This window comes from Rheinheimera mesophila (assembly GCF_000986865.1).
GTDB lineage: Bacteria > Pseudomonadota > Gammaproteobacteria > Enterobacterales > Alteromonadaceae > Pararheinheimera > Pararheinheimera mesophila.
The window spans coordinates 173015-288357 of record NZ_LAVS01000001.1 but is presented as its reverse complement, the minus strand read 5'-3'; the positions used below and the strand labels follow the sequence as shown (position 1 = coordinate 288357).

General features: G+C 47.6%; 98 protein-coding genes, 3 tRNA genes and 1 pseudogene (1 of these 102 cut by a window edge). 70 read left to right on the top strand and 32 right to left on the bottom strand.

The window, feature by feature from the left end:
• The 6 genes from SD53_RS01285 to SD53_RS01260 all read left to right on the top strand — a co-directional run.
• The coding region annotated (locus SD53_RS01285; protein ID WP_046518412.1) for an nSTAND1 domain-containing NTPase crosses the window boundary (this coding region is incomplete at its 5' end): on the top strand, positions 1-2357 show 2357 of its 2766 nt. The annotated region extends 409 nt beyond the left edge of the window.
• A 35-nt stretch (positions 2358-2392) separates the two neighbouring features.
• Positions 2393-2779, top strand: coding sequence for a DP-EP family protein (locus SD53_RS01280; RefSeq protein ID WP_046518369.1), 387 nt, complete (start codon positions 2393-2395; stop codon positions 2777-2779).
• 229 nt (positions 2780-3008) lie between these two features.
• Positions 3009-3767, top strand: a complete 759-nt coding sequence (locus SD53_RS18225) for a DP-EP family protein (protein WP_052749198.1) — start codon at positions 3009-3011, stop codon at positions 3765-3767.
• A gap of 273 nt (positions 3768-4040) precedes the next feature.
• Positions 4041-5078: a sensor domain-containing diguanylate cyclase gene (locus tag SD53_RS01270; RefSeq protein WP_052749197.1), complete on the top strand. Its 1038-nt coding sequence runs from the start codon at positions 4041-4043 to the stop codon at positions 5076-5078.
• Between the two features lie 447 nt (positions 5079-5525).
• Positions 5526-6095 carry a HutD/Ves family protein gene (locus SD53_RS01265; RefSeq protein WP_046518368.1) on the top strand — a complete coding sequence of 190 codons (570 nt, stop codon included), beginning with the start codon at positions 5526-5528 and terminating at the stop codon, positions 6093-6095.
• Between the two features lie 329 nt (positions 6096-6424).
• Entirely contained in the window at positions 6425-6799 is a 375-nt protein-coding gene (locus SD53_RS01260; RefSeq protein ID WP_046518367.1) for a rhodanese-like domain-containing protein, read from the top strand.
• 47 nt (positions 6800-6846) lie between these two features.
• Here SD53_RS01260 and suhB read toward each other — a convergent pair whose 3' ends face one another.
• A complete protein-coding gene (gene suhB / locus SD53_RS01255) occupies positions 6847-7650 on the bottom strand; it encodes an inositol-1-monophosphatase (RefSeq protein ID WP_046518366.1) in 804 nt (267 codons plus the stop codon).
• A 189-nt stretch (positions 7651-7839) separates the two neighbouring features.
• Here suhB and sixA point away from each other — a divergent pair, with 189 nt between their 5' ends.
• The 4 genes from sixA (at position 7840) to SD53_RS01235 (ending at position 12134) form a co-directional block, all read left to right on the top strand.
• The gene (gene sixA / locus SD53_RS01250; RefSeq protein ID WP_046518365.1) at positions 7840-8325 is read left to right on the top strand and encodes a phosphohistidine phosphatase SixA; all 486 of its coding nucleotides are present in this window, start codon (positions 7840-7842) and stop codon (positions 8323-8325) included.
• Between the two features lie 115 nt (positions 8326-8440).
• A complete protein-coding gene (locus SD53_RS01245) occupies positions 8441-10594 on the top strand; it encodes a TonB-dependent siderophore receptor (RefSeq protein ID WP_046518364.1) in 2154 nt (717 codons plus the stop codon).
• A 7-nt stretch (positions 10595-10601) separates the two neighbouring features.
• On the top strand, positions 10602-11801 hold the full coding sequence (locus tag SD53_RS01240; RefSeq protein WP_046518363.1) for a PepSY-associated TM helix domain-containing protein: 1200 nt from the start codon (positions 10602-10604) through the stop codon (positions 11799-11801).
• A 114-nt stretch (positions 11802-11915) separates the two neighbouring features.
• A complete protein-coding gene (locus SD53_RS01235; RefSeq protein WP_125060836.1) occupies positions 11916-12134 on the top strand; it encodes a hypothetical protein in 219 nt (72 codons plus the stop codon).
• 86 nt (positions 12135-12220) lie between these two features.
• On the opposite strand, the gene purH is transcribed toward SD53_RS01235, so the two are convergent.
• From purH to dusB, 3 genes are all read right to left on the bottom strand, one after another.
• On the bottom strand, positions 12221-13807 hold the full coding sequence (gene purH / locus SD53_RS01230) for a bifunctional phosphoribosylaminoimidazolecarboxamide formyltransferase/IMP cyclohydrolase (protein WP_046518409.1): 1587 nt from the start codon (positions 13805-13807) through the stop codon (positions 12221-12223).
• Between the two features lie 344 nt (positions 13808-14151).
• Positions 14152-14442 (bottom strand): DNA-binding transcriptional regulator Fis, encoded by a 291-nt coding sequence (fis, locus tag SD53_RS01225; protein WP_008897208.1) that lies wholly within the window; start codon positions 14440-14442, stop codon positions 14152-14154.
• Positions 14443-14460: 18 nt separating this feature from the next.
• Positions 14461-15435 (bottom strand): tRNA dihydrouridine synthase DusB, encoded by a 975-nt coding sequence (gene dusB / locus SD53_RS01220; protein ID WP_082101742.1) that lies wholly within the window; start codon positions 15433-15435, stop codon positions 14461-14463.
• A 336-nt stretch (positions 15436-15771) separates the two neighbouring features.
• Here dusB and SD53_RS01215 point away from each other — a divergent pair, with 336 nt between their 5' ends.
• The 4 genes from SD53_RS01215 to SD53_RS01200 all read left to right on the top strand — a co-directional run bounded on the left by SD53_RS01215 (position 15772) and on the right by SD53_RS01200 (position 20208).
• Positions 15772-16197: a copper chaperone PCu(A)C gene (locus tag SD53_RS01215; RefSeq protein WP_046518361.1), complete on the top strand. Its 426-nt coding sequence runs from the start codon at positions 15772-15774 to the stop codon at positions 16195-16197.
• Positions 16198-16208: 11 nt separating this feature from the next.
• Positions 16209-17186: a DUF2333 family protein gene (locus SD53_RS01210; RefSeq protein ID WP_046518360.1), complete on the top strand. Its 978-nt coding sequence runs from the start codon at positions 16209-16211 to the stop codon at positions 17184-17186.
• 3 nt (positions 17187-17189) lie between these two features.
• Complete coding sequence (locus tag SD53_RS01205) at positions 17190-17939, top strand: TIGR04219 family outer membrane beta-barrel protein (RefSeq protein ID WP_046518359.1); 750 nt, start codon at positions 17190-17192, stop codon at positions 17937-17939.
• A gap of 106 nt (positions 17940-18045) precedes the next feature.
• Positions 18046-20208, top strand: coding sequence for a response regulator (locus tag SD53_RS01200; protein ID WP_046518358.1), 2163 nt, complete (start codon positions 18046-18048; stop codon positions 20206-20208).
• Here the strand turns inward: SD53_RS01200 and SD53_RS01195 are convergent.
• Positions 20180-21094, bottom strand: coding sequence for a TIGR03899 family protein (locus SD53_RS01195; protein WP_046518357.1), 915 nt, complete (start codon positions 21092-21094; stop codon positions 20180-20182). The two genes, SD53_RS01200 and SD53_RS01195, sit on opposite strands and share 29 nt — an antisense overlap.
• A gap of 307 nt (positions 21095-21401) precedes the next feature.
• Between SD53_RS01195 and SD53_RS01190 the strand changes: the two genes are divergently transcribed.
• The gene (locus SD53_RS01190) at positions 21402-23618 is read left to right on the top strand and encodes a two-component system response regulator (protein ID WP_046518356.1); all 2217 of its coding nucleotides are present in this window, start codon (positions 21402-21404) and stop codon (positions 23616-23618) included.
• A gap of 61 nt (positions 23619-23679) precedes the next feature.
• Here the strand turns inward: SD53_RS01190 and SD53_RS01185 are convergent, their stop codons facing one another.
• Positions 23680-24747 carry a methyl-accepting chemotaxis protein gene (locus SD53_RS01185; protein ID WP_241481731.1) on the bottom strand — a complete coding sequence of 356 codons (1068 nt, stop codon included), beginning with the start codon at positions 24745-24747 and terminating at the stop codon, positions 23680-23682.
• Between the two features lie 16 nt (positions 24748-24763).
• Between SD53_RS01185 and SD53_RS18705 the strand changes: the two genes are divergently transcribed.
• On the top strand, positions 24764-25018 hold the full coding sequence (locus SD53_RS18705; protein ID WP_162198658.1) for a hypothetical protein: 255 nt from the start codon (positions 24764-24766) through the stop codon (positions 25016-25018).
• A gap of 68 nt (positions 25019-25086) precedes the next feature.
• Here SD53_RS18705 and ppa read toward each other — a convergent pair whose 3' ends face one another.
• Together ppa and SD53_RS01175 are read right to left on the bottom strand one after the other, a co-directional pair.
• Positions 25087-25617 (bottom strand): inorganic diphosphatase, encoded by a 531-nt coding sequence (gene ppa / locus SD53_RS01180; RefSeq protein WP_046518355.1) that lies wholly within the window; start codon positions 25615-25617, stop codon positions 25087-25089.
• 319 nt (positions 25618-25936) lie between these two features.
• Complete coding sequence (locus tag SD53_RS01175; protein ID WP_046518354.1) at positions 25937-26911, bottom strand: class 1 fructose-bisphosphatase; 975 nt, start codon at positions 26909-26911, stop codon at positions 25937-25939.
• Between the two features lie 200 nt (positions 26912-27111).
• On the opposite strand from SD53_RS01175, the gene mpl reads away from it, so the two are divergent.
• From mpl to SD53_RS01155, 4 genes and pseudogenes are all read left to right on the top strand, one after another.
• Positions 27112-28461, top strand: coding sequence for a UDP-N-acetylmuramate:L-alanyl-gamma-D-glutamyl-meso-diaminopimelate ligase (gene mpl, locus SD53_RS01170; protein ID WP_046518353.1), 1350 nt, complete (start codon positions 27112-27114; stop codon positions 28459-28461).
• A gap of 24 nt (positions 28462-28485) precedes the next feature.
• Positions 28486-29106 (top strand): annotated as a pseudogene (locus SD53_RS01165) (flavin prenyltransferase UbiX); the annotation flags it as partial.
• A complete protein-coding gene (locus SD53_RS01160) occupies positions 29103-30029 on the top strand; it encodes an ABC transporter ATP-binding protein (protein WP_046518351.1) in 927 nt (308 codons plus the stop codon). The pseudogene SD53_RS01165 and the gene SD53_RS01160, both read left to right, overlap by 4 nt.
• Complete coding sequence (locus SD53_RS01155; RefSeq protein ID WP_046518350.1) at positions 30026-30796, top strand: ABC transporter permease; 771 nt, start codon at positions 30026-30028, stop codon at positions 30794-30796. The genes SD53_RS01160 and SD53_RS01155 overlap by 4 nt, the downstream gene beginning before the upstream one ends.
• 32 nt (positions 30797-30828) lie before the next feature.
• Here the strand turns inward: SD53_RS01155 and SD53_RS01150 are convergent, their stop codons facing one another.
• A complete protein-coding gene (locus SD53_RS01150; RefSeq protein ID WP_046518349.1) occupies positions 30829-32706 on the bottom strand; it encodes an EAL domain-containing protein in 1878 nt (625 codons plus the stop codon).
• 324 nt (positions 32707-33030) lie between these two features.
• Here SD53_RS01150 and panP point away from each other — a divergent pair, with 324 nt between their 5' ends.
• Positions 33031-34677, top strand: a complete 1647-nt coding sequence (gene panP / locus SD53_RS01145) for a pyridoxal-dependent aspartate 1-decarboxylase PanP (RefSeq protein ID WP_046518348.1) — start codon at positions 33031-33033, stop codon at positions 34675-34677.
• A 3-nt stretch (positions 34678-34680) separates the two neighbouring features.
• Here panP and SD53_RS01140 read toward each other — a convergent pair whose 3' ends face one another.
• Positions 34681-35391, bottom strand: a complete 711-nt coding sequence (locus tag SD53_RS01140) for a sulfite exporter TauE/SafE family protein (RefSeq protein ID WP_046518347.1) — start codon at positions 35389-35391, stop codon at positions 34681-34683.
• Positions 35392-35520: 129 nt separating this feature from the next.
• Here SD53_RS01140 and SD53_RS01135 point away from each other — a divergent pair, with 129 nt between their 5' ends.
• Complete coding sequence (locus SD53_RS01135) at positions 35521-35712, top strand: PspC domain-containing protein (protein ID WP_046518406.1); 192 nt, start codon at positions 35521-35523, stop codon at positions 35710-35712.
• Positions 35713-35755: 43 nt separating this feature from the next.
• Here SD53_RS01135 and panC read toward each other — a convergent pair whose 3' ends face one another.
• From panC to dksA, 6 genes are all read right to left on the bottom strand, one after another.
• On the bottom strand, positions 35756-36598 hold the full coding sequence (gene panC, locus SD53_RS01130; protein ID WP_046518346.1) for a pantoate--beta-alanine ligase: 843 nt from the start codon (positions 36596-36598) through the stop codon (positions 35756-35758).
• Positions 36599-36609: 11 nt separating this feature from the next.
• A complete protein-coding gene (panB, locus tag SD53_RS01125) occupies positions 36610-37401 on the bottom strand; it encodes a 3-methyl-2-oxobutanoate hydroxymethyltransferase (RefSeq protein WP_046518345.1) in 792 nt (263 codons plus the stop codon).
• A gap of 71 nt (positions 37402-37472) precedes the next feature.
• Complete coding sequence (gene folK, locus SD53_RS01120; protein ID WP_046518344.1) at positions 37473-37958, bottom strand: 2-amino-4-hydroxy-6-hydroxymethyldihydropteridine diphosphokinase; 486 nt, start codon at positions 37956-37958, stop codon at positions 37473-37475.
• Positions 37951-39240 carry a polynucleotide adenylyltransferase PcnB gene (pcnB, locus tag SD53_RS01115; RefSeq protein WP_241481730.1) on the bottom strand — a complete coding sequence of 430 codons (1290 nt, stop codon included), beginning with the start codon at positions 39238-39240 and terminating at the stop codon, positions 37951-37953. Before pcnB ends, folK begins: the two co-directional genes overlap by 8 nt.
• Positions 39241-39469: 229 nt before the next feature.
• Entirely contained in the window at positions 39470-40366 is an 897-nt protein-coding gene (gluQRS, locus tag SD53_RS01110; protein ID WP_046518343.1) for a tRNA glutamyl-Q(34) synthetase GluQRS, read from the bottom strand.
• Positions 40366-40815, bottom strand: a complete 450-nt coding sequence (gene dksA, locus SD53_RS01105; protein ID WP_046518342.1) for an RNA polymerase-binding protein DksA — start codon at positions 40813-40815, stop codon at positions 40366-40368. The genes gluQRS and dksA overlap by 1 nt, the downstream gene beginning before the upstream one ends.
• A 301-nt stretch (positions 40816-41116) precedes the next feature.
• Here dksA and SD53_RS01100 point away from each other — a divergent pair, with 301 nt between their 5' ends.
• From SD53_RS01100 to SD53_RS01070, 7 genes are all read left to right on the top strand, one after another.
• A complete protein-coding gene (locus SD53_RS01100) occupies positions 41117-41926 on the top strand; it encodes a sulfite exporter TauE/SafE family protein (protein ID WP_046518341.1) in 810 nt (269 codons plus the stop codon).
• Between the two features lie 56 nt (positions 41927-41982).
• On the top strand, positions 41983-43272 hold the full coding sequence (gene pepB / locus SD53_RS01095; RefSeq protein WP_046518340.1) for an aminopeptidase PepB: 1290 nt from the start codon (positions 41983-41985) through the stop codon (positions 43270-43272).
• 109 nt (positions 43273-43381) lie between these two features.
• Positions 43382-45820, top strand: coding sequence for an ATP-dependent helicase HrpB (gene hrpB, locus SD53_RS01090; protein WP_046518404.1), 2439 nt, complete (start codon positions 43382-43384; stop codon positions 45818-45820).
• Positions 45817-48078, top strand: a complete 2262-nt coding sequence (gene mrcB, locus SD53_RS01085; RefSeq protein ID WP_046518339.1) for a penicillin-binding protein 1B — start codon at positions 45817-45819, stop codon at positions 48076-48078. The genes hrpB and mrcB overlap by 4 nt, the downstream gene beginning before the upstream one ends.
• 17 nt (positions 48079-48095) lie before the next feature.
• A complete protein-coding gene (locus SD53_RS01080; protein ID WP_046518338.1) occupies positions 48096-50249 on the top strand; it encodes a winged helix-turn-helix domain-containing protein in 2154 nt (717 codons plus the stop codon).
• A gap of 94 nt (positions 50250-50343) precedes the next feature.
• A complete protein-coding gene (locus tag SD53_RS01075) occupies positions 50344-50550 on the top strand; it encodes a hypothetical protein (RefSeq protein WP_046518337.1) in 207 nt (68 codons plus the stop codon).
• A gap of 67 nt (positions 50551-50617) precedes the next feature.
• Positions 50618-52714, top strand: coding sequence for a winged helix-turn-helix domain-containing protein (locus SD53_RS01070; protein WP_046518336.1), 2097 nt, complete (start codon positions 50618-50620; stop codon positions 52712-52714).
• 3 nt (positions 52715-52717) lie between these two features.
• On the opposite strand, the gene hemL is transcribed toward SD53_RS01070, so the two are convergent.
• The 4 genes from hemL to SD53_RS01050 form a co-directional block, all read right to left on the bottom strand.
• Entirely contained in the window at positions 52718-54004 is a 1287-nt protein-coding gene (gene hemL / locus SD53_RS01065; RefSeq protein ID WP_046518335.1) for a glutamate-1-semialdehyde 2,1-aminomutase, read from the bottom strand.
• A 74-nt stretch (positions 54005-54078) separates the two neighbouring features.
• A complete protein-coding gene (locus SD53_RS01060) occupies positions 54079-55083 on the bottom strand; it encodes an aspartate carbamoyltransferase (RefSeq protein WP_046518334.1) in 1005 nt (334 codons plus the stop codon).
• Positions 55084-55173: 90 nt separating this feature from the next.
• The gene (locus SD53_RS01055) at positions 55174-55605 is read right to left on the bottom strand and encodes a CopD family protein (RefSeq protein ID WP_046518333.1); all 432 of its coding nucleotides are present in this window, start codon (positions 55603-55605) and stop codon (positions 55174-55176) included.
• Complete coding sequence (locus tag SD53_RS01050; RefSeq protein WP_046518332.1) at positions 55605-57308, bottom strand: chloride channel protein; 1704 nt, start codon at positions 57306-57308, stop codon at positions 55605-55607. Before SD53_RS01050 ends, SD53_RS01055 begins: the two co-directional genes overlap by 1 nt.
• Positions 57309-57402: 94 nt before the next feature.
• Here SD53_RS01050 and SD53_RS01045 point away from each other — a divergent pair, with 94 nt between their 5' ends.
• The 3 genes from SD53_RS01045 (at position 57403) to SD53_RS18910 (ending at position 59138) form a co-directional block, all read left to right on the top strand.
• Positions 57403-58137, top strand: a complete 735-nt coding sequence (locus SD53_RS01045; RefSeq protein ID WP_125060834.1) for a DUF6776 family protein — start codon at positions 57403-57405, stop codon at positions 58135-58137.
• Between the two features lie 47 nt (positions 58138-58184).
• Positions 58185-58526 (top strand): iron-sulfur cluster insertion protein ErpA, encoded by a 342-nt coding sequence (erpA, locus tag SD53_RS01040; RefSeq protein ID WP_046518331.1) that lies wholly within the window; start codon positions 58185-58187, stop codon positions 58524-58526.
• Between the two features lie 366 nt (positions 58527-58892).
• Complete coding sequence (locus tag SD53_RS18910) at positions 58893-59138, top strand: helix-turn-helix domain-containing protein (protein ID WP_046518330.1); 246 nt, start codon at positions 58893-58895, stop codon at positions 59136-59138.
• Between the two features lie 28 nt (positions 59139-59166).
• Here SD53_RS18910 and SD53_RS01030 read toward each other — a convergent pair whose 3' ends face one another.
• The 5 genes from SD53_RS01030 to SD53_RS01010 form a co-directional block, all read right to left on the bottom strand.
• On the bottom strand, positions 59167-60489 hold the full coding sequence (locus SD53_RS01030) for an AmpG family muropeptide MFS transporter (protein WP_106693117.1): 1323 nt from the start codon (positions 60487-60489) through the stop codon (positions 59167-59169).
• A 54-nt stretch (positions 60490-60543) separates the two neighbouring features.
• Positions 60544-60864, bottom strand: a complete 321-nt coding sequence (locus SD53_RS01025) for a hypothetical protein (protein WP_046518328.1) — start codon at positions 60862-60864, stop codon at positions 60544-60546.
• Between the two features lie 67 nt (positions 60865-60931).
• Positions 60932-61537: a peptidylprolyl isomerase gene (locus SD53_RS01020; protein WP_046518327.1), complete on the bottom strand. Its 606-nt coding sequence runs from the start codon at positions 61535-61537 to the stop codon at positions 60932-60934.
• Between the two features lie 3 nt (positions 61538-61540).
• Positions 61541-62119, bottom strand: coding sequence for a YajG family lipoprotein (locus tag SD53_RS01015; protein WP_241481728.1), 579 nt, complete (start codon positions 62117-62119; stop codon positions 61541-61543).
• A 2-nt stretch (positions 62120-62121) separates the two neighbouring features.
• Positions 62122-63261, bottom strand: coding sequence for a methyltransferase (locus tag SD53_RS01010; RefSeq protein WP_046518326.1), 1140 nt, complete (start codon positions 63259-63261; stop codon positions 62122-62124).
• Positions 63262-63293: 32 nt separating this feature from the next.
• On the opposite strand from SD53_RS01010, the gene SD53_RS01005 reads away from it, so the two are divergent.
• The 16 genes from SD53_RS01005 to SD53_RS00930 all read left to right on the top strand — a co-directional run bounded on the left by SD53_RS01005 (position 63294) and on the right by SD53_RS00930 (position 80657).
• A complete protein-coding gene (locus SD53_RS01005; RefSeq protein ID WP_046518325.1) occupies positions 63294-63917 on the top strand; it encodes an alpha-ketoglutarate-dependent dioxygenase AlkB family protein in 624 nt (207 codons plus the stop codon).
• A 123-nt stretch (positions 63918-64040) separates the two neighbouring features.
• Entirely contained in the window at positions 64041-64382 is a 342-nt protein-coding gene (locus SD53_RS01000; protein WP_046518324.1) for a BolA family protein, read from the top strand.
• 189 nt (positions 64383-64571) lie between these two features.
• Positions 64572-65765, top strand: coding sequence for an enoyl-ACP reductase FabV (fabV, locus tag SD53_RS00995; RefSeq protein ID WP_046518323.1), 1194 nt, complete (start codon positions 64572-64574; stop codon positions 65763-65765).
• Between the two features lie 321 nt (positions 65766-66086).
• Entirely contained in the window at positions 66087-67421 is a 1335-nt protein-coding gene (locus tag SD53_RS00990; protein WP_046518322.1) for a Na(+)-translocating NADH-quinone reductase subunit A, read from the top strand.
• A 2-nt stretch (positions 67422-67423) separates the two neighbouring features.
• Positions 67424-68629, top strand: coding sequence for an NADH:ubiquinone reductase (Na(+)-transporting) subunit B (locus SD53_RS00985; protein ID WP_046518321.1), 1206 nt, complete (start codon positions 67424-67426; stop codon positions 68627-68629).
• Positions 68622-69410: a Na(+)-translocating NADH-quinone reductase subunit C gene (locus tag SD53_RS00980; RefSeq protein WP_046518320.1), complete on the top strand. Its 789-nt coding sequence runs from the start codon at positions 68622-68624 to the stop codon at positions 69408-69410. The genes SD53_RS00985 and SD53_RS00980 overlap by 8 nt, the downstream gene beginning before the upstream one ends.
• Positions 69403-70029, top strand: a complete 627-nt coding sequence (locus tag SD53_RS00975; protein ID WP_046518319.1) for an NADH:ubiquinone reductase (Na(+)-transporting) subunit D — start codon at positions 69403-69405, stop codon at positions 70027-70029. Before SD53_RS00980 ends, SD53_RS00975 begins: the two co-directional genes overlap by 8 nt.
• A gap of 11 nt (positions 70030-70040) precedes the next feature.
• Positions 70041-70649 (top strand): NADH:ubiquinone reductase (Na(+)-transporting) subunit E, encoded by a 609-nt coding sequence (gene nqrE / locus SD53_RS00970; RefSeq protein ID WP_046518318.1) that lies wholly within the window; start codon positions 70041-70043, stop codon positions 70647-70649.
• A gap of 24 nt (positions 70650-70673) precedes the next feature.
• Positions 70674-71900 carry an NADH:ubiquinone reductase (Na(+)-transporting) subunit F gene (nqrF, locus tag SD53_RS00965; RefSeq protein ID WP_046518317.1) on the top strand — a complete coding sequence of 409 codons (1227 nt, stop codon included), beginning with the start codon at positions 70674-70676 and terminating at the stop codon, positions 71898-71900.
• Positions 71901-72357: 457 nt separating this feature from the next.
• Positions 72358-72570, top strand: coding sequence for a (Na+)-NQR maturation NqrM (gene nqrM / locus SD53_RS00960; RefSeq protein WP_046518401.1), 213 nt, complete (start codon positions 72358-72360; stop codon positions 72568-72570).
• Between the two features lie 157 nt (positions 72571-72727).
• On the top strand, positions 72728-74266 hold the full coding sequence (locus tag SD53_RS00955; protein WP_046518316.1) for a M17 family metallopeptidase: 1539 nt from the start codon (positions 72728-72730) through the stop codon (positions 74264-74266).
• Between the two features lie 155 nt (positions 74267-74421).
• Positions 74422-75717, top strand: coding sequence for an NCS2 family permease (locus SD53_RS00950; RefSeq protein WP_046518315.1), 1296 nt, complete (start codon positions 74422-74424; stop codon positions 75715-75717).
• Positions 75718-75725: 8 nt separating this feature from the next.
• Positions 75726-76562: an MBL fold metallo-hydrolase gene (locus SD53_RS00945; protein WP_173425676.1), complete on the top strand. Its 837-nt coding sequence runs from the start codon at positions 75726-75728 to the stop codon at positions 76560-76562.
• A gap of 75 nt (positions 76563-76637) precedes the next feature.
• Entirely contained in the window at positions 76638-79313 is a 2676-nt protein-coding gene (locus tag SD53_RS00940) for an ATP-binding protein (protein ID WP_046518313.1), read from the top strand.
• The gene (locus SD53_RS00935; protein WP_046518312.1) at positions 79294-79713 is read left to right on the top strand and encodes an HIT domain-containing protein; all 420 of its coding nucleotides are present in this window, start codon (positions 79294-79296) and stop codon (positions 79711-79713) included. The genes SD53_RS00940 and SD53_RS00935 overlap by 20 nt, the downstream gene beginning before the upstream one ends.
• 104 nt (positions 79714-79817) lie before the next feature.
• Positions 79818-80657: an HDOD domain-containing protein gene (locus SD53_RS00930; protein ID WP_046518311.1), complete on the top strand. Its 840-nt coding sequence runs from the start codon at positions 79818-79820 to the stop codon at positions 80655-80657.
• Positions 80658-80720: 63 nt separating this feature from the next.
• On the opposite strand, the gene rdgC is transcribed toward SD53_RS00930, so the two are convergent.
• A complete protein-coding gene (gene rdgC, locus SD53_RS00925; RefSeq protein WP_046518310.1) occupies positions 80721-81617 on the bottom strand; it encodes a recombination-associated protein RdgC in 897 nt (298 codons plus the stop codon).
• Between the two features lie 117 nt (positions 81618-81734).
• Positions 81735-83483, bottom strand: coding sequence for a sensor histidine kinase (locus SD53_RS00920; RefSeq protein ID WP_046518309.1), 1749 nt, complete (start codon positions 83481-83483; stop codon positions 81735-81737).
• A gap of 280 nt (positions 83484-83763) precedes the next feature.
• Between SD53_RS00920 and SD53_RS00915 the strand changes: the two genes are divergently transcribed.
• The 7 genes from SD53_RS00915 (at position 83764) to ung (ending at position 91278) form a co-directional block, all read left to right on the top strand.
• Positions 83764-84129, top strand: a complete 366-nt coding sequence (locus tag SD53_RS00915) for a response regulator (RefSeq protein WP_046518308.1) — start codon at positions 83764-83766, stop codon at positions 84127-84129.
• Entirely contained in the window at positions 84126-84737 is a 612-nt protein-coding gene (locus SD53_RS00910; RefSeq protein ID WP_046518307.1) for a chemotaxis protein, read from the top strand. Before SD53_RS00915 ends, SD53_RS00910 begins: the two co-directional genes overlap by 4 nt.
• Complete coding sequence (locus tag SD53_RS00905) at positions 84737-85705, top strand: GGDEF domain-containing protein (protein WP_046518306.1); 969 nt, start codon at positions 84737-84739, stop codon at positions 85703-85705. Before SD53_RS00910 ends, SD53_RS00905 begins: the two co-directional genes overlap by 1 nt.
• Before the next feature lie 214 nt (positions 85706-85919).
• Positions 85920-88379, top strand: a complete 2460-nt coding sequence (gene thrA / locus SD53_RS00900) for a bifunctional aspartate kinase/homoserine dehydrogenase I (RefSeq protein WP_046518305.1) — start codon at positions 85920-85922, stop codon at positions 88377-88379.
• A gap of 1 nt (position 88380) precedes the next feature.
• The gene (gene thrB, locus SD53_RS00895) at positions 88381-89313 is read left to right on the top strand and encodes a homoserine kinase (protein ID WP_046518304.1); all 933 of its coding nucleotides are present in this window, start codon (positions 88381-88383) and stop codon (positions 89311-89313) included.
• A gap of 9 nt (positions 89314-89322) precedes the next feature.
• On the top strand, positions 89323-90612 hold the full coding sequence (gene thrC / locus SD53_RS00890) for a threonine synthase (RefSeq protein ID WP_046518303.1): 1290 nt from the start codon (positions 89323-89325) through the stop codon (positions 90610-90612).
• Positions 90613-90615: 3 nt separating this feature from the next.
• Positions 90616-91278, top strand: coding sequence for a uracil-DNA glycosylase (ung, locus tag SD53_RS00885; RefSeq protein WP_082101737.1), 663 nt, complete (start codon positions 90616-90618; stop codon positions 91276-91278).
• 198 nt (positions 91279-91476) lie between these two features.
• Here the strand turns inward: ung and SD53_RS18220 are convergent, their stop codons facing one another.
• The 3 genes from SD53_RS18220 to tal all read right to left on the bottom strand — a co-directional run bounded on the left by SD53_RS18220 (position 91477) and on the right by tal (position 94403).
• Positions 91477-91653 carry a DUF3545 family protein gene (locus tag SD53_RS18220; protein WP_008897291.1) on the bottom strand — a complete coding sequence of 59 codons (177 nt, stop codon included), beginning with the start codon at positions 91651-91653 and terminating at the stop codon, positions 91477-91479.
• A 139-nt stretch (positions 91654-91792) separates the two neighbouring features.
• Positions 91793-93400 (bottom strand): glucose-6-phosphate isomerase, encoded by a 1608-nt coding sequence (gene pgi, locus SD53_RS00880; protein ID WP_206539875.1) that lies wholly within the window; start codon positions 93398-93400, stop codon positions 91793-91795.
• Positions 93401-93446: 46 nt separating this feature from the next.
• The gene (gene tal, locus SD53_RS00875) at positions 93447-94403 is read right to left on the bottom strand and encodes a transaldolase (RefSeq protein ID WP_046518302.1); all 957 of its coding nucleotides are present in this window, start codon (positions 94401-94403) and stop codon (positions 93447-93449) included.
• A gap of 295 nt (positions 94404-94698) precedes the next feature.
• Here tal and yaaA point away from each other — a divergent pair, with 295 nt between their 5' ends.
• The 3 genes from yaaA (at position 94699) to SD53_RS00860 (ending at position 99266) form a co-directional block, all read left to right on the top strand.
• Positions 94699-95478: a peroxide stress protein YaaA gene (gene yaaA, locus SD53_RS00870; protein WP_046518301.1), complete on the top strand. Its 780-nt coding sequence runs from the start codon at positions 94699-94701 to the stop codon at positions 95476-95478.
• 118 nt (positions 95479-95596) lie between these two features.
• On the top strand, positions 95597-96895 hold the full coding sequence (locus SD53_RS00865; protein WP_046518300.1) for an inosine/guanosine kinase: 1299 nt from the start codon (positions 95597-95599) through the stop codon (positions 96893-96895).
• 118 nt (positions 96896-97013) lie between these two features.
• Positions 97014-99266, top strand: a complete 2253-nt coding sequence (locus tag SD53_RS00860; RefSeq protein WP_046518299.1) for a carbohydrate binding family 9 domain-containing protein — start codon at positions 97014-97016, stop codon at positions 99264-99266.
• Between the two features lie 85 nt (positions 99267-99351).
• Here SD53_RS00860 and srmB read toward each other — a convergent pair whose 3' ends face one another.
• Positions 99352-100611, bottom strand: a complete 1260-nt coding sequence (gene srmB / locus SD53_RS00855) for an ATP-dependent RNA helicase SrmB (protein WP_241481727.1) — start codon at positions 100609-100611, stop codon at positions 99352-99354.
• Positions 100612-100714: 103 nt separating this feature from the next.
• On the opposite strand from srmB, the gene SD53_RS00850 reads away from it, so the two are divergent.
• The 3 genes from SD53_RS00850 to SD53_RS00840 all read left to right on the top strand — a co-directional run bounded on the left by SD53_RS00850 (position 100715) and on the right by SD53_RS00840 (position 105737).
• Positions 100715-101443 (top strand): tRNA1(Val) (adenine(37)-N6)-methyltransferase, encoded by a 729-nt coding sequence (locus SD53_RS00850; protein WP_241481726.1) that lies wholly within the window; start codon positions 100715-100717, stop codon positions 101441-101443.
• Between the two features lie 3 nt (positions 101444-101446).
• Complete coding sequence (locus SD53_RS00845; RefSeq protein ID WP_046518297.1) at positions 101447-102634, top strand: winged helix-turn-helix domain-containing protein; 1188 nt, start codon at positions 101447-101449, stop codon at positions 102632-102634.
• 136 nt (positions 102635-102770) lie between these two features.
• Positions 102771-105737: a ligand-binding sensor domain-containing diguanylate cyclase gene (locus SD53_RS00840; RefSeq protein WP_162198663.1), complete on the top strand. Its 2967-nt coding sequence runs from the start codon at positions 102771-102773 to the stop codon at positions 105735-105737.
• A 344-nt stretch (positions 105738-106081) separates the two neighbouring features.
• Here the strand turns inward: SD53_RS00840 and SD53_RS00835 are convergent, their stop codons facing one another.
• Positions 106082-106591, bottom strand: a complete 510-nt coding sequence (locus SD53_RS00835) for a TIGR00645 family protein (protein WP_046518296.1) — start codon at positions 106589-106591, stop codon at positions 106082-106084.
• Positions 106592-106771: 180 nt separating this feature from the next.
• Here SD53_RS00835 and SD53_RS00830 point away from each other — a divergent pair, with 180 nt between their 5' ends.
• The 9 genes from SD53_RS00830 (at position 106772) to SD53_RS00790 (ending at position 114963) form a co-directional block, all read left to right on the top strand.
• Positions 106772-108934: a S46 family peptidase gene (locus tag SD53_RS00830; RefSeq protein ID WP_046518295.1), complete on the top strand. Its 2163-nt coding sequence runs from the start codon at positions 106772-106774 to the stop codon at positions 108932-108934.
• Between the two features lie 203 nt (positions 108935-109137).
• Positions 109138-109860 carry a DUF2189 domain-containing protein gene (locus SD53_RS00825; RefSeq protein WP_046518294.1) on the top strand — a complete coding sequence of 241 codons (723 nt, stop codon included), beginning with the start codon at positions 109138-109140 and terminating at the stop codon, positions 109858-109860.
• A 2-nt stretch (positions 109861-109862) separates the two neighbouring features.
• Complete coding sequence (locus SD53_RS00820) at positions 109863-110348, top strand: regulatory protein RecX (protein ID WP_046518293.1); 486 nt, start codon at positions 109863-109865, stop codon at positions 110346-110348.
• Between the two features lie 9 nt (positions 110349-110357).
• Positions 110358-112976, top strand: coding sequence for an alanine--tRNA ligase (gene alaS / locus SD53_RS00815; protein WP_366246819.1), 2619 nt, complete (start codon positions 110358-110360; stop codon positions 112974-112976).
• Positions 112977-112982: 6 nt separating this feature from the next.
• Entirely contained in the window at positions 112983-114191 is a 1209-nt protein-coding gene (locus SD53_RS00810; RefSeq protein ID WP_046518291.1) for an aspartate kinase, read from the top strand.
• A gap of 113 nt (positions 114192-114304) precedes the next feature.
• Positions 114305-114508, top strand: a complete 204-nt coding sequence (csrA, locus tag SD53_RS00805) for a carbon storage regulator CsrA (protein ID WP_008897327.1) — start codon at positions 114305-114307, stop codon at positions 114506-114508.
• A gap of 158 nt (positions 114509-114666) precedes the next feature.
• Positions 114667-114756 (top strand) — tRNA-Ser (locus SD53_RS00800).
• Between the two features lie 15 nt (positions 114757-114771).
• Positions 114772-114848: transfer RNA gene (locus tag SD53_RS00795), tRNA-Arg, on the top strand.
• Positions 114849-114886: 38 nt separating this feature from the next.
• Positions 114887-114963 (top strand) — tRNA-Arg (locus SD53_RS00790).
• Positions 114964-115343 lie beyond the last annotated feature (380 nt).

Genomic DNA, 115343 nt, shown 5'->3' with positions numbered 1-115343 from the left:
TAGTGCTGGTATTAAGTGCCTGTCGTAACGAGTTTTACCCTTTATTGGTTACCTATCCCAGTTTGATGGCAGGCAAAGCCCGTGGTGCGCATTTTGACTTAGCACCGCCCGGCAGAGCCGAACTTTTACAAATGATCCGCTTACCCGCCATAGCCGCCAATTTAAGCTGGGATTTAGATCCAAACACCGCAGTACCACTGGATGAGTTGTTATGCAGCGAAGCCGCCAGCAACCCCGATGCTTTACCTATGCTGCAATACACCTTGCAGGAATTGTATTTACAGCGCAGCGACAGCAATCAGCTGCTGTTTTCTGTCTATAAAAACTTAGGTGGTATTGAAGGTGCTATAGGTAAAAATGCCGAGCAGGCCATAGCCCAGTTAAGCATCGCAGAAAAAGACAGCTTACCCCGCGTGCTCTCTTTACTGGTGACGTTACGCGAAGACGAACAGTCCATCACCAGCCGTACAGCACTCTGGCAACAATTACAAAATGACGCTGAACGCGCTTTGGTACAAGCTATGGTGGAGCATCGTTTATTTGTCTCCCACCTGCAAAACGCTGTGCCCTGTTTTAGTGTGGCACACGAAGCTTTATTAAGGCGCTGGCCAAGAGCAACAGCCTGGATAGCAGAACATCATCAAAGTTTAAGTGTAAAAAGCCGCTTGCAGCATTTAACCAAACGCTGGCTGGCCGAAGATAAACACAGCGCTTATTTATTGGCCGACGGCAAACCTTTAGCTGAAGCCCAGCAACTGGCACAAAACGGCTTTTTTACTTTAGATGCCAATGAACAAGCTTTTATTTTGGCTTCAGGCAAAAGAGCCAAACTGCTGCGCACCAGCAGACGCTTTACCTTTGCCTTACTCTGTGTACTGACTTTTACTGCAGTATTAATGAGCTTCCGAAGTTTTGAAGCGGAAAAACTGGCGCAACAAAAACGTTTAGCAGCCGAAAGTTTATTAGGTTTTATGGTGGGTGATTTTGCCGACAAATTACGCAGCATAGGCCGGATGGATTTACTGGACGGTATCAGCAATAAAGCGCTCGAGTATTTCAGCGATTTTTCTGATGCAGAACAAGACCAATACCTAAGCACCCAGGCCCGTTTGCAACATGGCCAAACACTGGAAGCTATGGGTGAAGTGGCGTATTCACGTGACAAAATTGATGAAGCCAAAACGGCTTTATTAGCAGCCAGAGAAAAACTGGCACCAGTACTTAGTGAGCAGCCAGATAATTTAGAACTGCTAAAAACCTTAGGCGCTAATGCCTTTTGGTTGGGGCAAATTCATTACGATGCCAAAAACTGGTTGGCCGTTAAACCAGAATTTGAGCTGTATTACAGCTATAGCCAGGCTATGTACAAAATAGCGCCCGACAGTGTCGATGCCCTCATGGAGTTATCTTACGCTACTAATTCTTTAGGCTCTTTAGCTATGAAATTGCAAGAGTTTGAGCAAGCCACAGCTTTTTTTGACGAGTCGCTGAATCTTAAATTATTGGCAAAAGCTAAAGACCCGGCTAATACCGCCTTAATTGCAGATATAGCAGATACTCGTTCCTGGTTGGCCAGCGCTGCTTTAGCAAAAGGGGATATTTATAAAGCTATAGCTGTGCATCAACAGATTCAGGCTGAATTTGAAATAATGAATAAGGATGCAAAGTCTGATGCTTATCTGCTTGAAAAAGTGTTCAATAGTTATTCCAAATTAGCAAAAATATATAGTTATCAAGGGTTGACCAAGAGGGCTTTTGAGCTAGCGTATCAGGCTTATGATTTGTTGACGCAGGCCGTTATTCAGGATCCTGGCAATAAAGGGTGGCAGAATGATCTGTTTTTTCAAAAGGCCCGGCTTATGAGGTTAAATGCACTGTTGCATGATCCTCGAATAAGTTATACGCCGGAGTTGTTGAGGCAAGAGCTTGAACGGAAGAAAGTCGAGTTTGGTAGTGAGTCGCGTTATCTAAGGGCTTACAATAACTGGAGACTTGAATCTGCTCATTACTACCAGGCAACAGGCCAACTACAAAAAAGTACTGACTCTATTCTCTCTGCTTTAGATTACTATCACGAATTATATGCAATTGACGCGACGAACCTAGGATTGGTACTTGCGTTAGCTGAAGCTGAGTTATTACAAGCTATACACTACAAAACAAAGCTCCAAGATAATAAAAGTAAGCAATCGTGCTCCAAAGTAAAAGCGTTACTTGAGCCTTTACAGCTAAAAGATAAGCAGCCTGACTTTATTCAGCCGTATGCTAGGGCTTTAAGTTGCCTTAATGAATTGGACCAATACCCTGAACTGCAACAACTGCTGCAAAAATCAGCTCTTGCGCTAAACGATTTTTAGATTTTTTGTTATTTAACCCAAACCAAGGAAAACTTATGAACGCAACAAACTTAATTCAGGGTCCTGTTATTGAAGTCATGATTACGCTGGATGCCAATCAGGAGCCTAAAGTGACTTATCTGCAGGATGGTGAAGTTTGCACTGGTAATGTAGTGGTGACTTGTGGTGAAGATATTACTTACAGACTGGTCAATTCTGCTGGTTATGCTTTTATGGGCGCAGGTTTTTTAACCCCTTATGACAATATTATTGATGCAGTACAGGTTTCTGCGGATGGCCAAGAGCTGGTGCTGGTGGATGAGGATAATGTGGCCGGTACAACAAAATTTCAGTTAATTTTTACTAATACAACCAATAGTTTGTTGCTGCTAAGTCCCGATCCACAGGTAATTAATAAAGATATAGACCCTCCTAAGTACTAATACCGGTTCTATTTTTTTCTGATTGCTAAACACTGCATTCAATTCAGTAGTTAGCATCTATAACTGTCAGTAACTCTTAATCTAAAGCCCCAGCTGGGGCTTTTTCTTTCAGTTTTAAAAAGCCACAACTCAAGTTGTCCCCGATTTTCTCTTGTTTATTCGTTGTCCCGCTATTAGTATAGAGCCAGATTTGTCCCCATCTTAACCCTTTCAATTAAAAGGAATTAGCGTGAAAAAAACGACTTTACTTTTTACTGCCTTATTAGTAGCTGCACCATTTTTAAGCCAGGCCGCCACCCAACAAGAAATTGATCTGGCACTTGCCCCTGTAAAAACCAATGCTGATTTACAACAACTGTTAAATTCAGCTTCGCCTTTAGATGCACTGGAACAGCATGTATTTCAGTTTGTCAGCAGTGTGAAGTTTTCGAAAAAAGGCCAGCAAATCAGCTTTGATAAAGAGCTGCTGGAATCCAATTTGTCTGCCACTGAAATTTATAAAATTCTGGTGCTATTTGGCCAACAAAGTAGCATCAGTCAGTATCAAAATGCGCTGATTGTCACTGACACCGATAAATTGTTATTAACAGGGTCCAGCTTGCCATTTTGTAATGCCGCCGATCCTATCGAAACCAGTGTCACCTTAGATAAAAATAAACAGGCGATATTTGGTTATGCCCAAAGTGGCGTTGTTTGTGATGGTAATGTCGAGCTGACTGAAAATACCACTATTACTTATGTGTTGGTGCCGGGCAAAAAATCGCCTAAAGGTTTACGTTTAGTTGGTGCTGGTTTTACCAACCCTTTTGACGGTCATATAGAAAAAGTGACGGTAAGTAGCGACGGCCAAAGCATTCAGCTGGAGAACAATATTGAAAACTCCGGTGTCAGCAAATACCAGTTTATCCTCGAGTCGGAAGAAAATGATTTGCTACTGGTAAGCCCGGATCCGCAGGTTGTAAATAAAGATAATAAGCCTCCTATGTAAGCTCGGTAACGCTGTTGTGCTTGGCGGTAAACGCTGAATAGTTGTCTTCATCAGCAGGTGTGAACAGGCTTTTTACTGCTGACACAAGCAACAGAGTTGAATAAAAAGCCCCTTGCTGGGGCTTTTTTAGTTTTTAGATAAAAATAATTTCATTTAAAATCAATTGTTTAAATCAGAAGGTTGCCGGAAGGTTTGTTTTTTCCATAAGTTCTAAAGTCATGCTCAGTAAACGCATCAATTGCGTCGGTACAAGGGCTTATGGAGCACAGACCTATGACTCGTTCAGCACAAACTAAAAGATTATATTTAACCTCTGCACCTGTAAGTGAAGCGAATGGCAGTAGTGCCGAGTTAAACCCTTCACTTTATAATCGCAACGATGTAAGCCGGATCGATTTTTCTGGTGCTGGTGGTTATGCGGTCCCTCATCTTGAGTCTTTACCTGCTTTGATTGAGTACTTGTCTGAAGCTGTATTAGTGGTCAATTCCAGCGGCACTATAGTGTGTATCAACAGCAAAGCAGCGCAGTTTTTGGGCCATACCCAGGGTGCATTACGGGGGCACTGCTGGCCGGACTTTTTAGTCAAACGTTATCAGCAGCATTACCACAGCCTGGTGGATATGGGCCGTCGGGGTTTATTGTCGCAGCAACAGTCGCCGGCTGAAATGGCCATTATTTGTGCCAATGGTGATGTCAAAGATATTGAGCTGTCGTTGTCCTATTTACCTTCAGATGATCCGCTGCTGGTGATTGTGATGCGTGATCTGACTTCCCATAAAGCTCAATGCCATAAATTGCATATGCTGGCCTGCACCGATCCTTTAACTGCGCTTGCCAACAGACGTCATTTTGATGAGATGTTGCAGAAGTGCTGGGATGAATGCAATAAAACACAAAGCCCTGTTAGTGTACTGATTGTTGACGTCGATTATTTCAAGCAGTTTAACGATCAATACGGCCATATTCAGGGAGATGAATGTTTACGTCGTATTGCAGCTGCTATTTCATTGGCTGTTCCCCGTGGTCAGGGTTTAGCAGCCCGTTATGGTGGTGAAGAGTTTGCGCTGGTTCTGCCTTATCACGACGAAGCCATGACCAAAGCCGTGGCCTTAAAAGTGCAGCATTATGTGCGCCAGTTGAATTTCTGTGAGCAAGGATTACCGGAAGATTTATGCGTTAGCGTCAGTCAGGGCCATGCCAGCGAAATCAACGGCCAGTTCCGCACCCCATTTGCCATGTTATGTGCCGCAGATACGGCTTTGTATCGCGCAAAATCAGAAGGCAGGGATTGCATTAGCGCCTGTTGCTAAGCCTTTGATCATCACGGGGCGTCGTACTTGAAGCCGCAGCTTCGTTGACTTCGTATTCTCGCCCCAGTTGTTTGTGGTACATGGTGATTGGTATGAGCTGCGAGTTCTCGCTTCAATCCAATTACACATAGGTAAACTATGCTCCTGGGGTCTCGAAGCCTCGTCGCCTCGCTGCAACTCCAATTACTTAGGGCAATAGGCTCGCTGAACTTGCCCCCGCCCGTCCATCAGCTTGAAATAACAGGCGTTGGTGTCTGGAATTGCTGCCCGCTTTGCGGGCGACCCTAAAGGTCGCCGCTACAAAAACAGCTGGTTTTGCTGCAACAAAGCCAGCGGAGCGTTTTACGCCTCGCTGCAAAGGGGCGTTTTTATTTATGGTCAGGCCCTTTTGTCACCCTAACGTAGCGCCTAAGATAAGCCACTTTAAATAGCTTTTAAGTTCTTGTTATGGCACTCCAACTTATCTCTCCAGATCAGTGGCAAACTCAGGCCTGGAAAAATGGCGGTGGCATTACGCATCAACTCGCCCGTTCTGACGACCAAAGCGGCATGCGCTGGCGTGTTTCTATAGCCGAAGTCGCCAGCGACGGTCCTTTTTCCCGTTTTGAACAAATCGACCGCGTTATTATGTTGCTGCAAGGCAATGGTTTTTGTTTGCATGGGGCAAAAGAGCAGGCAGTTGTGTTGGATAAAGATTTACAGCCTTTTGCTTTTGCCGGTGAAACCGAAATTGACTGTACCTTAATAGCAGGGCCAGTGCGGGATTTTAATCTGATGACCAGGCGCTTTGATGTAAAAGCTAGTTTGCAGGTGTTGTCTGTGAATGAACCCTCATCTTTAACTCTGACCAATGAATCTTTGTTATATCTGGCTTCTGGTCAGCTTCAGCTAAGTTTCAAAGAGCAAAGTTATCAACTGGACGCAGGGCAAAGCTTGTTATGTACGGACGAAGCAGGGGAACTGCAGATAAAAGCCAGTGCCGAGCCCTGTCAGTTGGTGTGGATTAGAATTTTGTAGTTCTGATTTGGTGGAAGTTTGCTACTGAATTAAAACGCTTTCGCCGTTGGCGAGATACTTTCTTTTGTGTCGCCAAAAGAAAGTATCCAAAGAAAAGGCGACCCTGGCCGCTGCGAAAGCCCGCTCAAAAAAGTGCGTCCAAGGCGACTCGGCAACTCGTTCGTCGCTAACGCTCCTCTCTCAAACACTCCTCGTCTTAAAACCTTGGCCACCCATTTTTGAACGGCTTGCGGCTAAGGGGGAAAAGAGGTAGCTTCGTTTTATATTGATTTAACTGACACGGCCATTGATTAAAAGTAGTGGCTACATGTAACTACAAGAAGGTTTTTATGTCCAAACAACATTCCCCGGGTTTTCTGGCTGTAGTCGACGATGCCAAAAGCAGAGTGAAAGAACTGACTATTGCTGATTTGCAGCAGTTTCCTACCCCTTATGTGCTGGTCGATGTGCGGGAAGATTTAGAGTGGCTGGCCGGGCATTTGCCTGCTGCTATTCATTTGGGTAAAGGCGTGATTGAGCGCGATGTGGAAAAAGCAGTGCAGGATAAACAGCAAACGCTGATTTTGTATTGTGGTGGTGGTTTTCGTTCGGCATTAGCGGCCGATATGTTGCAGAAAATGGGTTATCAGGATGTCTGGAGTCTGGCTGGGGGGTATACAGCCTGGGTCAATGCGGGTTTGCCTTTGACTAAGCCGCAAGTCTGATGCTGAGCAAAAACAAGCGGGACGGAATAAACCCGTCCCGCAGCCTATTATTTCAGTAAAGATTCAGTCAAATGCGGGCGCATGCCTTTTAGCATGGCGCCTAACAGTTTTGGACTGGCTGCCACTATATTGCCGCTGCGCAGGTAGTTGTTACCACCAGCGAAGTCACTGATTAAGCCACCGGCTTCACGTAAAATCAGCTCGCCTGCAGCAAAATCCCATGGCTTTAAACCAATTTCCCAGAAACCATCAAAACGGCCTGCTGCGACATAACATAAATCCAGCGCTGCCGAACCAGTACGACGCACGTCTGCGGCCTGAACCATCAGAGTTTTAAAGGTTTCAGTGTAGGCGTCTAAATGGTGTTTGTGTTTAAAAGGGAAACCAGTCGCCAGAATAGCGCCGCCTAAATCAGGTAAATTAGTAGTACGGATACGACGGCCATTGAGCTGAGCGCCTGCACCACGGGATGCGGTGAACACTTCGCCACGTAATGGGTCAAATACCACGGCTTGATCCAGTTTGCCCTGATGACGCAGAGCTATGGATACCGCAAAGTGAGGAATGCCTTTGATAAAGTTGGTGGTGCCATCAAGCGGGTCGATGATCCACTGGTAATCGCTATTGTTGTTGCCATATTCGCCGTTCTCTTCACCGATAATATCGTGATCCGGGAATGACTTACGTAAAACATGCACTATGGCCTGTTCTGCTTCTTTATCGATGTTGGTCACAAAGTCATTAGTGCCTTTCTGAGTCGTCTGAACTAAGTCCATCTGACCACAAGCTTTAGCGATGACATTACCTGCGCTGCGGGCAGCACGAATTGCGATGTTTAACATCGGATGCATAACGATTACCTTATTGTATAAAGAACAGTCAAAAGAGCGGCGCGTATTGTAGCCGCTGACAGGAAAAAGTAAAGACAAATCCCCTACCTGACAGAGGAAAGTACGACCATGTTGTCATACTTTTGTCATCAGAGCTGCTTAGAGTGGGCGCCATCTCTTTACAGGTCCATTCTCAAGTGAGCTAAGCCAATGAAATCTGTGTTGTATCTGATGCGCCATGCCACGGCTGATGTTCGAAATTCGCAGGTGGATGAAGCCGATCGTTGTCTGAATGAAAAAGGCCGGTTACAGGCGCGCCGCGTGGCAGCTTTTATGCAAAAGCAGGGGTTAATACCAGATCGTATCTTTTGTAGTCCACATACCAAAGCCATGCAAACTGCAGCTTTAGTCCGTAAAGATTTGGCGGTAAAAGTGCAGGTTGAAGAGTGGCCCTGTTTATTGCCCTCTGTGGCGGCTACTGAAGCAAAAACTTACTTGTTCAGCCAGTTACAAAACGATGAAGCTGTCTTGTTGGTAGGGCATGAACCTGAGCTGGCTTTGCTGGTGAACGAGTTATTGGGTTTGGATAAAATTTTCCTTGAATTGAAAAAGGCCTCTCTTACTTGTCTTGAATTAGATCTGGCGGCGACTGTTCCGGTCCGTTTAGCCTGGTCTGTACCAGCCAAGTTTATGTGATAGGAACAGATAAAAGCCAACAGGGCACAGACCAAGATAAGTTCAATAAATTCACTTGAATTGCGAATCATTCTTGTTTAGTCTGTGCAGCCTTTATTGCTGCTTTGAGGCTGTTATGTCGTCCTTACGCTCTCCTTCGTTGTTAGCTATTGCTGTTTTTACTGCGTTGAATTCAATTCCTGTTTATGCCCAACAGTCAGATCAACAACATTCTGATACACACCAAGCGGATAAAGATCTGGAAGTGATAGAGGTCAAAGGCCGCGCTCAGACGTTATACCGGGCGTCGCAAAGCAGTGTTGGAACCAGAACAGAGACAGATTTAGAGCTGGTACCACAAAATATTCAGGTATTGCCAGAAGCGCTGATCCGCGATCAGGCCGCCCGTCAGGTGACTGATCTCTACCGCAGCATGAGTGGTGTTAGTGCTTTTAGTTACTCAGGTGTCACCTTTCGCGGATTCCGCCAGGACGAGATTTTATATGATGACGTAAGAGGCGATCCATTTAATGGGTTTGCTGTGCCTCAGCTATTTAATGTGCAAGAAGTACAATTACTCAAAGGCAGCAGCGGCGCTTTATACGGCAGCAGCGCTCCTGGTGGTTTAATTAACTACGTAACTAAAAAGCCGCAGCGCACAGCGAAAAACCAACTGGAATTGGGCCTGGGCAATGATGATTTTTGGCAAGGCTCGCTGGAGTTAAGTGGTCCACTAACCGAGCAGCAAGCCTATCGTTTTGGTTATTACCGTGATTCAGAGCAGCCGTTTCGCTGGAATACCAAAGTTGAAAACGACATTCTGGACTTAGGTTATCTGATTGATATCACAGACAGCACCAGCCTGACACTGCAATACAATACCTTAACTCAGGATTATCAGGGCGCCCGTTTACGGGGTGTACCTACGGATGATCAGGGTAACTTTATTGGCGACAGAGCCTGGAACCACAACGAAGCCACAGATTTCCAGTCGTTAGAAGCAGATGTCTGGCAGGTGCGGGCTGACCATGAATTTAACAGCAACTGGCGCACCGATTTAACCTGGCGTCATTACGACAATACCGAACTGCAAAACTACCACGAACCTTTCTGTAGCTTCGACACAGATGGCGATGGCGTGGTGGATTATTGCCGCCGTCAGTTCAGGGACCAGCGCCGTGAAAATACCGCAGACAGTATCACCTGGAACAATATAGTGGAGTTCAGCACTGCGGGTTTAAACCACCAGTTGTTAATTGGTGCAGATACCATGACGCAGGACTCGTACTTTTTAGGCCGAAATGTAGCGCCTATAGAGCAGGGAGGGAAGGCGACAGGTATTAGCCTGACAAATCCTGTGTATGGCCTGACCTCAGCGGCTGATTATGATATCGACAGCATCAAATCTACCCCAACCGATACCACTGCTGTGCGTCAGGGTTTTTATCTGCAGGATCAACTGGATTTAACCTCAAGCTGGAACCTACTGCTGGGGGTACGCTGGGATAGTTTTGAAGATAAAAACAATATGGACTCGTCTAAAGTGGATGGTAACGACAGCTCCTGGCGTGTCGGTTCTACCTACCAGTTGACCGACTGGGTGCGTTTGTATGCACTCAAAGGCACAGGTTTCAGCCCGCAAGCTACTGCCTCTCAGGTGCCTGAAGTGGGTGGGCCTTTTGAAGCGGAGCAGTCCAGTATTATCGAAGCGGGTGCGCGTTTTTCTTTGCTGAATGATGCAATACGCCTGAATCTGGCCACTTATGAAATGGTGAGAAATAACATACTGCAGGCGGACCCCCGGGGTGATGTCGGTGGGGATGGTCGTGACGATCAAATAGCTTTGGGTGAAGTAAAAAGTAAAGGCGTGGAACTGGACTTGCTGGGCGACTTAACCGACTCCTGGGTGCTGAATGTTAACTACGCCTACAACGATATCCGTATTGTCGAAAGCACCAGCGTTATTACCAATGCGGTGGGTGACAAATTTGCCAATGCACCACAACATCAGGTCGGGGTATGGAGCCGTTACGAGCTGGATGGCATTAACTCGGCTATAGCGGCCGGTATGGATTATGTCAGCGACCAGTTAAGTATTGATGGCCAGCGGGTAAAATCCTACACCGTCTTTGATATGAGCTGGCAAACCCGCTGGCAACAATGGTTGTTTCAGGCCAATCTGAAAAACCTGTTTGATAAAACTTATGCCACTGCTGGTTTTATTGAGCGTACCGGCCATTTCCCGGGTGAGCCACGCCGCTTAATAGTCACAGCCAGTTATCAGTTCTAAGCTGACTATGAACGGCAGAAGTTGGTTTAAGTTACATTCCTTTGCAGGTTTTGCTTTTGGCCTGCTGATGTTGCTGGTCTGTCTGACCGGTACGCTCGCTGTGGTCAGCCATGAAATTCAGTACCTGTCGGATCAAAAATACCGGGCCTTGTCTGAACGACAAGGTCCTGTACCCTGGCAGGTGCTGGAGCAAAATCTAGCCAAAGCTTATCGCGACTATCAAATCAGTAACCTGAATGTGCCAGAACAATGGTATCTGGCGGGGGCTGTGAGTTTGCACAAGGGCCCTGAGTTTAAATTTGTTTATTTTGATCCCGCTTCCGGTGCTTTAACAGGCGAAGGCCCCTGGGGCACAGTGTCGCGCTTTTTGCGTAATATCCATATGTACCTGTCGCTGGGTTCTACTGGCAAAATCATAGTCACCAGTTTAAGTTTTTTGCTGCTGATTATTTTAATCAGCAGTTTTTATGTCTACCGGCAGTGGTGGCTTAAAGGTTTTCAGTTGCCTCGTGGCGCTAAAGCCTCCAGCCGCACTTTTTGGTCCGACTGGCATAAATGGACTGGCGTCTGGTGCTGGGGTTTTATTCTGCTGATGTTTTTAACAGGCCTCTGGTACTTTACCGAACACTTTTTACTGAAGTTTAAAGTGGAGCATTATCCAAAAGCGCCGAAACTGGAACAGGCTATTACCCACAAAGCTTTGTCTTTAACCGAATTAATGCAGGCTGCACAAAAGGCCAGACCTGAACTGGATATCAGAGCTCTGAACTATCCGTTGTCGGACCAAGCGCCTGTAGTGGTGACAGGGCAGGATGATACGCTGCTGGTGCGCGACAGAGCCAACCGCATTTACCTGCATCCGGTGACGGCTGATGTGCTGAAGATCCAAAAAGGCGGCGAGTTAAAACCTGTGGCCTATATCTCCGATATGGCAGATCCGCTGCATTTTGGTAACTTTGCCGGGCTTGGCGTCAAGCTGCTGTATTTTGTGTTTGGGCTGGGGTTTAGCTTTTTAGTGGCGGGTGGGCTTTGGATGCACTGGCTGCGTACCAAAAGGCAGCAGCCGGAGCTGATGCGCTGGCTAGGCTGGACTGGTGCTGTTTCATCGGTCATAGTAGTCATGGCTTTGGTGCTGACTTCGGTGCAGTTTTCGCAGCGTGATGCAGACAATCTGCCTTTGTCACCTGTATTAGGGGCACTGCGTTAGATTGGTTTTAATTTATTCAGAGTGTTTTCTGGTATTGATGAAACCGCCGTTTGCGTCGTGGTACAGAATAGACTTTGCCCGGTTTTCTGGATGTGGATCAATAAGGAATTATGCGTGTTAGAGGCCGTTCGTAATGGGGATATACATCCAATGCATTTTGTGTTGGGGTTTTACTGTTTGGTTATTTTTGTCTGCTGCCTGATGATTAATCTGATCATGGCAAAGACTAAGGGGTACGGCTGGAAAAAAGCTGTGATTGTTGCCTGCATTCCAGTAGTCAACATGGTTTTTTCGTTAATTTACTTAGGTTTGCCGAAAAAAGACAAAGAGTAACTTTCTACTTGGGCCATGTTAGCTGGCTCTTTAACGTAGAAAAAGGCGGAAACTCATCCCGCCTTCATTGATTTAAACTTGTGTGTTTAGTGACGGAAATGACGCACGCCAGTGAAGATCATCGTCATGCCATGCTCGTCGGCAGCGGCGATGACTTCGGCATCACGCATCGAGCCACCAGGCTGGATCACGGCTTTGATACCTGCAGCAGCGGCGGCATCAATACCATCGCGGAACGGGAAAAACGCATCGGATGCCATGACGGAGCCTTTGACTTCCAGGTTCTCGTCGGCGGCCTTGATACCGGCGATTTTAGCGCTGTAGACGCGGCTCATCTGGCCTGCGCCGACGCCAATAGTCATGCTGTCTTTGGCATACACAATAGCGTTTGATTTTACATATTTAGCCACTTTCCAGCAGAACAATAAGTCACGTAATTCATCTGCAGTAGGCTGACGTTTAGAGACTACTTTTAAGTCATCCAGGCCGACCATTTTCTGATCACGGTCTTGTACCAACACACCACCGTTAACCCGTTTGATATCAAAACCAGTAGTTTTGCTGTCCCATTCGCCACACACCAGTAAACGCACGTTGGGTTTGGCGGATACCACAGCAGCGGCTTGAGCTGTAGCGCTTGGCGCGATAATGACTTCAACAAACTGACGGCTGACAATAGCTTCCGCAGTTTTGGCATCTAATTCGCGGTTAAAGGCGATAATGCCACCAAAAGCAGAAGTTGGGTCTGTTTTGTAGGCGCGCTCGTAAGCGGCCAGAATGTTCTCACCAATAGCGACACCACAAGGGTTGGCGTGTTTAACGATCACACAGGCTGGTTCGTCGAATTCTTTTACGCACTCTAAAGCAGCGTCAGTGTCGGCGATATTGTTGTACGACAGCTCTTTGCCTTGCAGTTGAGTGGCGCTGGCCACTGATGCTTCCTGAATGCTGTTTTCAACATAAAAAGCCGCGCTTTGGTGGCTGTTTTCACCGTAACGTAAGTCTTGTTTTTTCACAAACTGAGTATTAAAAGTGCGTGGGAATTTGCTTGGTTTGGCATCTTCATCACCGTATGCCGCCAACATAGTACCGAAGTAGTTGGCAATCATACCGTCGTATTGGGCTGTATGCTCAAAAGCACTGATAGCTAAACTAAAACGGGTGGCATGAGTCGTAGAGCCGGCGTTCGCAGCCATTTCGGCTAAGACTTTGTCGTAATCGGCCGCGTTTACCACTATAGTGACGTCGTTATGGTTTTTCGCCGCAGCACGCACCATAGTCGGGCCGCCGATATCGATGTTTTCAATAGCATCTTCTAAAGTACAACCTGCTTTGGCCACAGTGTTGGCGAATGGATACAGGTTGACGACCACTAAGTCGATAGGCTTGATATTGTTTGCTGCCATTACCGCTTCATCCAGACCACGGCGCGCCAGAATGCCACCATGTACTTTGGGATGCAGCGTTTTGACGCGACCGTCCATAATCTCCGGGTGACCTGTGTAATCTGATACTTCAGTCACTGCTATGCCTTGGTCTGCCAATAACTTGGCAGTGCCACCTGTGGACAAGAGTTCCACACCCTGGGCTGCTAAAGCACGGGCAAATTCAACTATACCGGTTTTATCTGACACGCTTAATAAGGCGCGACGGATTGGACGAGCTGCGTTCATTGGATCATTCTCCGCTGTAATGGTTAATTCGGACCAGCACTGTTGTGGTTCACAGCCTTCGGATAACACAAAGCCAGGACATAAGCATAGAGAAAAAAGGCTTTGCTGTATCGCCGGGATCGCTGGTGAAATCCCTTATTTACTTCACATACAACTTAAAGTGATTCCGCTAAGTCATTGGCGTTGCAGCAAGGCGGCAAGGATTCGAGTTCCCAGGAGCATAGTCCACTATGTGACTGGGGCGAGAATCCGCAGCCAACGAAGCTGCAGCGTCATGAGCGACGCGGAAAAACAAAAAAGCACCCGAAGGTGCTTTTGATTGCGGGACTCCTCCCGCGAGGGCATTAACTCATGCCGTATTGTTTCAGCTTCTTGCGCAGAGTACCGCGGTTGATGCCCATCAGGTTGGCAGCGCGGGTCTGGTTGCCGCGAGTGTATTTCATCACTTCTTCTAATAACGGCTTTTCTAATTCGGACAACACTAATTCGTACAGGTCATTGACGTCCTGACCGTTTAATTGTTGTAAGTAGTTCGCCACCGCTTTTTGTACCGCGTTGCTTAAAGGCTGCGGTTTTTCTTGCGTTTGAACATGGGCGTTGGTGATAAATGGCGAAGTCACGTTTTGATTAAACATTGCCTAGTCTCTTTTACGTTAGGTTGCTGCTAGTAATTGCTCGAAATACACACTCAAGGTATCCAACTGCTGTTGGGCCTGTTCGATACCATTAAATTCACTGCGAAACATGCCTTCGCTGTCATGCTCAGCCAGGTACCAACCCACATGTTTGCGGGCAATACGTGAGCCAGGCACTTCACCGTATAATTGGTGTAAGCCACGGACATGCTCCAGCAAAATATCCCTGACTTCGCTCGTCGAAGGCGAAGCCAAATGTTCACCAGTTTGCAGATAGTGCACCACTTCACGGAAAATCCAGGGTTTGCCCTGAGCGGCCCGGCCAATCATGACCGCATCTGCTCCGGTATAGTCCAATACAAATCTGGCTTTTTCCGGCGTAGTGATATCGCCATTGGCAATCACCGGGATAGACACATTTTGTTTAATAGCGCGGATAGTGTCGTACTCCGCCTCTCCTTTATACATACAGGCTTTAGTGCGGCCATGAACCGCTAAAGCCACAATGCCGTTGTCCTGCGCTATTTGCGCTATCTGTACGCCATTTTTATGTTCGATGTCCCAGCCAGTACGAATTTTTAAGGTCACAGGTACTGTGACGGCCCGAACCACGGCCTGAATAATCTGCTGCACTAAATCCGGATACTGTAACAGTGCCGAACCCGCCAGTTTTTTATTCACTTTTTTTGCCGGACATCCCATGTTGATGTCGATGATTTGGGCGCCATGTTCAACATTAAACACAGCAGCTTCAGCCATCTGATCTGGATCCGAACCGGCAATTTGCACCGATCGAAGACCAGATTCGTCCTGGTGAGTCATACGATTTAGCGATTTTTCACTTTGCCAGACCAAAGGATTGCTCGACATCATTTCTGATACAGCTAAACCTGCACCAAAACGACGACAAAGCTCACGAAAAGTGTAATCCGTCACTCCAGCCATAGGAGCACAAATGACATTGTTCGCTAATTGATATGGACCTATGCGCACCGCTAAAACCAAGGCTCTACCCTAAAGGGGCGCTAAGTTTACGGATTTTTACCAACAATGCAAAGGTTATTATTTAAACAAAAGTATAAATTTATAGGGGGTTGCTGGGTTGACAATCACTAAACGTCTGAAAACTAGACTTTCTGAAATGTAAAACCCAGCAAAGTCGCGAGGCCTGCTGACAGATAATTGTATCGATGCTGTTTTTCTCATCAATTTGCGGCAAAAAATTGCGAAAGACTTTCAGCACAGAAGTCAATGCTTTTCGTCTGTGAGGTTTGTTGGCCTATCCAGTGTCGTGTAAGATAAAGCAATGATCTTTAAAGGAGAAGCTTGATGAAGAAATGGATAGTTGCTGCAATATTTAGCCTGAGCAGCACAGCGACTCTGGCAGGAGTCGTAGTCACAGATGCCACCATCCGGGAAATGTTACCGGGTCGCAGTATGACTGCCGGCTACTTTAGTCTGAAAAATGAAACTGATGTAGCGGCTGAGCTTGTCAGCGCCAGTAGTCCACAGTTTGGTTCTGTGGAACTGCATCAGCATAGCCATAAAGATGGCATGATGAAAATGGAGCAGGTGCAGTCTGTGGTTGTTGCCGCCGGCGAGCAGGTGCATTTTCAGCCCGGTGGTTTGCATTTGATGTTATTTGATGCCAAAACCAGTGTGACTCCGGGTCAGCAGATCCCGTTACGTTTAACCTTCAAAGACGGCCAATCTATCGAAGTTCAGGCTTCGGTCAGTGCAATTCCGACTCATTAAGGAGTGCTCCAATGAACAGATTCAGGATCCTCAGTTTAACAATACTGTTCGTTTTTATCTTGGGCTATGGCACCGCCTGGTGGGCCAGCAGTGAGCCTGAATTGTTTGATGTGAAAGATTTATCGGCAGAACTAAGTCCCGAACATAAACAAACCGTGGGCTATACCACCACCAGTGCCTTGATCCGGGTGCTGGAGACTTTACTGACTAAAAACGCCGGTTTTACCAGCAATGATGTGATGCCGCCTTTTTCTCTGCTGGACAATATGCCAGCCTGGGAGTTAGGAGTCTTAGAGATGTCGCGGGATTTGGCGTTGGCGCTGCGGAAGGATTTAAGTCGTTCCCAATCTCAGTCTATTGAAAACCAGTACTTAAAATTGGCGCAGCCTATGCTCAACATTGATCATCGTAGCTGGGCTGTGCCGGCCGCTGAAACCGAGTATCAGCAGGCCATCCGGCAATTAGTTTTGTACCGCACTGCATTATTGGATCCGGCAAAAACCGACAGTCAGTTTTATACCAGAGCCGATAATTTGCGTGACTGGCTGAAAAACGTGGAAAAACGTCTGGGTAGCTACAGCCAGCGTTTGAGTGTCAGTGTGGGCCAAGACAGATTAAATACCGATTTGGCGGGCGATAGAAATGCCAGACAGTCGACACTGACCGCTGAATCTAACCGGATCAAAACCAGTTGGTGGAGCATTGATGATGAGTTTTATGAGGCGCGTGGTGCGTGCTGGGCTTTGTTACACCTGTTAAAAGCGATAGAATTGGATTTCGCCGACGTGTTGACCAACAAAAACGCCATGATTAGCTTACGCCAGATTGTCCGTGAGCTGGAGGCGACTCAACAGCCCGTTTGGAGTCCGATGATCCTCAATGGCCGGGGTTTTGGTTTTATGGCGAATCACAGTCTGGTGATGGCGAATTACATCTCCAGAGCCAATGCGGCTCTGTTGGATTTAACTGAATTATTAGCGCAAGGATAAAGCATGAAAAAGTCTTTAGTAAGTATGGTAGTGATGGCAGTATTGGCAGTTCCTGCAGCAATGGCAGATACCATTGGTGGGGTGTATCTTGGTGCAGATCTGCATTTCGCTGATGCTAAAGGTAGCTTTGGTCAGACAGGCAATCAGCAGAACTTTGAATTCGACGATAAAAACTTAAGCAGCTTTTACATCAAAGTTGAGCATCCTGTTCCTTTGTTGCCAAATATCAAGCTGCAGCGTAATAGCATAACGTCTGACGGTACGACCAGTTTAAACCGTACTTTTGAGTTTGCCGATCAGGTTTTTGCTGTCGGTACTCAAGTCGCTCAGGATCTGGATTTATCCAACATTGACGCCACTTTTTACTACGAGCTGCTGGATAATGACTTAGTAAGCCTTGATTTAGGCGTTACCGCTAAATACATTGACGGTGATATTACGGTGGCAAGCCAGGGCCAAAGCGCAACGCAGGACCTGTCTGCGGTGATCCCTATGGGGTATCTGTACGGTAGTTTTGGTTTATTAGGCACTGGTACCAAAGTCTTTGCTGAAGTCAATTATGTCAGCTATGACGGCAGTTCTCTGTCGGATATGCAGTTTGGTGTGGCTTACGAGTTGATCGATTCATTGGCTGTTGATCTGGCGTTAAAAGCTGGCGTGAAAAAAACCAAACTTGAACTGGACGATATTGATAATCTGGATGCAGATTTGACTTTCGACGGTGCTTTTATTTCTGCTGAACTGCATTTCTAACACCAGATAAACCAACGACCTGACCCTGCCTCAACGCAGAATAACTATTGTTCTGCTTTGAGGTCCAGCTTATAGTGCGGGTCAGGGATATCAGAGTTCAATTGACATGACGTTAAAAGCTAAACTGGGTTTGGTGATAGGTTCAGTGGTACTTGTTGTGCTGTGTCTGTATATATCAGCCAAACTGCAGTTACGTCATGAAACTATGGTCAGAGTACAAGCCGAGCAGCAATTGCTGATGAGTTTGTCTTTGATGGTGGAACCTTTTTTAGTTCAGAATAAAGTAGAGCAAGTCAAAGGCCATCTGCTGGCCACCAGCTTTTCAAGCACTTTACCTATCAAAGCTATTTTGGTGTATCAGGCGGATGGCAATTTGTTTGCCGCCACCCAGTTTCCGCGCGAACTGTTTAATTTTAGCCCAACCCGTGATTTAACAGGACAAAAAGCCCTACAGGACGGCTCTACGTTGTTGTGGTCCACTGTGATGGTCACCCCTGCCAGTATGAGTTATTTCGACAGCAATAAAGTTGCGGCTGAGGGCAGTACCTTAGGTTATGTCGCTATTCAAATATCGCCATTGCGTTTATCGCAGTTGTGGTGGTGGCAGAGCGGTTTGTGGGGCACAGTTTTAGTGACTATTGTTGTTGTGGCATTGTGGTTACAGCGCCGAATTTTTTATCATCAACACCAACGATGGCAAGCCTTTTTACGACAAATTCAAGATGTGCTTCAGCGACCGGGAGTGGATGAAAAAAAGCTCCTGGCCTTTGATACTGCGGAGCTGAATCAGCTTACCCGTCAGCTTTGTGCGCAGCAACAACAGTTGCAACAGCAACTTCAGCAGCAAAGCCAGTTAGAGCAACAGCAAGGGCAACATAGTCAGGCAGAGCGTGAGCAATTGGAGTTAAACCATCAGCAACAACTGAAGGCTCTGGCTGAGGATTTAAAGCACAGTCAATATAGGTTACGGCAGTGGCAACAGCTTGCTGTGTTGGGCCAGCAGGGGCAAGTAGAGCAGCAGACTCAATTGCTCAACTGGCTGCAAACTCAGGAGTTACTGGACAAGATTGAATTGCAGCCGGAGACCGTATGGTTTCCGCAATGGCTGGCTTCGCAAGTGGCGCTGTGGCAAAGCGAACTACAGCTTGAAAAAGTGCATGTTGTGGTGGTGGAAGATCCGGCTCTAAGCTTGTCTGAAGTGCAGTTTTTCGCTCAACATACGGCGGAGTTACTGAAGCAAATCGTCTGGCTGGTGATGCAGGATCTGCAACAAAATGAACTGAGTTTGCATGTTAACCTGCAGGCCTTCTCTGAGAATAAACTCCTGCTGCAGTTCGACCACTCAGGCCAAAGCAAAGCCATAAGACAGGCGATTTCGACAACAGACCCTAGCGCAGTGGTTCCGCAACTCTGTGCCCGATTAATGTCCCGGCTCGGTGCAAAATTAGCGGTCTCGGCTCTGGAGGACTTAGGCTGCTCAGTGCGTGTGGAATTGACCCTGACCGCAGTGAGCAGTCAAGAACTTCCTATGTATCAAACCGCAGTTTATCTGGATGCCAACCCGATCAGAGCTGCGGTATTAAAACAAAGCGTATACTCTATTGCAGAGCAAGTGATCCACATCCAACAGCTACAGCAACTTCAACTGGAGGTGCAACATCGACTGGTCGATTTAGTGCTGGTCCAGTTGCCCGGCCCCGAGGCTGCAGATCAGCTTTGGCAGGACCTGAATCAGTTGACAGTCCGTACTCCGGTGCTTGCATTTTGTGAACCGACCCAATTGAACGATTGGCAGGCATTATTGCAATGTCCGGTGCTGAGCAATCCTATGTTGTCAGCGCATATCCGGCACTGTCTTGCTGGTCAAGCTACAGAACAGCCACTGCGATTACTGGTGGTGGATGACAACACCACGAATCTGGCTTTTGTAAAAGCCATACTGGGGCAGCAGCAGTTCGAGGTTGACACTGCGGCAACCGGCGCTGAAGCGATACGCCTTGCCAAGAGTGGCAGGTATCAGTTGATTCTGATGGATATTCAGTTACCAGACATGTCTGGAGTCATGGCTACTCATATGATCAGACAGTTACCTCAACATCAGGATACGGTGATCATGGCATTTACCGCCCATGCCTCAACTCAGGAGATCCAGCAGTTCCATCAGGCAGGCATGAATGATGTAGTGATCAAGCCGTTAGATGCACATAAAGTGGCGGATTTGATCCGACGTTGCCAGCAACTTAGCTGTCAAAATCTAATACCGGGCTAAACAGTTGTTTCACCGCTTGCAGATAAGCCGGGTTAGCCTGACTGTTTAATAAAGGCAAGAGTTCTGCCCCCACCGGAGTAAATTTGTAGTACTGCAATACCACACCTGAGTGCCTGGCTTTACAGGTTAATTGGTGTTGATGGTATTGCAGTTGCAGACTTTGCTGCGGGATCAATTCACCACTTTCTATCTCAGTTTGATGCAACAGATTTAAGTCAATCAGGCTTAGGATTTGCGGATAAGTCAGGCCAAACTGGCTCAGATTCAACACGGCTCTGCTGCGGCCGGTCAGTAACTGCCAAACTGAGGGTTTGCGGACATAACCAAAATAAATATGACCGCTGTCCTGCAATCTGACTCTGCAGGTCAGACTGGCTGCTTTTTGTAACGCCAGGGCTTCTTTGTAACTCATTCGTTGTAACAAAAATAAGGTTTTTAGCGAAAAGCTACCGGGCTGACCAATTTCACCTGCCAGTATCTTCGCCCAGAGCTGTTGCATGGTCTGATTGGAAATATTCAGCACTAAATCACAGTACTGCTGAAACCAATCCGGGTCTACATCGATATCTGCGACGTAATCCGGGCAAAAGTCTAGTGCCAGCGCCATGATTTTTTCTAAATTGGCCTGTTGGCGTTCTTTATTCATCCGTTCACGCCGTTCGGCGCGTTGTGAAAGTGTTGGTCCTTTAAAGCCGGTGTCAATAGAAACTGGAGCGCCGGAGCGCTGTGCCAGCCGTTGGTGACGTTGATTAAAGTCACTTTCCTGAACCTGGCTGACAGCCTCCGGAGTAGCAGTGCTGCTTTTGGCAGCGAACTCCTGGCCCAACTGACTGCGCGCCAGTTGCAATAAACGTTGATGACCACGACCTGCAGAGATTTTCTGCATGAATACACCTCAGGTGAAGACTGTTCTTTGTATTGAATTTTCACAATAGCGCAAAAAAGTGGTCAGGACTGCAAAAGAAGTTTGCCAATGTGTTAAATCAATGATTTTTAATGGTTTTAATAAAATGAATTGCTTTTTTTGTCCGAGGGTATAGTGTAGAACAACTGGATTAAAAGCTTACCAAGGAAAGCTGTAAGATGGGCTCTGATTGCTAAAGCTAATTCAGGGTATATGCTTGTATTTGTGCAACAGAACCTTGATATGCTTTCAAAAAGTCCATTATAGCTGATGTAAAAAAGGTCGGAGCATGGTGTCAAAAGCAGCAGATGATGATTTTCTGTTCCTCGCAGAAGACGAAATAGATTCGGAAGCAGAAACCCAATCCAGCGGTGAGTGGCACCTGCTGATTGTGGATGATGACGAAGAAATTCATACGGTCACTAAGCTGGCTTTGTCCGACTTATTGGTTTTAGATCGTAAGTTAGTATTCCACCATGCCTTTTCTGGTAAAGAAGCGCTGAAGTTTCTGGCACAACATCCGTATATCGCGGTCATTTTACTTGACGTGGTGATGGAGTCTGACGACGCAGGCCTTAAGGTTGTGCAGCAAATCCGTGATGAATTAAAAATGGACGAGGTACGGATAGTTCTGCGTACTGGTCAGCCCGGTTATGCTCCGGAAGAGAGCGTGATCAAAGAATACGACATCAATGACTACAAAACCAAAACTGAGCTGACCCGCAACAAACTGGTTACTGCTATCATTTCGTCCATCCGCAGTTACCAGCAAATTCGCACTATCAATCAGAACCGTATCGGCTTGCAGAAAATTATCAATGCTGGCGCCAATTTGTTGGAGCAGCATTCACTGCATGAATTTTCGGAAGGGGTGGTGACTCAGATCTCTTCGCTTATTGGTTTGCACGCTGAAGGGGTGCTCTGTGCTCAGATTGAAGACGATGGCAGCAGCAGTGACAATATCTATGTGTTAGGAGCTGCAGGGCATTATGCGCCTTATATCAAGTGCAAACTGGAGCGGTTGAACAACCACAGAATTATTCAGCAAATCACCACTTGCCTTGAAGAAAGGCGGCATATCTTCACTGAAAAAGATACGGTGTTGTATTTAGGCAACACGGAACATGCAGCCGCTGTTTACATTGAAACCAACAGACCAGTAGAAGATTTTGACCGGCAGTTGATTGAGGTATTTTTAAGCAATATTTCAATTGGCTACGAAAATGTCACACTGTTTCAGCAGCTCAAACATGCCGCTTATATCGATCCTTTAACCAAGACACCAAACCGTAACGAGTTTACTGCGTTGTTGCAGGAAACCCGTCGTCTGGATCCTGCCCGTAATGTGGCTGTACTGATTGATATCGACCATTTCTCTGATGTAAACGATGGATTGGGGCAGGAAACAGGCAACGAGTTATTGATTGCGATCACGCACCGGCTGGTTGCTCAGTTTGGCGAAATCGCTCAGATCGGTCGGATTGGAGCCGATGTCTTCGGTCTGATTGGGCCTGAGCAAGCACTGACGCCTGAGTCTTTGTCCGGTATTTTTGAGATGCCATTCCAATGTTCTGAACATTCGATTCAAGTCAATGCCAGCTTTGGTTTCTGCCGGTTACGCGACAGCGCTATGCATGGTCTGACTATTCTAAAGCATGTGTATATAGCGCTGAACAGAGCCAAAAAACATCTGGCGCAAAACTATGAATATTACAGTGCTCAGATGGAAGAGCAGATGGTCGACAGGCTGGTCATGTTGCGCAGTTTGCGATCAGATTTCCAGAAAGATAAATTACAACTTTGGTATCAGCCACAAATTTGTTTAAAAAGCGGCCATGTACTGGGGATGGAAGCATTGCTGCGCTGGCCCCAGGCGGATGGCAGTTTTGTATCTCCTGCGGTGTTTATCCCTTTGGCCGAGTATTCGGGCCTTATTATTGAAATCGGGGACTGGGTATTACAACAGGCCTGTAAACAGCTACAGAGTTTAAAAGCTCATGGATTTCCTCAATTACGGATAGCGGTGAATGTGTCGATGCCGCAGTTTCGTAATCACAGGTTTGTGCAGTCTGTTATTGATTGTGTGGAACGTTACCAGGTCGATCCGGCGTTACTGGAGCTGGAGATTACCGAGTCTGTGGTGATGGACGATCCACAAATTGTGATTGCGGCCCTAAACAAGCTAAAAACCTTTGGGATTAAAGTCGCGATTGATGATTTTGGTATAGGTTTTTCGTCTTTAAGCTATTTACAACAGTTGCCTTTAGATCGGATTAAAATTGATCGTGCTTTTATTCAGGATTTCGCTCGCCCCAACGGCACCTTAATCGCTGAGACTGTAGTGACCTTAGGCCAGAAGCTTGGTTTGGCGACTATAGCCGAGGGCATTGAGACTAAAGCTCAAGAAGAGGCAGTGCGGACTATGGGCTGCCAGGAAGCACAAGGCTTTATGTACGCCAAGCCAATGACAGCGGCGGATTTGCTGAAGTTTTTAGCCAAAAGTTAACTTATCAGAGCAGAGTCAAATGCAGCCTGGCTGTTTCATTTGACTCTGACCGCTGGCCGTTTTAGCGGGCTGCAATTAACGCCAGTTGTTCTCCCATCTGCTGTAACTCTTTACTGTTTTGTTGGCTTTGTGTGGTATGAGTGGTGATATCCCGGATGTAAGACAGCATAGTTTTAGTTAAGTGTTGCTGTTCATCCGTTGCTGAGGCGATTTCCTGATTCATCGCACAAATTTGCGCTATGCTGCCGGTGATCTCCTGCAACGACAAACCGGCCTGATTGGCTGATTGCACACTCAAATCGGCTTGTTCGCTGCTTAACTTCATTTTTTGTACTGCTTCACGGGCCGCACTTTGTAACTGTTCAATAGTGCGCTGGATTTGTTCTGTGGATTTTTGTGTGCGCGATGCCAGGGTGCGGACTTCATCTGCAACTACGGCAAAACCACGGCCTTGTTCGCCAGCCCGTGCTGCTTCAATGGCTGCGTTTAATGCCAGCAAATTGGTTTGCTCCGCTATCCCTTTAATAACTTCCAGTACGGCGCCAACCTGATTACTGTCTTGCTCCAACTGAGCAATAGTAGCCGATGCCTGCTGTAAGTTTTGTGCCAGTTGCTCGATATTCTGCACTGTACTGAAGACAGTCTGCTGACCTTGTTTGGCTATTTGGTTGGAATGGTTTGCTGCTTCGGCTGCCAGATTTGCGCTTTGCACTTCATCCAGCACGCTTTGGTTCATCGACTCCACCATAGTCAAGGTTTGACCTACAGTATGTTGTTGTTGCCCCAGATGCTTTTGCTCGTCAGCCGCCATATGACGGATAGCGGCGACCAGTTGTTTTAACTGCTCATGCTCAGAGGCAGATTGCTGCTGTTGCTGCTGCAGCAGGTCAAGCCACTGATTAAATTGTTCACGCTCTTGAGTCAACTGACTGGTTCCGACAGTGGTTAATCTCAACGCCAGATTTTTTTCCTGCACAGAGCGCTGAATTAACAACTTTTGCTCAGCAATGTAGTGCTGATAGCTTTGAACTGCCGATTGAACCAGTATCCAGTTTAGTCCCAGAGCGAATGCAATAATCAGCGCCGACCCAAGCCAGTGGTGGGCCAGCACAGTGACCAGTAGCAGCATAGTCAGCAGCGTGATAGTGACAGATAGTATAATTTTGGTCCGCGCAGACCCGATTTCAAACAAAGCCATAACCTTACCCCTGCACTACTTCAATCTCGTGGCTGAAGTAGAATTTATTATTTTAATAATGAAATTGGTCGCGCTAAGCAAACTCAATCTGCTGCTGAAAATAACAGATATTTGCGCAAGTTTTTATCAGATTTTGCGTTTTTTTGAGAAAAAGCTATTGCGGCTGTGCAACGGCGGCAGTACAGCGGCTAGGGGGGATTGAGTTACTGTATTTGGGTACTGAAACTGAGTAAAAAACGGCACCCTGGTGCCGTTTTTTTATAGCAAGTCTTACTTTTGCTGTGCGCGTTCGAAAGAGCTGGTAATTTCAGCTTTAGCTTCAGCTTTGTCGCCCCAGCCGATGACTTTGACCCATTTGCCTGGCTCTAACTCTTTGTAACGTTCAAAGAAGTGCTGGATTTGGTTTTTCAGCAGTTCTGGTACGTCGTTCAGATCCTGAATATGGTCATAGATCTTTGTCAGTTTGCTGATTGGCACCGCCAATACTTTTGCATCTTCACCTGACTCGTCCGCCATTTTCAACACAGCAACAGGACGGCATTTGATCACTGCACCTGGTACCAATGGGTAAGGTGTTGGCACTAGCACGTCAACCGGGTCGCCATCTAACGACAGCGTGTGGTTTACAAAGCCATAGTTGCACGGATAAAACATCGGAGTCGCCATAAAGCGGTCAACCCAGACAGTGCCTGTGTCTTTGTCTACTTCGTATTTAATTGGATCGGCATTGGCCGGAATTTCAATGATGACATTAATTTCATCTGGCAGATTTTTACCTGCGGCAACCTGACTTAAGCTCATAACGCTTCCTCTGTTCTGAAATTTGGTGCTGCATTATAGCAGCGGACGTGAATATGGCTATAGCCGTCGTACTTGCAGCCGCAGCTTTGTTGCCTGCGCGCTTTCGCCCCACTCACATAGTGGACTATGTTCATGGGGTCTCACTTTCTTGTCGCCGCGCTGCAACTGCAATTACTTAGGCTAATAGGCGTCGTACTTGCAGCCGCAGCTTTGTTGCCTGCGCGCTTTCGCCCCACTCACATAGTGGACTATGTTCATGGGGTCTCACTTTCTTGTCGCCGTTCTTTCAACCTGAGAAAGGCGCTGATCAACCAAGCCACTACATCGGCTGATGATACTGCAGGCAGCTTTCCACTTCGTGTTTTGAGCCTAAAATGACCGGGACCCGCTGGTGAATATCCACAGGCTGGATCTTCATAATCCGCTCATAGCCTGTCGTGCTGGCACCGCCTGCCTGTTCGACCAGAAAGCTCATTGGATTGGCTTCATACATCAGGCGCAGTTTGTCTGGTTTTTTCGGGTCTTTTAAGTCCCGTGGGTAAGCAAAGATACCGCCCCGGCATAAAATTCTGTGTACATCACCGACCATAGCGGCTATCCAGCGCATATTAAAGTTTTTACCACGTGGGCCTTCTTTGCCTTTGAGCAGGTCGGCAATGTAATTCTGCATTGCAGGTTGCCAGTAGCGTTGGTTTGACATGTTAATCGCAAATTCAGAGGTCACACCTGGAATACTGACCTGTTCTGTGGTCAGCAGAAAACCGCCATAGGTTTTATCCAGCGTATACATTTTGGTGCCTTTGCCTGTGGTCAAAGCCATCAGGGTAGCAGGGCCGTACAAGACATAACCTGCGGCAATCTGAGCTGTACCAGGTTGCAGGAAGATAGACGGATCGGCTGGATCTGCGCCTTGCGGGGCAGGCAGGATAGAAAAAATAGTGCCTATTAAGCTATTGATATCGGTGTTGGACGAGCCATCCAGTGGGTCGAAGGTCACCAGGTATTTACCTTGTGGATTGCCTGGGACAGTGCTTTCTTCTTCTTCAGAAGAAATCGCCATTACAGAACCCGTTTCGAGGATCAGATCTTTGAGCAGCTCGTTGGAGATGACATCGAGTTTCTTCTGAGTTTCGCCCTGCACATTTTCATTTAAAGTGGACCCCAACACATCGGAGAGTTCACCCTGGCCAACCCGGAACGAAATTTCTTTACAGGCAGCAACTATACTTTTAATCAGATCTATCAGTTCTGCATCTGCGCCATCTAGACGCAGGGCCGGAGCCAATCGACGCATAACACCATCCTTTTTTCTGTAGGTAGAGGAAGCTCTGGCCGCAGTATGAGTTTTGATTAGAGGCTGTCGGCCACAGCAGCAGCCATTTTAATCAAGTTCAGGCTAAATTGCAGGTTTCTCACTGTTTTATTTCAGCTGTTCTTCAGAGTCCTTTGCTAGAATGGCTGCAACATCCAAAATGGACCGGCTAAGGATCGAGTATGCACATTCATATTTTAGGTATTTGTGGCACTTTTATGGGCGGTATAGCCGCTATTGCAAAAAGTCTTGGGCATAAAGTGACAGGCTCCGATGCCAATGTGTATCCGCCTATGAGTACTCAGCTTGAACAACTGGGCATAGAACTGACTCAGGGCTATGATCCGGTGCACCTGCAACCCGCGCCTGATTTGGTGATTATTGGTAATGCCATGTCACGTGGTAATCCGGCTGTAGAATATACGCTGGATCAAAATATTCCGTACAGCTCTGGCCCGCAGTGGTTGGCAGAACAGGTACTGCATCAGCGCTGGGTGCTGGCTGTCTCTGGTACTCATGGTAAAACCACCACCAGTAGCATGCTGGCCTGGGTGCTGGAGTACGCAGGTTTAAAACCTGGTTTTTTAATAGGGGGTATTCCGCAGAACTTTGACAGTTCAGCCCGTTTAGGCGACTCACCGTTTTTTGTGATTGAAGCCGATGAATACGACACGGCATTTTTTGATAAGCGCTCCAAGTTTGTGCACTACCGACCCCGCACTTTGGTCATCAATAACCTGGAATACGATCACGCTGATATATTCCCGGATTTAGCTGCTATTCAGCGGCAGTTCCATCATTTACTCCGTATGGTGCCAGCCTCTGGTCTGGTGTTAAGCCCAGCCGGTGTCGAAGCTGTGGATCAAACCTTAGCGATGGGCTGCTGGAGCGAACAACAGCGTTATGGCAAAGACTGGACTGTCGAATTAAAACAACCGGATGGCAGCGTATTTGAGCTGTTTTATCAAGGCAATTCACAAGGCACCTTGCATTGGGATTTGTGTGGCAACCACAATGTCGAAAACGCTGTAATGGCGATAGCCGCAGCCCGCCATGTTGGTGTGCCTGTTGCTGTATCTATTGAAGCTTTAACCCAGTTTGTCGCGCCCAAACGCCGGATGGAACTCAAAGGCACAGTCCAAGGCATTGCTGTGTATGACGATTTTGCCCATCACCCTACAGCTATTGAAACGACTCTGGCAGGTTTACGGGCCCGGGTCGGGGATGCCAAAATCTGGGCTGTGTTAGAACCTCGCTCCAACACCATGCGGATGGGTGTGCATAAGTCGGCTATTGCTGATTCGTTGCACCATGCCGATCAGGTGCTGCTGTTTGAACCAGCTAACTCGGGTTGGTCACTCTCTGCTGTAGCAGAACAGATGCCTGGCAGAGCACAGGTGTTTCAGTCGGTGGAATTAATAGTGGCCACTTTGGTTGAAAAAGCCGCTGCGGGGGATCATATAGTGATCATGAGCAATGGCGGTTTTGGTGGTATTCACCAAAAGCTATTGGATGCCCTGACAGCAGATTAAAGCTGCCCTCATTCTAAAGAAGAGAACTCCATGACCCAAGAAGTCACTTTAGCTTTTACCGGCGCTTCAGGCGCTGGCTATGGCTGGCGTTTGCTGGAAAATTTACTGGCACAACAGGTCAAAGTACATCTACTGATTTCCAGTGCCGCCCGTGTGGTGTTTGCCACTGAATATGATTTAAAACTACCGGGTGGCCCTGAAGCCTGCCGGGATTTTATTCTGGAAAAAACCGGTGCCAGCAAAGAGCTGCTTGCTGTGTATGGCAAAGACGACTGGTTTTCGCCTTGTGCTTCAGGTTCTGCCGCACCGAAGCAGATGGTGATTTGTCCATGCTCCACCGGCACTGCAGCCGCTATTGCTCATGGTATGAGTGATAATCTGATCGAGCGGGCGGCTGATGTGGTGTTAAAAGAACGTGGTCAACTGATTGTTGTGCCGCGTGAAACTCCATTGAGTACCATTCATCTGGAGAACTTACTGACGTTGTCAAAAGCAGGCGCTGTGGTGATGCCGGCCGCGCCTGGTTTTTATCATCAGCCGCAATCAGTCGATGATTTAATCGACTTTATGGTGGCGCGAATTCTGGACCATTTAGGTTTAAAGCAGCAGTTAGTCAGCCGTTGGGGCTATGGAGATCCACAGTGACTTTAGCGTTAGATATTCAACAGTTACACAAGGTGTATAAAAGCGGTACTGTGGCGTTGAGGGGCATAGACCTTCAAGTGCAGCAAGGCGATTTTTTTGCTTTGTTGGGCCCCAATGGTGCCGGTAAAAGTACCAGCATTGGCATTATCAGTTCCTTGGTAAACAAAAGCAGTGGCACGGTCAAAGTGTTTGATTATGACCTGGACACGCAACTGGAAGATGCCAAAAGCCAATTGGGACTAGTACCGCAGGAGTTTAACTTCAACCAGTTTGAAACTGTGCTGCAAATTGTACTGAATCAGGCCGGTTATTATGGCGTGCCACGTTCTTTAGCTTTGGTGCGGGCCGAGAAATATTTAGGCCAGTTAGGGTTATGGGACAAACGCCATGCCCGCTCGCGTGAGCTGTCTGGCGGCATGAAGCGCCGTCTGATGATAGCCCGTGCGTTAATGCATGAACCTAAGTTACTGATTTTAGATGAACCTACCGCAGGCGTGGATATTGAACTGCGCCGTTCTATGTGGGAGTTCCTCAAAGAGATTAACCAGCAAGGCGTGACTATTATTCTGACCACTCATTATCTGGAAGAAGCGGAGTCTTTGTGTCGCAATATCGCCATCATCGACAAAGGCCAGATTGTTGAAAATACCAGCATGAAAAACTTGCTGAGTAAGCTCAATAAAGAAACCTTTTTACTCGATATTGCTCCGACCGCCAGTGCCGTGACTCTTGACGGTTATAGCTTCCGGCAGCTCGATAACCATAGTCTGGAAGTGGATGTGGAAAAAGCTCAGGGCCTCAATGGCGTATTCACTGCCTTAACGGCGCAGGGCATTCAGGTACTGTCGATGCGTAATAAAGCCAACCGTCTGGAAGAGTTGTTTGTCAGTCTGGTCGAAAACGGACGCGGAGCCAAAGCATGAGTTCACGTAATTTAATAGCGCTGCAAAGTATTCTTTATAAAGAAACCAACAGATTTATGCGGATTTGGGTGCAAACCCTGGTGCCACCGGCCATTACCATGACCTTGTATTTTGTTATCTTTGGCGCTTTGGTTGGCTCCCGTATTGGCGAGATGGGCGGCTTCAGTTATATGGAGTTTATAGTGCCAGGCCTGATTATGATGTCGGTGATTACTAACTCCTATTCGAATGTCGCGTCGTCTTTTTTCAGCGCCAAGTTTCAGCGCAATGTGGAAGAACTGTTGGTGGCTCCTGTGCCTAACTACATCATAGTGCTGGGGTATGTCGGCGGTGGTGTGGCGCGCGGTATTCTGGTGGGGTTAATCGTATCCCTGCTCTCGCTGTTTTTTGTCGATATCAAAGTGCATCACTTGTTTATCCTGATGTCGACTGTGGTGCTGACCGCCACTTTGTTTTCGCTGGCGGGTTTAATTAACGCAGTCTATGCGAAAACTTTTGACGACATCAGCATTATTCCAACTTTTGTACTGACGCCTTTAACTTATTTGGGTGGGGTGTTTTATTCGCTGAGTTTATTGCCGGAGTTTTGGCAGTACGTATCGAAAGTGAACCCTATTGTCTATATGGTAAACGCCTTCCGTTATGGTTTTTTAGGTGTCAGTGATGTCAATCTGGTGTTCGCTTTCAGCGTCATTATTGGTTTTATTCTGGTGTTTTTTAGCTTTGCAATGTACCTGATTAGTAAAGGCACAGGGCTTCGAAGCTAAGCTTGTTTATCCCTACAGCAAAGAAGAGGCGCTTAAACAGCGCCTCTTTCATAATAGCGCAGTGGCACAGGGGCGGCTGGGCCAAAATAGTAACCCTGGGCATAACTGATACCACACCTTTCCAGCGCATCTAAAGACTGCTTACTTTCGACCATCTCTGCAATGATCAACAACTGGGTTTGTTTGGCAAAAGAACTGATGTGTTCGGTAAAAAGCTGAGCGTCCTGATCTGAGCTAATCAGTTCAATCAAACTACCGTGAATTTTCAGTCCATCAACTCTTAACTGCAGTAAATCAGCCATACCAACGCCACTGGCTGCACCAAAATCATCCAGTAACACTTTGGCGCCAGTTTTTTGCAGCGCTGCTATCGCATCCCGGCAGCGTTCAAACTGAGGCAAGACTCCGGCTTCAGCCAGTTCAAAGTACACCCGTTCAGGTTTGGGATAATGCTGCAGATAATCGAGGAAAAACTGCTGCAAATCGTCGTCCAGCAGGTCGCGGCAATTGATATTAATAGACCAACTGACGTCAGACGCTGCGAACTGGCTGGCACTTTTAATAAACATCATTTTGGTCAGTTCTGTATCCAGATGACTGCGGTTGATAATGCTTAAAAACTGATCCGGCGTTAGTATGCTGCCGTCGCTACGTAAAATCCGCGCCAAACATTCGTACTGGAAAATCTCACCTGTACTGATTTGTACCACGGGCTGAAAGTAGGGCACTATTTGCTCATGACCTATGGCTTCACGCACTTCTTTCGCCATTTTGATATTGGTATGTAAATGTTGTTTCAGCGCTAATAAGTTATCTGAATACACCACCAGGGATTGTTGTTGCAATCGCGCTGTGTTCACCGCCAGCATGGCATTTTCCAGTACTGCAACGGCGGGTGATAAGGCCACGCCCAGGGTTACGGTGAAAAGCAGGTAGGGGTCATTCAGCACAGGTTGGCTGAAGTCAAAACTTTTAAGTTTGTCATGTAATTCGTTGTCAGAAATCACTGCTACACGGCGAATAGCCAGTTTTTCAAATGACAGCCGGTATAACCGGAATGACCGGCCTAAATGCAGTTGCAACTGCTGAATAAACTGATTGATCGCCTGTTCGGCAATAGCTGTACCATACAAATGGCTGATTTCCTCCAGGTTGTTCACTTGCAGGATAGCCAGTTGGCTTAAACCTGTAGATTCATGACGCAGGTGAGCTTCTAAAGCTAGCGCATTACGCTGACCTGAGCTATGGTCTGTCGTGGGGTTATGCCGCAATACCATGGCGTAACTTAACGCCAGAAGCAGCGCTAAACCAAAAAATATCGACCCACTGAACACAGACTGCTGCATGCTTGCCATCAACCACCGATCCAAATCGGTGATAGCGATATCGGCTCCGGCTAAATACACAGTGCCATCGCTGCTTTGGTAGGGTATTAACACAGAGCGGAAGTGACCAAACTGGTCGACAGACTCTTCAAACACCGGAGCTATTGAGGCGAAGGCCGCTTTATTGGCCTCGGTCGCTTCGGGGTAATAATCATAAAAGTAGCTTAGCTGGCCGCGAAGTAAGTCATCTTCTGTGTAGCTGGAAGAGGTGAAATGCACTTTGCCATCGACCTGGATCATGCTGTAGACGTACTGCAGTTTTAAGTCTTTGGCATAGAGGCTGAGCTTTTTTGCCAGTTCCAGATAGTCAGCGCGGGAAATATGTTGCGGACCGCTGATGTTGTTATGGTAACTGTCGCCCAGCAGATAAGGCACAGCTTTTACTGCATTGAGTAGTTGCTGGTCAACCTGTGCCAGCTTCGCCTGGTAGGTTTGCTGATACTGGTAATAGACATAAGCGGCGATGGCAAGCAGATACACCACCAGGCTGACCAGGATAAAATGTGCTGAACGGATCCGTAACATGCAATGACTCGTAAAAAGGAACCTGAAAACAATACGTTAATAGCTTAGCTGATTTAATTCAGGCTGACAGCTAATACTTTAATCTGACGACAGCCGTCGCTGTGTAGCAGAGTTGTTGTAATCAGGCGGCGACATTCGGCAAAAATACCGGTTTTGCGTGGTTATTGGCGGTATCTTTGCAGCAAGATGATCAACAGATGAATTTTTTTAAAGACATTTAAAGGGGCATTTAGTACAGTGACCTCCTTTTTGACTTACTGATTTTACGGCCTGAAAACATAAAATAACGAGCCGGTACAAAGACAACGGTGAGACAGGATACGAATGACAGAATTAAACAAACGCCAGGCTACTGCGTCTGAAGAGGCCTTGTGGCGCATATTTACTGTGCCAGAGGCGCCGGACTCGACCTTAAGTATCATAGAGCAGAACATCTCGCAGAATCTGGCTGGTTTTTTACGCGAAAGTATTGTCGCAGTGGAGAAACCACTGTGGCAAATTGAACGCGATTTTCAGGCGCATCAAATCCCGTCTGAGCCTAAGTTTGTCTCGGATTATGCTGAACAGATGATGGAAAAGCTGGTGGCGCACTCAGTCCATACGGCCGCTCCAAGTTTTATCGGTCATATGACCTCGGCTTTGCCCTATTTTGTGTTGCCGCTGTCAAAAATGATGGTGGGTTTAAACCAGAATCTGGTGAAAATCGAAACCTCCAAAGCGTTTACGCCGTTGGAGCGCCAGGTCATCGGCATGATGCATCATCTGGTCTATGGCGAAGCGGATAGTTTTTATAAAAAATGGATGCACAGTGCCAATCATTCGTTAGGCGCTTTTTGCTCTGGTGGCACTATTGCCAATATCACGGCACTCTGGATAGCCCGCAACCGATTATTAAAAGCTGAAGGTGAGTTTAAAGGCGTCGCCAAAGAAGGCCTGTACCGCGCTATGAAACATTATGGCTATGAAGGATTAGCCATTTTAGTGTCAGAGCGTGGCCATTATTCGTTGGGCAAAGCGGCTGATATTTTAGGCATTGGTCGGGAGTTTTTGATTCCGGTAAAAACCGACGCCAATAACAAGGTGCAAAGTGCTGAAATGCGCCGTATCAGCCGTGAGTTAAACGAGAAAAATATCAAAGTGATGGCGATAGTTGGGGTTGCGGGTACCACAGAAACCGGCAATGTTGACCCTTTGAATGATTTAGCCGATTTAGCGGCAGAACTGGGTTGTCATTTCCACGTCGATGCCGCCTGGGGCGGTGCCACTTTATTATCGGAAAAATATCGCCATTTGCTCAGCGGCATAGAGCGGGCGGATTCAGTAACCATTGATGCCCACAAACAAATGTATGTGCCTATGGGCGCTGGTATGGTGGTGTTTAAGCATCCATCTTCGGCTCATGCGATAGAACATCATGCCGAGTATATTCTGCGTAAAGGCTCGAAAGATTTAGGCAGTCAGACGTTGGAAGGCTCTCGCCCCGGTATGGCGATGCTGGTGCATGCCTGCTTGCAGGTGATTGGCCGTCAGGGCTATGAAATTCTGATCAATCGCAGTTTAGATAAAGCCCGTTATTTTGCCAGTTTAATTCAGGAGCATAGCGAGTTTGAACTGATCACTGAACCTGAGCTGTGTTTACTGACTTATCGTTATGTGCCCGCAGAAGTTCAGCGGGCTATGGCTTTGGCTTCAGCAGAAAAGCGACAGAAGTTTAATGAGTTGCTAAATGGCCTGACGAAGTTTATTCAGAAAACCCAGCGGGAAGAGGGCCGCTCCTTTGTTTCCCGGACCCGGCTCAAACCAGAGCGCTATCAGCGCCAGGATACAGTGGTGTTTCGTGTTGTATTGGCGAATCCTTTGACCACAGATCAAATTCTGCTGGATGTGCTGGAAGAACAGCAACAGGTGGCGGCGTTGGACAAAGAGTTCTTGCCGAAATTATTACAACTGGCCAAAGACAGCACAGCTTAATCTTCAAAGAACAGCAGCAATCATCATCTGCAGCGCCAGAGCCGATAATCCCAGTTTTATCCAGTAGATATAGCGGGGGTTTGGCTCTGGTGGCCTGATTTTGGCACCCAGATAAGAACCCGCTACAGCGCCCACGATCAAAGCAAACAAAGGCCACTGGTAGTCCAGGTAACTAAAGCCTATCCAGCCAAACACAAGTACTTTGAGTAAATGGCTGATAGACATCATCAAGGCTGCCGTGACTATCACCTTGTTCTGATCAGCCTGTTGTTTCAGCAACAAGCTGGTCGATAACGGACCTGTCGCACCAACAAATAAACTTAAACCGCTTTGTAAAAAACCAATCCAGATAAAGTTTTCATAGCGGCTGAGCAGTTTTTTGAATCCCGAATGCCACAGGCTCAGTAAGATGTAGAGCCCGATAAACAAGGGGAGCAATTGCACAGGTAGCTGCGTCCATAGCCAGCCTGCTGCAGCCACACCCAACACTGAGCCTGCCAAAAAGCCCGGGATCAAAGACCACAATACATCCTGAAGTGAGAACAGGACTCTGGAGCTATTACTGGCTAATTGGGTTAAACCGTGTACAGGCACTATGGCTGCGGCAGGCAGAAACAAGGGCAGGATGGCTATCAATAACATCCCTCCACCAAAAACCACTAAGGCTGCCAACAGAGATGTCAGGCAGGAGATCAGTAATAACAATAGTAACAAAAGCTGTCACCTCTTCCTTTGTGGCACCAACCGAATAGTTGGCAAGACATAGTTGCTTACAAGCCCAGCATTGCGTCTATGCTGATGCAGCGCTACTGTAAAGACAACAGCAAATTGGAGGATCTATCCATGGCGGATAAAACTTTAGCTTTATCGAATGACAAAATGCTATTTGGGGTTTGTGGGGGTATCGCAGAGTATTTTGGCTGGTCCGCCGGTGGTGTGCGCCTGGTCTATCTATTGTTGTCGGTGTTATCTGCCGCTTTTCCGGGTTTGTTTGTCTACATAGTGTTATGGCTGTTGATGCCAAAACAAAACTAGCGGGCCAGAGCTTGCTCTGACCCTGCTATCTTTCGTCTGACAGTTACACTTCAATATTATCAATCAGGCGGGTAGTGCCCAGATAAGCCGCGGCCAGTATCACCAAAGGAGCTGTTGCATCAGTGGCGGGCACCAGGGTCTGGCGATTGGAGATATTGACGTAATCCGCGTTAAAACCCGCCGCATTGAGGGTGTCTTTGGCTTGTTGCTCTAACGCACGTAAATCAGGGCAGCCCTGATTGAGCTGCTGTTTCATCCACTGCAGAGTGCGGTACAACACCGGAGCCGTGACACGTTGCTCTGCGGTTAAATAGCCATTGCGTGAACTTAACGCCAAACCATCTTCAGCGCGGGTCGTAGGTACGCCTATGATTTCAATCGGCATGGATAAGTCTGTCACCATCTGACGGATAATAGCCAGTTGCTGATAGTCCTTCTGACCAAAACAGGCAATGTCCGGTTGCACCAGATTAAACAGCTTGGTCACTATGGTGGATACGCCACGGAAATGTCCAGCCCGGCTGGCACCGCAGTGATAATCACCTAATAGTGGCACTTCAACATAAGTTTGCACGTCCAGACCACGCGGATAAATGATCGCTGGAGTAGGCGTAAATACCGCATCCGCACCATGTTCGGTCAGGCCTTTGCAGTCCTGCTCTAAAGTGCGGGGGTATTTGTCTAAATCTTCATGGGGGCCAAATTGCATCGGATTGACAAAAATACTGACGATGACTCTGTCGGCCCTTTGTTTAGCGGTATCAACCAGTTGCAAATGGCCCTGATGCAAATTTCCCATGGTCGGCACAAAAGCAACCCGTTCACCGGCACTGCGCCACTGGCGGATTAACGCACGAAGCTGAGCTATATCCTGAATCATTAACATAAAACTTGACCTTAAAAGCTATGCTCTGGACCAGGGAACTGGCCTTGTTTGACGTCCTGAATGTACTTGCCGATGGCTTGTTTAATTTCACCGGTTTCCTGCAGGAAGTTTTTCGAGAATTTTGGAATATAGCCTGAACTGATACCTAATAAGTCATGCATCACTAAAATCTGGCCATCGGTATCTTTGCCTGCACCTATGCCAATTACTGGTATCACCAGAGCTTTGGAGATGCGTTCCGCCAAAGCCGATGGAATGCACTCAACAACCAAAAGCTGTGCACCAGCATCTTGAAGGGCTATGGCCTGTTGCACCATTAAATTTGCGGCCTGCTCATCGCGGCCCTGTACTTTAAAACCACCAAACACATGCACAGACTGAGGGGTTAAACCTAAATGACCACAGACCGGAATACCCCGTTCGGTCAATGCCTTAATGGTCGGTAATAAAAAATCACCGCCTTCAAGCTTAACCATATTGGCACCAGCTTGCATCAGAGGCGTAGCGTTGTGCATCGCTTGCTCTACTGTGGCGTAACTCATAAAAGGCATATCGGCAATAACAAAAGCCAGCGGAGCCCCGGCGCGGACACAACGGGTGTGATAAGCAATTTCAGCCGTGGTGACAGGCAAAGTATCGCTGTGGCCTTGTAGTACCATACCCAAAGAGTCACCGATCAGAATAACTTCCACACCTGCATCGGCAAACAACTTGGCGAAACTGGCATCGTAAGCCGTTAAGGCCGTTATTTTTTCGCCTTTTTGTTTCATCTTCAGTAATTGAGCAGTGGTAATTTTTGCCATTTTTTCTCATCCGACCACAAGGGAGTAATTTGGGGCGCACCTTGGCATAAAACCATAAGGCGCGCAAGTTATCAAAGACGAGTCAGGCCGTTTAAAGGCACCATCTTTAATAGCTCACTCAACTTAGAACCATCAGGCAATATCAACTCGGAGTCTAGTTCTGCCAATGGATAAAGCACAAACTCCCGCACCTTCATGCCGTAATGCGGCACGGTCAAACATTCTGTTTGGATGACTTGATCACCAAACAGCAGGATATCTAAATCCAGCGTCCGCGGACCCCAGCGTTCGTCTTTACGCTGACGGCCCTGGTCCAGCTCAATTTGCTGTAATTCGGTCAGTAACTCTGCGGCAGATAAACCAGTAGAGAGCGCTGCGACGGCATTGACGTAATCCGGCTGATCCTGCGGCCCCATAGGTTTGGAACCATAAAAACCTGATACCTTGACCACTTGTGTGTCTTTGAGGTTGTGCAAGGCCAACACAGCACGTTCTAACTGCTGCACTGGTTGAGCTAAATTAGCGCCCAGCCCGATATAAACCAGCGTATCAGCCATTTGCTGCAGGACCAGCAGGGCGACGTTTGGTCGGTGGGCGACGACGGCGTGGCCGACGTTCAATACCTTCTTTACCCAGGCCTTGCACTAACAGCTCGCGACCCGCTTCGTCATCGGCCTGGAAACGTTGCCACCAATTCGCCAGCTCCAACAGTTCTCCGCCTTCGGCCTGAGCCCGCAGTTGCAGGAAATCGTAAGCACCACGAAATTTGGCTTGTTCCAACAGCTTAAAAGCCCGGCGACCAGCACGTTTGCTTAAACGATTTTGCAGGAACCAGATGTCTTTAATGGTCAGACTAAAACGTTTGGGGATAGCGATAGAGCGCTGCACTTCATCCAGCACTTCCATCATGGCAATATTCAGCGCATCGACTTCGTTTAAACCACTTTCAACCAGTAGTTTTTCGGCACGTTGTTCGACCGGATACCATAATAAGGCGGCAAAGGTAAAAGCCGGCGTCACAGGTTTATCCATCGCGACCCGCTGATCGGTATCCTGCATGGATTTGGTGATCAGGTTGAACACTTTACCGTCGCCGTCTTGTTTTAACACTTTGGCCAGTTGCGGCAACAGTTGTTTGATGATGCCTAACTCGTTCAGCATGACAAAGTTATCGAAGGCTTTACCTGCCATAAATAACTTGAGGAATTCTTCGAATAAACGCGCAGCCGGAATGTTTTTCAAAAGTACGGCCAGCTCTTTGATGGGTTCCAGTGTCGCCGGGGCTATGTCCATATTCAGCTTGGTGGCAAAACGCACGGCACGCAGCATCCGCACCGGGTCTTCACGATACCGGGTTTCAGGGTCGCCAATCAGCTCAATTTTGCGCGCTGCTATGGCTTCAATGCCGTTGGCAAAGTCGTAAATGGCAAAGTCGGCCACTGAATAGTACAAAGCGTTGATACTAAAATCACGGCGTTCGGCGTCTTCTTCAATAGTGCCATAAACGTTATCACGTAAAATCTGGCCTGCATCACTTTGACTGGCTTTAGGGCTGGTTTCGTCATCCCCTGTATGGTGACCACGGAAAGTTGCGACTTCAATCACTTCTCGGCCAAACACCACGTGAGCCAAGCGGAAACGACGGCCGATCAGGCGGCAGTTTTTAAACACCTGACGCACTTGTTCTGGATGCGCATTGGTCACTACATCAAAGTCTTTTGGCTTTAAACCCAGCAAAATATCGCGGATGCAACCACCGACCAGGTAGGCTTCATAACCTGCGTCTTTTAAGCGGTACAATACCTTAAGTGCATTCGGGCTGATGTCTTTGCGCGACACTGAATGCGCATCACGGGAGATTTTTTTCAGCTCTGGCAGAATGGATTGACGGCTTTTTTTGGGTTGAGCAACGCTCTCAACGCTTTTGCTGCCAAGGGTGCGGCGGCAAAAATCCAGGACTCGCGAAATAATGGCAATACTCCTTGTGAGCTTTTGTAAGTGAACTCGATGAAAAAAGCGGCTAATGATACCGCAGCAGCCGTAAAAATAGAATGTGCGGCTTTGTGCTTTATAAAAAATCTGTAGCTTTTTGTTCGTTTTGGCGGGGGATTTGATTGATTTGCCAGTGAGCACTGGCCCAGGCTAGCAATTCCCTGGCATCAGCTCCTATTAAATCTTCCGGTGGCGGGTGGCCTAAAAACCGTAATACGGCTGTTAAGGTGTCGCTGACAGGCCATTGCTCCACGGCTGGGGCGTGATTTTGTTTGCTGAGCTTAAAACCGGGTTCAGCCACGGCCAAAGGCAAATGTAAATAGCTGGGAGCTTTTGCATCGAGTAGTTGAAACAGCGCTTGTTGCCGGGTGGTCAATTCGATTAAATCTGAGCCCCGCACCACTTCGGTGATGCCCTGATCCAGATCGTCCACCACGACCACGAGCTGGTAAGCAAATAAGCCGTCACGGCGCTTTAAAATATAATCTTCAGTGGCTAACGCCAGAGGGACTTGCACTTCGCCTGCCACAACATCAATAAAGCTGGTCGCTGTGGCCGGTGCTTTTAAACGCCAGGCCAGACTGCCCTCTGTAAGGTGCCTGTGCCGGCAAAAACCATCATAGCCCTGCGGCAGGCTTTGAATACGGTTGCGGCTGCAGTTGCAGGCATAGGTCAGTTGCTGTTGTTTTAGCTGCTCCAGCACTTGTTGATAACGCTCCAGTCGCTGGCTTTGTACCCAGACCTCGCCATCCCAGCACAACTGATAACGCTCTAAAGTACGCAAAATACCGTCGGCAGCACCGGTTTGCATCCGGGGCCTGTCGATGTCTTCCATCCGCACCAGCCACTGGCCTTGTTGCGATTTGGCCTGTAGATAACTGCCCACCGCAGCGATAAGGGAGCCAAAATGCAAAGGGCCGGATGGCGATGGCGCAAACCGGCCCCTGTAAGCAGGAGGAACAATAGGCATCATTAACCGCCCAGTTGTTTTTCCTTGATTTCAGCCAGAGTTTTACAGTCGATACAGAGATCGGCGGTAGGACGGGCTTCTAACCGTTTGATACCAATTTCGATACCACAGGTGTCGCAGTAACCAAAGTCTTCGTCTTCGATTTTCTGCAGTGTTTTTTCAATCTTCTTCAGTAGTTTACGTTCGCGATCCCGAGCACGTAATTCCAGACTGAACTCTTCTTCCTGAGCAGCACGGTCCACTGGATCCGGGAAGTTTGCCGCTTCATCGGCCATATGGTTTTTAGTGCGATCCACTTCTTCACGTAACTGTTGACGCCATGCGTCCAGAATGCGGCGGAAATGGTCCAGCTGTTTTGGGTTCATGTATTCTTCGCCTTGCGCGGCCTGATAAGGCTCCACGCCAGCAAGGGCTAACAGTCCCAAAGTTTTTACGGTTTTGCCTTCTGGCATGATCATCTCCTGTAAAACAGTGCCAAGCAAAAAGTTGGCGGCTAGTGATAGCAGAAAAATATGACAGCTGCAATCACTATTAAAAAAGCCGCGGAAGTATACAGAGCAGAACTGGCTGCGTCACCTTTTTTCCAACACGCGGCAGATTTGGCTGGTTTAATAAAATCACACTCTAAACCGCATAAACACAGCTTGGGAAGCATTGTTCTGGGTTGCATCTGTTAACTTGTTCAAAACAGGAGATATTTATTGCTTTAGTTTGTTAAAGTAAGGCTCTTTTTCCTTGGGGCGGACACTGAGTATGGCCATCGAATGGGTGATTGCGTATTTACTGCTGGGGGCAGCAGTGGGTTTTTTTGCCGGATTATTGGGCGTTGGCGGTGGCGGCATTATGGTGCCTGTATTAACGGCCTTATTTTTAGCACAACACTTTCCGGCTGAATTGGCTGTGCATATGGCATTGGCAACCTCTATGGCTGCTATTATCGTCACGTCTTTTTCCAGTATGCGCAGTCATCAGCGTCACGGCGCTATTTTATGGCCTGTGGTCTGGAAGTTAACTCCGGCGATTTTAATAGGTACGGTAGCGGCAGCTTATCTGGCGACGGCTTTATCTTCGTTGGCTTTAGCTGTGTTCTTTTGCTGTTTTATGAGTTATGTCGCATTACAGATGCTGCTGAATATCAAACCCAAAGCCAGCAGGCAGTTGCCTGGTGTTGTTGGTCTGAGTAGTACAGGGCTGGTGATTGGCGCCGTGTCCGCATTGGTGGCTATAGGGGGCGGCTCGTTGACCGTGCCTTTTCTTACCTGGTGTAATGTCAAAATACAGCACGCCATAGGCACCTCTGCTGCGGTGGGTTTACCTATAGCCATCAGCGGTACGCTGGGCTACTTTCTGGCTGGAGTTTCCACAGATGCAGTGTTACCACAGTACAGTCTGGGGTATGTCTACTTGCCTGCCATGCTGCTGATTGCGTCCGTCAGTTATTTTACTGCGCCTGTTGGTGCCGCTCTGGCGCACCGTTTACCTGTTGCTACGTTGAAGAAAGTATTTGCCGCGTTACTGATTGCTTTGAGCGCGAAAATGTTACACAGCGTCTTAACCTCCTGAGGGCTTGTGGTACACTCAGCTCCATACTTTATCCACGCAATACGAGATAAACATCTATGTCTGACCTGATCCAAATTCGTTTAAACAGTGCTGCTGCAGAGGCCAAATGGGGCAAAAATGTAGTGCTGACCCCGGATACTGCTGGCTATCAGTTGCACGTCAACACTGCAGATCTACGAGCAGTGCAAAAAGCGGGTCGCCAATTGGATGCTTTGGGTATTCAACAAATCCAACTGGCAGGAGAGGGCTGGACTGTGGACAGTCAGTGGGCGTTGTATCAGGGCTTTTGCACAGCCAAAAAACTCGGCGCTATCGGCTGGACAGGTACTGCAGCAGACCAACTACAGTTGCAACAACTCCACAGCACCTTCAGTTGGGCCAAAGCCATTATCAACCAAACCCCGGAAGACTTGTCTCCTGTCGCTTTGGCGGAACACGCTGCTGCTTTTGTTCAAACTGTAGCGCCAGCAGGCACTGTATCCACTGAAATTATTTCAGGTTCTGCTTTGCTGGAACAAGGCTGGGTCGGTATTCATGCGGTAGGCCGTGGCAGTGAGCGCGATCCGGCGATGCTGGTGCTGGATTACAATCCAGCAGGCAAAGCGGATGCGCCTGTGTTTGCGGCTTTAGTGGGCAAAGGTATTACGTTTGACAGTGGTGGTTATTCGATTAAAGCCAGTGAAGGTATGGTGACGATGAAATGTGATATGGGCGGAGCCGCTACTGTCACCGCAGCTTTAGCCCTGGCAATTTTGCAAGGGTTAAACAAAAGAGTGCAGCTTATTTTATGCTGTGCCGAAAACCTGATTTCCGGCCGTGCCTTTAAACTGGGTGATATCCTGACCTATAAAAACGGTGTCACGGTAGAAATCGTCAATACTGATGCTGAGGGGCGTCTGGTTCTGGCGGATGGTTTGCAAAAAGCTGCTGAGGCAGAGCCGCAACTTATTATTGATGCGGCCACTTTAACAGGTGCTGCAATGAATGCCTTAGGCACTGAATACAATGCGGTCTTTGCGTTGGACAAGGCGTTAGCACAACGTGTATTAGGGTATGCCGAACAGGTACAGGAGGGAGCCTGGCAATTGCCGCTGGAGAAATGGCATCAGAGCCAATGTCCTTCAGCCTATGCCGATACAGCCAATAGTCGACCGGTTAAAGGTGGCGGTACTGGCGGGGCTAGCAATGCGGCAGGCTTTTTAAGCCGGTTTGTGCCTCATGATGGCAAAGGCTGGGTGCATTTAGATTTAGCTGCAGCTTTTCATAACTCAGCCAACAGTTTCTGGGCCGCTGGTGCCACAGGTATGGGCATTCGTTTAGTGGCGCACACCCTGATCAACGAATAATCTTTGAGCAATTACTGAAATGAAGCCAGTCATTGCTTTGTTTCTGACTTCGAACCAATGAAGAAAGCAGCTAAGATAAAGCTGCTTTTTGTTTTTAGTGAGAGTTGATTTGTTACCTGTTGCAGACATTTGCCCACAGCTGGTTCAGAGCCTGAAGCAGCACAATAAAGTGATTTTGTCCGCACCACCCGGTGCTGGTAAATCAACCTATCTGCCGCTATATCTGCTGAATCATGCTGATTTTTCAGGAAAAAATATTCTGCTGTTGGAGCCCAGACGGCTGGCGGCAAAAAGTATTGCCAGTTATTTAGCGGGGCAGTTGAATGAAGCTGTCGGACAGCAGGTGGGTTATCAAATCAGGCACGAAAAAAGTGACAGCAAAAACACTCGCCTGCTGATCGTCACCGAAGGAGTGTTGATCCGCAAAATTCAGCAGGACCCAGAGCTTGCAGGCATTGACCTGATCATTTTTGACGAATTTCATGAACGTTCCCTGCAGGCGGATTTAGCCTTGGCTTTGGCGCTGGAAGTGCAGCAACTCAACACCGATTTACAATTGCTGATTATGTCCGCCACTTTGGATCAGCAAAAACTGGCAGCCGCTTTGGACGCCCCAGTGCTGTGCAGTGAAGGTCGCAGTTATCCGGTGGAGATTGTTTACCAGGTGCCTACAGCAGAGCCTATCTGGTTACAAAGTGCCAGAGTAAGCCTGCAGGCCAGTTTGAAACATCAGGGCAGTATTCTGACCTTTTTACCCGGCCAGCGTGAAATTCAGCAGGCCAGAGACTGGTTGCTGGAACACAACCAAGACAGCCAGTTAGATATTTATGCCCTGTCTGGCGCTTTAACTCTGGCGGAGCAACAGCAAGCCATAGCGCCAAGTCCGGCTGGACGACGTAAACTGGTGTTAACTACCAATATTGCCGAGACCAGCTTAACCATCGAAGGTATTGAAGTGGTGGTGGATTCAGGTTGGTGTCGTCAGGCCGTTTATCACCCCAGACATGGACTAACGCGACTGGATACTGTCGCCATCAGTCAGGCAGCAGCGACGCAAAGGGCAGGTCGTGCCGGGCGTTTGTCTGCGGGGACCTGTTATCGGCTTGATAGTGCAGAGCTGTGGCAACGCCGTCCGGCTTTTACTCCGGCTGCGATACTGCAATCGGATTTAACCTCTTTGCTACTGGACATTTCAGCCTGGGGTTGTGCACCCGAGCAATTATTCTGGTTAGATCCACCGCCCCAGGCCAACCTCAACTCGGCAGCCTGGGTGCTGGCGCAACTCAAAGCCATCAATCACAAGGGCCAGATCACAGACTTTGGCCGACAGTTACTGGCGACAGGCACTGAACCACGACTTGCATCTTTAGTGCTGCACGGCAAACAGATGGAACAGCAAGGCGAGCAAGGAGCCGCCTGGTTAGCTGTGGTGTTGGCGACCTTATTAGAACATCCTCAGCGCAGCCGTGAACAGGATATAGATCAATTGCTGCAACAACCTTTGTCTGGCGCCTTATTGCAGCAGGCGAAGCAACTGGCCCAACAAAATCAGATCCGCATCAGCAGTTACCTACCGCAGCATCTGACAGCGGCTTTGTTAAGTCGCGCCTTTCCTGATCGCATTGCGTTATCAAGGGGGAAGGGCTATCTGCTGACCAATAATGCGGGTGTAGTCTTATTTTCGGACAGTGCGCTGGCTGGTGCTGAAGTGCTGGTGATCTGTGATTTGTATTTTGGCCAGAGTGCTCAGGTGAGTCTGGCCGCGCGTTGGACGCTCGCTGAGTTGATACAAGAGTGGCGTGCTGATTTGCAACTCCAGTCCTATGTTGGCTTTGATGCACAGCAAGAGCGTTTTATTGCGGAACAGCGTTTGATGCTAGGCTGTTGTGTGCTTGAACGTAAACCGCTGCATACAAAACCGACAGAAACAGAGCAACAGCAGGCTTGGCTGGATTGGTTAAAACAACAAGGTTTACAGGCTTTGCCCTGGACTGAACAGGCGTTGCAGCTCAGATACAGACTGCAACTGATGCAACGACTTATGCCGGAACATCAGTTACCTGCTGTGGATGAGGAAGCTCTGTGGGCTGATGCTGAAGTCTGGTTAGCTCCGGCTTTAGGCAGGTTTACAAAACTGAGCGATTTGAATAAGTTAGACCTTTATACTTTATTATGGCAACGTCTTAGTTACAAAGAACAGCAACTGCTTACCAGCTGCATGCCAGACAGTTGGCGTTCAGCTACAGGGTCTATGATCCCTGTGCATTACAGCGATGAAGGAGAAGCTATTTTGTCGATCCGCATTCAGGAAATGTTTGGTCAGCTTGAGACTCCTGCTGTAGCCATGGGGCGTTTAGCCATGAAAATTCATTTATTGTCGCCTGCGCGTCGCCCTTTACAAGTGACTCAGGATTTAGCCAGTTTCTGGGCCACTAGTTATGCTGAAGTAAAAAAGGAAATGAAAGGCCGCTATCCAAAACATTATTGGCCTGAAAACCCAGCACAAGCCATGCCGACGAATAAAACTAAAAAAGCTATGCAAAAATGACACAAAAACAAAGCCGTACTCCAAGAAAAAAGCCCGCGACCAAAACCGCAAAACGCCCGCAATTTGCCAGACAAATGCTGTGGCTTGCCTTAAAAATTGGTCTGGTGTTGCTGCTGACACTGTTTGTTTATCTGATTTATCTGGATAGTAAAATTACCACTTTGTTCTCCAGTCACAAGTGGCAATTTCCGGCTCAGGTGTATGCCCGCAGTCTGGAGCTGATCCCTGGTAAAAGTCTGACGCAAAAACAACTGGTCAGTGAGCTTGAACTGCTGCAGTACAGGGCTATGGATAAAATCAAGGGTCCGGGTCAATACAGCCAGACTGGCGATAAAGTGACTGTATTTCGCCGCGCTTTTCAGTTCTCTGATGGCTATGATCAGGAAGAAGTTTTTACCGTGTCCTTTGCGGGTCAAAGGGTGCACACCATTTATGATCATCAGTTGAAAAAGTCGGTGCAAAAAGCCCGGATTGAACCGCAACTGGTCCAGCATTTAGTGTCCTCCGAACAGGAGGACAGAGAGATGGTCACGCTGGCGGATATGCCTGAGCATATTAAAGACGCCTTGCTGACCATTGAAGACCGGGATTTCTATCAACACCACGGAGTCTCTGTCTGGTCCGTAGTTCGAGCATTTTGGGCCAATCTGATGGCTGGACGCACTGTGCAGGGCGGTTCAACCTTAACTCAGCAGTTAGCGAAAAATATGTACCTGACAGCGGATAAAACCATAATCCGCAAAGTAAACGAGGCACTGATCGCGCTAATTCTAGATTACCGGTACAGTAAGGACCAAATCCTTGAAGCTTATCTGAATGAAATTTTTATCGGCCAGTTCCACAACAATGCGGTACACGGTTTCGCGCTGGGCAGTAAATTCTATTTTGGCAAACCTTTGGATGAATTGTTACCAGAGGAATACGCCCTGTTGGTAGCCATAGTCAAAGGCCCCTCTTATTACGATCCGCGGCGGTTTGGTGAACGGGCGAAAGATCGGCGCGATCTGGTGCTTAAAATGCTGCACTCTGCAGAGTTATTAACGGACGCCGATTACCAGCGCGCAGTCAGTAAACCGCTGGCTGTGATCCCGCTGGGGCATCACCTCAAAGGCCGTTCTCCGTCCTATTTGGATGCTGTGAAACGTGAGCTGAAAGACTTAGTGACAGACCCTGCAGTCATTGAAGAGGGGCTGAAGATATTTACTTACATGGATCCGCAAGCGCAATTGGCGGCTGAGCAGGCGGTGAAACAGCGATTGTCAGAATTAGACAGCCGGCTTGAGGCGGCTATGGTGGTTACGGATTATCAGGCCGGTGCCTATAAAGCTATAGTTGGCGGAAAGGCTGTGCATTTTGCCGGATATAACCGAGCTTTAGATGCCCGTCGTCAGATTGGCAGTATAGTCAAACCCGTGTTGTATTTGCAGGCCTTAAGCAGACCACAACAGTTCAGCCTGGCCACTATGCTTGATGACAGCCCTATTCACCTCAAAGGCAGTCAGGGCGGCTGGAGCCCGCAGAATTTTGATAAAAAGTTCCGTGGCCAGGTGACACTGATCCAGGCGTTATCTGAATCACTGAACGTACCTACAGTGCGTTTAGGATTAAAACTGGGCTTGCCAGCATTGCAGGAGGGCTTCAGGACGCTGGGGCTTGAACGTGAACTGAAACTGCAACCTTCAGCATTTTTAGGGGCGGTGGAGCTGACGCCGGCCGAGGTAGCCCAGCTATATCAGGTGATAGCGAATAAAGGTCGCTACATTAAATTAGCCAGTATAGAGTCAATTACTAAAACTGACGGTACTATGCTTTACCAGCGCAGAAACATTGTGCAACAAAGAGTTACAGAAGAGGCGGATTACCTGTTGCAATATGCTATGCAACAAAGTACCCGCAGCGGTACCTCAAAAATACTGGCGAATCAGTTTGCCGGCATTCGTTTTGCCGGTAAAACCGGAACCTCCAGCGACCACAAAGATAGCTGGTTTACCGGTTTTGAGCATGAATCCTCCGTCACTGTCTGGTTAGGCCGGGATGACAATAAATCTATAGGTTTAACCGGGGGATCGGGCGCTTTGACTTTATTCAGTCAGTACTTCAGAACTGTGCCGCCGAACTCGTTGTTCAGAGCCATACCACCTGATGTCACCTTAGGGCGTTTTTCAGCAACAACGGGCAGGGCTGTGGCTGATGATTGTGGTGGCACTTTATTATTACCAAAAGTGGTCAGTGCGGCAGTGAGTGCAGATTGCGAATAAACGGGAATTATTGACTTATGTCGTTCAGGCCAGAGAAACAATTAAAAGTTGAAGAGTGGTGGTATTTGCCACAGCTGGATAAGCTGGCAAAACTCAACAACAGGATGGAAGTCAGTCAGGTGGCTGACCTCGATCACCTGTGCCAAAGCGTATTAAATTTTTTCCTGCTCAACCCAGGCCGTCTGATCAGTAAAGAAGAACTGTTAAAAGAAGTCTGGCAAATGACTTCAGTCACCGATGGTCGAGTGGCCAGAGTGATCAGTATTTTGCGTGACGTATTAGGGGATGATGTTAAATCCCCCCGTTATATCGAAACTATTCCAAAACGGGGCTATCGCTTTATTGCCAAAGTGATAGAGCAGGAGCAATTAATAGCACAGCCCTCTGATGCTCAGGACGCAGCTCAGACTAGTGCGGAGCGAAAAATTAATCGGATCTGGTGGGCCGGATTAACCGCCGCCACCCTGGTGATTGGTCTTTTGGCGGGCTGGTTGTTTTTTCCCTCAGAGTCAGAGCTGGACAAGCAGGCACCATTTGTCAACTGGAGCCCGGTATCTTCGTTAGATGGTTATGAATATTACCCAGCTATCTCACAAGATAAAAATTTCTTAGTCTACAGTTATCAAAAAGGTAAAGATCATTCCAACGTATTGATGTTGCAAAATTTGCAGAGCCATCAAACCCAACAGTTGACTCAAAGTGATGCCGATGATTATGGCGCCAGTTTCAGGCCGGATGGCAAAGCCATAGCCTATCAGCGGCTAAAATACCGTGAATCCTGTGAAATCCGCTTATTAACTTTTTTAGGTGAACCCGGCCTCTCTGCCACTGAAGATAAATTATTAACCTCCTGTGGTGCAGGCAGCACATCCACACGTATTTCCTGGGCTCCTGATGGAAAGTCTTTGTTATTCAGCAGCGACGAAAATAGTAAACAGCGTATGGCTATTTTTTCTCTGGATATTGCCTCAGGTAATAAAACTCAACTGGTTTTGCCGAGCAATTCCGGGATGGGAGACTTCACTGCCCGCTACTCTCATAGTGGCGATAAAATTGCGTTTTTACGAGATGTTGCCAGCAATTCAGTGCAAATCTGGATCATGGATTTAAATAGCCGAGAAACCTCGTTATTACTGCATCTGAAGCATAGTTATCCCGGCGATATTGCCTGGAGTCATGATGATAAACAGATTTATTACCCAGCCCGTAAGTGGAATATTGAAAGTGTAGATGTGAATACGTCTGAACAAACAACCATTGCATTGACCAACAATCAGGCTTACGAGATAGCTTTGGGTTTAGATAACGAGTTTTATGGCGTAGTGGGTCGTTATGGCAATTACTATATTAAAAAATTTAATAACCCTATTACTAACCCTGTTGCTTCAGAACAAATAGTTTTTAAATCGAATCGCAGTGAAAGGTTAGTGGAGGCCAATCCGACTTTGGATGGACCAACCGCTGCCGTGTCTAAACGCACAGGGTTGTCGCAGATCTGGTTATTTTACCCGGACGGTAAACAACAGATGATTAGCCAGTTTGAAAGCCCTGTAGTAATTTCGGATCTGGAGTTTTCGGACGACGGCAATCAACTGCTGGTTTTACTTGACCAGGAAGTTTGGCTGTTTGATTTAACAGGACGAGCTAAAAGGATCAGTGCAGAAGGCGAAGTGGTTAAAAATTTAAGTTGGGGCCCGCAAACCGACAGTATTTTTTATACCGTGAATGACAAAGGCAGTTGGCAGGTCATGTCTTACCAATTGAACTCGGAAAAACAACCTGCAGTTTATCTTGATGAGGTTGATTTATTTGTGCAAAGCAAAGTCAGTAATCATCAGTTAAAACGCAGTACAGTAACAGGCCGCTATAGTATTTTGACAGAAAAGGGCGAAGAGCTTTTAAGTGATGAAGTGCAGCGACTGATTTTTGCGGAGTCTTCTACTTTTTTATTGCGGGAAAATGGTCTGTATTTTTCCGCTATTAATGATCAGCAGCAAAGCCAGTTGTATTTTTATGCCTATAAGGATAAATCATTGACCCCTCTGGCTTTAGTGTCTGATTTGTATTCATCGCGCTTCTCGTTAAGTCACGATGGGCAATACATTTATATGGTGATAGGGGAGACTCAGGATTTAGATATAGCTAAATTAGAGCTAAAAACCATAAAATAATCATTAATTTATAATAATTTCATCAGTTTATGATTCTTTCAGCACCTGATACTGCAGTGGTCACATTCAACCACTCCAATCGGGATACAACGTTATGAAACTGATTAAATTTATTGCCGCTGTCGCTTTAGTTGCTTCAACCTCTTTGATTTCAGACGGTAACGCTACTGCTGCCGATCAAGCACAAGCAATTGCAGGCGTATGTCCTAACTGGCCATATTGCCGCGATGTCGATTTTTCTGAGCAGGCTACAGACACACCACAACATCTGACAATCAACGCCCTTCGTAAGGCAGTTTAACTCCTGTACTCTACTTTTCGTCTGAATTGGTTATAATCCGCCTACTTGTTTATGTAGGCGGACCCTTATGCAACATACGGCAGACTACCTGACCTTTGGTCAATGGCGGTATCTGCGTACCATCGGACAACTTCAGCCTCTGTCAGCGACTGCTGAGCCGGAGGTGCTGACGTTGGAGCCACGGCTGCATAAATTATTAAACTTCTTTCTTGATCACCGCGATTTGGTGGTCAGTCGTGAACAAATTCTGTCCGGAGTCTGGGGCGAGGGATTGGGCTCCGACGAATCTCTGACCCGCGCTATAGCGGCGTTGCGGCGAGCTTTGCAAGACAGCAGGGTGGAGCCGACTTATATCGCTACTTTGTCAAAAAAAGGCTATTGCTGGCTGGCTCCTGTTGCTGAAATTGATCTACCTCCTGTAATTGAATCCGCGGTAAGTACAACAAGCGACAGCAAAGCTGATTTACTCAGCACCCAAAAAGCGATAGAGAACTGGCATCACACCAAGCAAAATAAATTAAAGCGGATCCGCTACATCTGGTTTAGCACACTACTACTGTTACTTTTTAGTCTGGGTTTTGCGTTGTTACTCAGTAAGATGAATGAGAAGGCAACTTTGCCCCGTTATTTACAGGTGACGCCTGTCAGTGCATTGGATGGTAAAGAACAAAGCCCGTTGTTGTCAAATGACCATTCTTTATTGCTGTTTCAGCATCAATTACCAAACAGCACCAGTTGGCGCTGGGTTGTACAGCAATTTCCTTCGATGCAGTCTACGCATGATGAACAAAGCTATCAGTGGCTTTCTCAGCCACACTGGCTGAATTCCGAGCAGATTATTTTTCGGGCGCAGCAAGGGCAAGACTGTGCCTTTTGGCGTCAAAAAGTAAAACATGGTTTTTCGGCTGCAGTGCCACTTTTTTCCTGCCATCAGTTCAGTGCCGCAGGACAGGCTATTACAATGGATGGCCTGTACTGGCTGGATTTAGATCCTGCCACAGGACAAACTCAGCTTTGGTTATGGCAGGAAGATTCATCTCAACGTTTGTTGATGCAGTTCCCGGCGCAGTGGCGCGGTATCAGTCATTTGATTGCCAGAGACAAAAAAGCTTATGCGTTGGCGCAAACAGGTTACAGCTATTCTGCCTTGCTGGAACTGGATCTGACGGATTTAAACTGGCGGGTGATCACTGAGTTTGATTTTAGTGCCAATCAACTGGCCTGGTGGGGAGAGCATGACTTACTGGTCAATAAGTCTGCTCAGCAACTGCAGGTCTTGTCGCTGCGCACCGGGAACAGCAGGTTGTTTGGTGAGATGACCTTTAATCTGGCAGAAAGCTCCGTTTGGCAGCAATCCTTGTTAGCTGTTTATCCGGCTCAGGCTGTCACCGACATCCGTCAGTTGCAATGGCAAGAACACACTAGTCAGTTTGTTACTGCACCTTTTGCCGAGAGTAACAGATCGGAATTTTTACTGCAGGCACATCATGATGAGTATTATTTTGTGTCAGACCGCTCAGGCTTACCGCAGATCTGGCGTTCGCAGGGACAAAACACTCAGCAAATCAGTCAGTTTAAAACCCAGCGGACGATTCAGCAGTTGCTATGGTTTAATGACCAATTGTTGTTGCTTATCGACAGACAGCTATTTGCATTTACAGAGCAATCGACAGAACTCGTCGCATTTACAGACAAATTGCCCGGCAGTGAGCGTTTTATCGTCTGCGATAATACTTTGTATTGGACCTCGTTTGATCAGAGGGGCTGGGCTCTGAATCGCCTCGAGCAAGGTAAGCCTGAGGTGTTGCTCAGAGATATTGTTAATGTTGAGTGTGGGCCCGGTCAGAGCTTGGTGTTACAACAGCAGGATTCATTGTATCTCAAGCAGTGGCAGCAAGGGCAAACTATCAGCTTGCCGGTGCAAATGAACTGGCGCAGTACCGCAGCATCGGCCTGGGTGGCGACAGATACAGGTTTATATTGGCTGTCAGGCAGTGGCACTGTGCTTCATTATTACCAGTGGACAAGTCAGCAACAGCAACAATGGCCCTTGCCGCAAGTGGCGCAGGCATTAATTGCAGGTCATGACGGTACTTTGTTTGTGCAACAATTCAGGGCTCAGGACACCGACATTGTCTGGTTGCATCCTGAGCCTGTGGAATAAGCTTTAGGCTTTGAGTTGGACAAAGGCTTTTTTGGCCGCCGCTATAGTGTATGCAAGATCGTCATCACTATGAGCTATCGACAGAAAGCCTGCTTCATATGCTGAAGGTGCCAGATACACCCCTTGCTCCAGCATCAGATGGAAAAAACGTTTAAAAGCATCGATATCGCACTGAGTGGCTTGTTGGTAGTTGCTGATCTGCGTTTCTTTGCTGAAAAACACCCCGAACATACCGCCGACCTGAGTGGTGGCTAGTGGAATACCTGCTTCTTTAGCCGCCGCTGCTAAGCCTTCAATCAATTGGCTTGTTTTGGCTGTAAGTACGTCATACAGACCCGGCTTACGGATTTCATTCAAGGCCGCTAAACCAGCCGCCATAGCGATAGGATTACCGGATAAAGTACCGGCCTGGTAGACACCACCTAAAGGCGCTATGTGCTGCATAATATCGCGACGGCCACCAAAGGCTCCAACCGGCATACCACCGCCGATGATTTTGCCTAAAGTCGTCAGATCTGGTTTGATGTTGTAATACGCCTGGGCACCCCCTAAAGCGACACGGAACCCTGTCATCACTTCATCAAAAATCAGTACAGTGCCATACTGATCACAAAGTGCACGTAAACCCTGTAAAAAGCCCGGTGCCGGTGGTATGCAGTTCATATTGCCCGCAACCGGCTCAACAATGATACAGGCCAGATCAGCGCCTTGTTCAGCAAAAATCTGCTTCACTTGCTCTAAGTTATTAAACTCAGCGGTTAGAGTATATTTGGCAAAATCAGCAGGTACACCCGGCGAGTTCGGCACACCTAAAGTTAAAGCGCCAGAACCTGCTTTGACCAGCAATGAATCTGCATGGCCGTGATAACAACCTTCAAACTTTAAAATGCTGTTACGGCCAGTAAAACCACGGGCTAAACGAATAGCACTCATGGTCGCTTCTGTACCAGAGCTGACCATACGTACCATTTCCATGCTGGGCACTAACTCACAAATTGTTTCCGCCATAGTGATTTCAGCAGGGCAAGGGGCGCCAAAACTTAAACCTTTTTCCGCCGCTTTGACCACAGCTTCACGGATAGCCGGATGATTATGACCCAGCAACATTGGCCCCCAGGAGCCTATGTAGTCGATGTATTTTTTGCCATCCACATCATACAAATAAGCCCCGTTGGCGCTGTCGATAAAGACCGGTGTACCCCCCACGCTTTTAAAAGCGCGAACAGGTGAATTAACACCTCCCGGAATAGTTTTTTGGGCTTGCTGAAATAACTGTGCAGACTTGGACATAAACGATCCTTAAAACGAAACCTTTAAAACAAAGCCGGGCCCAGAGCCCGACTCAGACAGAGCTGTGTGGTCACTTACTTATTGCTGAACCAGGGCACTTCCCGTTCATACTTACTGACGAGCTGCTCCACACCTAAAGTTAAAGCAAACAGCGCCATACGAACTAACACACCATTATCAGCCTGGCGGAAAATCGCCAGATTCGGGTTCAGGTTTAAGTCGTTGTCCAGTTCATTGGCTTCGATACGGGAATCCCGTGGCAGCGGATGCATAATGACGGTGTTGGATTTGCAGTGTTTGGTGTAAATATCCTGATTCAGACGGAATTTACCGCGGTATTTATTGGCCTCTTCCTGTGAAGGGAAACGCTCTTCCTGAATACGGGTTTGATAGACAATATCGGCATTCAGGTTTCCTGCCAGTTGATCGGTGATAGTCACCCTGTGACCGGCATTTTCAATCAGAGACACAATATCATCCGGCATCGCCAATTCATTGGGTGCGATCAAGGTGAACTGAATGTTTTTATACAAGGCTAACAGCTTCGATAAAGAGTGCACTGTACGACCGAATTTTAAGTCACCAATCATGGCAATATGCATACCATCTATAGGTTGTTCAGAGGCCGCCAGCTCTTTTTCAATGGTGAACAAATCAAGCAAGGCTTGAGTGGGATGTTCGTTGGCACCATCTCCACCGTTTAATACCGGCACACGGCTGCCTTCGGCAAACTCAGCCACAGAACCAGCCTGCGGGTGACGCATCGCAATCACATCGCTGTAGCTGCTGATCACCCGGGCCGTATCAAACAACGACTCGCCTTTGGATAACGCTGAGGACTGCATGCCTGTGGTTTCGCGAACTTCACCGCCTAACAGATTAAAGGCACAACCAAAGCTGACCCGGGTTCTGGTGCTGGGCTCAAAAAACAGATTTCCCAAAATCGCACCTTCGAGCACTGTCGTGCGCTTTTGCCGTTTGGCGTAAGGTTCCATGCTGCGGGCAATATCAAAAACCTGCTGAATTTTGTCACGGTCAAACTGTTTGACGGAGAGGATGTGTTCGCCTTTAAAGCTCATACTGGGTGCTCATCTGCTAGAGGTTGCGGGGGCGCCGAAACTGGCTGAAAGTCGGCGCACATGATAGCAAATAAGGTGCTTTAAATCAGCCTACAGCGGCTTTAAAATCGCCAGAAAAACAATAGCGAATAGCAGCAGCACAGGAAACTCATTGAAAAAGCGATAAAACTTACTACTTTTGCTGTTTTTCCCCAGCTTAAAGTCGTTTAACAGCTTAAAACAATAGCCGTGATAAACATACAGCAGACTAACCAGTGCTAACTTGTAATGCAGCCAACTGCTTGCGGCAAACCAGGTAGCACCATACAGATAAATCAGCCAGACACCAAATACCAATGTCAGTAGGGCAAAAGGGCTGACGAAGTACAGTAAGCGCCTCTCCATCACTTTAAACTGGACATCGACAGCCGGATCTTTGTTGTCAGCGTGGTAGACGAACAAGCGGGGCAGGTAAAATAGACCTGCGAACCAGGCCACCATAAAACTGACATGTAAGGCTTTAATAATCAGTACTGTATTCATCAGATTAAATTGTTCTGCTTAGTTAAAAGAGCACGAACCTGTTCCCAACGGATCAGGCCCAATACTTGCTCTGGCTGTTGTGGATCGTAAATGTACACGACTCCGGCTTTTTGTTCATCCAGCAGCGTATGCACTTCCGCCATCGTAGCCTGATGACTTAACCCCTGCAGTGGCTGACGTAACAGGGTGGCCTGTCCTGTCATTGACGCTTCCAAATCGTAATCAATCAACAGGAAAGGCTGCTCTGGATCATCTGTTTTCTGCAGCAGTAATTGATGAGCTGGTTTGTCGGCCAGGAGGGTGTCAATTTTATCCTCCTCCGACGCTGAGAGCAGCAGATACTCTTTATCCAGCATAGCCAGCACGCCGACTTTTTGCAGCACATCATCTGCAGGCGCCAGTTTGTAGGGCAATTGTTGCAACTCCAGTTGCAGTACAAAAATCGATTTGTTTTTAAATAGCTGCACTGTGGTGACATAAGCGCAGGTAATCACCAGCATGGCGGGCACTATGATATCCGGATTGTAGGACAGCTCCATCACTGCCACCAGGGCGGCCAGAGGCGCGTGTAAAGTCGCAGCCATAAAACCAGCCATACCCAAAGTGGCATAGGTGCCGGATAAACTGGCCTCTCCTGACACAACTACCGGTAAAAAAGCCAATAAAGTTCCGGCTACAATGCCTATACCAAAAATGGGACCTACCACTCCTCCGGGGACCGCAAGCCCTACGGCTACCACTGTTAACACAAACTTGGCCAGTAGAATGGTAAGTAATAACCAAAATTCATTAGAGGCTGTCACGGCATAAAAAATAGCACCTGTCTCAGCTCCCATCGCCTGAGGCACTACATGACCTATAGCCGCAGTAATACTGGCAGCTAACAACAACTTGAGCGCCAGATGCCATTTCTGAAACCATTTTAAAATGCGCCAGATACTTTGGTTAAAGACATAAGCGCCGGCGCCTATGGCGATACCGCACAGCACCAGATAAGGCAGATGCCAGCCACTGATGGAGATAATCTTCAGTGCCGCCAAGTCGTTGCCCATACCAAAGACCCCCCGGGTTAGTAGCGCTCCAACCACGGACGCCAGCATCACAGGCACAAAGACATGAATCCGATACTCCCGCAATACCACTTCCATCACAAAAATGACCGCGGCCAGCGGGGTGTTAAAAGACGCAGAAATGGCGGCGGCGATACCACAGCCTGCCAGAATACGAATACTGTTGTAAGGCAGGTGTAAATATTGTCCCAGTAATCCTGCGCCAAAAGCGCCCAAATGTACCGAAGGACCCTCACGGCCAACGGAGAAACCGCTGCTTAGCGCTATGATGCCGCCAAAAAACTGATTGAAAGTATTCCAGAACGGCATAACTCCGTAGCGAGTTTTAATGCGGTGGATCACATAAGAGATGCCCATACGGTAATGACTCAGTCCGACTAACATCGCCATGATGCTGATCAGTCCGGCTGCAATAAAGGGCAAAGTCCAGCGATAGCCTTCTGCTATCCCCGAAAAGTCGTCGGTACGTTCCAAAAAGAAACTTTGGATGCCAATAATAGTCAGACGAAACAGCAGAATGATCAAAGCGGCAAGTAAACCAGCCACTATGGCCAGCAGGCATAATTGTACTGACGTAAGAGGGAAAGCTAACCGAAGTCGTAATTTTGCTTGCCAGTCCGCTGGTAGTAACATGCTATAGTGTCTGAGTCCCGGATGGGTAAAGTGTAACATATACCCACGCGAATTGAAGTTCTGGCATTTCGGGTATCACTAATTGAGTAGATTGATGAATCGTATGAAGTTTTTGCTCTGGCTCAAAGGGAGTTGGAGACAAGTGTTGTTAAGTGCAGGTCTGATGGGGCTGGCGGCTTTGGCCGGACAGATAGTTGGTAATTACTATTATGTACAGCAGGTAAATCTGTTGTCGTTAAAACTGGAAGAAAGCCAGAAAAAAACCGATAGTCTGACCGCCAGTCTGAACGAGCAGCTCAAACAAAATGACTATCTGACGGCTGAACTGGCGGTAGAAAAAAGCGCAGGACAGTTGATCCAGCAGGAGTTAAAAGCCGAGCAGCAAAAGCTATTTGATACCCGTAAGGATTTAGCATTTTATCAGCGTATTATCTCCCCCGAGCTGCAGGCCGACAGTCTGATTATTGATAGTTTCAGTATTAGTCCGGGTACGGCAGCCGATAAATTCAGATTTAACCTGGTGTTGATTCAGCAAGATAAACAACGCAACTTTGCCAAGGGCACTGTTGATTTGAAACTTCATGGTTTTGTCGGCGACAAACGCAATACAGTCGATTTGCTGCAGTTAGCCGGGTTTAGTAAAAGCGATAAGGCCTTCAGCTTTAAATATTTTCAGATCATTGAAGGCGAGTTCTCGCTGCCTGAAGCCTTTAAACCTGAAAAGATTGATGTGGCGCTAAAGGTTGCCGCAGCCCGCTCTGCCAAGTCAGCCAAAGTGGACAAGAGCTTTTTCTGGCCAACAGAACAGCCCGGCGAAATACTTGAATAAATTAGTCAGGTATTAGATAATCCGCGCCCAGTTATACCGGAGGACACATGTCAGAGTTACAGCTTCCAATTCAGTTTACAGACGCCGCAGCCAATAAAGTATTGGCCCTGGTTACCGAAGAGGAAAACCCTGAGTTAAAACTGCGGGTTTACATCACAGGTGGCGGCTGTTCAGGCTTCCAATACGGTTTTACTTTTGATGAAAAAGTAAATGAAGGTGATTTGGTTGTCGAAAAAAATGGCGTGGTCATGGTGGTTGATCCGATGAGCTTGCAGTATCTGGTCGGTGGTGTGGTTGATTACACAGACGGCCTACAAGGCAGCCGTTTTGTCGTGCAAAACCCCAATGCAACCACAACCTGTGGTTGTGGTTCGAGCTTTTCCGTCTAATACTCCTGCAATTCATCCCGTTATAAAAAGGCTTCTGCACTGCAGAGGCCTTTTTAGTTTTTGTGCTCTGGTCATTTTGTTCAGCCGGCAGTCAGACCTGTTGTGGAAACATGATTGCAACAGACTTGCATTCATTGCTGTACTGTAAGCAAAACTGTTCGTTCCTGTAATTGCTGCATTTCGATGAATCGACAAATACAGGCTCGAAGTGGCTACTTTTTCAGCCGCACAACTGTACGCTCTGAACAAGCTATGGTTTAATGAAATGCTTTTTTTGCTTATTGGGACATTCCCTAAGCTTTTGGATTTTTTGGCAGGAAGTTTAAGTCGTAAACAAAAGGCGTTCGCACGCCGGGAGAACAACAAATGAAAGGTACTAAAAGCGTTATTTCAGATGAGAATAAAAGATTGTGTGTATGGCTGAAGCGCCAGCGCCAGGAGAAAGGCCACACCATGCGTAGTCTGTCTGAAATTTTGGGCACTCCACATTCCTTTATTGGTAAGGTGGAAAACCAGGAACGTCGTCTTGATGTGGTTGAATATGTTCGTTATTGTCAGGCTTTAGCTATTGATCCTATGGATGGATTAAAGCAAGTGTTAACTGAAGCTTAAGTTGCTTCCATCCGGAAAAAACGCCGCATCATTGCGGCGTTTTTTTTATCAGAACCACACAAAGCACAATAGCGGGCAGGCCCATCAGCGCTGTCATAACAAAAAAGGCCTGATAGTCCATCACTTCAACCCAACCTCCGGAAAATCCACCAAGGAATTTAGGTAATAACAGCATCAGGGAACTAAAGAGTGCGTATTGGGTTGCGGTAAAAGCCAAATTGACCAATGACGACAGATAAGCAATAAAGGCGCTGGTTGCTATGCCTGCACTTAAGTTGTCTGCAGAGATCACTGCGATTAACAACGGAATGTTGTGTCCTTGGGTACTCAGATAACAATAAAGCAAATTGGTACATGCACTAAGCAAAGCTCCCAGCAATAATATTCGTAAGGTGCCAAAGCTGTTGATCAGTAAGCCTCCCACTGCTGCGCCGAGCAAAGTCATCAGGACGCCGAATATCTTCGATACACTGGCCACTTCCTCTTTGGTAAATCCCATGTCGACATAAAACACATTGGCCATCACTCCCATCACTACATCAGAGACGCGATAACAGGCGATTAAAGTTAAAATCAACACTGCATTCAAACCATGGCGGCTAAAAAAATCGATAAAAGGGCCTATAATCGCCACTTTCAGCCAATTGAGCAGCTTGTGCTGGATTGAGTTTTCGCTCCCGGTTTGGGCTATCTGAGATTCAGCAACAGGTTCTGGAGACAGCAAAGTCGTCAGCAAACCCAGAGCCATACAGGCAGCCATCACCAGATAAGTCGATTGCCAGGCCTGAAGATCGTAGCCCGTGTTTTCGCCACTGAATAAAGCCGCAATCCACAAAGTACCGGCTGAAGAAAAGATCATCGCCAGCCGGTAACCTGCTAGATAGGCGGCTGCCAGCGCGGCTTGCAAACGCTCTGGTGCCGCTTCAATTCGGTAAGCATCTATCGTAATGTCCTGAGTTGCTGAGGCAATAGCAAGCAAAACAGCGCACAAAGCCATCCATTGCAATTCTGTTTGTGGGTCCAGGCTGGCCATCAAAATGACCGCCAGTATAATCAGGCTTTGCGACAGCATCAGCCAGCTACGTCGTCTGCCAAGCCAGTGTTTCAGACCAGGCAGGCTGAAATGGTCAATCAGTGGTGACCAGATAAATTTGATGGCATAAACCATAATCACCCAGCTGAAGTAGCCAATTTGTTCACGTGAAACTCCGGCTTCCCTGAGCCAGAAAGATAAAACTCCAAACACCAGCATCAAAGGTAAACCACCGGAAAAACCCAGAATAAAAATGGTTAACACCCGGCGCTGACAGTAAATTTTTAAGGAAGAGAACAAGGCAGCAATAGCAGACAAGACAGCAGTCCGTGAAAAAAACATGAAACCAGCTTACAGCTTCAATAAATTAGATCAAGGTCTTACACCGACACAATGACAAGGCAACTGGCCGTAGCCATGCAAAAAGCTCAGACAATAGCGCAATTCGCGGCGTATATGAGCATTTTGTTTCAGTTCAGGTTCGGACCAGTATTCAATTTGATACAGCAAATACCAGAACACCTGCTCGCGCAAGGTTTCAGGACGCCAGCTTTTCACCCGTAGCTGCGACCACTCTTCCAGCGTATCCCAAACAAACAAATGCAGTTCCCTGTGAGGTAAATGGCCACGCAGGAAGCGGGATAGGTAAAAAATCAACTGACGTGATTTTTGTTCAATAAAGGGCTCTAACATAGGTCTGATCCCTGTCAGAGCTGGCACCGCGCCAGCTCTGTGCGCTCAGAGCAAGTATAGTCAGGCTTTATTGTTCTGGCTGTAAAATCACCTGTTTTAAGATGATGGGCTGCTTAGGTACATTTTGCCAACCCGTTTTTTCGTCGGTATGGGTTTCCAGCAGCTTTATTTTCTCCAGCACTTCAAAGCCATCCTGAACTTGACCGAAGACTGTGTAGCCCCAGTTTTTACCCGGGTCCAGACTTGGGTTATCGTTCAGATTAAAGAAGAACTGACTCGTGGCGCTGTGTGGATCATTATTCCTGGCCATGGCGATACTGCCAAACTGGTTTTTGGCGCCATTGCCCGACTCATTGAACACGGCCGGAAACTCCTCTATCGCCGCCATATCCGTTTTGTAGCCGCCGCCTTGCAGCACAAATTCCGGTTCCAGCCGGTGGAATACCGTGTTGTCATAGGCTTTGATATTGACGTAACTCAGGAAGTTGTTCACAGCCAACGGCGCTTTGGTTCTGTCCAATTCGACCAGGATGTCACCTACTGAAGTCACCAGCTTCACTTTAGGAAACAAGTTGTTTTGCTGCACGTACTTACCTGTTGGCTTTTTCATATCAACAGCAGCCACGGCAGAGAGTGAAAACAGTGTAAGCAGAGCTAAAGTGATCAGACGCATAACTTAACCCTTTACGTACGGGTGCCAGCTGCTGTCATTCAGCAATTCAGCCAGCACTTGTTCGGTTAATACCCTTAATTTTACTTCTGCGGCAGCGTTATCCAGTTTAAACGGACCGGAGAAGCTACTTTTTCCTGCATACACTTTATCGAATGAGCCATTATGGTTTTGGATTTCGATACGCAGTTCAACATCATTTTTCACCAGATGCTCTACAGTGCGTTGATCGGCGTCGGCAGATAATTTCAGGATTTGCACTGTCATGGTGGTGACACTGCTGGAGGTTAGTTTTGCACCTTGTGCCGTAAACGCATCTGTCAAAGTAGATTCCAGTTGCTGTGCCAGATTATTGCTAGTGGGCAGACTGGTGACAGAGGTCCCTTTGCGCAGAAATAAGGTTTGGTCAGAAGGACGCTGGTCCACTACTGTTAACACAAACTCAGCACCGGCCAGGGTTTTGCTCTGGTTCCAGAACACCTGAGGGGTGACCAGAAAAGACGATGAAGTGCTGCTACAGGCGGCGAGAGCCAAACTGAAAGCTACCAGAGCCGGACGTAAAAAAGGACGCATCAGAGCGGTCATAGTTATTTCCTTTTGGTTGATTCGAGGATCACAAATTTGTTATTGCTGGCTATGTGGCGGCAACCACCCAGCAGTACTGTCATTTTTTCGTAATAAGGTAAATGCCGGTTGGCGACAATACGTAACTTACCACCTGCCTTTAAGCAACGTTTGGCGTCATTAAACATCTGCCATGCAATATGTTCTGTCACCGCCTGCTGCTGATGAAAAGGCGGATTACAAATCACATAATCCAGCGTCTGATCTGCCTGACTGGCCAGGCAGTCATCGACTCTGAACTCAGCCTGAGCTAATAGTTCAGGCATATTCAGCCTCAGTGACTCTTGTGCTGAGGCGACAGCCATATAGGAGTCGTCGGTAAAAAGCAGTTTCGCGGCTGGCTGTTGTTTTAGTAAGGCCAGTCCAAGTACACCATTACCACACCCCAAGTCCGCGACTACCGCACCTGCTTCCACTGTTGGTAGGTGTTCCAGCAGAAAACGTGCGCCTATGTCCAGTTGCTCTTTGGCAAACACATTGGCGTGATTCAACAGAGTCAACTGTAGCTCTGGCAACTGCCAACGGATAGGGTAGGTCAAAGCACGGGCCCCACCGCGGGGTATACAGTGAATAGTCCGGCATTTTTTCTCAGCGAGAGACGCTCGGGTTGGCCCTAATTCCTGCTCAAATAGAGCTAATAAATTTTTATGGATGTCTTTGGCTTTGGCGGCGGCAATAACCACGGTGTCGGGCCGTACGACCCGGCTCAACTGTTGCAACATAAAACGCAGGTAACCATGGTTATTGGGCACTTTGAGCAGCACCAGATCCAAGTCTGCAGGTAAAGCCGTAACACTGCTGAGAAAATTGACGGCGTCTGCTGATAAGCCGTTTTGTTGCCTGTTGTGCACTGTAGCTTGCTGGCTTACTACCGAATCGTTGTGCTGACTGTGCGGATAATCACCCAAAGCACAGGACAAAGCGCCAAACAAGTCGTGCATCACTGCCACCTTTAAGTTAGTGCGTTCGGCGAGCAACGGCAGAGCCTGTTGCAGCAGTAACTCATCGGCTGCATCCCAGGCTTGTAAACTGCGGTTGTTTTGCCCCAGTGGTAATCTGTCCAACCGCAGTTGCTTGTCAGCGACGGTAAAAATAGTATTCATGCCATTCAACTAAAAGAAGAGAAGGTGGTATTTTGACACGAGCACACCAGAGCGACAACCATGGATCGTTGCAACACTTTGCATTACCCCAAGCAGAACTGTTGTTTTGGCCAGACTGGTTGTCAAAACACCAGGCCGATGGCTGTTATCAGCAATTGGCGCAGCAACTTCACTGGCAGCAACCTGCAATAAAGATCTTTGGAAAAGCAGTACCTATTCCGAGGCAACAGGTGTGGATGGGAGAGCCGCACTGTAGTTACAAATATTCGGGCGTGTTGTTTGAGCCTGAAGCCTGGCATCCGCTAGTGAAACAACTTACAGACCAGGTGAATAAACTTTGCCAAAGTCGTTTTAACGCTGTGCTGCTGAACTGGTACGCCGATGGGCAACAGCATATGGGCTGGCATAGTGACGATGAGCCTGAGCTTGGGGATGAGCCGCAGATCGCTTCTTTGAGCTTAGGTCAGCCGCGTTGTTTTGATTTAAAACACAAGACCTTGGGTATACAGCTTAAACTCGAACTGGGACATGGTTCTTTGCTGTTAATGGCAGGACAATGTCAGGCGTTTTGGCAGCACAGAGTACCGAAAAGAGCCGCAGCTACAGCGGGGCGCATAAACCTGACTTTCCGTGAAATCAAGCAAAAAACAACTTAATTATATTTTCTCTATGCCAGCAATCGCTTAGCGGCTTTTCCTTCACTTTTACAAAAAAGCAGGCTGACAAGGGGCGATGCCTTAACTAGAGTAGAGAAGAGGGAGCAATAAAGGGGTTCAGCTATGTTGGTTCATACCGCAATAGAACAGAAGTTATTAAGCGCATTTGATCCTGTGTTCCTTGACGTGGTCAATGAAAGCCATATGCACAGTGTGGCACCGGGTTCACAATCACATTTTAAAGTCGTGATCGTAACAAACGCCTTCGAGGGCATGAGATTGTTAAATCGCCATCGAGCTGTCAATGCCGTGGTGGCAGAGGAGTTAGCTGAAAAAATTCATGCGCTCGCTTTGCATACATACACTCCAGCAGAATGGTATGAGTATTACGCCGAAAAACCACCTGCTTCACCTAAATGTTTTGGGGGCAGTAAAAGAGAAAAAACCGCCTTACCAGAGTCCTGAACTCTATTCGGGGCCGAAGTACAGACACCAAGCGCCGCAAGGCGCTTTTCCATTGCTGCGGCCTGGTTTGCCGCTACACTAAGTTCTTGTTTTTCCACCCTTACTGCTGCTATTTTTGCTGATCAGACCTGTTTTTTAAGCTAACGGCTTAAACTAGCTGACAATTTTCAACCAACAATAGGTTTTGTTATGGTTATCCAACCTAAAATTCGTGGTTTTATCTGCACCAACGCGCACCCGACGGGCTGTGCTGCTCATGTGCAAGAGCAAATTGATTATGTCAAAGCCAAAGGCCCTGTGGCCGCTGGTCCAAAAAATGTACTGGTGATTGGCGCTTCAACAGGCTATGGCCTGGCTTCCCGTATTACTGCCGCTTTTGGCTCAGGGGCCAAAACCCTGGGTATCTTTTTTGAAAAAGAGCCGACAGAAGGCAAAACAGCCTCTGCTGGTTGGTACAACACTGTGGCTTTTGAACAAGCGGCCACGGCCGCAGGCTTGTGGAATAAACATCTGAACGGAGATGCTTTCACCGACGAGTTGAAATCTCAGGCTATTGATCTTATCCGCCGTGAGATGGGCAAAATTGATTTAGTGGTTTACAGCCTGGCCGCACCCCGTCGTAAAGATCCGGTGACAGGTGAAGTCTACAGCTCGGTATTAAAACCTATAGCTCAGGCTTACACTGCTAAAACACTCAATACCAGCAAACGTGAGATTGAAAATGTTTCTGTTGAGCCAGCATCTGAGGAAGAAATCTTCAATACAGTGAAAGTGATGGGTGGTGAAGACTGGGAGCGCTGGCTGGATCAGTTACAGGCGGCAGGTGTACTGGCGGAGGGCTGTCAGACGGTAGCTTACACCTACATTGGTAAAGAATTGACCTGGCCAATCTATGGCAAGGCGACCATAGGTAAAGCCAAAGAGGATTTAGATCGCGCTGCTGCGGCTATTACGCAGAAACTGGACTTAGTAAAAGGTCATGCTTATGTCGCCTCATTAAAAGCCTTAGTGACACAAGCCAGTTCAGCTATTCCTATTATGCCGCTGTACATTTCCTTGTTGTACCGCGTGATGAAGGAAGAAGGTACCCATGAAGGCTGTATTGAACAGATTTATGGGTTATTCCAGCAGGCACTGTATAACAATAGTCGCAGCTTAGACGAGGCGGGGCGCCTGCGTATGGATGGTAAAGAATTGTCAGACCATATCCAGTCTGCAGTCAAAGAGTTGTGGGGGCAGGTGACTACAGAAAACATCGACGAGCTGACCGACTATAAAGGGTATCACAACGAGTTTTTGCGGTTATTCGGTTTTGGTTACAGCCATGTCGATTATGACGCCGATGTAGACGCATTGTTGCCACTGAATAATTTAGTGCAATAATTTTGCAAAGCCGCGTGATGCGGCTTTTTTCTTGGTTTATCTCTGGTTTTGTGCTGAGTTGTCAAAATTTGGTTGCTCCGAAGCTGAGGCCAAAGGCAAAGTTAAAAAACTTGTCTACACTGAGCTCAAGTCGGCTGAAATGCCGGATAATTTTGTTGATTAACATAGATAGCACTTATGTTTAGTGCTAGAATCCGCGACTTTGGTACGTGTATCCGCCACCTGCAACAGAGGTTAGGCTGTTGAGGTCCCGGATGCTACGCGCGGCGAGCAGCCGATAAACCAGGCCCTGTTTCTTCCCGTTAAAAAGTGCAAGTACGTATGATAAAAATCAAAAAAGGATTGGACATTCCCCTTGCGGGCAGTCCCAAACAAGACATACATGATGGTCCGTCCATCAAACACGTTGCTGTACTTGGCGAAGAGTACGTCGGTATGCGTCCTACAATGCTGGTAGAGGTTGGGGATCGTGTGAAAAAGGGTCAGGCTCTTTTTGAAGACAAAAAGAATCCTGGCGTATTTTTCACGGCGTCTGTTGCCGGTACAGTGAAAGAAATCAACCGCGGTGCTAAGCGCGTGTTGCAGTCTGTTGTGATTGAAGCTGATGGTGACGAAGCTGTCACTTTTGATTCATTCTCCGCTGCAGAACTTGCTTCGTTAACTGTTGAACAAGTGAAGAAGAACTTAACAGCTTCGGGTTTGTGGACTGCGTTACGCACCAGACCATTCAGCACTTCGCCAGCCGTTGACAGCACACCAAGAGCTATTTTCGTCACAGCCATAGATACTAATCCACTGGCTGCTGATCCGACTGTAGTCATAGCGCAGCGCAGCACTGACTTCAGCAATGGTTTAACAGTGTTGTCCCGTTTGTCAGATAAAGTCTATCTGTGTAAAAAAGCGGGTGCGTCAATTCCATCAGTTCCTGCAGTGCAGGTTGAAGAATTTGACGGTCCACATCCTGCGGGTTTACCAGGGACTCATATCCATTTCCTCGACCCTGTCAGCATTAAAAAAGTGGTTTGGCATATTAACTATCAGGACGTGATTGCGATTGGTGCACTCTTCACTTCAGGTCAACTGAATGCAGAGCGCGTGATCTCTTTAGCCGGTCCTGTAGTGAAAAATCCACGTTTAGTGAAAACAGTGCTGGGAGCTTCAGTTGCTGAAATGACTGCAGGTGAGCTGCAAGAAGGTCAGAACCGTATCATTTCTGGTTCTGTATTAGCAGGTGCAGCAGCAAATGGCGTGCACGGATATCTGGGCCGCTTCCACAACCAGATTTCTGTGCTGGCTGAAGGCTATGACAAAGAGTTTATGGGATGGGCTATGCCTGGCGCTCAGAAGTTCTCTGTTACCCGTGCGTACTTATCGCATTTAAATCCTAAGCGTCTGTTTAACATGACCACAACTACCAACGGTTCATCACGTGCTATGGTTCCGATCGGCAACTACGAACGTGTGATGCCACTGGATATACTGCCAACGTTACTTTTACGTGATCTGTTGGTGGGTGATTCAGATGGTGCAGTCTCTTTAGGTTGTTTAGAGCTGGATGAAGAAGATTTGGCATTATGTACCTTTGTTTGCCCTGGTAAATATGACTATGGCGTAGCATTGCGTGATTGCCTGACGACTATCCAGAAGGAAGGCTAAAAATGGGTTTAAAACATTTTTTAGAAAGTATTGAGCCGCAGTTCGAAAAAGGTGGCAAATACGAAAAGTGGTACGCTTTATACGAAGCGATAGCGACCGTACTGTACACCCCTGGTCTGGTGACCAAAAAGGGCACTCACGTACGTGACAGTATTGATCTGAAACGTATTATGATTTTTGTCTGGTTAATGTTATTCCCGGCACTGTTCTTCGGTATGTTCAATATCGGTCATCAGGCGGTGATCGCACTGCAGGCTGGTTTTGGTACACCGGATACCTGGCAGGTGGCTTTGTTCCAGTTACTCGGTGGTGAATTGACTGCTGAATCTGGCTGGGGCAGCAAAATGTGGTACGGTGCCTGCTGGTTCCTGCCTATTTATGCCACTGTGTTTGTGGTGGGTGGCTTCTGGGAAGTGTTATTTGCTTCAGTGCGTAAGCATGAAGTCAACGAAGGCTTCTTTGTTACCTCTATTCTGTTCTCCTTAATTCTTCCTGCTTCTATTCCACTGTGGCAAGCCGCTTTAGGTATTACCTTCGGTGTGGTTGTAGCAAAAGAAGTCTTTGGCGGTACAGGCCGTAATTTCTTAAACCCAGCCTTAGCCGGTCGTGCTTTCCTGTTCTTTGCTTACCCTGCTCAGATTTCAGGTGACAAAGTATGGACTGTGGCTGACGGTTACTCTGGTGCGACCTGGTTATCGAAAGCTGCCAATGGTGAAGTATCTGACTGGTCAATCAATGCTCAGTGGTGGGATGCGTTCTACGGTTTTATCCCAGGATCGGTCGGTGAAACATCCTTCCTTGCACTGATGATTGGTGGCTTGGCGTTAATTTATTTCCGTATTGCCTCATGGCGTATTGTATTGGGCGTGTTGGCCGGCACGGCTGTTTTTGCCACTATGTTCAATATGATTGGTTCTGAAACCAACGCGATGTTTGCTATGCCTTGGTACTGGCATATTGTGTTAGGCGGTTTTGCAATCGGTATGTTCTTTATGGCCACTGACCCGGTTTCTGCGTCTTTCACTAACACTGGTAAGTGGGCTTACGGTTTCCTGATCGGTTTTATGGTGGTGATGATCCGTGTGGTTAACCCTGCCTATCCAGAAGGTATGATGTTAGCTATTTTGTTCGCTAACTTATTTGCACCGTTGTTTGACTATATGGTGGCTCAGGCGAACATCAATCGGAGGCTTGCCCGTAATGTTTAGTAATAACGATAGTATTGGCAAAACCTTCTTTGTGGTTATTGCTTTATGTTTGGTATGTGCTGTTTTTGTGGCGACTTCAGCGGTTCAGCTGCGGCCAAAACAAACTGAAAATAAACTGTTAGACGCCCAGAAAAACATTCTGGTCGCCACAGGATTGTTGTCAGGTGACAATGTCAAAGAGCTGTTTACTAAGCATATTCAGGAACGTCTGGTCGATTTGAACACAGGTGAGTTTGTGGACATGGACCCGGCTAAATACGATTACCGTAAAGCAATGAAAGCACCAGAAACCAGTATCAAACTGGATGGTGCTGAGGATAAAGCCTCTATTAAATCGCGTGCTAACGTAGCTCCGGTTTATTTTGCATACAATGACGGCATCGAGTCGGGTAAGTTGTCCGCTATTGTCCTGCCTATCCATGGTTATGGCTTATGGTCAACTATGCATGCGTTTTTGGCTTTGGACAAAGATGGTAACACCATCAAAGGTCTGAACTATTATGAGCATGCCGAAACTCCGGGCTTGGGTGGTGAGATCCAGAATCCGAAGTGGGTTGCTCAGTTTGTTGGTAAAAAGTTATTTGATGAAGCCGGTAATCCAGCGATCAAAATTCTGAAACCAGGCAATGCCGTCGCAACTTCAGCTCATGATGTCGATGGTTTATCAGGTGCCACCTTAACCAGCAACGGCGTACAATACACCTTTGAGTTTTGGGCTGGCGCCAAAGGCTTTGCGCCTTTCCTGACTAAGGTTCGTGATGGAGCATTAAACAATGGCTAGTGCAAAAGAAATTAAAACACTCGTCTTCGGACCTGTTTTTGCTAATAACCCTATCGCATTGCAAGTTTTAGGTATTTGTTCTGCGCTGGCTGTAACGACTAAGTTGGATAAAGCTTTAGTTATGGGTATAGCCCTGACTTTGGTGACGGCATTTTCGAGCATGTTCATCTCGATGATCCGTAATCATATTCCATCCAGTGTTCGTATCATTGTGCAAATGACCATTATTGCCTCACTGGTTATAGTGGTGGATCAGGTCTTAAAGGCCTTTGCTTACAACGTAGCTAAAGAACTGTCAGTATTTGTTGGTCTGATTATTACCAACTGTATCGTGATGGGGCGTGCTGAAGCTTATGCAATGAAAAGCCCACCATTAATGAGCTTTTTAGACGGCATAGGTAACGGTTTAGGTTACACAGTGTTACTGTTGATCGTAGCCTTTATTCGTGAACTGTTTGGTTCTGGTACTGTATTTGGTGTAGAAATTCTGCCTCTGATCAGTGCCGGTGGTTGGTATCAGCCTATGGGTCTGTTACTGATGCCTCCAAGCGCTTTCTTTATCATCGGCTTGTTCATCTGGGTTCTGCGGACATTCCGCCCGGAACAGGTTGAGAAGTAAGGAGACAGAAGATGGAACATTATTTAAGTTTATTTGTGCGTGCGGTATTTATTGACAACCTGGCGTTATCGTTTTTCCTGGGGATGTGTACTTTTATCGCCATCTCTAAGCAGGTAAAAACCGCCTTTAGTTTAGGTATCGCCGTAACCGTCGTACTGGGGTTGTCGGTACCACTGAACAATATTGTGTTTAAGCAATTTTTGGCACCAGGTGCTTTAGACTGGGCTGGTTTTCCAGACACAGATTTAAGCTTCCTTGGTTTCATCGCTTACATCGGCGTAATTGCAGGTCTGGTACAGGTTCTGGAAATGTTCCTGGATAAGTACGTACCTTCGTTATATAACGCGTTAGGCATTTTTCTGCCATTAATCACAGTGAACTGCGCCATTTTTGGTGGTGTAGCGTTCATGGTCGAACGTGATTATAACTTAGCAGAAAGCGCGGTATTCGGTTTAGGCGGCGGTATAGGTTGGACTCTGGCCATCACATTAATGGCAGCTGTGAGCGAAAAACTTAAGTATGCAGATATCCCAGCGGGCCTGCGTGGTTTAGGTTCTCGTTTTATCATGGTTGGTTTAATGGGGTTAGGCTTTATGTCTTTCTCTGGCGTGTCATTGTAAAAATTGCTGTAAAAGGAAAAAACAATGCAAGAGATTTATCTTGGCGTTGGGATGTTCACCCTGCTGGTTGTCGCTTTAGTGATTATGATACTAGTTGCTAAAGCTAAGCTAGTGTCTACGGGGGACATCACCATTGGCGTTAATGGCGACCCTAAATTAGCCATTCAGACAAAAGCCGGCGGCAAATTACTTGGCGCTTTAGCTGACAAAGGCATCTTCCTGTCATCAGCTTGTGGTGGCGGTGGTTCTTGTGGTCAGTGCCGTGTTCACGTCCACTCCGGTGGTGGCGACGTGTTGCCGGTTGAAATGGGGCATTTGACGAAGGGCGAGCGCCGTGATGGTTGCCGTTTAGCTTGTCAGGTCAGCGTAAAAACTGACATGGAAATCGAAGTTGAACCAGAAATCTTTGGTATCAAAAAATGGGAATGTACTGTTATCTCCAACGATAACAAAGCGACTTTCATTAAAGAATTAAAGTTGGCCATTCCTGACGGTGAATCAGTGCCTTTCCGTGCTGGTGGTTATATTCAGATTGAAGCTCCGGCTCACCACGTGAAATATGCTGACTTCGATATTCCTGAAGAATACCGCGGTGACTGGGAGCGCTTTAAGTTCTTCACACTGGAGTCTAAAGTAGACGAAGAAACTATTCGTGCTTACTCTATGGCGAACTATCCGGAAGAGGAAGGCATTATCATGTTAAACGTGCGGATCGCGTCTCCGCCGCCAAATAACCTGAGCTTACCTTGCGGTAAAATGTCTTCGTACATCTGGAGCTTAAAAGCTGGCGATAAAGTAACGATTTCTGGTCCATTTGGTGAGTTCTTCGCGAAAGACACCGACGCAGAGATGGTATTTGTCGGCGGTGGTGCAGGTATGGCACCAATGCGTTCGCATATTTTCGACCAGTTACGTCGTCTGAAAACCAAGCGGAAAATGAGCTTCTGGTACGGTGCCCGTTCTAAGCGCGAAATGTTCTATGTGGAAGATTTCGATATGCTGCAGGCGGAAAACGAAAACTTTACCTGGCATGTGGCCTTATCTGACCCGCAGCCGGAAGATAACTGGACGGGTTACACAGGTTTTATTCACAACGTGTTGTATGAAAACTACCTGAAAAACCACAAAGCGCCGGAAGATTGTGAGTTCTACATGTGTGGTCCACCGATGATGAACAAAGCGGTGATCAACATGCTCAAAGACTTAGGCGTAGAAGACGACAACATTTTGTTGGATGACTTCGGCGGTTAAGCCAAGGCAAAATCAAAAATGGGGTCCAGTGGACCCCATTTTTATTCGCAGCCATCCTTGGCGCTTTCCGGCCAGTGGGCAGAGCCACTGGCGCTCATCCGGGCATTGCCAAACTGTTGGCAATGCTATTTCCGGCTTCGCCCTTCGGGCCAACGCTTCGCATTGTTAAAAATTGCTCCTGACAATTTTTTATTCGCAGCCATCCCTGGCGCTTTCCGGCCAGTGGGCAGAGCCACTGGCGCTCATCCGGGCATTGCCAAACTGTTGGCAATGCTATTTCCGGCTTCGCCCTTCGGGCCAATGCTTCGCATTGTTAAAAATTGCTCCCGGCAATTTTTTATTTGTCTGAAAAACGTTTTTACGTAGGGATAGTGGCTGAAACTTGTTACAATAAGCGCCTGTGTCGGGCAAGCAGTTAGCCTGCTTGTTCAAAGCTTCTAAGTGTGATGAGGTGGCTATGGAAGTTTTTATTTTTACTTTTGTCATCCTGATAGTTGTTGTTGCTGCTATGGCCATAGGCTACATGGTACAGCGGAAGACTATAGCGGGTAGCTGTGGTGGTTTAGGAGCCTTGGGCATAGAAAAAGCCTGTGATTGTGATACCCCCTGCGAAAAACGCCAGCAGCGCATGAAAAAAGAGCAGGAATGGCAACAGAATAAAATTATCTGATTGGTGTTGTTTTTATTGATCTTTGTTTCGTCAAGCCAGCTTTCGCTGGCTTGTCAGTTTTTAGCTACAGGACTTCGCAAGGAATAGGCCTGAGTCTCTTGCCTGATGGTCTGGCTTATTCAATAATGCAGCTCATTTTTTTGCTGAGGCCACGTTCATGTCTTACCCAGTTGCTATCGCTGTATCTTCTGTTCAGGCTGCCCTGAATGACTCCCAATGGGATGCTCTGATTATTGTTGCATCAAGTTTTACTGCTGTGCCTGAATTACAGTCTGAAATTAATGCGGCATCAGCTATTGATAGTCGTATCGGCAAAGAGACTGTGTTGTTGTTATCTGCTAAGGCACCGGGGCAACGGTTGATTCTGGCTGCCACAGGTCCTTTGGATAGAGATTACGATGATGTGCGCAGTTTTTATGATGCCGCCAAGCAGGGCATTAGCCAGGCCAAAGCTGCTGGTGCTAAAGCTCCGGCTCTGTATGTCATAGCTCCGGATTCCGATGCCTATCAATACGCCGCTGAGGTAGCGTATTTAGGTGCTTGTCAGGCGTTATGGCAGCCACTGGAGGGGCGGGAGGCCTGTGGTGAAACTATGCTCGAACCCGTTACGCACATCGGCGTCATAGGTGTTTCCGAGCATCAGGCGGGTTATATGCAAGCGGTTGAGGCTGGTAAACGCCTTGCCCGTGATTTATGTGGCACTGAGCCTGAGCGAATGGCTCCGCGGCGTTTTGCTGATTATTGTGTCGAGGCATTTGCCGGCACAGCGGTGCAGGTATCAGTTGAAACCAACGTCGATACCTTGCAAAAAGACTATCCACTGCTAATGGCGGTTGCGCGTAGTTCTTTGCAGGTAGACCGTCATAAGCCTGCCGTGATCCGCCTGGAATATCACGGGGAGGGAGAAATAGAGCAGACTCTGTTATTTGCTGGTAAAGGCCTGGTTTATGACACAGGTGGCGCAGACTTAAAAACCGGTGGTGCCATGGCTGGTATGAGCCGTGACAAAGGTGGCGCTGCTGCCGTGGCTGGTTTTATCAAAACTGTGGCTTTACTGAAAACCAAAGGGATACGTATCATTGCTGAAATTGGTGCTGTGCGTAACAGCATTGGTTCTGATGCCTTTGTACCAGATGAGATTATCACCAGTCATGCCGGAGTCAGAGTACGTATTGGGAATACCGATGCTGAGGGGCGGCTAGTTCTGGCGGACTTGTTGTCGCATTTACGTGAAGATGCCAAAACCGCAGTCAATCCTAAGCTGTTCTCTATTGCTACTTTAACAGGTCATGCGGCCCGTGCCGTAGGCCCATACAGTGCACTGGTGGAAAACGCTGCTGCACGCCGTGTAGGTTTGTCTGCTGATTTAGCTCTGGTGGGTGATTTATGGGCCGATCCAAGCGAGATTTCCCGCAGTCGTCGTGAGGATTTCAGCTTTATCAAAGGCCGCAGTTCGGCCGATGATTTATTAAGCTGTAATAACGCACCTTCGTCTGTCACCCCCCGCGGCCACCAATTCCCTATGGCGTTTTTAGTGGCGGCTGCAGGCTTAGATCAGCATGCATTAAATACGGCACAGCCAATCCCGTATTGCCATATTGACATTGCAGGCAGTGGTGTCGATGGTGGCGACTGGCAACATAGTAAGCCATCGGCTGCACCAGTGGCAGCTCTGGCTGCTTACTATTGCCTGTAAATACTGCGTATTTGAAGCTGCAGCTTGGTTGACTTCGCTGCTTGCTGCAGCCCCCACTACTTTGTAGTGAAACCAGAATTCTCTTGGCTATTGAAAAACCCGGGGCTATGCTTCGGGTTTTTGCATTGCTGCATCAGAAAACGGGATCGGGTCCGATGAATTTTATTGATCGTTATTTTGAGCTGACGGCGCGTCATACCAGCATCAAAAAAGAACTGATCGCTGGTTTAACGACCTTTATGGCGATGAGTTATATCCTCTTTGTCAACCCCAGCATGCTGGCTCAAACGGGTATGGACCACGGCGCTGTGTTTGTTGCCACTTGTCTGGCTGCAGCTTTTGGTTCTATCGCGATGGGCATGTTAGCGAACCTGCCTGTGGCTTTGGCTCCGGGCATGGGGCTGAATGCATTTTTTACTTATGTGATAGTGCTGGAGCAAGGTCATAGTTGGCAGACGGCTTTAGCCGCAGTATTTTGCTCTGGTGTGTTGTTTTTGCTGTTAAGTATTTTCAGGATCCGCGAGTGGATTATTCAGAGTATTCCTTTTGCACTGAAGATGGGAATAGCTGCGGGTATTGGCATGTTTCTGGCGCTAATCGCATTAAAAACGGCCAGTATTATAGTTGCCAGTCCTGCCACGCTGGTGACATTAGGAAATTTACATGACCCTAAGGTTTTGTTCGCTATCTGTGGTTTTTTTCTGATTTTTGCTCTGGTGCACCGTAAACAACATGCGGCAGTCTTTATCAGTATTTTAGTGATTACAGCCATCGCCTGGTGGCGTGGTGATACATCCTTTGCTGGGGTTGTGGCTCTGCCACCTTCGCTGGCTCCAACTTTTTTACAGTTGGATTTTGTCTCTGCACTGCAATGGGCCATGCTGCCTGTGATCCTTAGTCTATTGTTCCTGGATTTGTTTGATACCAGTGGTACTTTAGTGGCAGTGAGTCAAAGGGCTGGTCTATTAAAAGCCAATGGTGAAATTCCCCGTTTAAAGGGCGCTTTGCTGGCCGATAGTTCAGCCACTATTGCCGGTGCTATGGTCGGAACCTCGACGACCACCAGTTATGTGGAAAGTACCGCAGGGGTTACTGCAGGTGGTCGTACTGGTTTAACTGCTGTGGTGACGGGGCTGGCTTTTTTAGCTGCACTTTGGTTATCGCCACTGGCCGCTATGGTGCCTGCCTATGCTACTGCAGGTGCTTTGCTTTATGTGGCCACCTTAATGCTCAGTAGCTTGCAGCATGTGAAATGGGACGATCTGATCGAATCCGTGCCTGTAGTCGTAGTTCTGGTGATGATGCCGCTGACCTTCTCTATCGCTGATGGCATAGGAATGGGCTTTATTACCTATGCGGTGCTCTGTCTCCTTACAGGTCGTTTGTCTGAAACAACCTTAAGTGTGTGGATATTAACTGCAGTCTTTACTGCTAAATTTTTCTTTGCATAAGGATGGATATGAAACAAGTTATAGCGTTACTTGCACTGATGTTATGTGGTGTTGCCAATGCGCAGGATAAAGTACAGGTTACAAGCCTGGAGCTGGCAAAGCATTTGTATATGATCAAAGGCGCTGGCGGTAATATTGCCGCTGTCGTTGGTCCTGAAGGTGCGTTGGTGATAGATTCACAGTACGAGCATATGGCGTCTCAGATCAAATCTGAGCTTGAGAGTAAACAGTCGGGAGTGCAAATCAAAACATTGGTCAACACTCACTTTCATGGTGATCATGTCAACGGTAATGCGGCGCTGGCTGCAGGTGCTCAGATTATCGCTCATACCAATGTATTGGCCCGATTAAAGGCGGACAGCAAATTTCCCCGCGCTGGTTTACCTACTGAAACTTTTGTTGGTGAAAAAGCGCTCACACTGAATGGCGTAAAAGCACAGTTGGTGACCATGCCTGTCAGCCACACGGACGGTGATTTAGTGGTTTGGTTTAAAGACGCGAATGTGCTGCACATGGGCGATTTGTTTTTCGCCGACCGTTTCCCTTTTATCGATCTGAAAAGTGGTGGCTCAGTATCTGGCTACATCAGTAATGTCAAACTACTGCTCAGTCAAATCGACGACAACACCAAGTTAATCCCGGGTCATGGTGATTTAATGGACAAAGCCGGCTTACAGCGTTTTTTAACTATGATGGAGCAGACGCTGGCAGAGGTGAATGCGATGAAAGCTCAGGGAAAAACGGAAGATCAAATAGTGGCTCAGGGCTTATCCGCTCAGTGGAAAAGCTGGAGCTGGAACTTTATTACCGAAGAACGTTGGATCCGGACGCTATTTCAAGCTTAGTCTTGTAGTTCGGGAGCGCTCTGGTTATGCTTTGGCAACGGACAGGGCGCTCTTAGGGTATAAATCAGGATCTTCATGAGGTTACGTGAAACTTTAGTAGTCTACATGCTACCTATCCTGGTCTTACCTTTGTTGTGTCTGGGTTATTTGTCTTATCACTTCAGCGCCCGCTATTACGAACAACAACTGTTTCAACAAATTAAAAGTGAGTTGGTTCAAGTTCAGCAGGACATTCGGCTGGCGTTGTCGTCTTACCAGAACAGTTTACTGCTGCTGTCTTCTCAAGCTCTGGTTGAAGATTTTATTAGGAAAGAACAGCAACCGGAACAGACTTTGCTCCAGCAGTTTGAACGCTATCGCAGACAGCATCCTGAGCTCTCCTCCATCAAATTTATTCGTTTGAACGGCGATTATCTGCTGACTCTGCCTCAGCAAGAAAAAACAAAAGAACTCAGCAGGTTCCGAAATCAGTACTTTTCTGCGCTGCAATCCATGATAGATGACAATGGTTTTTTCCTGTCCAGTGAACAAGGCTCAAACCAGTTAAATTTATACGTGGCACAAAAAGTTTATGTATCAGGACAGTCGTCAGGTGACATAAAACGGTTGTGGGGCTACATCGTTTTTGTGATCGAGCCAGAGTTATTTCAGCATGCTATCCGACGGCTGGGCGGTGAGTTTCGGGCACCTTTGGTTGTGAGCCAGGCCGCAACCATCACTTTTTCTGAGAATGCGTTGTTAATGGGCAGCGCTTTTTCTCCGGTGAGTTTCACTGAAATTCAAGCCAGCGTCGATCAGCAGCAGTTTGTGCCTACCTTGCTGCTTGGTCAGTCTATGTTAGTCACAGGGGTTTCTTTAGCTGGGCCTTATCAACTCATTATGGGAATACAACCAGCCCTTCTGACCCGGAGTATGGCGTATAAGCCGATGTTTATCGCCTTGATTTGTCTGCTGGTTTGTATTGGTTTGCCCGTATGGGTTTACTGGGTGTTGGCTCGTTTTGTGTTAACACCGATACGAGAGCTGACTGGTGCGAAAACAGCGGTTGGGCGGGGGGATTTATCCACAGTTTTGACCGTCAGAAAGCAGGATGAATTAGGCGATATGTTTGCTGCTTTTAATGTGATGGTGCGCCAGCTACGTGTATACAGAGAGAGAGAAAGGGCTTATCAGTTACAACTGGAAGACAAAGTGGCGGCCCGGACTCAGGATTTAGCAGAGGCGAATCGACAGCTCGAAGATGCGAATCAGCAACTGATTGTAGCCAGGGAAGTGGCTGAACAGGCAAACCGGCTTAAAAGCGTGTTTTTGGCCAATATGAGCCATGAAATCCGAACTCCACTAACCGCTATTATTGGTTTTAGTGAGCAGGCGATCCATGAAAACGATCCGCACAGACAACTTGATTACTTAAGTCGCGTACTGCGTAGCGGCGATCATCTGCTGGCTTTGATCAATGACATTCTTGATTTATCGAAAATTGAAGCCGATAAGCTGGAACTCTTGACTGAGCAGGTCAGTTTACTGGCTATGCTGGATGACGTGTATCAACTGACTAAACAACAGGCAGAGCAGAAAGGATTGCATTGCGTGTTGGAGCTGAACTATCCGTTACCACAGTTTATTTATACCGATACTTTGCGGTTTCGCCAGGTGTTGCTGAATCTGACTTCCAATGCAGTGAAGTTTACTCAGAAAGGTAAGGTGGTGATCCATGTCTCTTACCAAACTCCGGAAGAAGTGCTGAGGATCAAAATTAAGGATACTGGCATAGGTATTACCTCAGCGGAACTGAGTAAACTATTCCAGCCTTTTGTTCAGGCCGATGCAGCGGTCACCCGTAATTTTGGTGGTTCTGGTCTTGGCCTTTGTATCTCAAAAAAACTGATGGAACAGATGCAAGGCGATATTCAGGTAGACAGTGTGAAGGGCATAGGTAGCTGTTTTGAGATAGTCATGTCCTGTGAACATCAGCATATTAGCCTGATTGACTATTATCAGCGGCCTGAACAGCAGGCTGTGCCGGTTGAAGCTTCGACGAATTATCAAAAACTGAAGTTACTGGTGGCAGAAGATAACCCTGATAACCAGTTACTGATCGAGGTCTTGCTGCAAAAACTGGGGATCCAGTCGGTCCTTGTTGAAAACGGTCATAAAGCGGTCGAGCGGGTATTATTGGAGCATTTTGATTTAGTGTTAATGGATATGCAGATGCCGGAAATGGGGGGAGAAGAGGCAACAGCCCTGATCCGTCATGCAGGTATAGAGACTCCAATTGTCGCTTTGACAGCCAATGTCATGAGCGAGGATCAAAGCCGGTATCTAAAAGCCGGTTGTCAGGCTGTTTTATCCAAGCCTATAGTGCAAAAAGCCTTTTTAGCTGTGATACAGAAGTTCTGTCAAACTGGTGTTGGCCTTGATGAGCAGTTAGAAAACCAGTTGGCTTCAGACCCTGTTATTTTGCAGCTTAAACTGGATTATAAACAGGCGTTGCCCGCTGTATTGCGCGACTTCCAGCTTTGGCTCACAGCGGAAAATTGGAGTCGGATACAGTATGAAGCCCATAGTGTAAAGGGCAGTGCTGGTAGTATGGGCTATCCGCAGTTGACTGACTTGATGTCCGATTTGGAACAGGCCGCGCGCCAGAGCAATGTAGCGCTGATCACAGAATTAATAAATGATTTTGCTTTGCTGGTCCGCACAGAGCAAATCACAGAACGGGAGAGCATTGATGCAGCCGCAGGTATTTGAACTGGCCTTAGAATTTGAACGCGACAGCATCTGGCTTGCAGACTGGCCACTGTGTCAGTTGCGAGTTCAAAACGATACCAATTACCCCTGGTTTATTTTGATCCCTCGTCGTGCCGGTGTAACAGAGATTATTGATTTGACGGAAGCGGAACAGAACCAACTCTGGCGTGAAAGTGGCCATTTATCTGTTTTTCTGAAAGCACAATTTCAGGCTAAAAAACTAAACATCGCTGCGCTTGGTAATATGGTACCGCAGTTACACCTGCATCATATAGTTCGTTATGACACAGACTGTGCCTGGCCCGCACCGGTTTGGGGTAAGTTTCCCGCCCAAGCCTATAGCACGCAAGCCTTGCAGCAGTTAAAGCAAAAAATGGCATCTTTAGCTATACCCTCATGACGACTCCGGTTCGCAGAGGTAGAATATGTGATCTGTGCAGACTTTACCCTGGCCCGTGTCCTGTCCGGCCTGTTTAAACTTTTGTCCCGCTGAGGAACCTTTTTATGTCGGCTGAAAATGCCCTGTTAACCATTTTGGTTGAGAAGATCCGCACAGATATGCTGGTGTTGCCAACTTTGCCTGAAATGGCGATTCGGGTTCGGAGAACAGCAGACGATCCAGACAGCAATTTGCTGATGATGACGGATGTAATAGCGCAGGACCCTGCCTTAGCCGCTCGAATGATTAAAGTCGCCAACAGTGCCTTTATGGGGAGGTCTATTAAGGTCAACTCGCTGAATCAGGCCATTACCCGTATTGGCTTAAGCCAGGTCAAAAATATTGCTACTGCGATGGCGATGGAGCAACTTTTTGTGTCACAACATGAGCAGATCAAAGAAAGAATGGCTTTGGTGTGGCGGGATAGTGTGAATGTCACCAGCATAGCACTGGCCTGCTTAAAGTTATACATCGCTGAAAATAAGCACTGTAATCTGAATTTAGATGTAATGACTTTAGCCGGTTTGATGCATTTGATTGGTGCCTTGCCTATTTTGACTGAGGCTGAGCGCTATCAGAGCGTTTTTGGTGATCCTCAGTTTTTAGAAAACGCCATCAGCACTTTATCCGGGCAGATAGGTTCGAGCATAATGCGGGCCTGGGATTTTGCCGATACCTATGTGCAGATTGTGCTGAACTGGAACAATTCGTCCTACCAGACTGAGCAGGTCAGTTACATCGACTTTATCCGGCTGGGGGCTTTGGTGCAAAGTCCGTTAGAGGGCCCTGCACTGCTGCAGGCACTGCAACCTTATATAGAGCGCAAGATAGTACCTGATGCTAACTTTATGGAGATAGCAGAAGTGCGTTTGATTTCTCAGGAAATTAAAGCGCTGTTGAGCTAGTACTGTGTAAGCGATCGAAAAGGCCCGCACAGTAGCGGGCCTTTTCGTTCTCAGCCTCAGCTTTTACTGGCTGATGATATTGGCTTTTAGTGGCAACAAGGCATGACGTAAAGCGTCTGTCATCAACAACAAGTCGGCGTCCAACCTGCTAATCACATCATCCCAGCCCATTTCTTCGTTGGCACCTGATAGCAGGTCATGGAATTTCAGGCGTTTAATACTGCCGTCATCACAGATCAAAAAGGTCACTTTTTCGTCCTGCTCTAAGGCCAGCTTGGTCACCAGTTTATCCTGTAAATGACTCTGCACTTCATCGGCACTTAACAGGTGATTGATAAAACGTACCTTGGCACCTTCTTCATCCGGCGCTTTGAGTTCAGCTTCGGCGCCTAATTGAAAACCTTCCGGTAATTCTTTGCCTTGCAACCAGAAGTGCAGTTGCTGATTCAACTGGTGGTTATCCAACAGCGGCATCGCAGGTAAAGAACCAAAAGCTTTGCGCAGTAATGCCAGTAATTCTTCCGCTCTGCTGGCACTGCTGGTATCCACCAGTAGCCAGCCTTGTTGTTTGTCGTACAACGCTGTGGTGACACTGGACTTACTAAAGGCGCGTGGCAACAGGCTCTGGATCAATTCCTCTTTTAACGCCTGTTTTTCTTTGCGGCTTAAAGGCCGGCCTTTTTCCTGTTCCATCGCATCAATTTTTGGCGCCAGTTCTTCATTGACTACAGAACCTGGCAACACTTTTTCCTGACGTTTGACCGCAAATAACATCACGTCATTGGTCTGGTGACAGTAGTGCTTCAGACTGGGGTGCAAAGGGCTGGTAAAGCCCATTTTAACGGCTTCCTGCGAGGTACAAGGCGTGAATTTAAATGCAGCTAAGGCCTGCTCTAATTGGTCCTGATCAGTATTTAGCTTTTCGGTGACCTGATATAAACGTAAATTTTTAAACCACATAGTTAACTACTCTGACACTAAGAATTGCAGCTTAGTATACAGAGTTCAACCGGCAGGTTTTGAGTTTTTCAGTGAAAACAACCAAAGCACAGGCCGCTGCGCTTTGGTGATTCTGGTTCAGGAATTACGTTTTAAGTTTTTTGGGAAACGAATATGGTAGCTCAAACCATGCCCTGGTTCGCTGCTAACTTGAATCGATCCCCCCAGCGTCTGGCGCACCAGGTTATAGGTGATATGAGTACCCAAACCACTGCCGCCCTGATCTCGTTTAGTGGTAAAAAATGGATGGAACAGTTTTTCCAGTTGCTCCTGAGTCAGACCCCGGCCATTATCAGAATAAGTAATATCAACCATCTGGCCCTCATCCAGCACAGTGATACGGATATAACCTTCTTCCAGTTCTTCAAAACCATGGATCAACGAGTTCATTAAAAGATTGGTAAAGATCTGTGAGATAGCACCGGCCGGACAACTGAGCATCAGGCTTTCCGGACAATTGACATCAATATGATGACGGGTCTTTTTAAAGTTTGGCTGCAAAGAGCGGATCACTTCGTGCAGGTATTCGGCCAGATTAATAGTGCGAATTGCATCGCTGGTCTGGTCCACCGCAATTTGTTTAAAGCTGGCAATCAGCTCTGAGGCCCGGGTCAGGTTGGATTGCAGCAAGGAGGTGCTTTGTTTGGCTTCCTCTATAAAATGCTCCAGCACTTTAGGCGACAAAGTTTTATCTTTATAAGCCGCGTCTAAGGCGTTTAGCTTTTCTGCCAAAAAACTGGTGGCCGTAACGCCTATCCCTACAGGCGTATTCACTTCATGAGTGATACCTGCGACAAAACCACCTAAAGCCGCCATTTTTTCGGACTGTACTAAACGGTCTTGTGCCTGCTTTAAATCATCTACGGTTTTTTCCAGCTCGCTCTGTTTACTGCGCAGCGCCTCCTCACTGTGGCGGCGGCGTTCTATTTCTTCGCGCAAGGCTTGCTGTTTAACTTCCAGCTCTTGTTTTTGCTGCTGTAAATCCATCATGGCCTGACTTAAACCTGAGGTTTTACGCGCCACCTCCTGCTCCAATAACAAGTTATGCTGATCGAGTTTTTCATTGGAGTGCAACAATTGCTTTTGTGTACTTTCTAATTGAACTTTATAGTCCTGCACCCGCGCAATCAAACGGTTAAACGCATCGGCCATCACGCTGAGTTCATTGGCTTCATCATGGCGCACTTCCACTTTGGTGCCTTCCAGATGATCCAGTTCCAGATCTTCAATTTGTTGGGTCAGTTCACTTAAGGGCAAGGTCAGTTGACTGCGAAACGCCAGCAAAAACAGAATAATTAAAAAGGTGGTTTTCAGAACGGCATTACCGACCAGAAAATAAATACCAATTTTAATGCGGTCCAGCACCACGGCGCGGCTGGAGAATAAAGTAACATCACCAACCTGGGTAGCTCGACCTGAGAATTCAAAGATAAGTGGGAAGGTATAACCGAACAGACCAGAGTTTTGCTCAGTAAGCCGGACGCCCTCCTGCACCAACTGATTGCTATAGCGTTGGCTGATATCAATATAACGCCCCAGTTGGGTGATCACAGCGCCACTGTCGTCCCGCACTATAATGCCTTCAATTGCAGGAATGGCCAGTAAACCATCAGCGATAATTAAAGCTTGTTGAGTGTTTAATTCCCAGATGGCGCGGGTCAGACTGCCGGAAAAAGTTTGCTGCAAGGTCGCCAGTTCACCATTGATGTGATCTTTGGTATTGAAATACTCGGCAACAATCTGGCCTAAAGTCACCACAAAGGTCAGGATAAAATACACTGACAAGACTTTGGTCAGCAGCTTACGCGATAAACTTTTTTGCTGCATGAAACAACCTTGTTTGGTTCGGCTTAATAGTAGTTAGCATTGAAACTCTACGTTATAGAAGATCTGTTTAAATGAAAATACTATATGTAATAAATAACTTAGAGACTAGGCAACAAGAGCGGCTTTAGCAATATCGCAGCAGTAAATTGTCCAAACGCGGCAAAAGCAGCATTTAATAGTGTTCAATTGCAGTAGCTTTGAGTATGGTAGCGGTGTCGAATAATTGAACTGCGCAGACAAAACTGAAAATAATTAAAGCGATAATAAAGAGGCTGTTTTAATGGCGTTACCTGTATTAATTTGTGACGACTCCCTGCTGGCACGAAAGCAAGTACGTAAATCCTTACCTGAATCTTTTGACGCTGACATACTGACGGCAAGTAATGGTCTGGAGGCCCTGACTATCCTGCGAAGTCAGGAGATTGGTTTAGTCTTTTTGGATCTGACCATGCCTGAGCTGGATGGCATAGGCGTATTAGAGGCGATTAAGCAGGATGGTCTGGATTGTTTTGTGATTGTTATTTCTGCAGATATTCAGCCAGAAATGCAAAAAAGAGTGACGGAGCTGGGCGCTCTGGCTTTTATTCACAAACCGGTGAATCCGGAAAAGCTGATTGTTATTTTGAAACATTATGGATTGATATGAACACAGTATTCTCTGAAGAACAAAGGGATTGTTTACAGGAGCTGATCAACGTTGCTATGGGCCTGGCCAGCGACAAACTTGCCCGTTTTTTAAATACCTTTGTGCATTTGCAGGTGCCTGCTATTGAGCTGGTGAACTCGACGCAAATTCCGGCTCAATTCGAGGCCCAGTACAGCAGCGCTGAAGCTGCTTTCGTCAGTCAGGGCTTTTTGGGTAATGGAGGGGTAAGAGGGGAGGCGATAGTTTTATATCAATTGGATAATGCCCATCGTATTTCTGCTTTATTGGGGTATGACACAGACAGCGCTTCAGAGTTGGAGATGCTGACAGATATCAGCTCTATTTTAACCACCACCTTCTTAAATGGTTTAGCTGAGCAAATCGATAACCAGTTGTCTTACAGTGCGCCCAGAGTTTTGTCGTCGCGGCAGAATAATGTGACTCAGGCCTTGATTGACACGGCCTGTCACTGGGAACTTGCCTTGAAAGTTGATATCAGCTACCAGTTAATCGATCACTCTTTTAATTGCGATATGTTGTTGCTGATCCCAGGAGAAGCTGTGTTAAATATCCAGCAAATTTTGGATCGGATAGTGGAAGAGTATTAATGTCAAACGACTGGTTAACGGGCCCTATATTAGAGCAGCTTAACAGTGGCGTGTTGGTGGTCGATGAGGACTTTCAACTGGTCTATCTGAATAGCTTTTTACAGCGCCACAGTTCGGTGCAACTGACCGAGGTAAAAGGTAAAAGTTTATTTCAGGTGTTTGCTGACGTACCTGAAGCCTGGCTCAGGCGTAAATTTGCCTCGGTACTGGAATTGCAAAGCCCCTCATTTAGCAGTTGGGAACAGCGGCAATATGTAATTAAGTTGCCCCATTTACGTCCAGTGACCAGTTCCAGCCAGTATATGGCGCAGAACTGCACTATGTTACCGCTGCATGATCCTACGGGTCGTCGTTATGTTTGCATGTTGATTGAAGATGCCACTGATGCATTTGTATATCAGCAACATCTGCAAACGACTTTACAAAAACTGGAGCAAAGCAATCGTGTGGACGGTTTAACCCAGGTGTTAAACAGACGGTATTGGGAAGAGCAATTAAAGCTTGAAGTGCAAAGAGCACAACGCTACCGGCAACCTTTGTCTTTGCTACTGTTTGATTTGGATAAATTTAAGCAGCTCAATGATCAATATGGTCACTTAGGTGGAGATTCTGTGCTGATTGAATTAACTGCCAGAGTCCGTGCTTTATTGCGCGACACCGATTGGTTTGGTCGATACGGAGGTGAAGAGTTTGGCATAGTGCTGACCAATACGGCTTTGGCTGGGGCAGTGGAGGTGGCTGAACGTATTTGTCTGGCTGTCAGCAGTAAAGCTGTCACATTTCATGAGCACTCTATCCAAAGTTCGATCAGTGTTGGTGTCGCCCAACTGGATACTACCGGTGACAGAGCCCACGAAGTGCTGATAGGTCAGGCTGATATGGCGCTTTATAACGCCAAAAAAGAGGGACGCAACAGAGTGATCTCCTACAGTGCAGGAGAAACTGCATTTATGGTGAAGACTGTCTGACGGCAGGTTAAATTTAGAATAATCTAAACATTTAGATTGACAGACGTCTAAAACTTTGAGCATATAGACAGTATGAATAAGACACAAATCCGCAATACACTCACCATTATTATTACCACCAACCCTGCGGGGTAGGAGGTCGGCGGCGTATTGTTTTTAAAAAGGCCCGTGACCTCCCCGTCACGGGCCTTTTTCGTTTAGCAAGGAGTAACACATGAGGGTGCTTAAGTTTGGTGGTTCGTCTCTGGCGTCGGTAACCCGCTTCCTCGAGGTGGCGGATATAGTGCAACAACAAATAGGCAACCAGAGCATCGGCCTGGTGTTGTCTGCGCCTCAGGGCGTCACCAACTTACTGGTGGAGCTGACGGATCTGGCCTTTTTAGGTTCGGACTATCAACCGCTGCTGCAGCAGTGGAAACAGCGACTGGCGCAGCTTATTGCGGAAGCTTCGCTTCGGGTTAGCAGTGAACAGCTCAAAGCGGTACAGCAACTGGCGGATGCGCAGGAACAACAACTGACCGAACGTTTGCAGGGCATTAGCTTATTGAGTTATTGCCCTGATCATATCAAGGCGCAAATTCTCGGCATGGGTGAGCAGTTCAGTGTTTGCCTGATGACGGCTCTTTTTAAATCCCGTCAGGTGGATGTGGTGCTGCTGGACTCTGTGGCTTTAGTCAAAAGTCAGGGCGATTATTTAAATGCCGTGGCAGACATTCCTGCTTCGGAGCAGAGCTTTGCCGCCGCTTTGGCGAAACAATCGGCTCAGGTCTATGTGATGGCCGGTTTTGTCTCCAGTAACGCGCAGGGTGAGTTGTGTTTATTAGGCCGCAATGGCTCGGACTATTCTGCTGCTATTGTGGCTGCTGCGGTTAAAGCATCCGTCTGTGAGATTTGGACTGATGTGGATGGTGTCTACAGCGCTGACCCTCGTCAGGTGAAACAAGCCAAACTGATTGACCATTTATCCTATGACGAAGCCATGGAGCTGTCGTATTTTGGTGCCAAAGTACTGCATCCAAAAACTATAGGTCCACTGGCGCGTTTTCAAATTCCTTGTTACATAAAAAATACTTTAAACCCGTCGGCGCCCGGCACCTGTATTGATGCAGACAACAACGGTGATGCGCTGGTCAAAGGCATTTCCAGTCTGGAACATCTGGCGCTGATCACCGTCTCAGGCCCTGGCCTCAAAGGTGTAGTGGGTATGGCGTCTCGTGTTTTTGCCACTATGGCGCGTGAACAGGTGTCGGTCAGTTTAATCACTCAGTCCTCTTCAGAATTTAGCATCAGCTTCTGTGTCGCACAGCTCGATTTGCCGGCAGCGAAAAAAGCGCTGGAAGCCGAGTTTGAACTGGAACTGCAAGGCAAGTTATTGCGCCCACTGCAGATTCTATCCGACATGGCGATAGTCAGTTTAGTCGGCGATGGTATGCGTCAGCACCGTGGTGTAGCGGCTAAGTTTTTTGCGTCCCTGGCGCAAGCCCGGGTCAATATAGTGGCGATAGCGCAGGACAGTAGTGAGCGTTCTATCTCCGCTGTGGTTGAGCAAAAAGCCTGTCAGAACGCAGTGAAGGTGTGTCATGAAAACTTCTTCAGCCATATTCCCAGCATAGATGTGTTTCTGGTCGGTTGTGGTGTGGTGGGTAGCGAATTATTGGCGCAGTTTCAGCGTCAGCAAGAGTTTTTACAGCAACGCAATGTCAAGCTGAAGGTCTATGGCATCGCCAATTCCAAAGCCTTGCTGCTGGACGAAAAAGGTATCGACTTAAGCCAGTGGCAACAGCAGATGCAGCAGGCGAAAGGTCAGTTTTCTGTGGCGGATTTAAGCCGTTTTGTGCAGGAACAGCATTTAACCAATCCGGTATTGATTGACTGCAGCAGCGCAGAGCCTGTGGCCAATTTGTATGTGGATTTCTTAAAGGCCGGTTTCCATGTAGTCACCCCAAATAAAAAAGCCAATACAGGCTCATTGGATTACTACCATCAGCTACGTCAGGTGGCACAACAACACAGACGTCGTTTCCTGTATGAGACCACAGTTGGTGCTGGTTTGCCGGTGATTGACACCTTACAGGGCTTGTTTAATGCGGGTGACGAACTGGTGGCTTTTGAGGGCATATTATCGGGCTCGTTGTCCTATATTTTTGGTCTGTTAGAGCAAGGTCAGTCTTTATCTGAAGTTACCACTAAAGCCCGCGAATTGGGTTTTACCGAACCGGATCCCCGTGATGATTTATCCGGTATGGATGTGGCGCGTAAATTACTGATCATGGCGCGTGAGTCGGGTCTGATGCTGAATTTAGCGGATGTTGAAGTGGAAGGTGTATTACCTGTTGATTTTGCGCCTGGCACAGATGTGCCGACTTTTATGCAGCGGTTACCAGAACTAAATCAACAGTTTGCTGGACGTATCGCAGAAGCCAAAGCCAAAGGTCAGGTGCTGCGTTATATAGCTGAAATCAGCGAAGGCCGCTGCAAAGTGGCTATCAAAGCTTTGGATTTGGATCATCCGCTGGCCAAAGTCAAAGACGGTGAAAATGCGCTGGCTATTCATACCCGTTATTACCAGCCTATTCCTTTTGTATTGAGGGGTTATGGGGCTGGTGCTGCGGTCACAGCAGCCGGTGTGTTCAGTGATGTAATGCGGACTCTGTCCTGGCAGCAGGAGATGTAATATGAAGTCGTATTTTGCGCCTGCCTCCACAGGGAATTTTTCTGTTGGATTTGATTTATTAGGCGCTGCTTTTGAACCTGTTGATGGTTCTTTATTTGGGGATGAACTGCGTATTCATAACGAACAGCCAGAGCTGAGTTTAAGGTTGAACGGCCGCTATGTGCATCAGTTGCCCAAAGACACAGACGATAATTTAGTGCTGCAGTGTTTTTATGCTTTTGAAAAAGCAATAGGCCGGACTTTACCGCGGCTGCAACTGGAACTGGTGAAAAACCTGCCTGTGGGCAGTGGGTTAGGTTCCAGCGCCTGTTCTATAGTGGTCGCCTGTTATGCGTTTAATGACTATTTTGGTAAACCTTTGGATGACTATCAGTTGCTGCAACTGATGGCTCAGCTGGAGGGGGGCGTCAGTGGTTCAGTGCATTACGATAACGTGGCTCCGTCCTTTTATGGTGGCTTATTATTGATGTTGCCGGACAGCCCTTTGCTCTGCCGGGCTTTGCCCTGGTTTGAACATTGGCAAGTGGTGCTGTGTTATCCGGGCACAGTGCTGTCGACCAAAGAAGCCCGTGCTGTATTGCCGCAGCAATTGACGCTGAAACACAGCATAGCTTTTGCTGGCATGTTAAGCCGTTTTATCAGTGCTTTGTATGCCAAAGATGAAAATGAGGCTTTTGCTGCTTTGCAGGATCTGGTGGCTGAGCCTGCCCGTCAGCATCTGATGCCTGAATTGTTGCCTATACGCGAACAGTTAACAGCTCAGGGCATAGGCCATGTCGGTATTTCCGGTGCTGGTCCTACTATTTTTGCGGTCTGCCAGAATGATACTCAGGCCCAATTTGCCGCTGCTTATTTACAACAGCATTACGCTAAAAACTCAGATGCCATCACGACCGTCTGTCGTCTGGCGGGACAAGGCGCACGTGCGCTGTAGGATGTAAAAATGCAATTAACAAATACCAAAGTCGCTTCACAACAAGTTAGTTTTTTAGATGCAGTCCGTATCGGTTTAGGCGAGCAGCAGGGGCTGTTTTTCCCTACGCAGTGGCCAACCCTGGATGTTGACGCTTTATTAGAGCTGCCTTTTGTTGAGCGCAGCGCCAAAGTGCTGCAGGCTTTAATCGGCGACGAACTCCCGGCTTCCCAAATCCATCAGATGGTAAGCAACGCTTTTCAGTTTCCGGCACCTTTAGCTCAGGTGACGGATGATGTCGCCTGCTTAGAGTTATTCCATGGCCCCACTTTAGCCTTTAAAGACTTTGGTGGCCGTTTTATGGCGCAGGCGTTAATTCAGGCGCAAAAGCAGCAGAATGTCAGCAAAACCACTATTGTCACCGCCACTTCAGGGGATACAGGTGCGGCTGTGGCTCATGCTTTTTATCAGCAAGCTGGTGTCGATGTGGTGATTTTATTTCCAAAAGGAAAAATCAGCCCGTTGCAGGAGAAGCTGTTTACCACTTTAGGTCATAACATCCATACCCTGGCGGTAGAAGCCGACTTTGATCAGTGTCAGGCTTTAGTAAAAGAGGTATTTAACGACAGGGATTTAGTGAAGCAACTGAATATCAACTCCGCCAACTCTATTAATATCAGCCGTTTATTTGCCCAAATCTGTTATTACTTTGAAGCTGTGGCTCAGGTACCTAAAGACAAGCGTGATCAAATTGTGATCGCTGTGCCTAGTGGCAACTTCGGTAACCTGACGGCGGGTCTGATTGCCAAAGTGTTGGGTTTACCGATCAAAAGGATGATAGCGGCCACCAACTTAAATGACACAGTGCCTCGTTACTGGAAAGAGGGGCAGTGGGCGCCGAATAAAACTGTGGCCACTTTATCCAATGCGATGGATGTCAGTGCGCCCAATAACTGGCCTCGGGTGGAGGCTTTATTGGCGCAGGGCAAAATTTCACGTGACGATTTAGAAGCTGTGATGGTGGATGAAGAGGATACCCAACTGTCGATGCGCCAGCTAGCGCAGTTAGGATATGTCAGCGAACCTCATGCGGCTATTGCCTACAAAGCGTTAAAACGTAGCCTGCAGGACGGTGAATTTGGTATTTTCCTCGGTACTGCGCATCCGGCTAAATTTAAAGAGCAGGTGGAGAATATCCTCGGCAGTCCTATCGCTTTACCGCCTGAATTGGCCGCCGTGGCATCAGAGGCAAGTTTAAGTGCAGATATGGCGCCGGATTTTGTACAATTACGCCACTTCTTACTGACTCTGGATCAATAAACTGTGTCTTTACACTGGCAAGACGTAATTGGGGCTGAAAAAAATCAGCCCTATTTTCTGCAAACTATGGAGTATTTAAAGCAACAACGTGCCGCAGGTCAGGTGATTTACCCGCCTGAAGCGCAAGTGTTTAATGCTTTTAAATTAACACCTTTTGCACAGATGAAAGTGGTGGTCATAGGGCAGGACCCTTACCATGGTCCAAATCAGGCGCATGGCTTAAGTTTTTCCGTGCCGCCTGGTGTAGCTATTCCGCCGTCACTGCGCAATATCTACAAAGAGCTGGCGCTGGAGTATGTTGATTTTCAGATGCCGAATCACGGCTGTTTGGAATGTTGGGCTCAGCAGGGCGTGTTGTTACTTAATACAGTACTGACTGTGGTAGCGAATGAGGCCAACTCACACCGTGATTTAGGTTGGGAGCAATTTACCGATCAGGTGATACGGGCTATCAGTGCCCATGCAGAAGGCATAGTGTTTTTGTTATGGGGCAGCCATGCGATTAAAAAATCACAACTGATTGATAAAACCAAGCACCATATTCTGACCGCACCTCATCCATCGCCTTTGTCAGCTCACCGCGGCTTTTTAGGCTGCGGCCACTTTGCCAAAGCCAACGAGCTGTTGCAGCAGCAAGGTAAAGCACCCATCCGCTGGCAAGTTTAACCCGTCGTACTTGGCGCCGCAGCGTTGTTGACTGCACGCTTTCGCCCCAGTCACATAGGACAACTATGCTCCTGGGGCGAAAGCGCTTGTCGCCTAGCTGCGACACCAATTACTTAGGGTTACACAGGTCGTGTTAAACATATAGAGCCTGAATGACAGTCAAATAAAAAGCCCCGACATGACTGCCGGGGCTTTCTTTTAACTTAATTCGATGTCTACTAACTCAGGTTCTATGGTCCAGTCTATGTCTTCTAGTTCTCGTTTTAAGCGCTGGCGTTCTTTCACTGCTTCAATTTCGCGCCATTTGCGTTTGACCGCACGGCTTTTTGTTGCAGGACGCTCCAACATATTCAGTAAGTCTTCGAAGCTTTCCATGGTTGCCCCTCTGAGTTGTTGTTATTTTCAACAAATTAGTACCACACTTTGTCTAAAAATAAAATAACTCTTTGACACAAATATGAACGAAAAATGAATGTTTTTCGTTCATTCAATGGTTTAGTTCGAGGTTAACTGCTTAAATTTTGCGATAAGTGCTCTTCGACGTATCAAAACTATTGATTTTTTGATCAGATAACACCTGATAAATAGGCGTCGACAACTGTTTACCCAGCTCTACACCCCACTGATCAAACGAATTGATATTCCATAAAACGCCCTGACAAAACACCTTCTGCTCATAAAGCGCTATTAACGCACCTAAGTAATAAGGCGATAATTCTGGCAGCAATAAGGTATTGCTTGGCTTATTGCCTGGCGATACTTTATGAGGAGCTAAAGCCATAGCTTCGGCTTCTGTTGCTCCAGTGGCCAAGACTTCAGCTTTGGCTTCGTCAAAAGTTTTACCCTGCATCAGGGCCTGAGTCTGGGCAAAGCAGTGGGCTGCTAATCTGTGATGATGATCACTAAGCTCATGTCTGACTTTGGCCGGCAGAATAAAGTCTGACGGCACGGCCAGTGCGCTTTGATGCAATAACTGATGATAGGCATGCTGACCATTGGTACCGGCATCGCCCCAAATCACCGGTGCTGTAGCATCTGTTAATGCTTCACCGTTCAGGTCCACTCCTTTGCCATTACTTTCCATATCCAGTTGTTGCACATAAGAGGGCAGGAAACGTAAATAATGGCTGTATGGCAACAAGGCGTGCGCCTGACAACCTTTGGCATTGATATACCAAACACCCAGCAACGCCAGAATCACCGGCATATTCTGCTCTAGTGGAGCCTGAATAAAATGCTGGTCCATATCACGGGCACCTTTGAGCAGTTGCTGAAACTGCGTCATGCCCAGTTGCAATGCCACAGGAAAGCCGATGGCTGACCATAACGAATAACGGCCACCGACCCAGTCCCACATCGGCAGAATATGTTCTGCCACTATGCCAAACTCGGCCGCGGCTTTGATATTGGACGAGGTAGCCCAGAAATGCCGGGCTATAGCGGCTTTGTCTGCGCCTTTATCTATAAACCACTGGCGCACAGCCAAAGCGTTTTGTTTGGTTTCTTCAGTACCAAAAGACTTCGAAGCAACAAACACCAGCGTAGTGGCAGGGTTTAAAGCTTTGACTACATCGGACACTACAGCGCCATCTATATTACCGGCAAAGTGAATACGCACAGGGCTTTTATTAAAAGGCGCTAAAGCTTCACAGGCCATCTGAGGGCCTAATAAAGAACCGCCTATACCAATCCAAATCAGATCGGTAATGGCATCGCCCAGATAACCCTTGTATTCGCCACGGTGCAACTGGCCAATCAGCTCTGCCATTTGCGCATGACAAGCCTGAATTTCTGGTTGCAAATCGACACCATCTAACACCAAGGGCGTTTTTGCATCTGCGCGTAATGCCATATGCCAGACCGCACGTTGTTCGGTGTTGTTAATTTTGTCGCCCTGGAGCATCTGCCGGGTTTTGCTTTGAATTTGGCTTTGTTTGGCCAGTTCCAGCAGCTTTTGCCAGATCCCATCTGTGATCAGGTTTTTGGCAAAATCCAGATGAATACCACAGGCATCCACCTGAAATTTTTCCGCCCGCTTTGGATCTGCGGCAAATTGCTGTCGCAAAGACAAAGGTTGCTGTGCCAGCTGTTTTAACTCTGCCCAGAGTGCAGACGACATCATATAAACTCCTGTAGTGATCCTGTGATAATCGAGATAAAGCCTGAAATTAAGCTTCTAGCTGCGCCTGGATTAAGCTTTCCAGCTTACGTTGGTCCACGGCAAATTTACGGATACCTTCCGACAGTTTTTCGGTGGCCATCGCATCTTCATTCAAAGCCCAGCGGAATTCTGCTTCAGTTAAGGCCGCAGTTTCTTTGGCGGTAGAGCCAGTGTCTTTCAAGTGCACTGTTAAGGTGCCTTGTTGCTGACTTAATTCTTCCAGTAAAGCCGGGCTGATGGTTAAACGGTCACAGCCAGCTAAAGCCAAAACTTCACCTGTATTGCGGAAACTTGCACCCATCACCACGGTTTTGTGGCCATAGGTTTTGAAGTAGCGATAAATTTCACGTACGGACAGCACGCCGGGATCTGTTTCTGCTGTGTAATCTTGTTTGGTATTGGCTTTGTACCAATCCAGAATACGACCAACAAAAGGAGAAATTAAAAACACACCAGCCTCAGCACAGGCGCGGGCTTGAGCCATATGAAACAACAAGGTCAGGTTACACTGAATACCTTGTTGCTCCAGTTGACGGGCGGCCTGAATGCCTTCCCAGGTCGAAGCGATTTTGATCAGAATGCGGTCTTTGCTAACGCCATTTTCTTGATACAACGCCACCAGTTGTAGTGCTTTATTGATACTGGCCTGAGTATCAAAAGATAAACGGGCATCCACTTCGGTTGACACGCGGCCAGGGACTAACTTGCTGATTTGTGTGCCAATATCCACCGCAAATTTATCACTGGCTATGCTGATTTGTGTGGCCAGATCGGAGCTTTTGCTTTTGGCATAAGCCACAGCCTGAGCCAATAACGGTTTAGAAAACTCCAACTGACTGGCGTTGAGTAATAAAGACGGGTTGGTTGTCGCGTCTACAGGGCGGAATTGTTCAATGGCGCCTAAATCACCACTATCGACTACCACTGTAGTCACTGCTTTTAGCTGTTCTAATAAAGTGCTCATATTGTTTTATTACCGTTTTTCTGATCACAAGTCGGTGATATAGGGTTCAATACTAAATAAATGTAGGAAAATTACAACACAAAAACAGGCTTTTGCGCTAAGTTTCCGGCATTCGGAATTCTGCTACTTTTGCTGGTCGCAGCCTTATTTTATAAGCGCTGCAGACGGATCAGAGCTTACCATGAAAAAAACTAAAAACCATGCCTAAGCCGCGTCCGTATTGAGTTTTGTTGTCGAGCTAAAACCTTTAATTTGATATAGTCGCGTCAATTCGTTGTAGAGGAATGCAAAACTCATGTTGATGGTGATATCACCCGCCAAAGATTTAGACTACCAAAGTCCGTTATCCGTCACTGCTTTTACTCAGCCTGCGTTGCTGGATCAAAGTTTGGAGTTGATGCCTTATTGCCGCGACCTGACACCAGCTCAGCTATCCAGCCTGATGCAGATCAGTGATAAACTGGCTGGGCTAAATGCAGCCAGGTTTGCCCAGTGGTCGACTCCTTTTACAGCGGACAATGCCCGTCAGGCTCTGTTTGCTTTTAATGGGGATGTATATCAGGGCTTGCAAGCCTCCAGCCTGAAACAACATGAGTTGGACTATGCCCAGCAGCACTTGCGTATTTTAAGTGGCTTGTATGGTGTATTACGGCCTTTGGATTTGATGCAGCCTTATCGTCTGGAGATGGGCACTGCCCTGGAAAATGGCCGGGGTAAAAATTTATATCAGTTCTGGGGCGATCGCATCAGTACAGAACTGAATCAACAACTGGAGCAGTTAAACTCAGCCATTCTGCTGAACTTAGCCTCACAGGAATACTTTAAAGCCGTCGACAAAAAAGCACTGAAAGCTAAAGTGCTGAATGTGGAATTTAAAGATTTTAAAAATGGTCAGTATAAAATCATCAGCTTTTTCGCCAAAAAAGCCCGTGGCCTGATGGCACGCTATGTGATTGAACAACAGATTGATCAGGTCGAAGGCCTGAAGCAATTCAACAGCGCAGGCTATCAGTTTAGCAGCGCCGAATCCAAAGCCGATACACTGGTGTTTACACGGATGCAACAACAGGATTAATCTTCGCCGTTTTTAGGCTCAGTAAGCGAAAAAGCTGCAGAAAACTGCGGCTTTTTCCTGCGCTTTTTTAATTGGCTTTTGCTAAAATGCGCGGCTCTATTGATCCGAGTGCTGCCTTATGAAATTCCCTGGTCGTCGTAAACTCAAACATTATTTTCCTGTGTCTCAGCCTAAGCTGACATTGCCCAGCTACGAAGTGCGGCCTGAACTGGATACTTATATTGTAGGGTTGGACCAAACCATAGTGGACGTGATTGCCAATGTCAGTGACGAGTTTCTGCAAAAGTATGGCATAGGCAAAGGTTTATCCAACTTAGTGGAGCACGGCAAAGCCGATCTGATTTATCAGGAACTGGTGGGCTCTAACGCGATTTCTGATCACTTTGCCGGCGGTACCATAGGCAATACAGTGCATAACTACTCTGTGCTGGCGGATGATAAATCGGTGTTACTGGGCGTGATGTCGTCCAATATTCAATTGGGGTCGCCAGCCTATCACTACTTATGCCATACCAGCAGCAAAGTGGATATGAACCATTTGCAAGGCGTGCCGGGTGATATTGGTCGCGGTATTACGATGATCACCCCGGATGGTGAACGTACTTTTGTGATCGATCCGGGTGATATGGACGAGTTAACTCCGGCTTATATCCCGACCGATATTATTGCCAAAGCCGCGGCTATAGTGGTCAGTGCTTATCCGCTGCGTGCCACCAACCAGCCCATCCAGCAGGCGATGATCAAAATGTTGTCCGATGCTAAAACAGCAGAAGTGCCTGTAGTGATGAGTTTAGGCACTAAACATTTGGTCGAAGAGCACAGAGAGCTGATTCAGCAAACACTGGCGCAGTATGTCAATGTGCTGGCGATGAACGAGCTGGAAGCCGAAGCTCTGACGGGGTTTGCTGATCCTTTGCTGGCGGCAGAAGCAGCGCTGGATTATGTCGATATGGTGCTGCTCACTGCTGGTCCAGAGGGTTTGTATTTATGTGGTTATACTGACGCTTCGGTGAAGCGCGAAACCACCAATCCTATTAAGTCCGGTGCTTTGGCAGACTACAACGAATTTGAGTTCAGCCGTCCTATGCAGAAAAAAGACTGTCAGCAACCGGTGAAAGTCTACTCACATATCGACCCTTATCTGGGTGGCCCTGAGCGGATTAAAAACACCAATGGCGCAGGCGATGGTGCTTTAGCAGCGATTTTGCATGACATAGCGGCCAATCATTTCCACCGTCAAACTTTGCCGTTATCCAGTAAACACGAGCAGCCTTATCTGGCCTATTCATCTTTTGCCCAGATCTGTAAATACGCCAACCGGGTCAGTTACGCTATTCTGGTACAAAATGCACCGCGTTTATCCAAAGGCTTACCGGAAAAAGAAGACTCGCTGGAAGAAAGTTACTGGGACAGGTAACAGGGTAACAGCCAGTTACAAAATCCTCTGAGAAGGCCGGCATGTCCGGTCTTCTTATTTCTGACGTCTTTCTATATAGTGCCGCTGAGTTTTTCTCCTGCTGTACAAGGATGCCTGAATGCTACGTTGGTTTTTTCTCTGGATCGCTGTTGTTTCCGCCGGTGCTGTGGCCGATATTCAAATCCCAAAAACCACTCAAGCTATCAGTATTGATGGTGATTTATCTGACGTAGCCTGGGCTCAGGCCAACAAAGTAAAGATAGAGATTAATAGCTGGCCATCGGAAAATACCCCAGCCCCGGTCGAAACCGAAGTGTTGCTCTTGGAAAACGGCGACTACTTTTATCTGGCCTTTACAGCCAAAGATCCGAACCCTTCGCAAATCCGCGCTTTTTTAAAAGACAGAGATGATGTGTGGGAAGATGACTTAGTCGGCGTCAAAATTGATAGCTATAACGATCAAAAACTGGCGTATCAGTTTTTCAGTAACCCGCTGGGTGTGCAAGCGGATGCGATAGAAAATGAAATTACAGGCGATGAAAGTGATGCCTGGGACGGTATTTGGCAAAGTGTTGGCCAACTGACTGCTGATGGTTATCAGGTTGAAATCGCCATCCCGCTACGGATTTTAAACTTTAACGATAAGCTTGCAGAGCAACAGTGGCGTATTGAGCTGGTGCGGTTTTATCCACGGGATGTAAAACACCGCTTATCCAGCAATAAAATTGAGCGAGTAAATCCGTGCTGGATTTGCCAAATGCGTGTCGCTACCGGGTTTTCCGGTGCCAAACAGGGCAGTCATTTTAGTGTGGTGCCCTCTGTAGTGACGGGAGCGAGTCAGCAACGTGACGTGACTAAACAGGCGAAAACCGACTGGCAGACCGAACCTAATACCGAAGTCAGTCTGGATTTAAAATGGGGCATCACCCCGGATATTAACCTCAATGCCACAGTCAATCCGGATTTTTCTCAGGTTGAAGCGGACGTGGCACAGGTTTCAATGAACGACACCTTCTCGTTATTTTTTGACGAAAAACGCGCGTTTTTCCTCGATAATCAGGATTATTTCAGTTCACCACTGGATTTAGTCTATACCCGCAACATAGGCGCTCCTGATATAGGCGCTAAGTTGACGGGTAAACAACAGCAACATTCTTTTGCCTTTTTTGCCGCTAATGATGAAAACACCACCTTTATAGTGCCAGGCAACCTGGGGTCTGATGTGGCGCTATTGGCTGAAGAAAGCACCAATGCGGTACTTCGATACCGTTATGATTTAAATGCCGATCTATCCTTGGGCTGGATCAGCAGCCTGCGCCAAAGCGACAGTTATCATAACCACTTGGCAGGTCTGGATCTGAAGTATAAATTCACCGATCAGGATGAGCTGGTGCTGCAGTATTTATATGCCGACTCAGCCTATTCAGAAGAGTTGCGCCAGAGTTTTGCAGATTCAGAGGCGGGTTTACGTCTGGCAGATGATTTATCCGATCCGGCTTACTTTTTGATGTACGAGCATGATGACGGGGCCTGGTTCTGGAATACCGAATATCTGGCGCTGGCACAAGACTTTCGCGCTGATATGGGCTATATGCCACAAACCGACTTTCATAAATTTGTGCAAGGGCTGGGGTATCAGTGGTTTTCTGAGACTAGCTGGTGGAACAGAGCGATTTTAAGTGGCGACTGGGATATCAGCCATAACGCCAATAATGAGTTGCTGGAAAAAGAAGCTGAGCTATTTCTGGAGTTTTGGGGGCCGCAACAGAGCTTTTTCTCTGTGAGTCTGGCCGACAGAGAGAAAACCGGGCCACGGCTCAATAGCCAGTCTTTGGCTATTGATGGCAATACGCTGATGTTCAACGAACAACGACTGCTTACCTTTGCCGAATTCCGGCCTTTACCTGCGCTTTATGTCAACGCGGAAGTGGAGCTGGGAGATGCCATAGACTACCGCAATAACAGGCTGGGCGAGCTGGTGCAGGTTGCACCGCAAATGAGCTGGAATGCCAGTACCCATCTGCAAATAGAGGCGCGCCATACCTACAGATATTTAGAGGCTGATGGTGCTGAAGTCTTTACGGCTAATCTGACCGATCTGCGCTTTAGCTATCAATTTTCTGTCCGTAGTTTGTTACGCCTGACACTGATTTACAGCGATATTGAACAAAATCCGCTGAATAACCCGGGCCTGACTCAGCGCCTGGACCGTAGTTTAGGGAGCCAGTTGTTGTACTCATACAAACTAAACCCACAGACCTTATTTTTTGCAGGATACAGCGATAATGCCTATCAGGATGACGAATTAACCAGTCTGGAACGGGATCAGCGCTCCGTATTTATGAAGTTCAGCTATGCCTGGTTATTGTAATAGCCGCTGAGTGAATACCAGCATAGGGCAGATGTGGCCGGGCAAAACGAGTCATGAGCCCGGCCTCTCTGCTATAGAACTGGGGTTAAGCCTTGGCTTTAGCGGCTTTTTTCAGGGCTTTTTTCTTGGCTGCAGTTTTAGGTTTTTTCTGTTTGGTTGGTGCCTTGGCTTCTTTATGTTTAGGGCGCAAACCTTCGATAAAGCGCCGTTTTAATGGCTGCTCCGTATATCGTTCTACTTTACCTACTACAGCAATATCATGAGCTTCTACCAACGAAATGGCTGTGCCTTTTTTACCGGCGCGGCCTGTACGGCCTATCCGGTGCACATACACATCCGCGGTACGTGGCATATCGTAGTTAATCACGTGGCTGATATCATCAATATCCAGCCCCCGAGCCGCTACATCGGTTGCGACCAGAATACGAACCTGACCGTTACTGAAACGCTGTAAGGCCAGTTGACGTTTGTCCTGTGGCATTTCGCCCTGTAACCAGCAACATTTCAAGCCCGCCGCTTCCAACTGGCCGGTTAAGGTCGCTAAACGCTCACGGGTTTTGACAAAAACTATGACTTTGCTGACCTCTTCCTGTTTCAGAATATGCACAAGCAAAGCCAGCTTGTGAGCCGCATCATCGGCGGCGTGCATCCATTGCAGAATTTTGGCTTTTTCACGACGTGGTGGAGCTGCTTCCAACAGCACTGGCTCACGCAAAGCGCGTTCTGAGAAACGTTTTACACCGTTACCGTCTAAAGTTGCGGAGAACAGCATGGTTTGGCGGCGACGTTTAGCCTCGAGAATAATGCGGTTCATTTCACCGACAAAACCCATATCCAGCATACGGTCTGCTTCGTCGAGGATCAGTACTTCGACTTCGTCGGCATGAAAACTTTCATTGTCCAGATACTCAATTAAACGACCTGGTGTCGCCACCAGAATATCGTTGTTTTTCTCTAAGGTTTCTTTATGGCTGCCGTAGTTGATCCCACCGGTAATCACACCCGCATGCAGGTCCGTCAGCATAATCAGTTGCTGTACCTGCTCGAAAATCTGATAAGCCAGTTCACGGGTTGGTGTCATGACGAGGACCCGGGCAAATCCGGGATCACGACGCGGGAAATCCAGCAGGTACTGTATCGCTGGCAATAAAAATGCCAGAGTTTTGCCTGTGCCAGTTGGCGCACTGGCCAAAATGTCGCGGCCTTCCAAAGCCACAGGAATAGCCAGTTTCTGAATGCTGGTGGCTTCTTTGAAGCCTGCTTTGCTCAGCGTTTTCTCTAAGCTGTCATCCAGTTGAAACTCAGCAAAGGTGATTTTTTCCTGTGCAGTGTTATTTTCGCTCACGCTTTGTATACCTTCTGTTTAGAACACGTTGAATTCGATGTTGTACTGACAGGCAAAACAACATCTTATACACTGCCACTCTTTGACCTTAGAAAGGGCAGTTGTGAGCGGCTTTTGGTGTAAAGAATTTTTTGTTGGCCACGACCGCTGTGCGATGAAAGTCGGCACAGATGCCTTTTTGTTGGGCGCCTGGGCCACCTTACCCAAGGCTGGCCCAGCGTTGGATATAGGTACAGGTAGTGGCATTTTGTCTCTGATGCTGGCGCAGCGTTTGCAAAAGTCAGGGGTGACCCCTGCTATTTTTGCGGTTGAACTGGACCAGGAAGCGGCCTTACAGGCACAGGATAATGTCGCTGCCAGTCGTTGGGCGACACAAATCCACGTCATTCAGGCCGATATTCTAACCTATGCGGCGACGGATAACCAACCAGAGCATGGATTTGAGCTGATTATCAGCAATCCTCCGTATTTTCAGCAGAGTTTAGCTGCTGCTGATGCAAAACGGCATCAGGCTCGCCATACCGATAGCTTGTCATTTACAGACTTAGCTCGTGTTGCCAGGCAACTTGCTGCTCCAGATGCACATTTTTGTCTGGTGCTGCCTGCGGATGTTGATTTTAGTGCAGTAGCAGAACAGGCTGGCTGGGGTTTACAACGGCGTTGTCTGGTCAAAACTACAGCTCACAAAGCCGCCAAATTGCAGTTATTGGATTTTAGTGCCAGTGCCGTATCCGGCCAGGTAGAACAAACAGAACTCTTGATACAGCAAAGTCCTGGCCAGTACAGTGACGCCTACCGAACCCTTCTGGCCGATTTTTATCTAAGGTTTTAACGGATGACTGCCTCTTGCCCCTTTAGCCCTGATGAATTACGCCGCCTGATAGTGCAGCACCAGGGCTTGCTAACGCCTGCCGCGGGGAAGGATGCTGTGGCGCAGGTGCTCAGGCAGATCAGTTATGTGCAGCTTGATTCGATTTATGTAGTCGAGCGAGCGCATCATCATGTGCTGTACAACCGAATCAAAAACTACCAGCCGAAGATGCTGGAGAAAGCGCTGGAACAAAAGCAAAGTTTTGAATACTGGTCGCACGCTACGGCATTTTTACCCGCCGAAGATTATCGTTTTAGTTTGCAGCGTAAGCTGTTAATACAAAACGGCAACACGCACTGGTTTAACCCTGAACAGCACCTGATGAACGACGTGCTGGCCCGTATTGCAGCCGAAGGACCGCTCAAAGCCAGTGATTTCGTCAGTCAGGGCAAGAAAAGCGCGGCCTGGTGGGACTGGCAACCGGCCAAACAGGCGCTGGAACAGCTATTTATGCAAGGCAAGCTGATGGTGGCGCGGCGGGATAAGTTCCAGAAAGTTTATGATCTGACGGAGCGGGTTTGGCCTTCACATGCCGAGCATCAGCCACCCACAGAGGCTGAGTTCGCCGATTACTTAATCGATCGTTGCCTGCAAAGTCAGGCTGTGGCGACTGTGCAGCAGATAGGTTATCTGCGTAAAAATATCCAGGCCGTGCTGAAGAGTCAATTACAGCAACAGTTGGAGCAGGGCAGGCTGCACAGCTTTTTGCTGGCTGGAAAGACCTATTACTACAGGCCCCAGTTAGCACTTACTAACAATATACCTCCAAAATTGCCGAATAAAGTCTGGTTGTTATCGCCTTTTGATAATTTAGTGATCCAGCGCGACAGGCTCAAACAGCTGTTTAATTTTGAGTACCAGATTGAAGTTTATCTGCCGGAGGCTAAACGCCGGATAGGGTATTACAGCCTGCCGATTTTGTATAAAGACCAGTTTATCGGCCAGGTGGATGTGAAAGCAGATAGAGCCAGCAAAACCTTATTGCTGCAGCATTTAGTGCTGAGTGAGCAGGTCAAACTGACGGATGCATTAAAGGCCGCGTTCACCAAAGCTGTGGTCGATTACGCCGGCTTAAACCGTTGTGACCACTGGCAGTTGGTCAAAACCAGCACTCAAGTGCATGACTGGCTAAATCCTGTCAGAGTAGTGTGATCTGAATGAGTCATGCTTACTTCCGTTCTAACGCTGATGCTCAGCTTTGCTATTTTTTAGTTTTCCCGGTCATAAAAATAGAGTAAGGTGGCTTTATTAGAAAAAATGAAACCATCTGCTGACTGGGATGGCGCTGATGTTAGTTTGTATCAAATTTATTAAATCAATTAGTGCGAAGCTGTGCGCGGTGTTTTTTACCGCACTTTTGCTGTCGCTGTTGTTCACCTTCTCTTTTTCCGCCTCTGCGGCGACCGCCGCTCTTACGGATTATTTCCGTGAAAGTTGGAGTACCCGCCAAGGCTTACCTCATAACACCATCAATAGTATTAGCCAGACCCCAGATGGTTATCTTTGGTTTGCAACCTGGGAAGGGGTTGCCCGCTACAATGGCCGTGAATTTAAGGTTTTTGGCCGTGAGCAACAGACAGGTTTACCTGACTCTGGTATCCGGGCTTTGCATTTGGATCCAAAAGGTCGGTTGTTATTAGGCGGCTCCCGTGGGGGATTAGCATTACTGCAGGATCAGCAGTGGCGACCTGTTGATCCGGTGTCTTCTTTGGTGAACGAGGTCCATGGAGATAACCAGGGCCGGCTTTGGGTTGGCACTGAAGGAGGAGGTCTGTTTGGCCTGAATACAGACGGCAGCCGCCAGCAATGGACCCGACATCATGGTTTACCCAGCAATACGGTTTATAGCCTGTTGCATGATGAACAGGGCGGGCTTTGGGTCGGAACAGCGCAAGGACTGGCTTATTTACTAAATGGCAAGCTCACTGCTGTTGCCAAAAGCCCAACCTCACCGGTATTCGCCTTAGCGTTTTACAACAAGACCTTGCATGTAGCCACTGAACGCGGTTTGTATCAGCAACAGGCCGATGGTTTCGTTTTAGTGCAGCCAGAATTACAGCAGACGGCGATTTCCAGATTATTAGTCGATCACCATGGTGATTTATGGATAGGTACAGTGGAGGAAGGTATTTTCCGCTTAAGTAACTATGGTTTAGAGCAGTTAACGGTCAGGCATGGCATGCCGAATAACAGAGTGCTGGGCATTTACGAAGATCGCGAACACAGTATTTGGTTAGGCACCAATGGCGGCTTGTTTCGTTTGCGCGATGCCCCTTTTTCTACCTTAAGCACAGAACAAGGTTTGCCTGATAACTTCGTCCGCACTGTATTGCAACATTCAGATGGTGGGATCTGGATTGGAACAGCACGCGGTGTTGCGCGTTATCTTCATGGTAAGTTGCAGCCAGAGTTGCAGCTACTGCCAGACCAATCTGTATTGAGTCTGGCAGAAACTGCAACAGGTGATGTGCTGATTGGTACATACTCCTCCGGAGTGTTCCGGTACAGCAAGGGGCAACTGACCAAACTGCTGAACCGTGATACGGGCCTACTGTCCAATGAGGTGCGGGCTATTTTACCTCTGGCAGATGGGGCCATATGGCTGGGTACTGCGCAAGGACTCAATCACTACCAGCCTGGCAAGCCGATGCAAAGCTATACAACACGCGAGGGGTTAACCGCTGATTTTGTTGTTGCTTTGCATCTGATCGACGATGTGCTTTGGGTTGGGACAGGCACAGGAGTGACCCGTCTGATCAACGAGACCTTTCAACCTCTGCCATTGTCGCATTTAGATCAAACCGAATATGCCTTCGATTTTTTCGAACAAAGGGAACAAAACCTGCTGTGGCTTGCAACAGACAGAGGTTTAGTGCGTTACAGGCTAGACACGGCAGAATTGGCTTTGGTGGGGCGTAAGGCCGGACTTCCTTTTGATAAAATATTTCAGGTGCAGGCTGATTTACATGGCAATTTGTGGCTCAGCAGTAACAGAGGGATCTTAAGGATCAGTCAGCAGGATGCTAATGCAGTAGCTGAAGGCACTGCTACCCGTATTAGCTACGATTTATATGGCGAAAGTGACGGTATGTTAAGTGCGCAGGCCAATGGAGGCTCAAACCCTGCTGCTATTTTAGCGCAAGATGGAGCTTTATGGTTTGCTACGGCCTCTGGTGTCAGCAGGGTGCAACCAAAACGTCTGGCTGATTTCGCCGAGGCGACGCCCCCCGTTGTGTTAGAGGAATTACTGGTGAATGGGGTGGCACAAAAAATTGATGCAAGTATCGAGTTATCTCCCGATAGCGACAGAGTGGAGTTGCATTTTGCTGGTTTAGGTTATGTGATGCCTGGCCGGATCCGCTATCGCAGCCAACTGCTCGGCTTTGATGCTCACTGGCTAGACAAAGGCCAACAGAATTTTGCCGAGTATACCAACCTGGCACCAGGGCGTTACGAGTTTCAGGTGCAAGCCGCCAATCCGGGCGGGCAGTGGAGTAGCGCGGCCCGAATAGAGTTGATTAAGCACCCCTACTGGTGGCAAACCGGCAAGTTTCAGTGGTTGACGGCGTTATCCTCGCTCGCCTTGGTACTGCTCTTGGTGTACTGGCGTATTTCCAGTCTGCGTCATTCTGAGCAACGCTTAAAGCGACAGGTGGCGGAAAAGACTGCAGAGTTGCAACAAAAAGCCAATAGTCTGCAGGCTGCTGATGCAGAAAAATCACTGTTACTGGAACGCTTACATCAGCAAACTCTGGCTTTAGCTGAGCAAGCCAGACAGGATGGTTTAACTGGTTTAGCGAACCGCCGTGCTTTTGACGAAGTATTAAGCAAAGAATTCATCCGATCGCAACGGTTAAAACAACCTCTGGTATTGGCATTTATTGATATAGACCACTTTAAACAGATCAATGACACCTGGTCACACAACGCCGGCGATCTGGCATTGGTGGCTATCGCAGAAAAAATTCGCCAGCATTCCCGTGTCGTCGACTGCGCTGCGCGTTGGGGGGGCGAAGAATTTGCTCTGTTGATGCCATCGACTACGCTTGAGCAGGCACAATCTGTCTGCGAGCGCTTAAGGCATGAAATTATGCAACTGGATTGGCAAGACATTGCAGACGGTATCTGCATCACAGTCAGTATTGGTGTAGCAATCAGTGAGGACTTAACGGATGCCAAACAGCTATTGTTTTTGGCTGATCAGGCTTTGTATCAGGCGAAACAACAGGGCCGCAACAGGGTTTGCTCGGCCTGAGATCTGAAGAACTCTGTTATTTAGACCTGTAAAAAAGTTACCCAAGAACAGTGGTTTGAAATTTTTGGTGCTTCTTAAGTTCAGAAATAACTCTGGCTGGAATCCGAAACATTAAAGCACTGAAACAGTGGTAAGCCACCCCGTGACCTCACCTAAGGTTAATCAAACCAATGGGTTGGTTTAGTGCCAACCGGGTAAGTATTGTCGACCCGGTTCCAGCGTTGTCAGGATGGCTTACAAGAGAAGCCGTCCCTCAGCAGTGCCTGCTAACCTTGTTTGAATACAAGCTGTTCTCGGGAAACTGCCTAAGTCCATCAGGCGTCTGAACCCAGCCAAGGCTCTGCTCAGAAGTTGTCTTTTTTGCCTGCGTCTTTGGTAATTTTATCCAGATAGCCCATAGCAAAAGCCGAAACGACAAAGGTCATATGAATCAGCAGATACCACATAATTTTGTCATTCGGTATATTCTGAGTATCCATAAACACCTTAAGCAAATGGATAGAGGATATGGCGACTATTGATGCTGCAACTTTATTCTTTAGTGAGTTGGAGTCGAGTTTACCTAACCAGCCGAGTTTCTCGCTGTCACCATCAATATCCATACGGGACACGAAGTTTTCGTAACCAGAAAACATCACCATCACCAGCAAGCCACCCACCAGTGAAATATCAATTAAAGACAGCACGACTAAAATCAGATCGACTTCCTTCATATTGAAAATAACAGGAATGATGGTGAACACTTCCTGAAAAAATTTCACGCCAAGAGCCAGTAAAGCCAGACTCAGACCAAGGTAAATGGGCGCCATTAACCAGCGGGTTGCGTACATCACCTTTTCAATTAGTTGTTCCATTGCAGCTCCTGTAGTTTTAACGACTTCAGTTTATGGGGTAAATAGTGCTTAAATTCAAGTCTCTGGCCGTTTTACTTTGCCGTAAAATATCGCACAATGAGCTCCGTTACCCGCAATAGTATCAGTACTCTGCTCTGATGCTGTTAGTTTGTCTGGGCCTCTATGCCAAGGAATTTCCGAATGAAAAAAACACTGCTTGCGCTGGCTTTGTCTGTCGCTACTCTTGCTCATGCCGATGAAGGTATGTGGCAACCTCATCAGTTACCTGAACTTGAGCAACTCCTCAAAGAAAAAGGTTTAGAGATTGATGCTAAAAGTATTGCCCAACTGACTGCATTTCCGATGAATGCAGTGATTAGCCTGGGGGGGTGTACCGCCTCTTTTGTATCTAACCAGGGCTTGGTGTTGACGAACCACCATTGTGCCTACGGCAGTATTCAGCACAACAGTACGGCTGACAATAACTTGCTGGCGAAAGGCTTTTTAGCAAAGAATTTAGCTGAAGAGTTACCGGCAGCGCCAGGCGCTAAAATTTTTGTGACTCAGGAGGTGACCAATATCACTGCGCAGATTAATCAGGAATTATTACCTGCGCTGAAGGGGAAGGAGCGGTTTGACAAAATTGAGCAGCTACGCAAAGAGCAAATCGCCGCTTGTGAAACCCCGGGTTATCGCTGTGATGTCTACAGTTTCCACGGTGGTTTGGAGTATTACCTGATCAAGCAAATGGAAATTCGTGATGTACGCTTGGTGCATGCGCCAGCTTCAGGTGTAGGGAAATTTGGCGGTGATATTGACAACTGGATGTGGCCGCGCCATACAGGGGACTATTCTTTTTACCGGGCTTATGTGGGTAAAGATGGTCAGCCTGCCGATTTCAATGCTGACAATATACCTTTTACGCCACCTTCTTACTTAAAGGTATCGGCTAAACCATTGAAAGAAAATGACTTTGTCATGGTCATTGGTTATCCGGGCAGAACCAACAGATACAATACAGCCGCTGAAGTAGAAAACCAGTTTACTCAGGTTTTGCCTTTGTCTAAAACCTATCGTGAAGAAGCAATAGAGGTGATTAAACAACATTCTGCTGAAGGCTCCGAGGCTCGGATTAAATACGAGAGCATCCTTGCTTCACTGGCTAATTACGCGAAAAACTTCGAGGGGATGATCGCCAGTTACCAAAAAGGCGATACCCAGCAAAGTAAAGATCAATTTGATAAAGCATTGAATTTATGGATTAAATCCAGTCCGGCCCGGCAGGCTAAATATGCAGCAGCAGTACGTAATTTGCAGCAGTTGCTGGTGGAGGAGCAGAGAAATCAGCAGCGGGACCTGATTTTGGGTTATTTAAGTTATGGCCAGCTCTTCTCTACCGCTAAACGTTTGTATCGCCTGGCGCATGAGCAGCAAAAACCAGATGCAGAGCGTGAAATTGGCTATCAGGACCGTGATTTAGAACGTTTTGCTGCCAGTATGAAACGTTTATCCCGCAGTTTTGATGCCAAAGTCGAACAAGAGCTGATGCTGCATTTCCTGCAACATTACGCCAAATTGCCTGCTGAGCAGCGTCTGAAATCTTTGGACGGTTATTTTGGTATAGGCTCTGCAGAGCTGGATGTTGCAGCGCTTCGTGGCAAACTTCAGGCGCTGTATCAGGCCACTACCTTGGCAGATGAAGTCGAGCGTTTGGCCTGGATGGGCAAATCAGTCGAAGACTTTAAAGCAAGTACTGACCCTCTGATCCAGTATGCGGTTGCGATGTATGACACTGATATCGCATTAGAAAATGCCGAAAAAGAGCATAAAGGCAAGTTAGCCGTGGCTCGCCCTGTGGTGATGGAAGCTATCATTGCCTTTAACAAAGCTAATGGCAAAGCTGTGTATGCTGACGCCAACAGTACTCTTCGTGTCACTTATGGTTCGATCAAAGGTTATCAGCCAAAAGATGCGGTGTCTTATCAGCCATTTACCACTGCTGCTGGTATTTTGCAGAAGCAAACTGGAATTGACCCATTTGATGCACCACCCGCTCAGGTAGAAGCCTTGAAAAAAGGCGATTTTGGCATTTACAAAGATGCGGTCTATAACCACCTGGCAGTGAACTTCTTAAGTACAGTGGATACCACTGGCGGCAATTCAGGTTCACCGACGCTGAACGGTAAAGCTGAATTGGTCGGTTTGTTGTTTGATGGTGTGATTGAAGGCATCATAGGCAACTGGGACTACGATCCGGCCACCAACCGCTCTATCCATGTCGACAGCCGATACATGCTGTGGCAAATGGAGAAAGTGGATGGGGCAACCAACCTTTTGCAAGAAATGACCATAGTGCAGGAATAAGGTTAGAGGGCGGCCTTAGTGGTCGCCCTTTGTTTTTCTGCAGCACTTCATCACAGCTTTGCGTCTGTTGATTGATGAATCCATTATCTAAACCGTCTTTTTCTGCGTTAGCTATTCTTAGTCAGCCTGCTTTTGCAGTAAGATACGCCTCGTTTCGTAGCCATCAGGGCTTCGATGGCTGAAGTGAAAAAAGGTAAAGGTTCGTGGATCAGAAAGTTCAGGTAAAACTTATCATACGTCGTGTGCCTATGCAGGCCGCTTTAGCTTGGCTGAGCAAAGCCTGGGAGTTGTTCCGTCAGGCGCCTGCGACCTTGATTGCGATGGTGGCTTTTACCACAGTACTGAGTTTAGTAGCGCAGTTGCATCCTGTACTGGGGGTGATTCTGGTACTGGCCAATCCGTTTCTAACGGCTGGTTTTTACAAAACTATAGTGCTGTTGCAACAACAAAAAGCTGTTGAGTTCCAACTGTTGTTTAGTGTGTTCAAAGAGGCGCGCTATCGCCGTACTTTCATTCGGCTGGCCGGCGCCAGTTTGCTAGCCAATATTCCGTTAATGCTGCTGGCTGCTCAGTTGATGGAGCAAACCAAGGCTGGTGCCGTGGATCCTGTCACTTTATTTTTGCTGGCGGTGGTCTTAAGTTTGGTGTTTATGCTGTTTGCTTATGCGGTGGCTATTGCTTATTTCCTGAATGAACAACGATTACAGGCAATTTTAATGGCCAGCCTGACTGCCTGCTGGCGTAATGTCGGGGCCTTAACTTTATTTGGTATCTTGTCTGTCGCTTTGGGTATGTTGGGCATAGTGACATTGGGTTTTGCTTTTATCGTGATTATCCCAGTGTTGCAGGTGGCATTCTTTTTATCTTTTAGCGCCTTTTTTGCCTTGCAACTGGATGAGTCAGCACCTGCGGTGTTGGAAGTATAACGATGACAGAGCCGCGTCCTTCGTCAGAGCCAAAGCTTTTGACTGAGCAGGAATTGCGGCAATGGTTGCTAGGCTTATTGTCGCGCCGTGAATACAGTGCGCAGGAGCTACGGCAAAAATTAACACAAAAAGGTGCTTCGGCTGAACAAATAACTGCATTACTGGAGTGGGCACAGCGGCGCAATTACCAAAGCGAATTACGTTATGCCCGGATGCAGGTCAATGCCAAGTTGCATAAAGGCTATGGATGGTTTTACATTAGCCAGTTTTGTGTGCAGCAGGGCATTCATAAAGAACTACTACAGCAACTGCTGGACGAATCAGAGATTGATTGGTTTGAGGTCGCAACTTCAGCCTATCGGAAAAAATATGCGGATAAACCCATAGCGGATTATCAGGACAAACTTAAACGGATGCGTTACTTACAAAGCCGGGGCTTTGGCAGTGACATTATCCAACTTGTATTTGCAGAGCTTAAAGAAGAGTAAGATATGTATATGACTTCGGCACAACTTCGCCGCGCTTTCCTGGACTTTTTCGCCAGTAAAGGCCACCAAATCGTTAGTAGCAGTTCACTGATCCCAGGCAATGATCCAACCTTACTCTTTACCAACGCAGGTATGGTGCAGTTTAAAGATGTGTTTTTAGGGCAGGACAAGCGTAGTTATAACCGCGCTGTGACAGCGCAGCGTTGCCTGCGTGCCGGTGGTAAGCACAACGATTTAGAAAACGTAGGCTACACCGCCCGTCACCATACTTTCTTCGAAATGTTGGGCAACTTCAGCTTTGGTGATTACTTCAAGCGGGACGCTATTCAGTACGCCTGGGAATTTTTGACTGAAGTGGTCAAATTACCGAAAGAAAAACTTTGGGTCACTGTGTACGCCACAGACGACGAAGCGTTTGATATCTGGACCAAAGAAATTGGTGTGCCGATGGAGCGTGCGATCCGTATCGGCGATAACAAAGGCGCACCTTATGCCTCGGATAACTTCTGGGCTATGGGCGATACTGGCCCTTGTGGTCCTTGTACTGAGATTTTCTATGATCATGGCGATCATATCTGGGGTGGCCCACCGGGCTCACCAGAAGAAGATGGCGATCGTTTTATTGAGATCTGGAACAACGTCTTTATGCAGTTTAACCGTCACGCCGATGGCCGGATGGAACCTCTGCCAAAACCAAGCGTTGATACCGGTATGGGCCTGGAACGTATTGCCGCCATTTTGCAAAACGTACACAGCAACTACGAAATCGATACCTTTGCCGCGCTGATTAAAGCCACTGCAGAAATTACTGGTGCGAAAGATTTAAATGACAAGTCGTTGCGTGTGGTCGCCGACCATATCCGTAGCTGCTCATTTTTAGTGGCCGATGGTGTGATGCCATCAAACGAAGGTCGTGGTTATGTGCTGCGCCGTATTATTCGTCGCGCTATCCGTCACGGTAACAAACTGGGCGCTAAAGGTGTGTTCTTCAGTAAGTTAGTGGGCGCTTTGGCGCAGCAAATGGGTGAAGCTTACCCAGAGTTGATTGAAAAACAGGTCGTGATTGAAAAAGTGCTGGCGCTGGAAGAAGAGCAGTTTGGTAAAACCTTAGAGCGTGGTCTGGGGATACTGGAAGACGCTTTAGCAGAGCTGAATGGCAACACTGTGATCCCGGGCGAAGTCGCCTTTAAGCTGTATGACACTTACGGTTTCCCGCTGGATTTAACCAGTGATGTAGCGCGTGAACGTGGTTTAACTGTGGATCAGGCCGGTTTTGAAGCCGCAATGGAAGCCCAGCGTAAACGTGCTCAGCAGGCTTCTAACTTTGGTGCGGATTACAATCAGGCCTTAACGTCAGCCCAGTGCACCGACTTTACCGGCTACACCCAAATTCAGGGCAAAGCCAAAGTGGTGGAAATTCTGCTCGAAGGCAAGGCGGTGAATGCTTTGGCAGATGGCCAGCAAGCGCTGGTGATTTTGGACCAAACACCATTTTATGCCGAGTCGGGGGGCCAGTGTGGTGATGCGGGTCTGTTAACCCTGGCCAATGGTGCTGTATTTAGCGTGGTGGATACCATCAAAGTGGGCAAAGCTTTTGCCCACAAAGGCAGTTTAAAAGGGGCTTTGGCTCTTGGTGATTTGGTCGATGCGGCCATTGATAATGCCCGCCGTGAAGCTATTCGTAAAAACCACTCGGCCACTCACTTATTACACGCTGCGCTTCGCACTGTGTTGGGTGAGCATGTGACTCAGAAAGGCTCTTTAGTAGGTGCAGAACGTTTACGTTTTGACTTCTCACATTTTGAAGCAGTCAAAGCCGATGAAATTCGCCGTATCGAACAAATGGTGAATGAACAAATTCAGCAAAACCATGAAGTTAAAACTCGTCTGATGAAAATCGATGACGCCAAAGCCGCAGGCGCTATGGCGCTCTTTGGTGAAAAATACGATGACGAAGTACGTGTACTGAGCATGGGCGACTTCTCGATTGAGCTTTGTGGTGGTACGCACGTTTCCCGCACTGGCGATATTGGTTTATTTAAAATTGTGGTTGAGAGCGGTATAGCGGCCGGTATTCGCCGTATTGAAGCTGTGACAGGCGAAGGCGCTTTAGCCTTTGTGCATAAGCTGGAACAACAGGCTCAGACGGTCGCTTCGATGCTGAAGGGCGATGTGTTTTCTATCGTAGAAAAAGTGCAACAAACCATGGACAGCCGCAAAGCCTTAGAGAAAGAGCTGGAGCAATTAAAAGCTAAACTCGCCAGTGCTGCCGGTGCCTCTTTGCTGGAGCAGGTGCAGGTCATCAACGGCGTTAAAGTGCTAATTGCAGAGCTCAAAGGTGCTGATCCAAAAGCCTTCCGTACTATGGTCGATGAGCTGAAAAACAAATTAGGTTCAGGCATTTTGTTACTGGCCACAGCAGCAGATGGCAAAGTCAGTTTAATTGCAGGCGTGACCGCTGATTTAACTGCCAAAGTTCAGGCTGGTCAGCTGATTGGCTGGGCTGCTGAACAAGTTGGCGGTAAAGGCGGTGGTAAGCCGGACTTAGCTCAGGCAGGTGGCACTGATGTAGCGGCTTTACCTGGTGTGCTCAAAGCTGCTGCCGACTATATTGCGGCTAAGCTGTAACGCTCAGTGGCTTTATATGTACAAAAATTCGGGGGTACCTCAGTAGGTACCCCCGAACGTATCGAAGCTGTGGCAGAGCAGGTGATTCAAACTGTGCATGCCGGTCATAAAGTGGTGGTGGTGGTGTCTGCGATGGCAGGCGAAACCAACAGGCTACTTGGGCTGGCACATCAGATTGACAGTCGCCCCTCGACCCGTGAACTGGATATGCTCGCCGCCAGCGGTGAGCAGGTCAGTATTGCTTTGCTGGCGATGGCGCTGATTAAACGTGGCCATCCGGCTGTGTCTTTATTAGCAGACCAGATTGGTATTCTGACCGACAATAAGTTCAGCCGTGCCCGCATTTTATCTGTTGGCACTGAACGGTTATGGCAGGAGCTGGAGCAGGGCCATATTGTGATAGCTGCTGGTTTTCAGGGCCGCGATATAGAAGGCAATATCACCACCTTAGGCCGTGGTGGTTCTGATACCACAGCAGTGGCTTTAGCTGCCGCCTTAAAAGCCGACGAATGTCAGATATTTACTGACGTCGACGGAATTTACAGCATGGACCCGCGTATTTGTGCGGATGCATTCAGACTGCCTTGTGTCGATGCGTCCAGTATGCTGGAACTGGCCAGTTTGGGTGCTAAGGTGTTGCACTCCCGCTCTGTTGAATACGCGGCTATGCATAGGGTCCCGCTGCGGGTGTTATCCAGTTTCAGGCCTGATCAGGGAACTTTAGTTTGTTATGAGGACCAGACCATGAGTATACCAGCAGTCACAGGGCTGGCCTGCCAGACCGGGGAGGTCTGGGTGGAGCTGAGCGAATTAACTCAGGAACAGCACATCGCCTTGCTGAAGGAATTCGCCCGTTTAGCTATCGAGACTGATATGTTGAAGGTGCAATATGCGCCATCCGGTTTGGTACAAATGCAGTTCAGTTTGAACCAAAATGATTTGAATACTGTAGAAGATATCTGTAATGAACTGAAAAAGAAGCAAAATTTTACGCTGCAAAGCAGGAAGTCTTTGGGCAAATTATCTATAGTAGGGATAGGGCTGAAATCAAATCCTGCCATCACAGTGGCCGTGTTTGAGCAATTGCAGTTATTAGCCGTTCAGGTGGTCGCTGTCAGTTGTGCCGAAATTAAATTATCTATTGTGGTACCAGAGATTGAATTAAATAAAGTAGCGGTCGCTTTACATGCTGCCTTATTGGGTTCAGTTAATTAATTTCAAGGTTTTCATAAATTTGTTAGCTGAGTTATCATAAAGCTGACAGGTCTGCGCAGTACGACAGACAAGCGCAACTGGTGGAAGCTGGGATCAGACAAAAGGAGCAAAGAATGCTTATTTTAACGCGTCGTGTTGGTGAGACACTGATGATCGGTGATGAAGTCACGGTCACAGTTTTAGGCGTCAAAGGAAATCAGGTTCGTATCGGTGTGAATGCACCAAAAGAAGTGTCAGTGCACAGAGAAGAGATTTATATGCGCATTCAGGCTGAAAAAGGCACCCCTGGTGGCTTTAGCGGCGATGACGATCAATAAGTTATAACTGTTGCTATTTTAAGAAATTGTATATTTTTAACCCTTTGTAGCGAATATTTAGTCGAATTGTTTAAAAGGTCAGCAAACACGCTTTCCAGCTCCAAAAATTGTTTGACTTATTTTCCTGAGACATTAATATACACGCCGCAACGTAGCGCGGAGAAGTGGCCGAGTGGCTGAAGGCGCACCCCTGCTAAGGGTGTATAGGGGAAACTCTATCGAGGGTTCGAATCCCTCCTTCTCCGCCAGTTGTATTTAAGACTGGACGCATAGCTCAGCTGGATAGAGTACTCGGCTACGAACCGAGCGGTCGGAGGTTCGAATCCTCCTGCGTCCGCCACTTAACTACAAAACGATTGCCGGATAGTAATACCCAATGGACGCATAGCTCAGCTGGATAGAGTACTCGGCTACGAACCGAGCGGTCGGAGGTTCGAATCCTCCTGCGTCCGCCATTAAACCTGCTAAGTGCAGGTTTTTTTTGTTTTTCGCATCCCTGCGAAAAATCCCTTCGGGACCCGCCATGCGGCGGTCCAAAAACGCTCCAGGCGTTTTTGTGTTTCTAAAATTCAGTAAAACAGATCTGCTATGCGGACGCAGTAGGTAAGAACCTTCTATCTCCTCGCAGAGCTCGTCGTGTTTAATCGGCAAGACGCCAAACTGTTGGCGTCTTGAGATCCCGATTTCACGGTTCGACAAAATCGTCAGGAACGATTTTGGACGAGCGAAGCTCGGCCCGCAGGGCTCGTGGCAGGACAGCCACGAGCAATCCTCCTGCCACGGAGTTTTCATTTCAGCAATTCTCTTTGATGGTCAGATTTGCAAACTAGCAAAC

What these genes read in the sequence shown, in the direction of transcription:
- SD53_RS01280 (WP_046518369.1), top strand. Translation starts at nt 2,393, where the DNA reads ATGAACGCAACAAACTTAATTCAGGGTCCTGTTATTGAAGTCATGATT.
- SD53_RS01270 (WP_052749197.1), top strand. Translation starts at nt 4,041, where the DNA reads ATGACTCGTTCAGCACAAACTAAAAGATTATATTTAACCTCTGCACCT.
- SD53_RS01265 (WP_046518368.1), top strand. Translation starts at nt 5,526, where the DNA reads ATGGCACTCCAACTTATCTCTCCAGATCAGTGGCAAACTCAGGCCTGG.
- SD53_RS01260 (WP_046518367.1), top strand. Translation starts at nt 6,425, where the DNA reads ATGTCCAAACAACATTCCCCGGGTTTTCTGGCTGTAGTCGACGATGCC.
- suhB (WP_046518366.1), bottom strand. Translation starts at nt 7,650, where the DNA reads ATGCATCCGATGTTAAACATCGCAATTCGTGCTGCCCGCAGCGCAGGT.
- sixA (WP_046518365.1), top strand. Translation starts at nt 7,840, where the DNA reads ATGAAATCTGTGTTGTATCTGATGCGCCATGCCACGGCTGATGTTCGA.
- SD53_RS01245 (WP_046518364.1), top strand. Translation starts at nt 8,441, where the DNA reads ATGTCGTCCTTACGCTCTCCTTCGTTGTTAGCTATTGCTGTTTTTACT.
- SD53_RS01240 (WP_046518363.1), top strand. Translation starts at nt 10,602, where the DNA reads ATGAACGGCAGAAGTTGGTTTAAGTTACATTCCTTTGCAGGTTTTGCT.
- purH (WP_046518409.1), bottom strand. Translation starts at nt 13,807, where the DNA reads ATGAACGCAGCTCGTCCAATCCGTCGCGCCTTATTAAGCGTGTCAGAT.
- fis (WP_008897208.1), bottom strand. Translation starts at nt 14,442, where the DNA reads ATGTTTAATCAAAACGTGACTTCGCCATTTATCACCAACGCCCATGTT.
- SD53_RS01215 (WP_046518361.1), top strand. Translation starts at nt 15,772, where the DNA reads ATGAAGAAATGGATAGTTGCTGCAATATTTAGCCTGAGCAGCACAGCG.
- SD53_RS01210 (WP_046518360.1), top strand. Translation starts at nt 16,209, where the DNA reads ATGAACAGATTCAGGATCCTCAGTTTAACAATACTGTTCGTTTTTATC.
- SD53_RS01205 (WP_046518359.1), top strand. Translation starts at nt 17,190, where the DNA reads ATGAAAAAGTCTTTAGTAAGTATGGTAGTGATGGCAGTATTGGCAGTT.
- SD53_RS01200 (WP_046518358.1), top strand. Translation starts at nt 18,046, where the DNA reads ATGACGTTAAAAGCTAAACTGGGTTTGGTGATAGGTTCAGTGGTACTT.
- SD53_RS01195 (WP_046518357.1), bottom strand. Translation starts at nt 21,094, where the DNA reads ATGCAGAAAATCTCTGCAGGTCGTGGTCATCAACGTTTATTGCAACTG.
- SD53_RS01190 (WP_046518356.1), top strand. Translation starts at nt 21,402, where the DNA reads ATGGTGTCAAAAGCAGCAGATGATGATTTTCTGTTCCTCGCAGAAGAC.
- SD53_RS01185 (WP_241481731.1), bottom strand. Translation starts at nt 24,747, where the DNA reads ATGCTGCTACTGGTCACTGTGCTGGCCCACCACTGGCTTGGGTCGGCG.
- ppa (WP_046518355.1), bottom strand. Translation starts at nt 25,617, where the DNA reads ATGAGCTTAAGTCAGGTTGCCGCAGGTAAAAATCTGCCAGATGAAATT.
- SD53_RS01175 (WP_046518354.1), bottom strand. Translation starts at nt 26,911, where the DNA reads ATGCGTCGATTGGCTCCGGCCCTGCGTCTAGATGGCGCAGATGCAGAA.
- mpl (WP_046518353.1), top strand. Translation starts at nt 27,112, where the DNA reads ATGCACATTCATATTTTAGGTATTTGTGGCACTTTTATGGGCGGTATA.
- SD53_RS01155 (WP_046518350.1), top strand. Translation starts at nt 30,026, where the DNA reads ATGAGTTCACGTAATTTAATAGCGCTGCAAAGTATTCTTTATAAAGAA.
- SD53_RS01150 (WP_046518349.1), bottom strand. Translation starts at nt 32,706, where the DNA reads ATGTTACGGATCCGTTCAGCACATTTTATCCTGGTCAGCCTGGTGGTG.
- panP (WP_046518348.1), top strand. Translation starts at nt 33,031, where the DNA reads ATGACAGAATTAAACAAACGCCAGGCTACTGCGTCTGAAGAGGCCTTG.
- SD53_RS01135 (WP_046518406.1), top strand. Translation starts at nt 35,521, where the DNA reads ATGGCGGATAAAACTTTAGCTTTATCGAATGACAAAATGCTATTTGGG.
- panC (WP_046518346.1), bottom strand. Translation starts at nt 36,598, where the DNA reads ATGTTAATGATTCAGGATATAGCTCAGCTTCGTGCGTTAATCCGCCAG.
- panB (WP_046518345.1), bottom strand. Translation starts at nt 37,401, where the DNA reads ATGGCAAAAATTACCACTGCTCAATTACTGAAGATGAAACAAAAAGGC.
- folK (WP_046518344.1), bottom strand. Translation starts at nt 37,958, where the DNA reads ATGGCTGATACGCTGGTTTATATCGGGCTGGGCGCTAATTTAGCTCAA.
- gluQRS (WP_046518343.1), bottom strand. Translation starts at nt 40,366, where the DNA reads ATGATGCCTATTGTTCCTCCTGCTTACAGGGGCCGGTTTGCGCCATCG.
- dksA (WP_046518342.1), bottom strand. Translation starts at nt 40,815, where the DNA reads ATGCCAGAAGGCAAAACCGTAAAAACTTTGGGACTGTTAGCCCTTGCT.
- SD53_RS01100 (WP_046518341.1), top strand. Translation starts at nt 41,117, where the DNA reads ATGGCCATCGAATGGGTGATTGCGTATTTACTGCTGGGGGCAGCAGTG.
- pepB (WP_046518340.1), top strand. Translation starts at nt 41,983, where the DNA reads ATGTCTGACCTGATCCAAATTCGTTTAAACAGTGCTGCTGCAGAGGCC.
- mrcB (WP_046518339.1), top strand. Translation starts at nt 45,817, where the DNA reads ATGACACAAAAACAAAGCCGTACTCCAAGAAAAAAGCCCGCGACCAAA.
- SD53_RS01080 (WP_046518338.1), top strand. Translation starts at nt 48,096, where the DNA reads ATGTCGTTCAGGCCAGAGAAACAATTAAAAGTTGAAGAGTGGTGGTAT.
- SD53_RS01075 (WP_046518337.1), top strand. Translation starts at nt 50,344, where the DNA reads ATGAAACTGATTAAATTTATTGCCGCTGTCGCTTTAGTTGCTTCAACC.
- SD53_RS01070 (WP_046518336.1), top strand. Translation starts at nt 50,618, where the DNA reads ATGCAACATACGGCAGACTACCTGACCTTTGGTCAATGGCGGTATCTG.
- hemL (WP_046518335.1), bottom strand. Translation starts at nt 54,004, where the DNA reads ATGTCCAAGTCTGCACAGTTATTTCAGCAAGCCCAAAAAACTATTCCG.
- SD53_RS01060 (WP_046518334.1), bottom strand. Translation starts at nt 55,083, where the DNA reads ATGAGCTTTAAAGGCGAACACATCCTCTCCGTCAAACAGTTTGACCGT.
- SD53_RS01055 (WP_046518333.1), bottom strand. Translation starts at nt 55,605, where the DNA reads ATGAATACAGTACTGATTATTAAAGCCTTACATGTCAGTTTTATGGTG.
- SD53_RS01050 (WP_046518332.1), bottom strand. Translation starts at nt 57,308, where the DNA reads ATGTTACTACCAGCGGACTGGCAAGCAAAATTACGACTTCGGTTAGCT.
- SD53_RS01045 (WP_125060834.1), top strand. Translation starts at nt 57,403, where the DNA reads ATGAATCGTATGAAGTTTTTGCTCTGGCTCAAAGGGAGTTGGAGACAA.
- erpA (WP_046518331.1), top strand. Translation starts at nt 58,185, where the DNA reads ATGTCAGAGTTACAGCTTCCAATTCAGTTTACAGACGCCGCAGCCAAT.
- SD53_RS18910 (WP_046518330.1), top strand. Translation starts at nt 58,893, where the DNA reads ATGAAAGGTACTAAAAGCGTTATTTCAGATGAGAATAAAAGATTGTGT.
- SD53_RS01025 (WP_046518328.1), bottom strand. Translation starts at nt 60,864, where the DNA reads ATGTTAGAGCCCTTTATTGAACAAAAATCACGTCAGTTGATTTTTTAC.
- SD53_RS01020 (WP_046518327.1), bottom strand. Translation starts at nt 61,537, where the DNA reads ATGCGTCTGATCACTTTAGCTCTGCTTACACTGTTTTCACTCTCTGCC.
- SD53_RS01015 (WP_241481728.1), bottom strand. Translation starts at nt 62,119, where the DNA reads ATGACCGCTCTGATGCGTCCTTTTTTACGTCCGGCTCTGGTAGCTTTC.
- SD53_RS01010 (WP_046518326.1), bottom strand. Translation starts at nt 63,261, where the DNA reads ATGAATACTATTTTTACCGTCGCTGACAAGCAACTGCGGTTGGACAGA.
- SD53_RS01000 (WP_046518324.1), top strand. Translation starts at nt 64,041, where the DNA reads ATGTTGGTTCATACCGCAATAGAACAGAAGTTATTAAGCGCATTTGAT.
- fabV (WP_046518323.1), top strand. Translation starts at nt 64,572, where the DNA reads ATGGTTATCCAACCTAAAATTCGTGGTTTTATCTGCACCAACGCGCAC.
- SD53_RS00990 (WP_046518322.1), top strand. Translation starts at nt 66,087, where the DNA reads ATGATAAAAATCAAAAAAGGATTGGACATTCCCCTTGCGGGCAGTCCC.
- SD53_RS00985 (WP_046518321.1), top strand. Translation starts at nt 67,424, where the DNA reads ATGGGTTTAAAACATTTTTTAGAAAGTATTGAGCCGCAGTTCGAAAAA.
- SD53_RS00980 (WP_046518320.1), top strand. Translation starts at nt 68,622, where the DNA reads ATGTTTAGTAATAACGATAGTATTGGCAAAACCTTCTTTGTGGTTATT.
- SD53_RS00975 (WP_046518319.1), top strand. Translation starts at nt 69,403, where the DNA reads ATGGCTAGTGCAAAAGAAATTAAAACACTCGTCTTCGGACCTGTTTTT.
- nqrE (WP_046518318.1), top strand. Translation starts at nt 70,041, where the DNA reads ATGGAACATTATTTAAGTTTATTTGTGCGTGCGGTATTTATTGACAAC.
- nqrF (WP_046518317.1), top strand. Translation starts at nt 70,674, where the DNA reads ATGCAAGAGATTTATCTTGGCGTTGGGATGTTCACCCTGCTGGTTGTC.
- nqrM (WP_046518401.1), top strand. Translation starts at nt 72,358, where the DNA reads ATGGAAGTTTTTATTTTTACTTTTGTCATCCTGATAGTTGTTGTTGCT.
- SD53_RS00955 (WP_046518316.1), top strand. Translation starts at nt 72,728, where the DNA reads ATGTCTTACCCAGTTGCTATCGCTGTATCTTCTGTTCAGGCTGCCCTG.
- SD53_RS00950 (WP_046518315.1), top strand. Translation starts at nt 74,422, where the DNA reads ATGAATTTTATTGATCGTTATTTTGAGCTGACGGCGCGTCATACCAGC.
- SD53_RS00945 (WP_173425676.1), top strand. Translation starts at nt 75,726, where the DNA reads ATGAAACAAGTTATAGCGTTACTTGCACTGATGTTATGTGGTGTTGCC.
- SD53_RS00940 (WP_046518313.1), top strand. Translation starts at nt 76,638, where the DNA reads ATGAGGTTACGTGAAACTTTAGTAGTCTACATGCTACCTATCCTGGTC.
- SD53_RS00935 (WP_046518312.1), top strand. Translation starts at nt 79,294, where the DNA reads ATGCAGCCGCAGGTATTTGAACTGGCCTTAGAATTTGAACGCGACAGC.
- SD53_RS00930 (WP_046518311.1), top strand. Translation starts at nt 79,818, where the DNA reads ATGTCGGCTGAAAATGCCCTGTTAACCATTTTGGTTGAGAAGATCCGC.
- rdgC (WP_046518310.1), bottom strand. Translation starts at nt 81,617, where the DNA reads ATGTGGTTTAAAAATTTACGTTTATATCAGGTCACCGAAAAGCTAAAT.
- SD53_RS00920 (WP_046518309.1), bottom strand. Translation starts at nt 83,483, where the DNA reads ATGCAGCAAAAAAGTTTATCGCGTAAGCTGCTGACCAAAGTCTTGTCA.
- SD53_RS00915 (WP_046518308.1), top strand. Translation starts at nt 83,764, where the DNA reads ATGGCGTTACCTGTATTAATTTGTGACGACTCCCTGCTGGCACGAAAG.
- SD53_RS00910 (WP_046518307.1), top strand. Translation starts at nt 84,126, where the DNA reads ATGAACACAGTATTCTCTGAAGAACAAAGGGATTGTTTACAGGAGCTG.
- SD53_RS00905 (WP_046518306.1), top strand. Translation starts at nt 84,737, where the DNA reads ATGTCAAACGACTGGTTAACGGGCCCTATATTAGAGCAGCTTAACAGT.
- thrA (WP_046518305.1), top strand. Translation starts at nt 85,920, where the DNA reads ATGAGGGTGCTTAAGTTTGGTGGTTCGTCTCTGGCGTCGGTAACCCGC.
- thrB (WP_046518304.1), top strand. Translation starts at nt 88,381, where the DNA reads ATGAAGTCGTATTTTGCGCCTGCCTCCACAGGGAATTTTTCTGTTGGA.
- thrC (WP_046518303.1), top strand. Translation starts at nt 89,323, where the DNA reads ATGCAATTAACAAATACCAAAGTCGCTTCACAACAAGTTAGTTTTTTA.
- SD53_RS18220 (WP_008897291.1), bottom strand. Translation starts at nt 91,653, where the DNA reads ATGGAAAGCTTCGAAGACTTACTGAATATGTTGGAGCGTCCTGCAACA.
- pgi (WP_206539875.1), bottom strand. Translation starts at nt 93,400, where the DNA reads ATGATGTCGTCTGCACTCTGGGCAGAGTTAAAACAGCTGGCACAGCAA.
- tal (WP_046518302.1), bottom strand. Translation starts at nt 94,403, where the DNA reads ATGAGCACTTTATTAGAACAGCTAAAAGCAGTGACTACAGTGGTAGTC.
- yaaA (WP_046518301.1), top strand. Translation starts at nt 94,699, where the DNA reads ATGTTGATGGTGATATCACCCGCCAAAGATTTAGACTACCAAAGTCCG.
- SD53_RS00865 (WP_046518300.1), top strand. Translation starts at nt 95,597, where the DNA reads ATGAAATTCCCTGGTCGTCGTAAACTCAAACATTATTTTCCTGTGTCT.
- SD53_RS00860 (WP_046518299.1), top strand. Translation starts at nt 97,014, where the DNA reads ATGCTACGTTGGTTTTTTCTCTGGATCGCTGTTGTTTCCGCCGGTGCT.
- SD53_RS00845 (WP_046518297.1), top strand. Translation starts at nt 101,447, where the DNA reads ATGACTGCCTCTTGCCCCTTTAGCCCTGATGAATTACGCCGCCTGATA.
- SD53_RS00840 (WP_162198663.1), top strand. Translation starts at nt 102,771, where the DNA reads ATGTTAGTTTGTATCAAATTTATTAAATCAATTAGTGCGAAGCTGTGC.
- SD53_RS00835 (WP_046518296.1), bottom strand. Translation starts at nt 106,591, where the DNA reads ATGGAACAACTAATTGAAAAGGTGATGTACGCAACCCGCTGGTTAATG.
- SD53_RS00830 (WP_046518295.1), top strand. Translation starts at nt 106,772, where the DNA reads ATGAAAAAAACACTGCTTGCGCTGGCTTTGTCTGTCGCTACTCTTGCT.
- SD53_RS00820 (WP_046518293.1), top strand. Translation starts at nt 109,863, where the DNA reads ATGACAGAGCCGCGTCCTTCGTCAGAGCCAAAGCTTTTGACTGAGCAG.
- alaS (WP_366246819.1), top strand. Translation starts at nt 110,358, where the DNA reads ATGACTTCGGCACAACTTCGCCGCGCTTTCCTGGACTTTTTCGCCAGT.
- csrA (WP_008897327.1), top strand. Translation starts at nt 114,305, where the DNA reads ATGCTTATTTTAACGCGTCGTGTTGGTGAGACACTGATGATCGGTGAT.